Origin of the sequence: Galbibacter sp. (assembly GCF_048266365.1) — a bacterium.
GTDB lineage: Bacteria > Bacteroidota > Bacteroidia > Flavobacteriales > Flavobacteriaceae > Galbibacter.
This window is the reverse complement of the sequence record NZ_JBLWZP010000003.1, coordinates 288,358-403,700: the sequence shown is the minus strand read 5'-3', so window position 1 is coordinate 403,700 and position 115,343 is coordinate 288,358. Positions and strand designations below refer to the sequence as shown.

General features: G+C 37.7%; 85 protein-coding genes, 1 other RNA gene and 1 pseudogene (2 of these 87 only partly in view). 43 read left to right on the top strand and 44 right to left on the bottom strand.

Annotation, left to right across the window (positions count from 1 at the left end):
- From ACN0TV_RS07145 to ACN0TV_RS07135, 3 genes are all read left to right on the top strand, one after another.
- Window positions 1–1,580 carry the 3' portion of a CHAT domain-containing protein gene (locus ACN0TV_RS07145; RefSeq protein ID WP_417361519.1) on the top strand. Its footprint begins 589 nt before the window's first position, so the window shows 1,580 of its 2,169 coding nt (coding positions 590–2,169); its start codon lies beyond the left edge, outside the window; its stop codon occupies window positions 1,578–1,580.
- A gap of 308 nt (window positions 1,581–1,888) precedes the next feature.
- A complete protein-coding gene (locus ACN0TV_RS07140) occupies window positions 1,889–3,682 on the top strand; it encodes an ATP-dependent nuclease (RefSeq protein WP_417361517.1) in 1,794 nt (597 codons plus the stop codon).
- On the top strand, window positions 3,666–5,717 hold the full coding sequence (locus ACN0TV_RS07135) for a UvrD-helicase domain-containing protein (RefSeq protein WP_417361516.1): 2,052 nt from the start codon (window positions 3,666–3,668) through the stop codon (window positions 5,715–5,717). The genes ACN0TV_RS07140 and ACN0TV_RS07135 overlap by 17 nt, the downstream gene beginning before the upstream one ends.
- A gap of 7 nt (window positions 5,718–5,724) precedes the next feature.
- Here the strand turns inward: ACN0TV_RS07135 and ACN0TV_RS07130 are convergent, their stop codons facing one another.
- The 3 genes from ACN0TV_RS07130 to ACN0TV_RS07120 form a co-directional block, all read right to left on the bottom strand.
- Window positions 5,725–7,461: a hypothetical protein gene (locus ACN0TV_RS07130; RefSeq protein ID WP_417361514.1), complete on the bottom strand. Its 1,737-nt coding sequence runs from the start codon at window positions 7,459–7,461 to the stop codon at window positions 5,725–5,727.
- Window positions 7,451–9,484, bottom strand: coding sequence for a hypothetical protein (locus ACN0TV_RS07125; RefSeq protein WP_417361512.1), 2,034 nt, complete (start codon window positions 9,482–9,484; stop codon window positions 7,451–7,453). The genes ACN0TV_RS07130 and ACN0TV_RS07125 overlap by 11 nt, the downstream gene beginning before the upstream one ends.
- Window positions 9,485–9,576: 92 nt before the next feature.
- Window positions 9,577–10,815, bottom strand: a complete 1,239-nt coding sequence (locus ACN0TV_RS07120) for an AbiH family protein (protein ID WP_417361510.1) — start codon at window positions 10,813–10,815, stop codon at window positions 9,577–9,579.
- Window positions 10,816–11,230: 415 nt separating this feature from the next.
- Here ACN0TV_RS07120 and ACN0TV_RS07115 point away from each other — a divergent pair, with 415 nt between their 5' ends.
- Both ACN0TV_RS07115 and ACN0TV_RS07110 read left to right on the top strand, forming a co-directional pair.
- Complete coding sequence (locus tag ACN0TV_RS07115; RefSeq protein ID WP_417361508.1) at window positions 11,231–11,698, top strand: MauE/DoxX family redox-associated membrane protein; 468 nt, start codon at window positions 11,231–11,233, stop codon at window positions 11,696–11,698.
- A 160-nt stretch (window positions 11,699–11,858) separates the two neighbouring features.
- Complete coding sequence (locus tag ACN0TV_RS07110) at window positions 11,859–12,161, top strand: DUF6520 family protein (RefSeq protein WP_417361507.1); 303 nt, start codon at window positions 11,859–11,861, stop codon at window positions 12,159–12,161.
- Between the two features lie 100 nt (window positions 12,162–12,261).
- Here the strand turns inward: ACN0TV_RS07110 and ACN0TV_RS07105 are convergent, their stop codons facing one another.
- The 3 genes from ACN0TV_RS07105 to ACN0TV_RS07095 are packed head-to-tail and all read right to left on the bottom strand — an operon-like array spanning window position 12,262 to window position 19,659.
- The gene (locus tag ACN0TV_RS07105) at window positions 12,262–15,171 is read right to left on the bottom strand and encodes an insulinase family protein (protein ID WP_417361505.1); all 2,910 of its coding nucleotides are present in this window, start codon (window positions 15,169–15,171) and stop codon (window positions 12,262–12,264) included.
- A 19-nt stretch (window positions 15,172–15,190) separates the two neighbouring features.
- On the bottom strand, window positions 15,191–16,588 hold the full coding sequence (locus ACN0TV_RS07100; protein ID WP_417361503.1) for a RagB/SusD family nutrient uptake outer membrane protein: 1,398 nt from the start codon (window positions 16,586–16,588) through the stop codon (window positions 15,191–15,193).
- 11 nt (window positions 16,589–16,599) lie between these two features.
- Window positions 16,600–19,659 carry a SusC/RagA family TonB-linked outer membrane protein gene (locus ACN0TV_RS07095; protein ID WP_417361501.1) on the bottom strand — a complete coding sequence of 1,020 codons (3,060 nt, stop codon included), beginning with the start codon at window positions 19,657–19,659 and terminating at the stop codon, window positions 16,600–16,602.
- Window positions 19,660–20,476: 817 nt separating this feature from the next.
- On the opposite strand from ACN0TV_RS07095, the gene ACN0TV_RS07090 reads away from it, so the two are divergent.
- From ACN0TV_RS07090 to ACN0TV_RS07035, 12 genes are all read left to right on the top strand, one after another.
- Window positions 20,477–20,941: a helix-turn-helix domain-containing protein gene (locus ACN0TV_RS07090; protein ID WP_417361499.1), complete on the top strand. Its 465-nt coding sequence runs from the start codon at window positions 20,477–20,479 to the stop codon at window positions 20,939–20,941.
- A gap of 412 nt (window positions 20,942–21,353) precedes the next feature.
- Entirely contained in the window at window positions 21,354–22,136 is a 783-nt protein-coding gene (locus ACN0TV_RS07085; protein ID WP_417361497.1) for a 3-keto-disaccharide hydrolase, read from the top strand.
- A gap of 82 nt (window positions 22,137–22,218) precedes the next feature.
- Window positions 22,219–23,322 carry a Gfo/Idh/MocA family protein gene (locus ACN0TV_RS07080; protein ID WP_417361495.1) on the top strand — a complete coding sequence of 368 codons (1,104 nt, stop codon included), beginning with the start codon at window positions 22,219–22,221 and terminating at the stop codon, window positions 23,320–23,322.
- Between the two features lie 359 nt (window positions 23,323–23,681).
- The gene (locus ACN0TV_RS07075) at window positions 23,682–24,404 is read left to right on the top strand and encodes a GntR family transcriptional regulator (protein ID WP_417361493.1); all 723 of its coding nucleotides are present in this window, start codon (window positions 23,682–23,684) and stop codon (window positions 24,402–24,404) included.
- Window positions 24,401–25,312, top strand: a complete 912-nt coding sequence (locus tag ACN0TV_RS07070; protein ID WP_417361491.1) for an ROK family protein — start codon at window positions 24,401–24,403, stop codon at window positions 25,310–25,312. Before ACN0TV_RS07075 ends, ACN0TV_RS07070 begins: the two co-directional genes overlap by 4 nt.
- A 1-nt stretch (window position 25,313) precedes the next feature.
- On the top strand, window positions 25,314–26,456 hold the full coding sequence (locus tag ACN0TV_RS07065; protein ID WP_417361489.1) for an MFS transporter: 1,143 nt from the start codon (window positions 25,314–25,316) through the stop codon (window positions 26,454–26,456).
- 5 nt (window positions 26,457–26,461) lie between these two features.
- Window positions 26,462–28,834: a GH92 family glycosyl hydrolase gene (locus ACN0TV_RS07060; protein WP_417361487.1), complete on the top strand. Its 2,373-nt coding sequence runs from the start codon at window positions 26,462–26,464 to the stop codon at window positions 28,832–28,834.
- Between the two features lie 79 nt (window positions 28,835–28,913).
- Window positions 28,914–31,922 (top strand): SusC/RagA family TonB-linked outer membrane protein, encoded by a 3,009-nt coding sequence (locus tag ACN0TV_RS07055; protein ID WP_417361485.1) that lies wholly within the window; start codon window positions 28,914–28,916, stop codon window positions 31,920–31,922.
- Window positions 31,923–31,932: 10 nt separating this feature from the next.
- Entirely contained in the window at window positions 31,933–33,504 is a 1,572-nt protein-coding gene (locus ACN0TV_RS07050) for a RagB/SusD family nutrient uptake outer membrane protein (RefSeq protein ID WP_417361483.1), read from the top strand.
- The gene (locus ACN0TV_RS07045) at window positions 33,504–34,733 is read left to right on the top strand and encodes a SusE domain-containing protein (RefSeq protein ID WP_417361481.1); all 1,230 of its coding nucleotides are present in this window, start codon (window positions 33,504–33,506) and stop codon (window positions 34,731–34,733) included. The genes ACN0TV_RS07050 and ACN0TV_RS07045 overlap by 1 nt, the downstream gene beginning before the upstream one ends.
- Before the next feature lie 8 nt (window positions 34,734–34,741).
- Window positions 34,742–35,950, top strand: coding sequence for a glycoside hydrolase family 76 protein (locus ACN0TV_RS07040; protein WP_417361479.1), 1,209 nt, complete (start codon window positions 34,742–34,744; stop codon window positions 35,948–35,950).
- A 24-nt stretch (window positions 35,951–35,974) separates the two neighbouring features.
- Window positions 35,975–37,747, top strand: coding sequence for a class I mannose-6-phosphate isomerase (locus ACN0TV_RS07035; RefSeq protein WP_417361477.1), 1,773 nt, complete (start codon window positions 35,975–35,977; stop codon window positions 37,745–37,747).
- Between the two features lie 264 nt (window positions 37,748–38,011).
- On the opposite strand, the gene ACN0TV_RS07030 is transcribed toward ACN0TV_RS07035, so the two are convergent.
- The 5 genes from ACN0TV_RS07030 to ACN0TV_RS07010 all read right to left on the bottom strand — a co-directional run bounded on the left by ACN0TV_RS07030 (window position 38,012) and on the right by ACN0TV_RS07010 (window position 44,752).
- A complete protein-coding gene (locus ACN0TV_RS07030) occupies window positions 38,012–40,213 on the bottom strand; it encodes a DNA/RNA helicase domain-containing protein (protein WP_417361475.1) in 2,202 nt (733 codons plus the stop codon).
- Window positions 40,210–40,548, bottom strand: a complete 339-nt coding sequence (locus ACN0TV_RS07025; protein ID WP_417361568.1) for a nucleotide pyrophosphohydrolase — start codon at window positions 40,546–40,548, stop codon at window positions 40,210–40,212. Before ACN0TV_RS07025 ends, ACN0TV_RS07030 begins: the two co-directional genes overlap by 4 nt.
- Before the next feature lie 145 nt (window positions 40,549–40,693).
- Window positions 40,694–41,104, bottom strand: coding sequence for a hypothetical protein (locus ACN0TV_RS07020; protein WP_417361473.1), 411 nt, complete (start codon window positions 41,102–41,104; stop codon window positions 40,694–40,696).
- Window positions 41,105–41,801: 697 nt separating this feature from the next.
- Window positions 41,802–44,228, bottom strand: a complete 2,427-nt coding sequence (locus ACN0TV_RS07015) for a glycoside hydrolase family 2 TIM barrel-domain containing protein (RefSeq protein ID WP_417361471.1) — start codon at window positions 44,226–44,228, stop codon at window positions 41,802–41,804.
- Between the two features lie 155 nt (window positions 44,229–44,383).
- Window positions 44,384–44,752: a helix-turn-helix domain-containing protein gene (locus tag ACN0TV_RS07010; RefSeq protein ID WP_417361566.1), complete on the bottom strand. Its 369-nt coding sequence runs from the start codon at window positions 44,750–44,752 to the stop codon at window positions 44,384–44,386.
- On the opposite strand from ACN0TV_RS07010, the pseudogene ACN0TV_RS07005 reads away from it, so the two are divergent.
- The 4 genes and pseudogenes from ACN0TV_RS07005 to ACN0TV_RS06990 all read left to right on the top strand — a co-directional run.
- Window positions 44,751–45,044: pseudogene (locus tag ACN0TV_RS07005) on the top strand (transposase); the annotation flags it as partial. The gene ACN0TV_RS07010 and the pseudogene ACN0TV_RS07005 sit on opposite strands and share 2 nt — an antisense overlap.
- Window positions 45,045–45,258: 214 nt before the next feature.
- Window positions 45,259–45,474, top strand: coding sequence for a helix-turn-helix domain-containing protein (locus tag ACN0TV_RS07000; RefSeq protein ID WP_417361469.1), 216 nt, complete (start codon window positions 45,259–45,261; stop codon window positions 45,472–45,474).
- Window positions 45,471–45,785, top strand: coding sequence for a HipA N-terminal domain-containing protein (locus ACN0TV_RS06995; protein ID WP_417361467.1), 315 nt, complete (start codon window positions 45,471–45,473; stop codon window positions 45,783–45,785). The genes ACN0TV_RS07000 and ACN0TV_RS06995 overlap by 4 nt, the downstream gene beginning before the upstream one ends.
- Complete coding sequence (locus ACN0TV_RS06990) at window positions 45,778–46,704, top strand: HipA domain-containing protein (protein ID WP_417361465.1); 927 nt, start codon at window positions 45,778–45,780, stop codon at window positions 46,702–46,704. Before ACN0TV_RS06995 ends, ACN0TV_RS06990 begins: the two co-directional genes overlap by 8 nt.
- Window positions 46,705–46,982: 278 nt before the next feature.
- Here the strand turns inward: ACN0TV_RS06990 and ACN0TV_RS06985 are convergent, their stop codons facing one another.
- The 11 genes from ACN0TV_RS06985 to ACN0TV_RS06935 form a co-directional block, all read right to left on the bottom strand.
- Entirely contained in the window at window positions 46,983–47,312 is a 330-nt protein-coding gene (locus ACN0TV_RS06985) for a nuclear transport factor 2 family protein (protein ID WP_417361463.1), read from the bottom strand.
- Window positions 47,313–47,341: 29 nt separating this feature from the next.
- On the bottom strand, window positions 47,342–48,316 hold the full coding sequence (locus ACN0TV_RS06980) for a zinc-dependent alcohol dehydrogenase family protein (protein WP_417361461.1): 975 nt from the start codon (window positions 48,314–48,316) through the stop codon (window positions 47,342–47,344).
- Window positions 48,317–48,866: 550 nt separating this feature from the next.
- Complete coding sequence (locus ACN0TV_RS06975; protein WP_417361459.1) at window positions 48,867–49,025, bottom strand: hypothetical protein; 159 nt, start codon at window positions 49,023–49,025, stop codon at window positions 48,867–48,869.
- A gap of 11 nt (window positions 49,026–49,036) precedes the next feature.
- Window positions 49,037–49,972 carry an NADP-dependent oxidoreductase gene (locus ACN0TV_RS06970; protein WP_417361457.1) on the bottom strand — a complete coding sequence of 312 codons (936 nt, stop codon included), beginning with the start codon at window positions 49,970–49,972 and terminating at the stop codon, window positions 49,037–49,039.
- A gap of 315 nt (window positions 49,973–50,287) precedes the next feature.
- Window positions 50,288–50,560, bottom strand: coding sequence for a hypothetical protein (locus tag ACN0TV_RS06965; protein WP_417361455.1), 273 nt, complete (start codon window positions 50,558–50,560; stop codon window positions 50,288–50,290).
- A 7-nt stretch (window positions 50,561–50,567) separates the two neighbouring features.
- Window positions 50,568–51,800, bottom strand: coding sequence for an RNA-binding domain-containing protein (locus ACN0TV_RS06960; protein ID WP_417361453.1), 1,233 nt, complete (start codon window positions 51,798–51,800; stop codon window positions 50,568–50,570).
- Between the two features lie 130 nt (window positions 51,801–51,930).
- The gene (locus ACN0TV_RS06955; protein ID WP_417361452.1) at window positions 51,931–53,184 is read right to left on the bottom strand and encodes an ATP-binding protein; all 1,254 of its coding nucleotides are present in this window, start codon (window positions 53,182–53,184) and stop codon (window positions 51,931–51,933) included.
- 478 nt (window positions 53,185–53,662) lie between these two features.
- Entirely contained in the window at window positions 53,663–54,628 is a 966-nt protein-coding gene (gene rhuM, locus ACN0TV_RS06950; protein WP_417361450.1) for a RhuM family protein, read from the bottom strand.
- Entirely contained in the window at window positions 54,625–54,942 is a 318-nt protein-coding gene (locus ACN0TV_RS06945; protein WP_417361448.1) for a helix-turn-helix domain-containing protein, read from the bottom strand. Before ACN0TV_RS06945 ends, rhuM begins: the two co-directional genes overlap by 4 nt.
- 263 nt (window positions 54,943–55,205) lie before the next feature.
- Window positions 55,206–55,682: an RES family NAD+ phosphorylase gene (locus ACN0TV_RS06940; RefSeq protein WP_417361446.1), complete on the bottom strand. Its 477-nt coding sequence runs from the start codon at window positions 55,680–55,682 to the stop codon at window positions 55,206–55,208.
- Between the two features lie 8 nt (window positions 55,683–55,690).
- Window positions 55,691–56,155, bottom strand: coding sequence for an antitoxin Xre/MbcA/ParS toxin-binding domain-containing protein (locus ACN0TV_RS06935; protein ID WP_417361444.1), 465 nt, complete (start codon window positions 56,153–56,155; stop codon window positions 55,691–55,693).
- 361 nt (window positions 56,156–56,516) lie between these two features.
- Here ACN0TV_RS06935 and ACN0TV_RS06930 point away from each other — a divergent pair, with 361 nt between their 5' ends.
- The 7 genes from ACN0TV_RS06930 to ACN0TV_RS06900 all read left to right on the top strand — a co-directional run bounded on the left by ACN0TV_RS06930 (window position 56,517) and on the right by ACN0TV_RS06900 (window position 69,224).
- The gene (locus ACN0TV_RS06930) at window positions 56,517–59,201 is read left to right on the top strand and encodes a substrate-binding domain-containing protein (RefSeq protein ID WP_417361442.1); all 2,685 of its coding nucleotides are present in this window, start codon (window positions 56,517–56,519) and stop codon (window positions 59,199–59,201) included.
- Window positions 59,202–59,445: 244 nt separating this feature from the next.
- Complete coding sequence (locus tag ACN0TV_RS06925) at window positions 59,446–60,777, top strand: sugar porter family MFS transporter (RefSeq protein WP_417361440.1); 1,332 nt, start codon at window positions 59,446–59,448, stop codon at window positions 60,775–60,777.
- Window positions 60,778–60,779: 2 nt separating this feature from the next.
- Window positions 60,780–62,372, top strand: coding sequence for a glycoside hydrolase family 32 protein (locus ACN0TV_RS06920; protein WP_417361438.1), 1,593 nt, complete (start codon window positions 60,780–60,782; stop codon window positions 62,370–62,372).
- Window positions 62,373–62,383: 11 nt separating this feature from the next.
- A complete protein-coding gene (locus ACN0TV_RS06915; RefSeq protein ID WP_417361436.1) occupies window positions 62,384–65,482 on the top strand; it encodes a SusC/RagA family TonB-linked outer membrane protein in 3,099 nt (1,032 codons plus the stop codon).
- A gap of 21 nt (window positions 65,483–65,503) precedes the next feature.
- The gene (locus ACN0TV_RS06910; protein WP_417361434.1) at window positions 65,504–67,201 is read left to right on the top strand and encodes a RagB/SusD family nutrient uptake outer membrane protein; all 1,698 of its coding nucleotides are present in this window, start codon (window positions 65,504–65,506) and stop codon (window positions 67,199–67,201) included.
- Window positions 67,202–67,475: 274 nt separating this feature from the next.
- Entirely contained in the window at window positions 67,476–68,378 is a 903-nt protein-coding gene (locus ACN0TV_RS06905) for a carbohydrate kinase family protein (RefSeq protein WP_417361433.1), read from the top strand.
- 405 nt (window positions 68,379–68,783) lie between these two features.
- Window positions 68,784–69,224: an EthD family reductase gene (locus ACN0TV_RS06900; RefSeq protein WP_417361431.1), complete on the top strand. Its 441-nt coding sequence runs from the start codon at window positions 68,784–68,786 to the stop codon at window positions 69,222–69,224.
- A 215-nt stretch (window positions 69,225–69,439) separates the two neighbouring features.
- On the opposite strand, the gene ACN0TV_RS06895 is transcribed toward ACN0TV_RS06900, so the two are convergent.
- The 4 genes from ACN0TV_RS06895 to ACN0TV_RS06880 form a co-directional block, all read right to left on the bottom strand.
- Window positions 69,440–69,961, bottom strand: coding sequence for a GNAT family N-acetyltransferase (locus tag ACN0TV_RS06895; RefSeq protein WP_417361429.1), 522 nt, complete (start codon window positions 69,959–69,961; stop codon window positions 69,440–69,442).
- 1 nt (window position 69,962) lies between these two features.
- Entirely contained in the window at window positions 69,963–70,418 is a 456-nt protein-coding gene (locus ACN0TV_RS06890; protein WP_417361427.1) for a GNAT family N-acetyltransferase, read from the bottom strand.
- A gap of 25 nt (window positions 70,419–70,443) precedes the next feature.
- Window positions 70,444–70,773, bottom strand: coding sequence for a DMT family transporter (locus ACN0TV_RS06885; protein WP_417361425.1), 330 nt, complete (start codon window positions 70,771–70,773; stop codon window positions 70,444–70,446).
- Between the two features lie 72 nt (window positions 70,774–70,845).
- Window positions 70,846–71,409, bottom strand: a complete 564-nt coding sequence (locus tag ACN0TV_RS06880; RefSeq protein ID WP_417361423.1) for a Crp/Fnr family transcriptional regulator — start codon at window positions 71,407–71,409, stop codon at window positions 70,846–70,848.
- 504 nt (window positions 71,410–71,913) lie between these two features.
- On the opposite strand from ACN0TV_RS06880, the gene ACN0TV_RS06875 reads away from it, so the two are divergent.
- From ACN0TV_RS06875 to ACN0TV_RS06865, 3 genes are all read left to right on the top strand, one after another.
- Window positions 71,914–72,351, top strand: a complete 438-nt coding sequence (locus ACN0TV_RS06875) for a carboxymuconolactone decarboxylase family protein (protein ID WP_417361421.1) — start codon at window positions 71,914–71,916, stop codon at window positions 72,349–72,351.
- Between the two features lie 338 nt (window positions 72,352–72,689).
- Window positions 72,690–73,268 carry a YdeI/OmpD-associated family protein gene (locus tag ACN0TV_RS06870; protein WP_417361419.1) on the top strand — a complete coding sequence of 193 codons (579 nt, stop codon included), beginning with the start codon at window positions 72,690–72,692 and terminating at the stop codon, window positions 73,266–73,268.
- Window positions 73,269–73,760: 492 nt separating this feature from the next.
- On the top strand, window positions 73,761–75,236 hold the full coding sequence (locus tag ACN0TV_RS06865; RefSeq protein ID WP_417361418.1) for an SLC13 family permease: 1,476 nt from the start codon (window positions 73,761–73,763) through the stop codon (window positions 75,234–75,236).
- Window positions 75,237–75,694: 458 nt separating this feature from the next.
- On the opposite strand, the gene ACN0TV_RS06860 is transcribed toward ACN0TV_RS06865, so the two are convergent.
- The 8 genes from ACN0TV_RS06860 to mnmE all read right to left on the bottom strand — a co-directional run bounded on the left by ACN0TV_RS06860 (window position 75,695) and on the right by mnmE (window position 84,176).
- Window positions 75,695–76,921 carry an ATP-binding protein gene (locus ACN0TV_RS06860; protein ID WP_417361416.1) on the bottom strand — a complete coding sequence of 409 codons (1,227 nt, stop codon included), beginning with the start codon at window positions 76,919–76,921 and terminating at the stop codon, window positions 75,695–75,697.
- A gap of 823 nt (window positions 76,922–77,744) precedes the next feature.
- Complete coding sequence (locus ACN0TV_RS06855) at window positions 77,745–78,221, bottom strand: hypothetical protein (RefSeq protein WP_417361414.1); 477 nt, start codon at window positions 78,219–78,221, stop codon at window positions 77,745–77,747.
- Between the two features lie 5 nt (window positions 78,222–78,226).
- The gene (locus tag ACN0TV_RS06850; protein ID WP_417361412.1) at window positions 78,227–78,655 is read right to left on the bottom strand and encodes a hypothetical protein; all 429 of its coding nucleotides are present in this window, start codon (window positions 78,653–78,655) and stop codon (window positions 78,227–78,229) included.
- A gap of 56 nt (window positions 78,656–78,711) precedes the next feature.
- On the bottom strand, window positions 78,712–79,944 hold the full coding sequence (locus ACN0TV_RS06845) for a serpin family protein (RefSeq protein ID WP_417361410.1): 1,233 nt from the start codon (window positions 79,942–79,944) through the stop codon (window positions 78,712–78,714).
- A 146-nt stretch (window positions 79,945–80,090) separates the two neighbouring features.
- Window positions 80,091–81,305, bottom strand: a complete 1,215-nt coding sequence (locus ACN0TV_RS06840; protein ID WP_417361408.1) for an ATP-binding protein — start codon at window positions 81,303–81,305, stop codon at window positions 80,091–80,093.
- Window positions 81,306–81,831: 526 nt separating this feature from the next.
- Complete coding sequence (locus ACN0TV_RS06835; protein ID WP_417361406.1) at window positions 81,832–82,125, bottom strand: type II toxin-antitoxin system RelE/ParE family toxin; 294 nt, start codon at window positions 82,123–82,125, stop codon at window positions 81,832–81,834.
- Complete coding sequence (locus ACN0TV_RS06830) at window positions 82,116–82,343, bottom strand: hypothetical protein (protein WP_417361404.1); 228 nt, start codon at window positions 82,341–82,343, stop codon at window positions 82,116–82,118. The genes ACN0TV_RS06835 and ACN0TV_RS06830 overlap by 10 nt, the downstream gene beginning before the upstream one ends.
- 408 nt (window positions 82,344–82,751) lie before the next feature.
- Complete coding sequence (gene mnmE, locus ACN0TV_RS06825; RefSeq protein WP_417361402.1) at window positions 82,752–84,176, bottom strand: tRNA uridine-5-carboxymethylaminomethyl(34) synthesis GTPase MnmE; 1,425 nt, start codon at window positions 84,174–84,176, stop codon at window positions 82,752–82,754.
- A 163-nt stretch (window positions 84,177–84,339) separates the two neighbouring features.
- On the opposite strand from mnmE, the gene ACN0TV_RS06820 reads away from it, so the two are divergent.
- Both ACN0TV_RS06820 and ACN0TV_RS06815 read left to right on the top strand, forming a co-directional pair.
- Window positions 84,340–84,837 (top strand): Dps family protein, encoded by a 498-nt coding sequence (locus ACN0TV_RS06820; protein WP_417361564.1) that lies wholly within the window; start codon window positions 84,340–84,342, stop codon window positions 84,835–84,837.
- 209 nt (window positions 84,838–85,046) lie between these two features.
- Entirely contained in the window at window positions 85,047–85,388 is a 342-nt protein-coding gene (locus tag ACN0TV_RS06815) for a DUF4870 domain-containing protein (protein WP_417361400.1), read from the top strand.
- Between the two features lie 159 nt (window positions 85,389–85,547).
- On the opposite strand, the gene dnaN is transcribed toward ACN0TV_RS06815, so the two are convergent.
- The 4 genes from dnaN to ACN0TV_RS06795 form a co-directional block, all read right to left on the bottom strand.
- Window positions 85,548–86,666: a DNA polymerase III subunit beta gene (gene dnaN, locus ACN0TV_RS06810; RefSeq protein ID WP_417361398.1), complete on the bottom strand. Its 1,119-nt coding sequence runs from the start codon at window positions 86,664–86,666 to the stop codon at window positions 85,548–85,550.
- A gap of 72 nt (window positions 86,667–86,738) precedes the next feature.
- Window positions 86,739–88,403, bottom strand: a complete 1,665-nt coding sequence (gene gldG / locus ACN0TV_RS06805) for a gliding motility-associated ABC transporter substrate-binding protein GldG (RefSeq protein WP_417361396.1) — start codon at window positions 88,401–88,403, stop codon at window positions 86,739–86,741.
- A complete protein-coding gene (gene gldF / locus ACN0TV_RS06800) occupies window positions 88,400–89,116 on the bottom strand; it encodes a gliding motility-associated ABC transporter permease subunit GldF (RefSeq protein ID WP_417361395.1) in 717 nt (238 codons plus the stop codon). Before gldF ends, gldG begins: the two co-directional genes overlap by 4 nt.
- 47 nt (window positions 89,117–89,163) lie before the next feature.
- Window positions 89,164–89,991: an SAM hydrolase/SAM-dependent halogenase family protein gene (locus ACN0TV_RS06795; protein WP_417361393.1), complete on the bottom strand. Its 828-nt coding sequence runs from the start codon at window positions 89,989–89,991 to the stop codon at window positions 89,164–89,166.
- Window positions 89,992–90,182: 191 nt separating this feature from the next.
- On the opposite strand from ACN0TV_RS06795, the gene ACN0TV_RS06790 reads away from it, so the two are divergent.
- Window positions 90,183–91,139 carry a PhoH family protein gene (locus ACN0TV_RS06790; protein ID WP_417361391.1) on the top strand — a complete coding sequence of 319 codons (957 nt, stop codon included), beginning with the start codon at window positions 90,183–90,185 and terminating at the stop codon, window positions 91,137–91,139.
- Window positions 91,140–91,157: 18 nt separating this feature from the next.
- Here the strand turns inward: ACN0TV_RS06790 and ACN0TV_RS06785 are convergent, their stop codons facing one another.
- Both ACN0TV_RS06785 and ACN0TV_RS06780 read right to left on the bottom strand, forming a co-directional pair.
- Window positions 91,158–91,790, bottom strand: a complete 633-nt coding sequence (locus ACN0TV_RS06785; RefSeq protein ID WP_417361389.1) for a hypothetical protein — start codon at window positions 91,788–91,790, stop codon at window positions 91,158–91,160.
- A 313-nt stretch (window positions 91,791–92,103) separates the two neighbouring features.
- Window positions 92,104–93,789 carry a M23 family metallopeptidase gene (locus ACN0TV_RS06780; protein WP_417361388.1) on the bottom strand — a complete coding sequence of 562 codons (1,686 nt, stop codon included), beginning with the start codon at window positions 93,787–93,789 and terminating at the stop codon, window positions 92,104–92,106.
- Between the two features lie 172 nt (window positions 93,790–93,961).
- On the opposite strand from ACN0TV_RS06780, the gene ACN0TV_RS06775 reads away from it, so the two are divergent.
- The 9 genes from ACN0TV_RS06775 (at window position 93,962) to ACN0TV_RS06735 (ending at window position 108,731) form a co-directional block, all read left to right on the top strand.
- Window positions 93,962–94,252, top strand: a complete 291-nt coding sequence (locus tag ACN0TV_RS06775; RefSeq protein ID WP_417361386.1) for a hypothetical protein — start codon at window positions 93,962–93,964, stop codon at window positions 94,250–94,252.
- A 16-nt stretch (window positions 94,253–94,268) separates the two neighbouring features.
- Complete coding sequence (locus tag ACN0TV_RS06770) at window positions 94,269–94,556, top strand: cell division protein ZapA (RefSeq protein ID WP_417361384.1); 288 nt, start codon at window positions 94,269–94,271, stop codon at window positions 94,554–94,556.
- A gap of 67 nt (window positions 94,557–94,623) precedes the next feature.
- A non-coding RNA gene (gene ssrS, locus ACN0TV_RS06765) (6S RNA) lies at window positions 94,624–94,754 on the top strand.
- Window positions 94,755–94,804: 50 nt separating this feature from the next.
- Entirely contained in the window at window positions 94,805–96,370 is a 1,566-nt protein-coding gene (gene rny / locus ACN0TV_RS06760) for a ribonuclease Y (RefSeq protein ID WP_417361382.1), read from the top strand.
- A 324-nt stretch (window positions 96,371–96,694) separates the two neighbouring features.
- Window positions 96,695–97,876, top strand: a complete 1,182-nt coding sequence (locus ACN0TV_RS06755; RefSeq protein WP_417361380.1) for a lactonase family protein — start codon at window positions 96,695–96,697, stop codon at window positions 97,874–97,876.
- A gap of 170 nt (window positions 97,877–98,046) precedes the next feature.
- A complete protein-coding gene (locus tag ACN0TV_RS06750; RefSeq protein WP_417361378.1) occupies window positions 98,047–102,225 on the top strand; it encodes a hybrid sensor histidine kinase/response regulator transcription factor in 4,179 nt (1,392 codons plus the stop codon).
- Window positions 102,226–102,965: 740 nt separating this feature from the next.
- On the top strand, window positions 102,966–106,175 hold the full coding sequence (locus tag ACN0TV_RS06745) for a SusC/RagA family TonB-linked outer membrane protein (protein ID WP_417361376.1): 3,210 nt from the start codon (window positions 102,966–102,968) through the stop codon (window positions 106,173–106,175).
- Between the two features lie 18 nt (window positions 106,176–106,193).
- Complete coding sequence (locus ACN0TV_RS06740; protein ID WP_417361374.1) at window positions 106,194–107,906, top strand: RagB/SusD family nutrient uptake outer membrane protein; 1,713 nt, start codon at window positions 106,194–106,196, stop codon at window positions 107,904–107,906.
- Window positions 107,907–107,933: 27 nt separating this feature from the next.
- Window positions 107,934–108,731 carry a hypothetical protein gene (locus ACN0TV_RS06735; RefSeq protein WP_417361372.1) on the top strand — a complete coding sequence of 266 codons (798 nt, stop codon included), beginning with the start codon at window positions 107,934–107,936 and terminating at the stop codon, window positions 108,729–108,731.
- 82 nt (window positions 108,732–108,813) lie between these two features.
- On the opposite strand, the gene ACN0TV_RS06730 is transcribed toward ACN0TV_RS06735, so the two are convergent.
- From ACN0TV_RS06730 to nagB, 4 genes are all read right to left on the bottom strand, one after another.
- Window positions 108,814–109,878 (bottom strand): PepSY-associated TM helix domain-containing protein, encoded by a 1,065-nt coding sequence (locus ACN0TV_RS06730; RefSeq protein WP_417361371.1) that lies wholly within the window; start codon window positions 109,876–109,878, stop codon window positions 108,814–108,816.
- 38 nt (window positions 109,879–109,916) lie between these two features.
- Window positions 109,917–112,256 (bottom strand): TonB-dependent receptor, encoded by a 2,340-nt coding sequence (locus ACN0TV_RS06725; protein ID WP_417361369.1) that lies wholly within the window; start codon window positions 112,254–112,256, stop codon window positions 109,917–109,919.
- A 240-nt stretch (window positions 112,257–112,496) separates the two neighbouring features.
- The gene (locus ACN0TV_RS06720; RefSeq protein ID WP_417361367.1) at window positions 112,497–113,357 is read right to left on the bottom strand and encodes a BadF/BadG/BcrA/BcrD ATPase family protein; all 861 of its coding nucleotides are present in this window, start codon (window positions 113,355–113,357) and stop codon (window positions 112,497–112,499) included.
- A gap of 127 nt (window positions 113,358–113,484) precedes the next feature.
- Window positions 113,485–115,343, bottom strand: the 3' portion of a protein-coding gene (gene nagB, locus ACN0TV_RS06715) for a glucosamine-6-phosphate deaminase (RefSeq protein ID WP_417361366.1). 58 nt of this gene lie beyond the right edge of the window; the window shows 1,859 of its 1,917 coding nt (coding positions 59–1,917); its start codon lies off the right edge, out of view; it ends in the stop codon at window positions 113,485–113,487.

Below are 115,343 nucleotides of genomic sequence, written 5' to 3'. Positions count from 1 at the left end.
ATTTCGGAGAAACACTATTTCAGGAAGATAATGCCGAAATAAAGAAAAAGTTTTTTGAAGAATTTCAAAAAGCAAATACTAAGAAGGATTCTTTTGAGAGACAAAACCGTTTTATCCCTCAAATCAAGAAAATTGATAGGTTTACAATGCTTTGCTATGAGAAAGACCTTGTTGAAAAAGTGAGCCCTATTGAAACTATTTTGGCGCCACTAATTTTGATTTTACCATTTCATAATCCGGATTTAAGAAAAATATATAATGATGCAGATGTAATAAAAACCATTCAAGTGGAGCAAACTTCCAATTATCTTCATGTAGTTGATCCAAAACAGGACATTCCCCATGAGATGTATACTACAGGGATGCATATCATAAAACATCGGATAGACTACTTGGATGATGTAGCATTTTTACATGCATCATTTTCATTTAGCCCGATGATAAGATTTCCAATGAAAGGAAAATCTATCTATCGGGAATTATCTTTTTTTAGAACAAAGGCCTTTCCCAATATGATGGTATCCAAAAATCGAAAAAAGCTCAAACAAACCATATATAAATTTGGTAAGGCATTGAAGAGACAAGTATTGTCGCAGGAATTGGGAAATTTAATAAAGAATAGAAACGGGCAAATTATTTGTATTTCTGATTTGCCTATAGAGTGGCTGTTAATCAATGAGATTCCATTTTCCTTTACTCACGATATTGCAAGGCTTCCGGAAACTTCTTTACATGGATTAATATCTTTTTATACCAATAATAACATCTCAAGATATTCCATACCGGAAAATGTTATGGAAAAGACTCTGGTGATAATGGGAACGGAAGAAGAGGCTTTTAAAATCTGGCAAGATCAGGTTTTTGAATTATCCAGAACGAAGAAATTTGTTATTCGAAGATGTAAAACAGTTGAAGAGGTAAAAAATAGTGTTGATGAAATAAGGCCGGATATTTTGATATTTGATTGTCATGGAGGATATGATAAAAATACACGATCGACTTATTTATGTATGGGGGATGAAAAATTAGATGGTAATTATGTTGTTGAAAATAAAATTTTTGCCCCTATTATATTTTTATCTGCCTGTGGAACAGCACCTACTTATGGTACTATAAATCCGATAGCGAATGCTTTTTTTGAAGTAGGTGCTATTTCGGTAACTTCTACATATTTACCCATTAGTGTAAACTCGGGTTCTGTGTTGTATCTAAGACTTTTAAATAACTTAGAATTTGCCGCTAACAATGTCATTCATAAAAACTGGTTGGAATTCGTTTGCCATCTTATCAGGTCGTCATCCGTTAATGATGCCTATAAAGGGGCTTGGTTTAAATTGAAGGGATCAGAAAAAGCCGGATTGAATGAGTCAAATACGCACTCCCTGACCCAATTGTTACAATTTTCCGAACGACCCAATGTATATAAACAACTTAATGAAACCATTGTAAGAGGGACAAAAGATAAGAAAGACTATTTTGCAGAGATCATTCCGGAGTACTTACTTTATAGTAACTTAGGTCGGGGAGATTTAATTTTATTTGAAAACTGGGAAAAAGCACATAAAGAGAAGAACCTGTAATGTTTTAAGAAAGACCAGAATTGTATTTTTATTGAGTTAATAACGAAATATTTAATGAAGTTTATATCATACATGTTCTAGGCTTCCCTTCCTATGAGCAACTACTCTCAATCACCAGTCTTAAACCATTCCTTAATTATACAGATGTTAACCCTCATTTTCTTCCCCAATATTGGCTGGGTAGCTTCCGAAAAGAGTTGTGATTTTCCTTAATGCCATTTCACCATGGGTTAAGTGCTTTTATGGGAAACCATACTTTTTTAAGTGGTCTTTTAGGTATATTTGAAAATCAAGGAATAAATAAAATTATGTACCTATCTAATCTTAAACTATGGAACTTCAGGAAATTTGGTGAAGATTCCAGTATTGACCTGGATAAACCATCTTTGAATTTGAACTTCAATGATGGTATCAATGTTTTAATTGGTGAAAACGATTCAGGAAAAAGTGCAATAATTGATGCTATTAAACTGGCATTAAAAACCCATAGTTATGATTGGTTGCGATTGGATTGGAACGATTTTTTTGATAATTCTACCCGATTGCGAATTGAATTACGTTTCGAAAATTTTAAGGATGATGAAGCCAAAAATTTTACCGAGTGGCTGGGGTGGGAGGGTGAACATGGAGAAGAAAAACCCTTTTTAAGGTTGATTTATGATGCTACAAGGAACCTTGAAGATCATTATATCTACCCAACTGAAATCAAAGCAGGTGTTGACGAAACAGGATATCAATTAACGGCAGAAGCAAGGGAATACTTAAAAACAACCTATCTTAAACCCTTGCGGGATGCCAAGTCCGAATTAATACCTAGAAAAAACTCTAGATTAACTCAAATTCTTCAAGGCCATGAAGCTTTTAAAGGCAGAGATCAGGATCACTTATTGGTCCAGCTCTTTAAAGAATTCAATGAACATGTCGAAAAATATTTCGAGGGTACTGATAAAGATAATAAACCTCTTACCGGGGGTGATCTAAAAGGAAAGGAGTTAAAAAATAACATAGATAAATTTGTTAAAGCTTTTTATTCCAAGGATAAAGAATCAAATTTTGGGGTCCTCGGCAATAATCTTAAAAATATTTTGGAGAAATTGGAATTATCAATTAAGGATGAACTGAATCCTGGATTAGGAACTTTAAACAGGTTGTTCATGGCTTCTGAATTACTGCATCTTCAAAAGGAAAACTGGAACGGTTTAAGATTAGGGTTGATTGAGGAATTAGAAGCCCACTTACATCCCCAAGCTCAAATGCAAATTATCGAAGCTTTACAAAAAGAAAAAAATATACAACTTATTCTTACTACGCACAGCCCTAACCTGGCATCAAAGCTAAACCTGGAAAACTTAATTATCTGTAACAATTGTAATGCTTTCCCTATGGGAAATTCCTATACCAAATTGGATGCAGACAATTATAAATTCCTGGAAAAATTTCTCGATACTACAAAATCAAATCTCTTCTTTGCCAAAGGAGTCATACTAGTAGAAGGATGGGCTGAGGAAATACTGATCCCAAGTATCGCCAAAGCTATTGGAGTGAACCTGACGGAAAATGGGGTGTCGGTTGTCAATATTGGAAATACAGGTTTTGACCATTATTCAAAAATATATTTGAGAAATGAAGAACCCTATATGTCAATTCCTGTTGCTGTAATTACGGATTCGGATGTAAAAGAATATGAAAAGAATGTTGATGATTATATAAGACGGGATGTCGATCAAGTTCAACGAGAAACCCAGGAACGAGTTGAAACAATAAGGGCTAAAGCAGAGCAAGCTGTACACTATTATGTCGCCCCAAATTGGACCTTAGAATATTCATTGTTTAAATCTCCCAGCCTATCTGAAACGTTTCAGAGTGAAGTAAAAGCAATTCATACAATGACAGATTGGGATTCTGATTTTGAAAAAGAACTGGCAATTAAATTGCTAAATAAAGGATTAAAGAAAACCAAAATAGCCTATCAATTGGCAAATGCAATAGATGATGACCTGAAAAAACCTGAAATAGAAAGAACCATAACTCTTGATGAAATAGATCAAACCGATAGTGTCTTTTATATTGTTAATGCCATAAACTATGCCGCAGGAAATTAATATAACTGAAGAAGACATACGTTATTCTGAAAGGATACTTCTTCCTGATGGGGAGAGGTTTGATGATGAGAGGATATCATTTATACGAAACCTTAATACACTAGATTTACAAGCAGTGCCAGGAAGTGGTAAAACGACCACACTTTTAGCAAAATTATTAATCCTTGAAAAATATATGCCACTATCGAATGGAAGTGGCATATTAGTGATCTCTCATACCAATGCCGCTGTTGACGAAATTAAAGAACGAATAGGAAGGTTTTGTCCTAAACTGTTTTCATATCCGAACTTTTTTGGAACCATCCAAAGTTTCGTGGACACATTTCTGGCAATTCCTTTTTATACCAATAAATTTGGGAAGCAGCCTACGAGAATTGATTCGGGAATTTACAATGAAAGATTAGCGCAAATTCTCTCTGATATATGGAAATATAGATTTGGTGTTCCAAATAATGACTTTAAAAAAATTTTATACCTGAAAAATGTTGATGAATCGTTGTTTTACAATTATCGTTTTGGATTTAATAGAGATAATGAGATTGTTTTAAAAAAAGCATTGAACGGTGCAGATTTAAGTATTACCAAGCCGCGCCATGGTCGTAATTACACTGACTATACAGAAGAAGAAAAGAAAGTTTTGTACAAGTGGTTTTTTACCCTGAAAATGGTTTTATTGAAAGATCGTGAAGTATTACATTATGACGATGCGTATTTCCTGGCAAATTGTGCAATCTTAAAATATCCCAAAATAAAAGAATTATTGCAGCTTCGGTTTAAATACATCTTTGTTGATGAAATGCAAGATATGGATGTTCATCAATATGAGTTAATTGAAAACATATTTTACTGCGGGGGAAATACGCATTCAATTATTCAAAGAATTGGTGATAAGAACCAAGCCATATATAATGGCGGTACCGTGCATCTAGATACTATATGGGCTGAAAGGGAAACAATATTGTATATTAATGGTAGCCATAGATTGAGCCCTAAAATTGCAGCACTAGTTCAGAATCTTGCTTTGTCGCCAAATCCGGTTGAAGGTCGAAATAAAAATCCCGATGGCTCTGAAATAGGAATTAAACCGACTATTTTTATTTATCAGGATGATTCAATATCTGAAGTAATTCCGGCTTTTGCAGAAAGAATAGAAACCCTTTCAGAAGAGAGATTGATTCCTTTAAATCCATCCAGTAAATTTAAGGCAATTGCATGGCGAAAAGAACATGAGGATACTGACAAGGTTGCGCTTAGTGATTTTTGGACCGGTTTTTCAAATGCTACTCTTACTAAATCTATTGACTTTAATGTATTGGAAGATTATGTCTTGTTCTATGATAAAGAGAAAAAAACTTTAGAATCTGTTCGTAAAAACATTTTAAATGCTTTTTTAAAAATTTTGCGATTGGAAAATATTAAGAATGATCATGGAAGAGTGTATACGAAAAGAAAATTAATTCATTTCTTGAAATCTCTTGAAGATGATGAATATGATAGGTTTAAACTAAACCTATACCAGTGGTCATTAGGTTGCATTAAAGGAAAGGCCTCCAATGTTATTTCCCAGATTAGAGATTACATTCCTGTGTTTCTTTCAATATTCGAAAAGGAGATTTCAACATCTTCGGAGTTTATTCAAAGGCCTTCCGAAATTACAGAGGCTGATCTTCCGGTAGTTTCAAAAGACAACATATTTGAAATGAATGATATAACGGTAGAAGTAGGGACCATTCATTCGGCAAAAGGACAAACTCATACGGCTACTCTCTATCTAGAAACCTATTTTCAAAAAGATGGGAAAGGAGTAAATGCCAAATCTTATGAGTCACAAAGATTAGCAGATCAAATATTAGGTAAGCCATTGAAATCTAAGATAGGGGCAAGGGTAAAACAATCCGCAAAGATGGCATATGTAGGATTTTCAAGACCAACGCACTTGTTATGTTTTGCAGTCCATAAAAATAGATTTGATTCTTATTTAGCAAAAATAGACACGGATTTATGGGATATTGTGCAAGTAAAGTCTCCCATTTAATTGAGTGCTATTGAATCCCTTCAAAGGAATTTTTACGCCATTCCTGAGGAAGGATTTCATTTTTATAATAGCTATGGGCCAGGTAACGTAAAAAAGACATTCCTTGATCGTCCGTTCTGTACCTAGGTAATACATCTTGTTTGGAGATTGTGAATTCTTTAAATTTTTGAAAATCGGGGTCATCTACCCAAAAAGTTGTCTCATCTGGTTTACGCTCTATGCTTTCTATATAATATTCTTTATGCAGATTTTTTTCAAAGAATAAAAGTTCAACATCATTATTTTCAAAAGTGATCGAAGGAATCTGGAGACTTAGTTCCCTGGGAATATATTGAAATAAAATATCAAAAAGACTTTGGTAATTTAAAACAGCACTTATTTCCAGTAAGAAGGCAATTAGAATAGAAGAGGAATCACAATAAACCTTTGGTTTTTTATTTGTGGCTACTGCTTCTACTACAGCATCCAAATTATTATGAAGTTCGGGGAAACGATCGTATATTCTTTTCTCCCTTATAATACTGAAAACCAATTCTATAAAATACTTGCCTAAGAATTGCATGTCTTTTTCTCGCAATGTTTCTTTATTGGCGAAAAACAAAAACAATTGCATTATTGGAATGGAATGATTATCAATAATAGGACAATGAAATCCTGGATTTTGCTCGACAACTTCAATAATAAGATCTTTTTGTTTCTGATGCAAGTCATTATTATATTTTGAAATACCACGGGAATTCGGAGCATGTTGTTGTAGCCTACAATAGTATATCATGTCATCTAGATAATCAAAACAACGTAAAGGATAACCTATTCTTTCAAAAAAAGCACCATTCTCGGCATACAACCCATTTGCAATGCGTGCTATTGGAAGTGTTTTGTCAAAATATGCGTTTAAGATATTCTTTTGAATAGATAACAATTGATTATACCGACTAATAACTGATTTTTTCTTTTCATGTTTGTGCTTTAATATCCAATGCCATGTTTGCAAAACCAGGAATTTTGAGCCTTCCTTTGCAACGTTTAAATTACGGTTCTCCTTACTATAATGAAATAATAGGGTTTCCAAAAGTGTTAATGTGGCGAATAGTTTTTCAAATGCTCTGCCTTTAAAGGAAGTGACCTTTTCCAATTGAAGGCCAATCAGGGCCTTGAAATCTTTTAAATCATAATTCGGAATATCCATAAAGGCCAGGGTTTTTTTGAACAACCTGTTACTCTCCACATCCATTAACAAATACTCATTAAACAGATATTTGCTGAACAGCTCCGTTAGCCTATAAATATCCCAGCGCTCAAAAGTGTTTTTATTATCCTTAAATAATTCCCTTATAAAACCTTCAAAAGTGGGACGCACATTCGGTTTTATTATGCCATTATGAACCAGTACGATTTTAATGGGGAGATCATTAAACTCTGGGATAGAAGAATCATGGAATACGGTGTCCTTTGCCTCTATAATGGATTCTCTGATGCCATCCACACTAGCGTAATTTTTGTCCGTGATATTTCGGTCTGTATATCCCTTTAGTTCAAAATACCACCGGTGTTTTACCCCCTGATGGTCTTTGCCAATAGCGATGACATCTTTACCATATTGGTTTTGCCCTTTGGATTCCTTAGCCGTTTGGATGATACGGAATCCCATCTGCTGTAATAACATAGGGAAAAGATAATCTAGCTCTTGATCCTCTTTTAACGTACTTAGATACTCTTCAACAAAAATAGTACTATGATTCATGTTTAATTAGTGTTTCTATTGCTTTAAAATCTTTTTTATCCCAATCAGTTCGATTGGTCGTTGCGAGTTCTAAATCCCATTTGTTAGGATCAATCAAATAAAAACGAGAAATAATTAAATTACTTCCGTAATTTCCTAACGGAGTGATTTCTTTTCTTCCACTTAATTTCCATCCACCTCCTTTGGCTAGTTTAGTCTTACTTCCTCCGGTAAATGCTCCCAGGAAGCTATTTTTATCAATACCTTCATGTAACATTTCACTAAAATTCTTTCCGAAAGTTTGGTTAAAACTGCGTAAAAGCTCGGGATGTGTTTCCCATGGATCGAATTCTTTAATGCCATGTTTTATGTCTATATTTTCTTTGTAATAGTCTTCCATATAGCTTTGTATCCGGGACAATATTTGTTGATGTTCCGAATCCGTTGTATCTAAATGTTTTTCCAAAACCTCAATTAGGTGGCCACCATAATGCTCGGTATATTCTTCTAATTTCCAGATAAGACTCCCACGTACAGTTTCTGATGAACTTTGCAATAGGGGAAGTAGGGTAGGAATCACGGAGTGGGGTTCGCGATATCTTTCCGTTAAACTCACCCATAACTTATACAGAGTTAAAGGTGGAAAATCCAACAGGTCACAAGAGAAACTGTAAGCGGTTTGTAAAGAAAGATGTTCCACAATATCTTGTGCAATGAATCGAAAGGCTGCCTTATCATCGGTCAGCAAACGAACTAACATTTTATCGAATTCTTTTAGGTCTACATCCTGAACAATACTCTTAAGTGCTTTGGGAAACTTTTTAAAAGGGGTCGCAGTCGCAGTCGCTTTTAAGAAACATTTGTGTAAGCCGACGGATTTATGATGCCAAAAGAGTTGTTGTATAAAGTGGCTGTAGTTTTCCAAATCAAAATAGGGTTGCGAAATAATCCCGGTAAGTAGATTTTTGATTTGTGATAAATACATCACGTCTAATCTGGATAAGCTTGCTAAAATAGTCCTAGATCCATCCTCTCTGTTAATGTTTTCATTGATTCGAGTAAAACATGACTCCACATAAGATTTCTTGCCTGGAAAAGAATCGGCATTAATAATGGCAAATAACAGTAGTAATATATGAGGAAGGAGGGGAGTGTCGGACTTATAATGATCATAAATTTGAAGAAATAATTGAGCTTCCTTTTTCGTTATGTTATCAATATTTGTAAGTCCGCCAAATATATTATGTGTGTGTTTTTTTAAAGCCAACAAGGGTTCTAAGTGTTTTTCATAAAACCCATACCCGATACTGTCATATAATACCGGAGTGAGAATCAAAATGGTATGACAATCATCGACCTTTTCTTTGGTTATCTTTTCAAAGAGTTTTATTCCAAAATCATTGTCAATCAAACATTTTTTTTTAATGCCCTGATATATAGGAGTTAAAAATATATATAATCCTTTTTCCGGATTATTCAAGGTCTCCAAATGATCCATGTTAACCTTGAATATATCAATGTCTATATGAAGTTCAGGCAATAATTCCCCATAAGCTTCACAAAAAGCATTTAGCTCTATATTTTCCTTATTGCGATTCTTTATAAATTTGTGAAAGTCCTCGTTAAATTCTTTATAGGATTGAAATATAATTATTTTCCATAATTGCTTTTTTACTATACTTAGCAAAGAACGTTGATGGTAGGTTTCTATCTCAGATTCTACTTTACACATAAAAGAAAAACTCGATTCAAAGTCTTTAGAGATTTTAAAGTCAAATTTTTGTTTAAATTTCAAGTATAGGCTATAGGCAACAGCTAAAGGATCTTTAATAGTATATATCTTCTCCTTAATATCTAGGGTCTCTGTATCCAATACAATATGGTCAACATCTATATCAGTTATTGAAAGCCCTCCTTTTTTTTCCTTGATTAGTCCCTTTGTATACTCGTCTAAAGCAATTAATAAATCTTTTTTTTGTAGAAGTTCTGTATATGATTGATTGAAAGATGTTTCAGTTGATTTTTTATTTCCGGATTTTGACATAACCTATGTTTGATTGGATAATTAGTGCTTGTCTATATCAATATTACGCAGATATTTAATTTTTTCAAATAACCTGTTTTAATTAGCCCTTTTTAAACGATGTCATCCCAAGCCAGGTTTAATCCTGATATGGGGTGGCAATTGGGTTTGGGGACCATCTTTTCTCGCATGGCACGCTTGTCTTCAAAATGTCGGGAAATCTCCTGGGTCTTTTCGATATAGTCGTCGGAGCCATCTTCCCTTTGGTGATAAAATATTTGTATGGATTTACACTTTTTGTGCTCAAAGATATGTTTTAACATCACCCGGTCCGAAAGCCCACAGGAATGCCCGATAATATATACCTGGTACTGATCCGAATCCAAAAAGCGCAATAACTGATGGTAATTATCCGTCTTAAAATATCCGAAAGATTTGATATGCTGGAATAACGTATTATCATTGAGCTTTTCCATTACGCTGTAATGCTCGTCCGTTTCATCTCCATAGCCAAAAATAAGGGGGTTGTGTAGTTTATTTAGCTCCCCATGGATATGGTTAATAGCCACCTGGACATCGAGGTTATCCGGACAGGCACAATGCGAACCATAATAGGTAAAGGTGGGCGTGTAGTTAAAATTTAAAATATGGACCTGCTCCGGAAACTTCTGCTCCTCGGTGAGGGACAACCGGCCTTGCTCACTGGTGGAAAATTCACCCTTGATCTTCGACCAAAAGTTAATACCTCTGACCCCCAAATTATCGGGGATGTGCTTCGGCATGATAGCTGAAAGATACATTTCCAATTGAATTTTTAAATAATCCAATTCCGTGTTCAATATGCCAATTTCGGCTTTGGAGTTCTCATCATATACCCGGTTCCCGTGCTTGTCAAACTGGTTTAAAATAGTAAGTAAAGACTGGTAATATGCGCCCTCTACATCAACCCATTTTAAGTTTCGTGTCATCAAAGCATCAATCATGGTCTTGAGAATGGAAGTGTAGCTGAACTCTTTACCAGAAGGAGTTTTGGAAGTGATCACCTCAGGAAAAGAGAGTGTAAGTCCATGTTGTTCGAAAAATGCTGTTAAGGCATCAAAACTATCAATTTTATGAACCTCTTGTTTGACGTAAAAAAAAGAAGCCCTATCGAAGATTTGGATGCCGAAAAGCAGGTAATCCTTATGTGTGACCGTGTGCTCATGCCGCTGTCCTTGCTTACCCTTGACCAAATAATTAAATTCAGCATGATAAAGGGTACGTTTTATCAAATCCAGCATAAAATCACTATAACGGGTTTTCAGGCCATGGGCAAGGTCAAAGCCATTGCCGATAAGTACTAATCGGTTCACGGTGTCTCTTTTTGTCGGTTAAAGAAACAAAATTAGGGGAATTTTAATTGATGGTTTTCCGTAATGTCCCGAATAGTTATTCCCTTTTTATAAACCCTTTTCATGGGCTTTTTTAGGGCGTCTCCCTTCGGGTCGAGTCATTGCTGCAATCTTTTCCACGGGACAAAGAAGGTGAAAAATTTTTGTCCTGTTTTTTTTTGTGTGTCTAGCATGTGCACTATCTATAGGGCGTTCTTCTTGTATGATTTTTTTACCCACTTTGGCTAACGTGTTTATACAATTTGACTAGTAAATTTACCCACTTTGGGTAGCATATTTATACAGTTTGGCTCGTATTTTCAATCAGGATGTAAACCACTTTTTAAAAATCATATCCTAACTTTATCTTGTTTTAAATCAGGAAATTATAAAAGTTATGAAGTGGGGTAAAAAGTATAGCGGAATTATTATAGAGATCATAAGTGTTCTTTTTATAGTGTTGTTTGTGTATGCGGGGTTTACTAAACTTATGGAAGGGGATCGCTTTTTTAATAATCTGAATAACTCTCCCATTCTACCGGGTAATGCAACGGCTTATATTCTGAGTTGGGGAATTCCAATACTGGAGATTTTAGTGGCCTTTTTTGTGGCTTGGCCAAGAACCCAGCTCAAAGGATTGTATGCCGCCCTTGGACTTATGATTCTTTTTACGCTTTATGTGGCAGGTATTGTATTTTTTAGTCCATACACGCCTTGTTCTTGTGGTGGGATATTGACACTGTTGACTTGGCCACAGCATCTGGTTGTTAATATATGTTTTGTCTCATTAGCCATAATAGCTATACGGTTATACCACATAAGAAAATTATCAAATGTTGAACTGTATCATTACAAAGTGGAATAGGAGTAATGCGCTTATTTTAATGACTACCTACTTAGTGAATTAAAAATTTAAACCTAATTTTTTAGGTGTCAAGATATTTGTTGGCCAACAAGTACAGGTAAATCGAGCTGAAACCTGAACCAAGAAAGGCATTTAGTGCTAACCCTTAAATTTTTTTATTATGAAGCAATTTAAGTTTATTATTCCGATGTTGGCCTTCGTATTGGCCATCGGTATGTCGTTTGCTGTTGAGCATAAGGCTACTGGAGATCTCGTTCTGGAAATCAATGGAGTTAAGTATCACTCTCCGGTTGATTGTCAGGGGCAAGGAGAGGACTGTACTGCATGGATTTCAAAAGATGGCGATGTACAGGAAATCCAAGTTAAGAGAGAGACATCTCCAGGGGTATATGAAGAAGCATTTACCAGTGTGCCAAACACTACGGTATATGCATTTTCTTCTTTGATCCCGGTAACCCCGTAAATAGTAATTTAAACCATTAATTGGCTATTTGTGGAGGGAGACACTCAGGTTAAATTTCGTATTTGACCTGAGTGTCTTACTACCTTCCTATTTGAAATTTCTATGGTATTGATTCATTTTCCTTATGATTGCGGAAGGCAAACTCATATTGGTGCTTTTTATTGAGGTATTTTGTAGCCACTTTTTTAATATCTTCCACAGTTAATGACCTGGCATATTGCATTACCTTTTCTTTTAGTTTTGGGCTGGATGAATACCTGCCCAAAAAAAGCGGATCCTCTAAAATTATATTCTTTGTCTCCATGTTTAATCCATGATTTTTGATATCCTTTATTATGGTTTTGCATTCTGATCGTATCCATTCAAATTCATCATCCAAGGCATCCACATGAACCGTAAGGCTATACAATTCATCTGAATTAGAATATCTCCCAGTCAAAGTTTCTTGGTATACACTTGCTCCTCTTATAAATCGCAGTTCACCATCGATCATAGAACGTAAATTTATATTGATAATATCCATTACAACACGGTCTTTCCAATTTTCTTTTGAAATCGGAAAAATATAAGTTAACATATATGGTAGGGTGTAAAGTGTGTAACCTGCCTTCATCTTATTCACATAAAACGTGTGGTAAATTGGTCCTTTGGGTAATGTAACATCATTTTCATTAGTCGAACAAGGAGTATCTGAATTAGTGGGTAAGTTTCCAAGGTATTTTTGCAATAAGGGTAAAACCTGCTCTTTTTTGTAGCTGCCTCTAATGACAAAAGTAAATTGTGAAGCATTACCAAAAACAGCCCGATAACATTCCATGGCGTGCTCGTAGTCTAAGTATTGTGTTTGATGAAATTGCTCTGTACTTATTGGATTGGAAGAGTTTCTATAAGCTTCAAAGTTTAAAAACGCTGCGATTGCATTAGTCATATCAGTTCTTGGGGATGCACCACCAATAATTTTACCGAAATAACGATCTGTTATTTTATTTTTCCATTTCTCAAACGCCAAAGAATCTTTCCTCGGCACAGTGAAATACAAATAAACCAGTTGCAGGTACTTTTCCAAATCCTCCAAACTTGCCCTTGTACTTACCGTTGAGCCATTTTGCTGAATGCGTAAATGTACAGGTGGTTCCTCATTCAAAGAAAATTCTTTTCCTAATTTGTTTCTTATTGCTTCTCTATCAAAGTCTCCTGCACCACTTAGTTTAACAATTTCCGGGGCACCGATAGCAGCATAATAATCAGATTTTGGAAAGCAGGAAGCGCCCTTCGGACTGGTACCAGTAATGGAAATCCTACTTGTTGAATTCTCTCCCGGTTCCTTAATATCCAGCAGTAATTTCACTCCATTGTCTAGCTGTAGAATATCTAGCCCGGTATCAGGATCTATTCCTGTTTTTCGGTAGTCCACCTCTTTGAAACGTTCCACTTCTTTTTCACTCATTAATACAGAAACTTTATCACCTACAGGAGCCAATACCGCTAGATCAATCTTACTTCCAGTGTCAATAGGCTTTTTTATTGCTTCTTTGATCCACCCTCGCACCTGTTTTTCCGTATAGTCTATTGCGGAGTGTCCTGCAGATGCTGTGATATAGATATCGTCAGGCATTACTGAAAAATTATCCTGTAAATAGCTATTGATGTCTTCTAAGGAAAAGTTTTCCATCCACCCTTTGGTAATTGCTTTTTTCTGCGCTGGCAGAATCTCTCCATAGACAAAATGATTTTCCAGCTCACCTTCCCAGTACGCTGTACTGGCAGTGTCTTTAGAAGTGATGCCATTTAGCATCCACTGTTTTTGCTCATCCCACTCCTTCTGTGTAAAGCCATCTTTTTGAAGTTGCTGTAGTACGCTGGCTACCCGCTGGAGGTTTTTCCGTTCGGTTCCCGGTTTGTTCTCTATTTCAGGCAGTCTGAGAAAGGGATGGTCTCTATCCGGAAATTTGATATCAATGATTCCTCCTTTTTTGGTTGTCCATGAAGGGACTCCTTTTTCCTTGAGTCGCTGGTAAACCATTCCATACATAGCCTTATACAGTTGTTCGTTAAGCCATTTTTCTTTGGTATCTAAGACTGTATCGAATTTTTTAACTCGGAAAAACAAGGAAATTTTAGAATTCTCCTTATTCCAAGCTGAGATCCGATTTAATTCTATCCGCTGCACGGTCTTAAACCTTCGAGGTGCGGAATGATAAAAAATACGCCTGTCAAAATTACCACCTTCCCCTGCTGCTTTTGGAAGCTTACTATAAAGAGTAATAAGTTGTTGTTCTAGGCTGTCTATATCCTGGATGTTGCCAGTGATCATCAAGCCCATACGATCCGGACGGTACCAACGGTGGTAAAATTCCCGGACGGAAGGCACGGATATACCTCCCATGTCATAATGGGTGAGCCAATTTGTATACGGGGTTTTTCCGTCAGCATCAAAAAATATGGCGGCATCCCTGAGACTTTTATTAATGCGCTGGTCTAAGCCGAATCCTCCTGCCTTATAAAAAACTTCCTGCCTTACACAACGAGCCTCACGTATAACAAGTGTATCTTCCAGTTCCATGTTGGCGATATTGGCAAACCACTGCAGACGATCCGTTAAAGCTAGAGAATCATCACCTTGAACACTACTCCAATATGGCGTATAGATACTAGATGTCCCAGCAAAAGTAGTACTGCCTGATTTTTTAAATGTTAAATCATTTTGTAAATGAGATTTTACATAACCTTCGATATATCCAAAATGCTCCAATAAATGAGCATATTGCTCTGTTTTCAATTGGCTTCCATTAAAGAAACCGACTTTCACATAAAATCGTAAACTTATTTTATCTGTATCAGAGGTTGGTTTTAAATAATAGGTAAAACCATTAGGTAAACGTCCTATTCGGATGCTTTTATCTAGGCTAAATGAGTTCTTGGAAGGTTCCTGAGCCATGGTACACGATAGCATCAGTATTAGAAGTAAGCTCACTAAAGCTTTTCGGCATAATTGCAATATAGATTTCATAGTAGAATGTATTATTAGACTAATTCCCATAGCCATCATTTTGAGTTAGAAATGGATTTTTTAAACGTTCTTCTCCCGGAATGGGATATAATGCATCGGTATCCTGCCAGGTCGGGTTGTTACTAAATTCAGGATTCACCTTACCCGTTCGTTTGAGATCCAGCCAATGATGCCCCCATTCGGCAAACAATTCTCGTTTTCGTGCTGTCATTATGGTATCCTGTAAAGCTTGCTTACTAATGTCTGGATTACTGTCAGCTATTAAATCAATACCTGCTCTTGCTCGGATTTGATCCAGATCTGAGATGGCTTCTGCCAGTTTATTTTGCATAGTACGAGCCTCAGCTCGTATCAGGTATTGTTCAGCCAGACGTATGGCTGTACTGTACTGCTGAATCTCTCCATCGTTATCAAACCAGTATTTTCCTGTAAAATAGGCATGCTCAGTTTCGGTGTTGGCTTCTCCAACCCACAATCGTCGTTTATCCATATGATCTATTGAGTTCACAAAATCATCAGCTATTGCCGTATTACCTGTTATGGTGGTACCATTAACAAGCAATACGAAATGATTGGCTTCACGGGGAACAAAATTATTCACCCCATCCGGTGCAATTTGCCAAATGGCTTCCTTACTGTTTGCCCGAAAAACATCCTCCGGGTTTGCCTCCAGATCATACAAATCAGTACGATCAATTGCTTTACTGCTAAAGCTCTCTGCATTTGACCAATCTTCTCGATAGAGATATACCCGAGCTCTAAACGCTTCGACTACACTCCGATTTACATAGTAACGTTCACCATCTTTATATTCCGTTTGTTTATTTAGCAGCAGAGCTGCCTCATCCAAATCGCTTTCAATCTGTAACCATACTTCTTCTGTAGGGTTACGAGGCGCCGTGGCATTAGTGTTATAGTCTGATGTAAGTAAAAGTGGCACATCTCCGTAAAAATTGGTCAGGTAGAAGTAGGTGAAGGCCCGTATAAATAGAACCTGTCCACGAAGGTCGTTGCGTAAATCACCATTGATATTAGCATTTTCCAATCCTTCTAGGGCTCGGTTAACCATATAAATTACATTATAGGCACTACTCCAAATATTTTGGTTGAATGCTGCATCGGTAGTGTTTATGGAAAATAATTCATGCCGGTCAAATGGTAAATAAGTATCTGTTCTTGCCAGAAGTATATCACCACTCATTGCTCCTAATAAGGAAACGCCGTAAGTGGAAAAGTTTGCCACATACAATTGATTGTAAATACCCTGAATAGCGGCTATGGTTGTTTTTTCTTTACTATAGACGTCTTCAGTTACCATCTGAAAATTGGGAGAGTCGATATCCACAAAATCTTCACAGGATTGTAGGCCAAATAAAATCGATAGCCCAATAATCCTTAAATATATTTTTATCTTCATTATATTTTGATTTAAAAGGTGAGTAGTAATCCGGTAGAGAACATGCGCAAAGGTGGTAGGGTTGCCACTCCTCCGCTTTCTACATTAAGCCCGGGGTAAGAGGTAAGTGTAAGCAGGTTCTGTGCGGTGAAAAACACATTCCACCCACTAATGCCTAATGGTCGAATCCAGGACTCCGGCATACTGTATACCAATGACACATTTTTTAGTCTCAAATACGATCCATCGATTGTATTGTAGCTGGAATAATAATAGTTTATGGACTGTGAGCTATCAATTGTACCTGGATTCAATTCTCCACTTTGCCACAAATTATATTGTTCCAAAGCATAATTTCTTGTAGAACTAGCGGGTAATGGATTAAACAAAGAAGAAGGTCTGGGCGACTGTCGTTTTACAAAATCCAGCTGCACATTTAATTTCCACTGTTTATAGGACAAACTATTACGAAGCCCCCCAAAATATTTTCTTGAACGGTTTTGAACTATAATTCTATCGGCAGCATCAATTCTGCCATTTTCATCAACATCCGTGAACTCAAATTGTCCTGACTCATTTTTTCCTATATAATCATACAGAAAAGCAATATTCAAGGGTTCTCCAACACGGTATTGGTTGGCATACGGAGTGAGTTCTATGTTTGGAAAATTCAATAACTCATTTTTCGGGAGGCTAAGGTTGAAAAAGATATTCCAACGAAAATCCTTACTTGTTATAGGTGTTGTAGAAAACTCTACTTCCCAACCTGTATTCTGCACCGTTGCTGGCAGATTTGACTGTACACTGGAAAATCCGGTCATTGCCGGTAATGTATATCCTACTAATTGATTTGAAGAACGGTTGCGATACCAACTAAGACCTATATGAATACGATCTTGTAAGAATCCAAGTTCCAAGGCGGCTTCAAGTTTTTTATTTTTTTCCCATGCAAAATTGTCATTATACAATTGGGTAGGGTATAGCCCTCCCGGGGCAATAGTTGCCTGGTAACTGTCGATGTATTGATAATCACCGATTTGATCACTTCCTGTTACACCATAGCTCCCTCTGAATTTACCAAAGCTTAGCCATGGAAACCGCTCCTTGAATAGAGATTCTTCAGTGAAAATCCAGGCGGCACCTACCGCTCCAAAATTGGAAAAGCGTTTTCCGGGGCCAAAACGGGAAGAACCGTCCCGACGACCGGTTAGGTTTAAGTAATATTTTTGTTGCCAGTTATAGCCTATTCTACCAAATACTGCTTGATATTTATATTCCTCTATCCGTCCTCCTCTACTAAAAGTAAAATCTGCAGCAGCAAGATCTCCTGACAAAGATTCATCCACAAATCCACGCCCGTATGCCAATGTAGATGTATTTTCATCGCTTTGAAAGGTAGAGCCAAGAAGCACATCCATTGTCCCTTGCAATAAATTGGTAGTATAGGTTAATTGCGGCTCTACAATCCAGGAGTTTCTTTTGGCATGATCAATTGTAGTAGCAGTAAGATTACTTCCAACACCTCGTTTTGAAGGGTTATAATACAATAAACTTAAGTTTGATACAGCTTCTCTTTTATTTGATGTATAACCCATACTGGTTTTAAAGGCTAATCCTTTCCAAATTTTGTAGGATAGGGTTAGGTTGGCAATAAGTGTATTGGTGTTGGCATTGGTCATTTTGTATTTGGAGCGCAAAGGGTTATAGATACTTGAGCTTCCCATTTTATCCCATCCTTCCCAATGCAGACTCCCATTCTCATTATATAGTTTCGGCGCAATTGGAGGGGAGTAGATTGCTCTTAAAATATCGTATGTAGGAGTTGATCGGGTTTTGTCATTCCCATAATTACCGGAAAACTGCAGGTTCCACTTTTTATTTTCAGAGGTGTGGTTGATTTTCACACCTAAGGTCAGTTTTTTATAATTAATATCTACCGGGAATACCGTCCCCTGGTCGGAGTATCCACCCGTCAGTCGAAAGGAAGTATTGCCATTTCCGCCGGATGCTGAAATATTTAAATTGGAAAATTCCGCGGTCCCACCAATGAGTTCGTCCTGCCAATCCGTATATCGTGAATTATCCCAATTTAATAAATCTCTGGCATAAAATGAATATAAAGGATGTTCCTCATCATATCCACTATTTTTTAAATAAGCTTTACGAAAAGCGACATATTGTTCAGAGTTCAATAACTTTTCTCGTCGTTCTACCTGACCAATTCCTGAGTACCATCTTGCTTGTACCTGTGTTTTCTGGGATACCGATCCTGCCCTTTTTGTGGTTATCAGAACGACACCATTAGCTCCTCTGGAACCGTATATGGCGGTAGCATCAGCATCTTTCAATACTTCTATACTCTCGATATCCGAGAGGTTTAAGGCGCTTAAGGGGTCTATTCCCACTCCATTTTGTATTAAATGTGATTGTCCTCCTAATGCTGTATGATCATTTAATGGCTCCGAATTAATCGGAACGCCATCCACTATATATAGCGGGTAATTTCCATCATCCCGTAAGCTGTTTGTTCCTCTGATTCGTATTTTCGGAGCCGCACCGGGCATGCCACTAAATTGGTCAATTTGAACACCAGCCATTCTGCCTTGAAGTGCCTCTAATGGACTTACTATGGGTTGGAGCTCTATTTCTTCAGCGGTTACCTTGGCAATGCCTCCAGTACGCTCGCGCTCCTTTACTGTGTAATACCCGGCATTAACCGTGACCGCTTCCAAGTATGTAACATCCTCTTCGAGAACCAATGAAAGCTCCTTTGAAGTTCCTACTTTAACTTCAAGTCGTTTAAATCCGATATAGCTTAATATTAAAACATCGGTAGGGGCGGCATCCACGTAAAAGTAACCCTCTTTATCTGTGAAATTGCCATAAGAAGTCCCTTTGATTTCTACGTTCACTCCGGGAATCGGAATGCCGTTGGAATCAGTGACTTGCCCCTTAACCCGATGTTGGTAATCAGCTAATTCTAAAAAATTGATGGTTTTATTATTTCCGAATAGGGAATAGGTCCCAATAGAAAAGATGAGAAGGAGTACCAATAGTATACACCTATCCCTTAAGATATGTTTATTTTGCATAATGTTGTTCTAATAGCTTGTTTTTAGTTAATTATAAGAAGTCTGCCACCTGTCAAATGCACAGAAAATCCTATCCTTGTTAGATTAAATTAGAATGATGTTTGCCGTATTTTGCCACGTATATATCTTGGACCTTTAGGGTTAAATTTTGTAGTTTTCCCCTGGATGAAGTTGATATCATCTTTCTTTCTTTTCTGTTAAAGTCGATAAAACAGAAGGTGAGAAAACTTAAATTTTAAAATTGAGATTAGCACAGCGGTTTGCGTGCTTAGTGAAGAATACGGGGAATTAATTTATTGAATACCAAAATTACAACCCCGAATTAAAATATTTTCTAAATTGGGCACTTTGGTTTTTTTGGGAAAAGCATGCGGGATACAGTAAACTTTCTGTTATACTGAGCTTTATCGATATTTGAAGCCTTATGCTTTATGTTGTTTAATAGGTTTTTCATTTTTAGACCTTGTTGTTGCAAAACCTTAGTTAAAATGAAGAAGCCAACGCTAAGAAATTTTGAGAATGCCAAATGTATATTAACAAATAGGCGTGGAACTCAACTTACCGAATCGCGGTACTGGCATACCTTGCAACGATAAGAGAGCCCACGCCATGGTCGTGAGCCTTCTACTTATCCTCTCGTTGCAATGAAAAGTGCCAGTTTTCGATTCGAGATTCTAAGCGAAAAAGCTTCTAATATCTTACTATTTGAAGTATCGCAAATATATTTATAAAATCAAATATAAGCAATTATTTTACAAACGACAAAATTTCATTTTAAACTATTTTTTATCGTCTTATCTATTTGTCAATTTGATATGTGAAGAGATATAAGAATGAAAAAATACTGTCAATCATTGGTGACAGAATCCGTGATCAAAGAAAAATTAAGGAATTAGAGATAGAAGATGTCGCTGAAATGACTGGGTTCACATACAATACAATTTCAAATATAGAGAATGGATCTGAAACATATTTCTCTTATTTTGTGGAAGTTTGCTTGGCCATTAATATCCATCCTAAGGAGATATTAGATTTCGATATCAAAATTATGCCTAGACGCAAGCTTTCTCCTCAAAGGAGAGAAAAATCTAGATTAACATATAGAATTAAAGGATATATTGAAAGTGGTTATTTTCAAACCCTAAGAGCCACAAGGGATGTAGTCACAAAGTTAAAAGCGGATTATGATTTAGATGCTGCTTCAAAAGACGTTTCATCAATTCTTGGAAGGCACTTAAAAGCAGTCAAAAAAGGAAATAGAAATTTCTACATTGAAGAATAGTATATCGACATGCATATCAAAGGACACCACCTTTTGTAGTTGGCATTTTTTTATGGTTTCCGTAGTTTGGTTTGATGCTTCTTTTTGAAAATGAAATATTTTCCCCATGAATTTCAAAATCACTTTTATATATATGTTCCCGGATATACACAAAATATTTTATAATCCCCCGAAGTTTTAGCCCTAGCAACCTCGTTTTGGATCTTAAGATCTAAGATCTATCTTTTTAATAGCTTGCCCAACGTGTAAAATTTGCACATTGTTCAGAAAAACAGGAAATTAATGCCCAAGGTAAATATTTTGTTGCTAAATTTCACAGCAATGTATGGAGCGTTATCCTAAATAACATCCAAAATGCTCGCTTTCCCCTTTAGCCTAATATTGAAAATTAATCTTTTTAAAAAAAGTACAAATGAAAATTGTAAAGGTAATTAAAGCGGTATTCTTTCTCGCTGTTATAGTTGGGACGGGTCAATTACAAGCGCAAAAAACAACAATTGGTCTCACAGCCCCTGAAGATGCTATAGTGTTATTCGACGGATCCAGAGAAAGCCTAGATAACAATTGGACGTATTGGGAGGGACCCAGACTCTCAGCTGAACCCCCTATAAAATGGAAGATCGTAAAGAATCCTGCAGGAACAGGAACAGCAGTATGTTCTAACGATCCTGCTGCAGCGAATGGAAAATATGGTGCTGCAGACATTGTAACTAAACAGAAATTTGAAGATTTCCGGCTTCATGTTGAGTTTCTAATTGAAAATAAAGGAGGTAACAGTGGGGTATACCTACAAAATCGCTACGAAATCCAAATCCTGGACGGTGATTCCACAAGTCACGGAATGGCCGCAGTGATTAATGAAAAGAGTGCATCGTATGCACCTTATAAAGGACTGGGTAAATGGAACACTTATGACATCATTTTTAGAGCTGCACGTTTTGATAATGGTGAGAAAAAGGAAGACGCCTTGGTTACCATATATTTTAACGGGGAAAAAGTGCATTCCAATGTTCCGATCACAAAGGTGTGGGGAGGAGCTTTTTCCGGATTAGACGGAGGTAATAACGATGGATTTGGCATTACTGATCAGCCAGGCGGAATAAAATTACAGGCTGAAGGTCATGATGTACTATTTAAAAATATATGGATTAAGCCACTTGTACTTGCCGAAAGTCAAACTGATATTGAGTTGTGAGGTTGAAAAGCAATCGGCATAATTAAATGACAGCTAAACTTCCGAAAATATGATATTACCTTTATTTCAAAAGCGAACTGAAATGATATTTAAATATTGTGTAACACTTGTAGCTATATTGAGTCTTAACACTATGTTTGCCCAAGAACAACCGGTACGATTGGGTATTGCCGGTCTGAGTCATGGCCATGTGGGTTGGATTTTAGGTCGTGACAATCCAGATGATATAAAACTTGTCGGCATCGTAGAGCCTAATAAAGAATTGGCAAAACGCCTATTAGACCAACATGGTCTATCCATAGATTTGATATACGATTCTATGGAAGAAATGATAGCGGCTACAAATCCTGAAGCTGTGGCAGCCTTCGGGACTATCTATGACCATCTTTCAGTTGTTGAAGCCTGCGCGCCAAAAGGTATACATGTAATGGTGGAAAAGCCATTGGCTATAAGTCTAGATCACGCTAAAAAAATGGCAGAACTTGCTAGAAAGTACAATATCCATCTACTTACAAATTATGAAACTTCATGGTACCCTACTAATGTTAAAGCCTATGAACTTTTAAATGATGGTGCTATCGGTGATTTGCGTAAGGTTATTGTTCGTGATGGTCACAGAGGCATGACAGTGGTAGGGACAGATAGTGAATTCGTACAATGGTTGACCGATCCTGCTTTGAGTGGAGGAGGAGCTCTTATGGATTTTGGCTGTTATGGAGCCAATATAATGACCTGGCTTTTACATGGAAAAAAACCAAATTCAGTGACTGCAGTAACTCAACAATTACAGCCCGAAGTCAACCCAAAAGTAGATGATGATGCGACCATTATACTGAAGTATGACGATAAAATGGCTTTACTTCAGCCTTCTTGGAACTGGACAATCGGAAGAAAGGATATGGAGTTTTATGGTACAACGGGAGTGATATATTCCGATAACCATCACCAACTCCGCATGCGGAAGGCCGAAGGATATGACGGTTTTAGTGAAGAAACTTTTCAGCTGGAGGAAAGACAGCCACCTTTTGATGATCCCTTTGCGTTATTTGCCGCTGTAGTAAGAGGAGAATTAAAATTGAAAAAATTTGATCCCTATTCTCTGGAAAATAATTTGATTACTATGGAAATTTTAGATGCCGCGTTAAAAAGTGCACATAGTGGACGTACCATCGAACTTAAAGACTAATAATTTGAGTATCTCCTTTTGGATAGATGCACAATACTGTTTGATTTTTGGCTAAATAACGATTAAAGACCAATTGATTTGGATTGAAATTGGTAGATTTTTACTTCAAAATTATTCAGAATATACGTTTTTTTCTTTTTTCTGAAAAATAATTAAGACTTGGTAATAGCCTATCCCAAGCCCTATGAAATTTACATTTATGACTATATAGCTGTATTGGGATTTTGCTATTTTTGGTGGTTAATGCTTGCTTATTGATAATTATTTTGTCTTAAAATTGCATTTTCTTTTGATTGGGTAATAATATATTTATATATTCGCATTTGTGCATACATATGAACATTTAATTATTGTTAGCGTTGGAATTAAAACTTGATCATCAAAATCCTTTACCGTTACATCTTCAAGTAGAGCAATTATTGAGAAAATTAATTGAGCTTCCTGAATATAAAAACGGAGCATTCCTTCCCAGGGAAGTGGAGTTGGCAAAGCGATTGGGAGTTTCCAGAAACACCATTCGTCAAGCCTCTAATAAATTGCATAATGAGGGATTGATTGTTCGAAAGAAAGGAGTAGGGACCAAGGTTGCGAGTAAGAATATAACCACCAATTTATCAGAGTGGCATAGTTTTACCCAGGAGATGACTTCCAAAGGAATTCCTTTTAAAAATTTGAAACTCAGTATTGAATGGGTGAAGATTGATAAGGCTATCGCTAATTTTTTCGATGTTGAAGTAGGTACGAAAATTTTAAAATTATCCAGATTGAAAGGGGACACAGAGCCTTTTGTATATTTTGAAAGTTACTTTCATCCTCGTATTGGTTTAACGGGGGAGGAGGATTTTCAAAGATCGCTATATGAAATTCTGGAAAATGACTATCATACGGTGCCAACGGTTTCTAAGGAGAAAATAAAGGCGGGCATTGCAGGTGATTTTGCAGAGCTTCTGGAAATTGACAAAACAGAACCGATATTAATCAGAGAGCGATTTGTCTCTGATCCAGGGGATAGACCCATTGAATACAATATCGGGTATTACAGAAATGATAAATTCACATATTCCATTCAAATAACACGATGAAGTACAGTATAGGAGTTGATATAGGGGGAAGTCATGTTTCATGTAGTATGTATGAACATTCCAACATATGTTTAATTGATAATACATTCACTTACCGCAAAGTAGATTCCAAAGGAACTGCTTCAGACATATTGGATACTTGGGCTCTTGCAATTTTGGAGACGGTGGAAAAATCTTTTTATTCCATTGAAGGTATCGGCATTGCAATGCCCGGGCCATTTGATTATTACAACGGCATAAGCAAGTTAGTTGATCTTGATAAGCTCAGTTCACTTTATGAAGTAAACATACGAGAAGCGCTTGCTGAGAGACTTCCATTTGAAGCTTCTCAAATTCGTTTCATCAACGATGCTTCAGCGTTTTCAATAGGGGAGTCCATTGCCGGTGAAGGTAAAAACTATTCTAAAGCAATCGCAATTACTCTTGGTACGGGTCTGGGAGCTTCATTTTTGGAAAATTCATACCCGATCATGGATAGGGACAATGTGCCTCAAGGCGGATTTCTGTACAATCAAAAACACGGGGATAAACTGGCAGATGATGTGTTTTCTACACGCGGTCTTATTGCTTATTACTATGAGATCTCCGGAGATAAGGTGAGCAATGTGAGGGAATTATATGAAAAGGCACAATTCGATACTACAGCTCTGAAATGTTTTCAGTGGTTTGGGGATGAATTGGGTAAATTTTTAGAATCCTATGTCAGGGATTTCGGTGCTGAAGTTTTAATTATCGGCGGCAATATCTCAAAGGCCTATGATTGTTTTGGTGAATGTTTACAAAGCCGGTTGCCCGGGCTGAAAATTTATGTTTCAGAGTTAGGAGAACATGCTGCAATACTAGGCAGTGCTTTGTTATTGGATGACCATTATTATCACAACATACAACCAACCTTAAAATTAATGTAATATGGAGGCTCGAAAGATGTATAAGATAGTACCCGTTATGTTATGTTACTTTGTGATGGGGTTTGTTGATATCGTTGGCGTCTCAACGGGATATGCGCAAAGGGATTTTAATCTTTCTCCCGAGCTTGCTCAACTGATACCTTCGATGGTATTCGTATGGTTTTTTATCTTATCCATTCCGGTAGGCGTCCTGCAGAATAATTACGGAAAAAGGAAGCTGTTGCTTTTAGGTGTTTTTATTACCGCTTTAGGGATGTGCGCTCCGTTTATACTATACAGCTACGGAAGCTTGTTGCTGTGCTTTGTATTGCTGGGGATCGGGAACACCATTATACAGGTGTCCGTGAACCCCCTGTTACAGGATGTTGTTTCTAAAGGTCGATTTTCCAGTTATATGAGCCTTTCACAATTTATAAAGGCAATCAGTTCTTTATTAGGACCTGTATTAGTGACATTTTTTGTAGGTTGGTTCAGTGATTGGAAATATATTCTTGTTTTTTATGGAATCACTTCGATCATATGTGGCGTATGGCTTATGATGACTCCGATTGCAGAGGTAAGGTCTGAAACAAAGGCCTCGTTTATGACGACATTAAGGCTTTTAAAAAATAAATTTATTGCCAGTATGGTCTTGGCCATTTTTCTTATAGTCGGCTTGGATGTCGGAATGAATACAAATATTCAAAATTTGCTGATACAAAAGTTTGATATCAGTTTGGAGAAAGCATCCTTAGGGATCAGCATTTACTTTTTTGCACTGATGATCAGTAGATTCTTCGGTGCTATACTGCTGTCAAAAGTCGATAATTTAAAATTTTTGTTATGGTCTTCCGTGCTAACCATTGGAGCCATAGTCTTAACAATATTTTCACCGAGCTCTTTTTTGGCGTACATTTTTATTTTCTTGGTAGGTCTGAGCTCAGGAAATCTATTTCCGTTAATCTTTTCATTAACTATAGCGAAGTTTCCGGAGCGTTCCAGTGAAATATCCGGTCTGATGATTATGGCGGTTGTAGGTGGAGCAATTATACCCCCGATTATGGGTGTTGTGAATAATTATTTTGGAGTTTCCCTAAGCTTTGTAGTTCTTTTAGCATGTGCTGTATATGTCTTAGGTTCATATTTTATAATCAAATCTAACTAACAATTATGAAGAAGTATATCATCTTAACACTGTCTTTATTTCTGATGTATTCATGTCAGACTAAAAAGGAGGATATTGTTAAAAAGAAGCAGAATACCGAAACGGATCTCAATGTACTGAGCTATGTAGATCCCAATATCGGAACGGCGCACAGTCGTTGGTTTTTCTATACCCCGGCGGCAGTTCCTTTTGGTATGGCTAAACTAGGCCCTTCCACCAATGGCTCCTACGGGAATGAACAAGGATGGGAAGCTGTCGGCTATGATGAAAGGCACCAGAGTATTGAAGGGTTTGCAGGCCTGCATGAGTTTCAGGTTGGGGGATTTTTGTTTACCGCCACAACCGGTGAGTTACAAACGACTCCAGGCAGCTTGGAACAGCCGGACCAGGGATACAGATCGCGATTCGACAAAAAAGATGAGCATGCTGAGCCTGGCTATTACAGCGTTGTCCTTAAAGACTATAACATCAAGGCAGAACTTACGGCCACCAAGAGGGTTGGATTTTTAAAATACACGTTTCCCGAGAGTGAAAAGGCTCACCTTATTTTCGACATCGGAAATCAATTAGGGGAAAGTGGAGCAGTTAAAGATGCTTCGGTCTGGTTTAATAAGGATGAAAATAGTATTGAAGGTTGGGTGATTACCTATCCTGAGTATGTAAAAAAATATCAACCGGATGGTGAAGTTCGTATGTACTTCTCAGCGGTTGTCAGTAAGGAACCTTCAGCGGTCGGAACTTTTAAAAAAGAGAATACGTTTACTGAAAGTACCTCAATAGAAGGAGAGGGTGCAGGTTTGTACCTTGAGTATTCAACCAAAGCTGATGAAACTATAGAACTAAAAACGGCATTTTCATATACTTCAGTGGAAAATGCACGATTGAATTTAAAAGAAGAAGCAGAGACGCTCAATTTTAATCAGGCTAAGCAACAAGCCGAGGAAGTTTGGAAAGAAGAATTGGGTAAAATCAGAATCACAGATTCTTCTGTTGCAAATAAAACTAAATTTTATACAGGGCTTTATCATGCCTTACTGGGAAGAGGACTTGCAAGTGACGTCAACGGGGCCTTCCCGGAGAATGACGGTACGATCGGTCAAATTCCTTTATCGGAAGAAGGTGTTCCAGCTTATAACTTTTACAATACAGATTCTGTTTGGGGAGCGTTTTGGAACCTGACCCAACTATGGACTTTGGTTTGGCCTGAGTATTACAATGATTTTATTCAAACGCACTTGGCGGTATACAAAAATTCAGGATGGACCTCGGATGGCTTGGCAAATTCAAAATTTGTTTCCGGAGTTGGGACGAACTTTGTCGGATTGGTGATTGCATCGGCATATCAAGCGGGTATAAGAGATTATGATGTGGAGCTTGCTTTTAAAGCGGCCTATGAAAATGAAACCCGTTATAAGAATAGAAATGAAGGAGCCGGAAAGACGGATCTGGGACAATTTATAAACCAGGGTTATATCAGTTATGTTCCGGGATGGGATACCAATGCGCAAGGATCCGGTTTTTCAGTATCACATACACTGGAGTATAGCTTTAGCAGTTATACGGTGGCTCAATTTGCAAAATCACTCGGAAAAGAGAAAGAATATAAGGAGCTCATGGAGCTCTCTGATAATTGGAGAAATGTATATGATAAAGAAACCGATTTTGTAAGACCAAGGTTAGCATCAGGAAAATTTTTGGAGCCATTTGATCCATTTGCACCCTGGGCAGGATTTCAGGAGGGAAATGCGTGGCAATACACATTTTATGTTCCTCATCAGCCGAGAGCACTTGTTTCTCAAATGGGTGAAGAAAAGTTTGTCAGTAGGCTTGATTCCATTTTTACCGTTTCCGAAAAAACAAAATTCGGAGGTGAAGAAATCGATGCTTTTGCAGGTGTAAAATACCTCTACAATCAAGGAAATCAGCCGAGTTTACATATTGCGTGGCTGTTTAATTTCACGGATCATCCATGGCTTACCCAGAAATGGGTTCGTAGAATTTGTGATGAATTTTACGGAACCGAGGGTATACACGGTTATGGATACGGTCAAGATGAAGATCAGGGACAATTGGGCGCCTGGTATGTCATGTCTTCATTGGGACTATTTGATGTCAAAGGTCTTACTGAAGCTGAACCTTCTTTTCAAATCGGTAGTCCCATATTTGACAAAGTGGAAATTGACAACGGTTACGGTAACACCATTACCATTGAAACTCAAAATAACGGTCCTTCCAATTATTACGTGCAATCTATGGAGATAAGCGGTAAACCACATACAGATCGCAGCATTGATTTGTCAACTCTTAAAGCGGGTGTAGACTTAAAATTAATTCTAGGTGATCAACCAAACAAAGACCTATTCGATCCATGGAAATAACATGGAGCTTGTATTCATAAACACTGTTGTGTTTTCAACCAATCTATGTTCAAACATTTGAACTTAATAATCTAAATTTATGAAAAACCAATATTTTAAATTTCTTCTGGTCTTCTTAGGGCTGGTCTTTTCAACAAACGTGCTGGCCCAAGGGGTCAGGCTATCCGGTATGGTAAGTGATCAATTCGGACCCTTGCCCGGTGCAACTGTTCTACAAAAAGGTACTGACAACGGTACCGTTACGGATTTTGACGGTAATTTCGATTTCAATTTATTAAACGAGTCTTCACAATTCATAGTAGTGAGCTATATCGGGTTTAAATCTCAGGAAATCGCCATAGTACCCGGTAAAACAAACTATGAGATTACTCTGCAGAGCGATCTTAATCAGTTGGAAGATGTTGTAGTGATCGGTTATGGCACCGAGAAACGCGCCAACTTAACCGGAGCGATAAGTTCAATAGAATCCGAAGCTCTAGAGGGAAAGCCTGTGGCGAATGCCTATGAAGCTTTACAAGGGGAATCTTCGGGATTAATCATCCAGAATACTTCCTCCAAACCCGGTTCTGTGCCGCGTATTAATATTCGAGGGGTGAGTACTATTAATGGAAATACACCCTTGATTGTTGTGGACGGGGTAATTAGTTCTTTAAACAATGTGAACCCTAATAATATTGAAAGCATAAGTGTTTTAAAGGATGCAGCTTCTTCGGCAATTTATGGTTCTAGAGCTGCAAATGGAGTTATTCTGGTTACCACCAAAAGCGGGGAGAAGGGCAAGGCAAAATTTTCCTATCAAACCATGATGGGTGTACAGCAGCCTACCAACTTTCCAAACTTTGCGAAGTCCTGGGAATACGCGACCCTTAGAAATGAAGCACTGATCAACTCCGGTATGGCACCGGCATTCACCCCCCAGGAGATTTTGGAATTCAAGCAAAACGGTCCGGATGTGAACTGGAATAGAGAGATTTATAAGGACATGGCTTTGCAGTCTACCCACAACTTTTCCCTTAGTGGTGCAAATGACGGGCTTAATTACCTGGTTTCCTTAGGTTATGTGGATCAGGAAAGTATGTTTAAAGGACCTGATTATGGATACAAAAAGTATAATGCCCGAATTAATATTGATAAAAAAGTTAATGAGAAATTTAAAATCGGCGCCAGATTGTCTTTCGCACGTAATGATATAAAAGACCATGCCTACTTTGAGCAATTTATCATAGAACCAACGATGCGTACTCCTCCTATTTACAATATCATAGATCAGGACGGAAACTATACCCTTGTGAGCGGGAGTAACAGTAATCCGCTGGCACAGCTCATGGAAGGTGGAACTACAAATACTCAAAATGATGAAGCTTTGGGAAATTTCTCTCTGGAATATGAACCTGTCAGCGGCCTTGTCATCAAGGGTGTTTTAGGTGGAAATATTGTGAGTAATAAAACCCACCAGTTTCGTAAAGCCATTGAGTTTGCGTATCCCGGTGGTGGAAATAACGAAAACTCAGTAACGGATAATTATTTCAGATCTCTTTATCTGAATCCGTACCTAACGGCTACTTATGTAAAAACATTTGCCGATAAACATGATTTGAATGTACTTGTCGGTAGTTCTACCGAGAAATTTGAAAGTGAGTTTTTTGGTGTAACGGGATTGGATATTCCTGGAAATGATCATGGTGTTATAGATAATGCCGGAGATATCCAAGGTGCCAGTGGATCCGGAGATGAGTGGTCTATTACCTCTTATTTCGGAAGAGTTGGATACACATTTGATGATAAATATATCATTAAAGGAAACATCCGCTATGATGGATCCTCAAGGTTTTCTTCCGACAAACGCTGGGGGGTATTTCCATCGGTTTCCGTGGGTTGGGTAATGAGTGAAGAGAACTTCTTCAAACCCATTGAAGATATCGTATCCTTTGCTAAAATCAGAGCTTCCTGGGGACAACTTGGAAATCAGGATATCTCTGATTTATATGGGTATCAGAGTTTAGTGAGTTCGGGTAGTAATGTATACAGCTTCGGTGGTGTAGGTGCATCGGGAGCATATTACTCGGTTTCGAATCAGAATCGAACCTGGGAAACTTCCACGATGAAAAACATCGGTCTTGATTTGTCTTTCTTTAAACGCAAATTGGACGTCACCTTTGAGGTTTTTGACAATTTAACCAATGATATTTTATTACAACTTCCTGTTCCCGCGACTTACGGTTTAGGACAGCCGTTTCAAAATGCCGGATCAGTTCGAAATAGAGGCTGGGAACTTAGTATGAATTACGGATTTGCAACGGGTGCAGTTAACCATTCATTTAATTTCAATATCTCGGACAGTCATAATAAAATAGAAGACTTAAGAGGAAGGGAGTTTATAAATGGAGGTGACGTTCATACGATACTTCGTGAAGGCTACTCCATAAACTCATATTATGCCCTTAAGTCTGACGGATATTATAATTCAGAGGCTGAAATCGCAGAAGGTCCCGCTCCGATATTCGTAAATGATGTGGATCCCGGAGATATCAGATACCTTGATCGCAACGGTGATGGAAAGATTGATTATGAAAATGATCGTTTTATCCTTGGAAATGAATTCCCCAGGTATACCTATGGAGCTACCTATGCCATGGATTGGAATGGATTTGATTTTTCGGTATTCATTCAAGGGGTCGGAAAACGGCAACAATGGTTGCGAGGTGAAATCATAGAAGCATTCCACAACAATAATGAAGGTCCTGTCTTTGAAAGACATCTGGATCGATGGACACCTGAAAACTTAGACGCTTCTTATCCCAGGTTAACTGTGGGATCGGAATCCGTGAACAATGCGGCACGTTCTGACTTTTACATCTTTAATGCACAGTATTTAAGGATTAAAAATGTGCAGTTGGGTTATACGTTACCCGCCGATGTGATGGAGAATATCGGTATGGAAAGTTTGCGTTTGTATCTCACCGGATTGAATCTTTTGACCTTTAGTCCTTTGAACGATTTAGGCGTGGATCCGGAAAATGTGGGATACAGCGGGAGAGTATATCCGGTTAATCGTGTGTTCTCCCTAGGTTTAAATATCAATTTCTAAAATAAAGAAAATGAAAAAAATTATAGCGATTATCATGTTTTTCTCGGTTTTTACCGGGTGTACATCAGATTTAGATATAGCTCCCATTGATTCAGAAAGTGAATTGACTTTTTGGGAGACCGACGAGGATGCGCGTATTTTTCTTAATTCCATGTATGCGGATCTTATGAATGCTGACAGTTATTTGTTTTTAAATGCACTTTCTGATGATGCGTATTCAAAGGGAAGGGAAGATTACAGAAATTTAGCCAGCGGAAATTACGGACCTACCAATGGTGTAGTGGGTGGTATGTGGAATTCAAGGTATGAAGCCATCAGACGAACAAACATCTTTTTCAATAATATTGATAAGGTGACCGAAATTGAAGAATCACAGAGAAGGTCTTATAAAGCTCAGGGGAGGTTTATAAGAGCACTGCACTATTTTTATTTAATTGAACTTTATGGAGATGTACCTTTTATAACTAATGAGATCAGTATAGAGGAGTCACTAACTCTGGAGCGAACCGATAAGGCAATTATACTTTCTTTTATCTATCAGGAATTGGAACTTGCCATAAGTGACCTTCCGCCTAGCTATTCGGCTGACCAAAACGGTAGAATTACAAAGGATGCCGCAATAGCTTTGAAGTCAAGAATTCATTTGTACAATAAGGAGTATGAAAAGGCTGCAAGTTTAGCTGATGGTTTGATTGGCCGGTATACGCTGTTTCCGGATTACGGGTCGCTTTTTTCCACTGAGAATGAAATGGCAGATGAAATTCTATTGAGTCTGCAATATATTCCTACGGACAGAGAGCATAACAACCAATATTCATTAATTCCGCCAAGTCTGGGAGGGTATGCTAATTTTTCTCCGCTTCAGGAACTAGTAGACAGCTATCTGACTATTGATGGTTACAGTATTGAAAGCACTGAAGCAAATTATGATCCGAACAATCCTTATCAGAATAGGGATCCTAGGTTAAGTGCTACTATTATTCATGATGACTACGCAATGACAGGATTTGACGGGAGTCAAATTACTATCGATACTTCTCCGGGTGCTAATCCTGATGGGTTAAATTTTTCTTCAAATTCCACACCAACGGGTTATTATGTACATAAATTTTTTGATCCACAGGCTCGAAATCAAACAAATTCGGGGCTGAATCTTATTCTAATTCGATATGCCGAAGTGCTACTGAATTATGCCGAGGCTAAAATAGAGTTGGGAAGTTTTAATCAACAGGACTGGGATGCCACTATCGGGGCACTTCGCGAGCGGGCCGGTTTACAAGGTCATGCACTGGAGTTTCCCGGTAATGATCAAACCACACTTAGGGCTATTGTCAGAAATGAAAGAAGAGTGGAGTTAGCTTTTGAAGCGGGTCACCGCTTTTTCGATATACGCAGATGGGAGCTTGCGGAGTCTGTTTTAACCGGTTGGGCGCATGGGATGAAAACTGATCAAGGCTCAGAAGATGATGGATATGTGAGAGTAGATTCCAGATCGTTTGATCCACAGAAACACTATTTGTGGCCTATCCCGCAAAGTGAAAGAGATATCAATTCGAATTTAACGCAAAATCCTAACTGGTAATGAAAACACTATATAAAATTTTGATGATGTTTTGTGTGCTCACAATAGTATCATCATGTGACGAAGAGGATTATAAATTAGATCCACAAGTTGTACAAATGGGAGCTCTTGAGTCTCCGGAGAATGACCAAGTTGTAACTATAAATACCTCAAGTGACGATCGGATAACTTTTTCTTGGTCACAGGCAAAAACGGCTGATGGGGGAGCGGTAACCTACCGTATTCTTTTTGATGAGCAGGGGGGTGATTTTAAGGATCCTATTTTCGCTGCGGCTTCGGATAATGGAGGCGGAGCCTCTACCTACACCGCTAGTGCGGCTCGTTTAAATGTCATTGCTGCGCAGGCAGGTATCCAGCAGCTGGAAACAGGAAGTATAAATTGGACAGTGGAAGTAACCAGCAGTTACTTGGTCGATCAATTTGATACATTTTCTACGGTGAAACTGAAAAGACCTGAAGGTCTGGCTATTTTTCCGGAGTATATGTACATATACGGAAGTGCTACAGAGGCGACTTCTATTGAAAATGCCATTGCTTTTAAGGAGATTTCAAGTGAAATGCCTAACCAGGATATTCAACCTGGGGTATTTGAATCTATTACCAAGCTTACACCCGGAGAATTCTTTATCGCAAACTCGGATAATGTAAATGCCGATGATATGAGTTATTACTATATCAATGAAGAAGGTAAAATCAGAGGCGGAGAGGAGCCTTCAAGTTTCGATATGGAAGAAGGGGTGTACAGAGTGCGGATGGATTTATCAAAAGCGACAATTTCTTTTACTGAAATATCTGATATTAAGTTATATATCATGGCAAATGAAATGGTGAAGGCCAATCTAACTTATGTTGGAAATCACACCTTTGAGGCCACTGACGGCTATTTTGAATTCTTGACACCCGGTTCGCCGGAGGCGCCTTCATGGTTAGGCTGGGAAGAAGAACGTTATCGTTTCAAGTTTATGCTGGACGATCAAGTCTCCTATATTGGTAGCTTTCATAATGATAATATGGACGGCTCTCTTGTACAAGGTTTAGATGCTTTTAACGGCAGGCCTAACGGAGGAGAACCTGATTATTACTTCAATACCTATTTCTTAGGTACTGATGCCACTTTCTGGCAAGGAGCCTGGAAGTTTCCGGATCAGTTGAACAAGGTCGATTTTACAGTACGGATCGTTTTCGACCCGAAGGCAGATCATTATTATCATGAATTTCAAATCAACTAAAATCAGCTATGATGACAATTTTTAATAGAAACCGAATCTTTCTGTGTATGGTGCTATCCTGCTTTATAAGCTGTGGTAGTAATAACTCCATAGAAGATCAAATGATAGACCCTCCGCAAGAGGAGGAAAACCCACAGCAAGTAGATACACTGACTTATAGTGAGAAGGCCAAGGCTACTTATGATATGATACAGAAGCTCTATAAAAACGGAGATTTGTATAAAGAGAATTTCCCGCAGCAGAGTGGAGATAGGGAATATAGCTATCTATGGCCTTATGTCGGTATGTTAACGGCAGGGAATGTCCTATTTGAGCTGGGTTATGACAGGTCTATATTTGAAAAGGAATTCTCAGGGCTTGAAGCCTATTATGATAACAGAAGTACTTTACCGAGTTATCAAGCTTATCCGGTTTCCGGCGGAAGTACGGATCATTATTACGACGACGGTTCTATTGTTGTGATGGAACTGTTACAAGCATACAAGCTTACCAAGGAGGCTTTTTATTTGGATCGCGCTAAGACGGTGACGGAGTTTGTGATGTCCGGTGAAGATTCCAGAATGGGAGGGGGGCTTTATTGGTTTGAGGCGCAATCTACAGACTGCACCGGAGGTGCTAATTGTATAAAAGCAACCAACACCAGTGCTTATGCTGCTTATATCACTACTGAATTGTATAAATTAACTAAGGAAGAGCGGTATTTGACCTTTGCAAAAAGGGTGTATCAGTGGGTATATGATACCCTAAGAGATCCCTCTGATGATTTATACTGGAATGACATCAATATTGCAACAGAGCAGATCAATACCACCAAATGGACCTATAATGCGGCAATGATGATTATGTCCGGAATTAATTTATATGAAATTACCGATGATCAGATCTATATGGATCAATCCGTAACCACTGCCAGGGCATCATTTTCTAAATTTACTAAGGTGATAAACGGACAACTGTTTTTTCAGACCAATGATCCTTGGTTTAATGTAGAGTTACTGTCGGCGTACATAGAATTAGCACAATATGATTCAAAATCCACTGAATACATTGATGTGTTTATAAATAACATGGATTATGCTTGGGAAAACGCTAAGAATGATGATGATCAGTTTTATGAGGATTGGTCCGGAAATAACCAGGGAAGGTATTACTGGTTGTTACATCAGGGGGCTTTAATAGAGGCTTATGGGCGGATAGCACTGTATAAGAATGAATGAAATAAATAAAAATTAATAAATATTATGAATGAATTAGAAGTAAATGTACGCCAGACGAGCCAACTGGAATTGCCTGTGGAAAAGCAAGTTCGAGAGGCCGGGTATGATATTTATCCTGCCTTTGACCTTGGCCCGGATTTAATAACCGTAGGTTATAAGAGTTTAGCAGAGCGTCTTGCTAATGAATCCGTAGTAAAGGTTGATGGCTATGTGGGGGTCATTTTTGAGACTGTAAAGGAGAATTTGGACAATGCATTTAATGGCTTGGGTATAGAAGCGAAGTGGATCAAGGTGGAAGAAGCTTATAAAACAGAAGAAGAAATCGAAGAGATGGTTCGCCCTTTTCTTGGGGATACGGATCCTATTTTCGGGAAGGTGACCAATCTGGAATTAATTGACTTCTTTGACCAGGATGAGCTTAACAGTTTTAAGGCAGATATTCAATCGTCTCTCACCATTTATTACGGTATAGGTGCTTCTTTGATTCCTGTGGGTGGCAAAAATTTATTTATTGATGTGAGTAAGAATGAGATTCAATATCGTTCCCGTGCGGGATCTATCTTGAATCTTGGTGCTACCAAGACTTCTACTGCTAAGCAAATGTATAAGCGGTTTTACTTTGTGGATTGGGTTGTTTTAAATAAGCATAAGAGAAAGATTAAGGATGATATTGACTTTTTTATAGATGGGCAACGACAAGCTGAGATTACCTGGACTACCGGAGAAACGTGGAGAAATGCAATGGAGGAGTTTGTTAAAACTCCCGTGCGCGTTAGACCTTGGTTTGAGTCTGGAGTATGGGGCGGCCACTGGCTTGAAAAGAAAATTAAAGGCCTTTCTAAAGATGTGGTTAATTATGCCTGGTCTTTTGAATTAATTGTACCTGAAAACGGTGTTATTTTTGAGAGTTCCAATGTGCTTCTGGAGTTTTCTTTTGACTTTTTGATGTATCATTCGGGGAGTGAAATCCTGGGTGAGGATTTTAAAGAGTATCAGTATCAGTTCCCTCTTCGATTTAATTATCTCGATACTTTTGACGGAGGGAATTTATCCATACAGTGTCATCCGCAAAAAGAATATATAAAGGAACATTTCGGGGAGAACTTGACTCAGGAAGAGACCTATTATCTTATGGATAAAAAAGATGATGCTAAAGTTTATTTAGGTTTCCAAGAGGGGGTTACTCCGGAGGATTTTCGATCGGCTCTTGAACATAGTGCCCAAAACAAGGTAGAATTGAATGTAGAGGATTATGTGCAGGTTTTAGAGGCAGAGAAACATTCTTTGTATTTGATTCCTCCGGGAACTATTCATAGTTCCGGAACGAACAATCTGGTGTTGGAGATTAGTTCCACAATCTACATTTATACCTTTAAAATGTATGACTGGTTGAATTTGGATTTGGATGGGAATCCAAGGCCTCTGAATATTGATAGGGGTATGGATAACCTGGATTTTTCGCGATCAGGTGAAAAAGTTAAAGAAGAGTTGATTTCTGTTCCTAAAGTTCTTGAATCCAATACAGATTTTGAATGGGAGCACCTGCCGACACATAAAGAACACCTTTATGATGTCGAGCGGTATACCGTTCAAAGCAGGGTAGAAGTTGCCACAAATAACAAAATGCATATTCTCGGTCTTGTGGAAGGGCAAAAAATGAAAATAACTGTTGACGGAAAATCTCATATTTTCTATTATGCTGAATCATTTGTAATTCCTGCATCGGTTACTTCATACTCTATTGAAAATGTTGATGGTGGTAATCCAATTAAAGTGGTTAAGGCTTTTATTAAATAGTTCGAAATCAAAAATGAGTATTACACTATATAAATATTACTGTAGTTAGTAATTAGGTTGGTTAGTTTGAATAAGGGCCATGTTATTTTTGACATGGCCTTTGTTTTATCATGCGGTCTCTTCTGGTGCCCAATTTTATTGAGGGTGTCATTATAAATTCTGTTTTCAGATTAATATAAAAATTCTCAGACAGAGTTGAAAAAACACCCTCTACCAATGGTTCTCCGCCCAATTTTTGATGCCTTTAACAGTTTATATTCTGTGTTAAAGTAAGCATTCAAAAATTCCAATAACTCTATAGCTTGAGAAATCATCATCAGTCAGTATTATGTCCTTATAGTTTTCATCAGTGGAAATCGGTCTAAGGATAATACTTTCATGATTCTGGCCGTGCTCATTTTGATATATCTGACTTTGATACTCCTTAATCGTGTAATTTGATCCAAAATTATTATGATGTAAATCCGTATGTTCAACGAGTACGATTTGTCCATTGCATGAACCACCACCGTAATATTTTTTAAAAACGCCATATGAACCATTGGGAATAATTTTATTCATAGATTCACCTACAACTCTACAGGCGAAATGCTCTTTTGACAATTGAAGGGATTCAGGGGGCTTCACCCAATCCATATGTGCTATCTGCTGAGATTCTTCAAATGCTCCTGCAGCCACATTATGATGATAAACAGGTATAGCATTTACATAAGGTTCGACTTCGTTTACAGGCAGAATTTCAATCTTTGAAATAGATATTTCTGTAATTTTCGTTGGTATAAATCTAGATAAGTATTCCCTCAAGTTTGCATCGCAAGCATAGAGATAAGTACCTTTTATACCTCTTAACATCATTGTTTTGTAGATGTTGACGATGTATTCTTTTAACTGTTCAAGTGTATCTGCCTGCCGACCTGTTGAATCTTTATAGTTTTCCTTGATAATTACAATCTCATTTTTCTCCTTATTGTAAGAGATCTCATTTCCAAAAATGATACCTGCATAGTTTAAATCATACCCTTGCGTTGTATGAATACATCCTACTTCGTTAATTGCATTTTCGGAATTGATCCAGTCTTCCGCTACACCATTCCACTTCAACTCGACATCGCCTATCTTGATATCATTTAAATGTTTCTTGCCATCTTTATTTGAAATCCAATCCCATGAAAAACCTGCAACTGTTCGAGCTAGTCCTGATTCATTATCTCGAGATTTAATTTCTGATACCAGGTCTTTTACGGAGTCAAATAGAAGAAATTCGTAAACTTTAGAATTGAACTTTTTATCGGTTTCTGTTAGTTCACAACTTAGTAACTTGTCAATAAATTCTACATAGTCATTGCCGCCTAGTACTCTAAACTGTGACTTGAGTTGTTTTACTGTTGTGGATTTTTGCCTTTTTAATTCATCGAAATGTTCTTGATTAACGTCAGATGGTTTAATAGACTGTTGTTTATCGTAAAAGAGAATGGCCTTTTTGGATTGTAGTGTTATCCATTCAAGTTCGTCTGTTTCTTCTGGATTAAGTCCCAAACGCTTAGCTGCATTATTAAATGCTCCAATATATGCACCAATACTTTTTCTCTTGCGCAATCGATGAGACTCATCAACAACGATGATGTCATATTTTTCACGTGTAACTGCGGCAGGACCAATTACCATACCTGACTTTAGACCTTTAATATTTTTAAATACCTTTTTTAGTGTACCTCGAAATGAGGACATAGGGACTACAAAACCAATCTTGGGATTTGGGAACTTTTCCTTAACTCGATTTACGAGTTCAATAAACTCAAACTCCTTATCACCGAATTCTCTAAAATTGAAATCTTCGATATCCGTAACAAGCAATTTAAATAGAAATATGGCTAAAATTGTCTTTCCTGTACCTGCACCACCTTCCATAATTGCAGTTTCATAATTGCCTTCAAGAAGAACATGTAGCATATCCTTTAATGCATCTACCTGCTCTTTTCTTAGACTTTTATAGGGAGAGTATTTGAATAGATCTGAGTTATTAATATATTCCAAAGAATGTTTGGCAACACCCTTGGATCTCAGTTCATCCCAAATTGATTTAAAGATCCCCCAATAGACCTCATCCTTTTGATAGTAATTGTGATTGGCTAAGCCCAAAGTAGCATTCATCAATTGAAACTTACCATCTCCCGACATATATTTGATAAGATTAGATTCAATGTCAAGGGTAGCAGATTTGTTAAATATCTGACTACCAATTAAATGTATAGTAGTGAGCTTGCTCTTTGTGTTGTTTTTGAGATGGGCTTCCATCCGCTTAAATGTATCGGTTGTCTCACCGACATATGCCTCTTTAATTTTATTGTCTGAAATGATATAGACAATGGGCCACAAATCTTTGGCGTAGTGGTTTGCCTCTAGTTGATCATAAATATTAGAATTAAACTCCTTCTTCTGAATAGTAAAGCTATCCGTCATATTCATAATTCATTATATTTTTTAGCAGTTCCTTTTGCTTTGTCTACCGGGTACTTTTGATTGTTTTTTTTAATCTTTTCAAGTATAATCTCCTTAACATCAAAACCGTGTTTTTCGGCCATTAAAAAGGCAAAGCAGAGAACATCTGCAAGTTCTTCTTTTATGCGTTCCTGATCTACCATCTCGGATTCTTCTGCATTTTTCCATAGAAACAATTCATTTAGTTCTGAAGCTTCTATTCCAATAGCTATTGCCAAATTTTTAGAGTCATGAAATTGCTTCCAATCTCTAGCATTTCTGAATTCAATTAATGTGTCTATTATTTCTTTAATTTCGCTCATGCTAATTACTTTGCTTGAATCAATTGTGCTTGCTTTCCAAATATAATCTTTTTTCATCAAGAGGACAGTCTGATACACTTTTATCAACTCCCTTCATTTGAACTGTGGTCGCCGTTCCTCTGATGATTTGATAGATTTATAAAATTTATTTCAGTTTAATTCCATTTAAAACTTTACCACTAGACCCCTTTCCATTCATATAAATTGATATGTCATCCAAAGGGATGTTTTTCCACGCTTTTCCCGTAAACTTAAATTGATATTCTATACTCGTGAAATTATTTGGGTTAAGCAAACGAATGGATAAAATATCATCCTTAAATAAGGGGATAGGCTTGTCAAAAATACTGTTGGAGTTTAGTAACTTTAACAATTGTTCTATGTTTATTTTTTCGGTCTTTTTATTGGTGGAAAATTCAGGTATTAGTATACCGTCGACAACTGTAATATAATCACCGGGATCCTGTAATCGATATAATACCCAATAATCGTCGAGTTCCTCAATATTTCTATCAGTGCAAGTGCAAAGCTTTATTTGATCTGAAATTTCACACATAATATGTATAAGGTTTTAGTTGTAGTTAAGATAGAACATCGAAAACCAAGAAGCAAATATTTTAATTACCACACCGCTCATTCTATATAAAGTATTCCTCTCTAGATATTTAAATTTTTCTCTTCTATTTTCAGGTCTTCAACTGTCAATAAGGTTAATGTATCCAAGCTATATTGGTCGTAGTCCTTCACATAAATGCTATTCAGGTTTTTTTTGAATAGGGCTCGTATTGGGCTTTTGTATTCTTATCTGAATTGGATTTTATAAAGAAAGTAAATGGACATTGAAGCGATTTTTCTTTTTCGGGGTCGAAAATCAGTTGTACGGGCATAAGTCAACTAAGTAATAATCAAATCACTAAAATAGTAAAGTTGGTCTTAGTTCACGACAGAAAATGGAGGAAAAATCAGCTAAAAACAAGAGATCAAGAATTTTATTAATTTTAGATGGATGTCTAATTTATATTTTAACAGCACTCTATTGAAATGAATTACTTTTGAAATACTAAAACAATAAAAAACCGTTTCTTATTGGCTTTTAATCCTACTGATAACCAATACAGCTTCTTATGCTCAATAACTCCAGCTCAACCCCTATATTATGGTGTTAACCGATATTCCTCTCCATGATCATCTTTGAAACCAAGTAAATGAGTACGATATCTTATTGTTCGTGAAATTTGGATACCTTATAATATTTATTGATCACTTAGAGTATTAATAGTTACGATTGCTTCCGGTAAACCAGGAGAATTGACTGTCAAGCGGATACTTCCATCCTTATGAGTACTCTTGACCACAACTAGTGCTCTGCCGTGCCACGCTTTGCGTGTATTTCCGGTATATGGATCTGTGTCCTTAATATTGGCATTATCCACTCCGATTATCTCACCGGGGCCTTCAACTTTAAATTGCAGCCTGTTTTCAGCATGAGGTAAGAGCCTGCCTTTAACATCAGTTATTTCAACAGAAACATATGACAAATCCTGTCCATTGGATTGGATGGTTGTGCGATCGGGTGTCAGTTTTATCTTAGAAGCATCGCCTGCCGTAGTCAAAACCACAGATTCCATTTGTTTCCCTTCCAGCATCCCCACCGCTCTTATTTCTCCTGGAGAATAGGGAATGGTAAATGTAGCCTTGAATTGTTCTTCCACTGTAGTAGGTTTTTCTTCAACCAACTGATTGTTCAGATACAACCGGACTTCAGGATATCTGGAATAGACCTCTACCTGGATGTCCTTCCCTTCATGACCGGGCCATGTCCAACTCTCCCATGTAGGCCATACCGACCAAAGGGTTTCTTTTATCTCCCGGGATTCGGGCTCTGGTTCACGAACCGCCATATATAGCTTTTCGCTACCGTTGTACAACATACTCCTGTAATGGGAGATCGGTTTTCTCCATCCCGTTAGATCAATATCCCCACAATAAGCACCATGCCAGGGAAACATGTCCCTTTCCCAGTGTTCCCCTGGTATATCACCGGAATAATACCAGCGACCGATACCCGATTCGCCTAGATAGTCCATAGCCGTCCATACAAAGTCGCCAATGATGTAATTGTGATCCTGTACGAGTTTCCAGTTGGCAAAAGCATCCCTGGGAAAGGATTCTGTTTGCACAATAATCCGCGATGGTACCCTTTCATGGTCGGATGGTGCACGGTGCAACTGGTAATTATATCCCGCTACATCGTGTACCGCCATCAAGGGATCGAAAATCTCCCAATCCTCATCCCAAGTCGTCATGCCGGAGGTTACAGGGCGGGTCGAATCAATTCGTTTTACATAGTTCGAAAGTTTTTTGGCCGTTTCTACCGCCTGAGGTTCCTTTCGTTCTATAATTTCGTTACCAATACTCCACATGATCACCGAAGGGTGATTCCGGTCGCGTTTTACCATGGCTTCGGTATCTCGCTGCCACCAATCGTCAAAATACATGGCATAGTCGTATGGTGTCTTCTGTGTTCTCCAGCCATCAAACACCTCGTCGATCACCATTATCCCGAGCCTGTCACAGGCATCCAGAAAAGCTTCCGACGGGGGATTATGAGCCGTTCTAATGGCGTTGAACCCCGCTGATTTAAGCAGCTCCACCTTCCGTTCTTCTGCTCGGTCATAAGCTGCGGCTCCAAGGCAACCATTGTCGTGATGTACACAACCTCCATTGAGTTTTATGGTTTTTCCATTGAGTTGGAACCCATTTTCAGCGGTAAATGCCAGGGAACGAATGCCGAATGTTGTGGTCACCTCATCAATGGGTTTATCACCTTTAACGATTTGCGTTGAAGCCTGGTATAGATGGGGGAAGTCTGGCGACCACAATTGTGGGTTTGAAACGTTTATGGCCTGCTTGATTTCTTTTTCACTATTGGCGGCAAGTTCTACACTGATAAAATCGCTTTCCGTCTTACGGTTGTCAGGACTTGAGAGTGTTGTTCTCAGACGAATGCTTTGGGGGCTGTTTGTTTCGTTCTTTACCCGTGTATTAATTTGGACCGTTGCTGCTTGGGAAGTCACCCGTGGTGTGGTAATTCCCACACCCCATTGTGCAACGTGGATGTTATCGGTAACTATAAGCCAGACATGGCGGTAGATGCCAGAGCCGCTATACCATCGGGAATTTATTTGTTTCGAATTGTCCACACGTACGGAAAGAACATTTTTTTTGCTGGGATCCAGATAAGGAGTAAGGTCGTAACTGAAAGATGAATAGCCGTAAGGATAAACGCCTAGTGATTCTCCATTGATAAAAACTTCAGAGTTCATGTATACTCCTTCAAAATAAATGGAAATATGTTTGTCTCTCGAGTTATCAGGTAAAGTAAACGTTTTCCGGTACCAACCAACTCCTGCCGGTAAATACCCCCCGTCAGTGCCGGTTTGGTGAGAAGGATCGAATTCCCCCTCAATGCTCCAGTCATGGGGTAAATTGACGTCCCGCCAAGATTTATCATCGAAATTAATGGCATTAGCCTGAGGTTCATCGCCCAGAAAAAACTTCCAGTGGTCATCGAAAAGTTGTTTCCTGCCATGGTTTTCCACCGACTGAGCGTTTACGTCGATATATCCGGTGATCAAAAGTATTAGAGCTAAATGAAAAATTTTTATGGAGCTGTTCATCTATGTTATATTAGAGTTAACTGTTGCTATTCAAATCATTGTAAAACAGCAGTTAAGTCAAATATAAAAATACTTTTTAAATTAAGTGTATAAATAACACTAAGATTAATGTCGCTTTTGGAATCTAGGTTTGAATTAAGAGCTCCTGTATAATTTTAAAATCTTTGATTGATATATTGTGCTGCTTCTGTAATATCAATTTCCTGCGATGAGTTTCCTCTTCTTACATAAAGTTTTTTACTCTTATTTCCGTTTTTATCGGTCACTTCTGTATATAAAGGTCTTAACCCCTGTTTAATATCAACAACACAAATTTCAATTTCATTGACTTCCGGAAATGATACCGTCAGATTGTTGGTTGCAAATTCAATTCCATAGGCGCGATTCACTAAATTTCTAAGATGTAATTCGAATTCGTCTTTAGTTCCACTACTAAGTGTTTTAAAATCATTTTCTAAACCAATTACTTCCAAATCATCAGTTACACCCATTACTAGCGTACCACCTTGTCCATTAGAAAAGATTATCAGCCTCTATGCAAAGGGTATGAGTAATTCTGATATAGAAGAGCAGATCCGCGAAGTATACAATTTTGATGTATCCACATCTACCATATCGCGTATAACGGACAGGGTCACTAATGATATCGTTGCATGGCAAAACAGACCACTAGAGCCTGTGTATTTAATTACCTGGATGGACGGTATTGTATTCAAGATTCGTGAAAACTCCAAGGTCATCAACAAGACCATGTACATTGCCGTAGGATTACGAAGAGAACGGGTATTGGATTTCTTGCCATGGTTTGCCAAATCTATTCACAGCATCAGAAGGCCATCAATCATACTATATTGAATTTGCCATAATTACTGTCATAGCGGTAATCACAGGGTTAATTTTGGTTATTGTTCCATCTTCCACTCCTATATCCCTTTATTTTACCGCTATAACAGTAAAATAGTGCCTTTTTTACTTTTTACACATATTCACATCATTAAATTACGTATTTTTACTGTCTAAGCAGTAAAAAATGAGTGATTTTGATTTGGGTTTTCTGGTGAAAGATCATCGAAAAAAAGCAGGGCTTACACAGCTCGAATTGGCCAATTTAGCCGGAGTTGGGAAGACCACTATTTTTGATATTGAAAAAAATAAGAAAACTATTCGTTGGAATAATCTCTTGGCAGTGCTCCAGGTTTTGAACATTAAAGTGGAATTTAAAAGTCCAATGATTAAATACGTATGAGAAAAGCTGTTGTCTATGTTCATGGAAAAAGGGCAGGCGTGCTCACAGAAGTTTCCCCGACCGAATATCATTTTGAGTATGATAATAACAACGAGGGAGAAGCTATCTCATTGACCATGCCGGTTAGTGGTGAAAATTACAGTTATAAATCATTTCCCCCCTTTTTTGAAGGGTTGTTACCTGAGGGTATTATGTTGGAGGGATTACTGAGAATTGCTAAAATTGATCAGCAGGATTATTTCTCACAATTAGTGACAACGGGAGCTGATTTGGTAGGTGCAGTAACCGTTAAATCCATGGAAGATGAATAGGTGTCCCATCACATACGAATTATGCGGTACGGCCAAATACAGCGAGAGAGGACTTAAAATGATTTCGCCCAAGTTAAGCCATCTAAATGATTTGCCTTATACTGCTACTGAATTAAGACAAGAAGCTGTAAACAGGGCAAAGATGCTATCCATCCAGGGGGTGCAGCCTAAATTAAGCGCTACAGTTTCTGTGGTTGGTCAAGAATTTAAAATTGTAGACCAATTTGGAACCTATATCATAAAACCTCAAAACGATTTATTTCCTGAGTTGCCTGAAAATGAAGACCTGACCATGCGCATGGCCAAAGTATTTGGTCTGGATGTACCCTCTCATGGGATGCTATACGCCAAAGATGGCAGTCTGTCATATTTTATAAAACGTTTTGATCGTTATGGTAAGGGAAAAAAATATGCTACAGAAGATTTTGCGCAATTGACCGGAAATACAAGGGATACAAAATACCGTTTTACCATGGAAAAATTAGTTCAGGTGATCGAAGAATTTTGTTCGTTCCCGGCTATTGAAAAAGCAGATTTTTTCAAGCGGATCATTTTCTGTTTTGTGACCGGGAACGAGGACATGCATTTAAAAAACTTTTCCCTGATTACAAAAAACGGAAAAACCACCTTAACGCCGACTTACGACCTATTGAATTCTTCAATTGCCATAAAAAATCCCGAAGAGGAAATTGCATTGCACCTTAAAGGCAAAAAAAGTAATTTGAACGCTTCTGACTTTATAGACTATTATGCGAAAGAGCGATTGCAATTAAGCGAAAAAATAATTGCGGTGATCCTTGAACAAATGGAAAAAGCCACACCAAAATGGAAAGCGTTGATAGAAATCTCATTTCTTTCGGATGCTATGAAAGAGAAGTATTTCAACGTGTTAGGATCCAAATTGAAACTGTTTATTTGAAAAAGCTGGATTAACCATCTCCGGATCTTATGGGCAACCATAAAAGCTATTATTATCCATTGTTTTGAAATCTTCCTAACACAGCAAGCTCTTCAGCAGTATCGAGGTCTATATCATCCAGTATTACTTTTTTTCTTTACTGTACTTGAAATACAGACAGTAAAGCTGATTTCTTACAGGTTGTATGACTTTTTCAACCCTGTATAATTTTCCTGAAAAGGAACAAAGCCCCTGATTCAATCAAGGGTTTTGAAGAGATAGTTTTTTATCAAGATTTCTCAAATCACAAATGAAGTTACTTGATGGATCAAGCCATCCTTAAAATTCCAAATGTCACAAAAGGAACTATTTTTTGATTCGCCGTTTTTTTCAAATACTATCTGTCCAAGCTCAACAATGAAATCTTTTTCTTTGATATAATTTTTTGTTGTAAATACTAATCCATCATAAGTTGAGCTTATGTACTTAAGAATTTCGACCTTTCCATGGAAGGTGATTTCACCGACGTTTTCCCATTTTATATCTTCGGTGCAGTACGTGATGAATTCATCATAGTTTCCTTCTGCCAAAGCTTTGTTCGCCTTTATAAAAATATCCTGGTTACTCATATCTGATCTTTGTTTAATGACTGTTCTAATTAAACTTCTTTTTCAATCTCTATTCCTATTTTGCCATAAAAGTCTTCATCACCAGTTTTGTATTCTAATAAACTATGAGCTTTACCTATTTCAGACAATGGATAGACCTTATTTAAAAAAGGCTTTAGCTTTTTGTTTTCTACCAATTTGGTCAGCTCATCCAATTTATTTCTATTCTGTCGGGTAAAGACAAAGTGATAGGAGGCATTTTTCCCCCAAGCTTCAATAAGGTTCTGGGGTTTGTCTATATCAACAATGGTAACTACTTGCCCCATCTGACTGAGTATTTTTCCACTGTCGGAAAGTGTATTGCCACCTATGGTATCAATGATCACATCAACCCCCTTATTGTCTGTCATTTGCTGGATCGCATCGATGTAGTTTTCATTTTCATAGTCAATGACATGGTCAGCGCCCAATTCTAGAAGAAATTTATGATGAGCCTTTCTGGCTGTGGTATACACAATTGCTCCCATAGCTTTGACTATTTGGATAGTCGGTATACCTACACCACCGGCACCACCATGAATCAAAATGGATTGGTTGATTTTGAGCTGCGCCCTGGTCACTAGCATCTCCCAAGCTGTTCCTGCGGCCAAAGGAAGTGTTGCAGCTTCCAAATGGCTTAAATTCTTCGGCTTTAAACCCATAATAGACTCGTGGGCAACGTGAAATTGTGCATAGCTTCCTGGTCCGTTGAAAATCTCCGGGGTATAATACACTTCATCACCGACTTTAAAGTTTTCCACTCCTGGACCAACCTCTACGATCTCACCTGAGACATCGTGACCTGTAATGACAGGTAATTCCAATTCATTTTTATAATCCCCGCGCCGTACCTGGTAGTCCAAAGGATTTACAGAAGTTGCAAAGACCTTGACCAAAACTTCCTTGAATCCTGGTTTAGGTGTAGGTATATCCACAATTTCAAAATTTTCAATAGAGCCGAACTCTTTTAATACTGCTGCTTTCATATGTGTTTTATTTAAAAATGTTAAATTAAAAAGGTTGAAAAATATTGCTTTGAGAAATTTTGATCTCTAATTAATCATGTTTTAGACCGTTAATTATTTAGATAAGGCCGCCTTACATGTCACTAATTCAGTGCTCTTTATAGTAAAATTTGATATCGCTGAAATACTAACACGTCTTATTGTTAACGAATTCTGTGCCGAATCAATAAATCATTAGTACACAGTGTTTTAAATGTAAATAAGTGTTTATTATAGTTCTTAATTACAGTATTTTTCTAATATTTAAGAAATAGTACTTTACTCTTAGCGTTTTAGTATCATTATTCATTTTGAAATGTAAGCCCTAGCCATGCGTTATATTATTCATAGAAATAATAGGGATTTTGAAATTGAATTATGATTTTTAGAGATGGCTACGTATTCTCAATTTCGTTTTGAAGATTTCCTTTTTCAATGGTAAAAATTTTTAAAAAATCTTCCATCTCGCCTTGTTATTGTTGTCCATCCGTCATCCATGATTAAAGGACTTGAAGTGTCAAACAAAGCGTTTTTAGAGCTTGACTGTGAGTCCTCCAAAGGGCTGATTTGTAAAATCCACCGTGTATTTCTCCTGTCTTTTTTTAAGGGAGGGCATAAGCCCACTCCAAATGGTAAGGAGTAGTTTTTTGATTGTTCTGGGCACCCCATGGTCTGATTTATGTACACTCATAAATTCCAATGTTATGGGGTAATGATCAGTTTCCCAACAGTTCTACCGGTCTCTTGCTGTAAATGGGCTTCTTGCATCCGATCGAAACTATACGTTTTGAAAATAGTTGGTTTTAGGATCTCTTTTTCCAAAAGGGATGCAATCTGTTCCATGTCCCCACCATGGGATTGCACCAGGATGAAGTAACCTATTACTCCTTTGGCAGCGGCCTTTGAGGTGACTTCCTCATTTAACCCTGTAGGGATGCTGATGATGCTTCCGCCTGCCTTGGTTACTTCAAGGGAGTGATCTATATTATCACCACCAATGGTATCGAGGACAAAATCAAATTCCCTTGGGTGTGCAGTCCAGTCGTAGCCACGATAATCAATGTGTCCGTCAGCACCCAAACCCAATACAAAATCCCTGTTTTTTACAGAGGAGGTCCCGATCACCGTGGCTCCCAAATACTTTGCAATTTGAACCGCGATATGTCCCACTCCTCCCGAAGCGGCATGGATAAGTACTTTCTGACCTTTTCGGACATTGGCATTTGTGACAAGAGCCTGCCAAGCGGTCAATGCAACCAGGGTTGCTGCGGCGGCCTTTTCATGGGAAATGTTTTGAGGTTTAAGAGCCAAATGCGATGCAGGAGCCGCTACGTATTCCGCATACGCCCTTCCATGCTGGGGAAAGTTTACCATTCCGAACACTTCGTCGCCAATTTGAAATTTGGCATCCTGACTCTCTACAACAATACCTGAGATATCCCACCCCAAAACAAGGGGCTGTTCGTCCTTTATCCGACCATATATTCCTTTCCCATTACGGGTTTTTACATCGACAGGATTGATACTTATCGCCTTGACCTTTACCAATACTTCTCCGGACTTGATGACCGGTCTGTCCACGTCTTGAATAACTAAGTTTTCTGCACCACCTGGTGTCTGTAATACAATTGCTTTCATTTTTATTGTTTTTTATTTGTTTTGAAATTGAATTTATTTGTTAGCTTGGGCAGCAAGGATGATCCTGGCTGCCATCATGATACCAACGGTAATGAAATGTACGGATTTGTTTCCCAGCCCATTATAATTGAATAGAGCTTCTTCATAATTTTAATTCTAATGCCCTATAAGGTAATCTGGTCCTGTTTTCTCCATGATGGAACCAGGGTAGAGGAGGTCATTGTTGTGTATTAAAAAACGTGTTATACTTCTTTTTCAACCTTTATTCCTATTTTACCGTAGAAGTTTTCATCACCAGTTTTGTATTCCAATAAGCTACAGGGTTTGATTTACCGCTTTAAGGGAACCGGGGAAGTCAAGTCTTTGGTTTTGAAGAACAGCAAAAAGAGCTATCTCGAATGGCCGTTGTAGCATAGGGATAGATAGGTCATTAAGGACTCCTTTGCATGACGGGTAAGAGGATGAACGTTTCTCTTGTGCAAAGGATGGGTTGAAGAGTTCCTGAACTTTTTCTGGTGAAAGATCAAAATTTTCTGCGATATAGATTTTGAAATTTTCATAGTCAACGGTTAACGGATTTATAATCAAATCACTGTTAGCTGGCTTGTTCTTGAGGTTTCTCCGAAGTTTTGGCTCCAGCTTCTACTTTTTGTAAATAGAGTTTTATAATGGTGGAATCAAAACTAATATCGTACTCGGGTGCTGTATGATTATATTGCTCCCAGTTGGTTTCGATTTTGTCAATGCCATAGCCGGCATTTTCGGCTAAGCGAACTATCCGAAATAATTTTGAAATAAGTGGGTTGCGGGGTAATGATAAATTTTTGGACTTTAATTCTTCTAAGGGTTTGGGTAATCCACCTGGATTGTAAAACTCGATATGGTTGGTAAAAATGCGGATACGTGAGTGTGCTGGAGTAAAGTAATCAGCATGCATTAACATATTAACCAGACTTTCGCGAATAGCTTCTAAACCAGGTGAAATCTCTTGACCAAAGCCCTGACTGGTTATTTGATATACTACATCCACTTTTTGTTTTAATCGTTGAAAACAGGCAAAATAATAATCCCAAAGGTTTTCAAATTCATCTAACCGAAAAGTGTAACCGGTTGTAGTATCTGTGATGGTGGTTCCCGGGATTTCGAGCAGGTCGATCCTAAAATCTGGGAAATGCTTTTCAATACAATCACGTTCCCCTAAAAAAAGTAAACCAGCATAGGTTAATTGTCCCTTATCAACAATACGCAGTTTGGTTAAGAATTCATCTTCATCAAAACGGATATAGCTAACATTAGGGTTAAAGCGTGCCATATAATCTCGGTACTCATTTAATGATGTAGTGTGCAAGTCTGCCTTAGAGGTATTGGGAGCTAATTCTGAGGTTTTGGTTTCAAAAGTTTGGTCGCGGGACATCGTATCAGTTTCTTCTTTGGTAGCTCGTTGATCTGAACTTCCCCTACGGATATAGCTATTTTGAAGGCTGTTGTAATATACTGGCTTGTTTTTTGATGCCGGCACATAAACTGCCAAGACTGTTTTACCATCTATATTATACTTTACCTGTTGGGTAGGCACAAATACATTAAACTTACCCGAACGAATGGTGTGTAAAATATCCTGTTCAATTTTTTCAGGATTGTTGAGTCCTTGTATTTCATACCTCCCCCTATTTTGTTTAATACCAAACAACAGCCATCCTCCTGAGGTATTGGAAAAAGCCGAAACGGTTTCCCATGTGTCTTTTGGCAATCCTCCTTTAGCGGCTTTTACCTCAAAGCCTTCCCATTCCAGATCGGCTAATTTTGCTATAAGTTGGTCTTTGGTCATTATTAATATGATGCTCTTAAATACGATTCTTCTATTAAATTAATTTCTCCTCCTCTTCAAGTTTACCAACTCTCGATGTAGAACTGCGGGCAGTACCCGTAGGCTTTGTACATTTCAATTATGATGGACTTTATCTTTTTAAAACTTCCCAATATCCTCTAGTACCTCCGATTCTTTTGATGATGCCTTTTTCCTTTAGAGTGTTGAAATGTGCTTGTACAGCAGAATTGTTTATTTCTAATCGTTGGGCAACCTCCCGGTAAGCTATCTTGTTGTTTTCCTTTATTAATTCTAAGATTTCTACCTGTCTTTCGGTTAAACTTTCTATTGCACCACTTATTGCACCACTTATTGCACCACTTATAGATTTTGGGAAGGTTATCCGTAAAAAATTATCAGAAAACTTAAAACAATCTTTATCGTATGCATCCAGAATCCTGGGAACACCAGAACCTAATTGTTCCACCAGTTCAAGATCCTTATAAATACGCATAATACCTTTGTTCCTTTGAATGGAATAGCCTTCGAAGAAATCTTCTTGGCTTAAACCATTTGGCAGACCTCCTATAGACGTGATCTCGATCCTATCATCAAATATTTCAAACTTTGGGGGAGCTTCAGTGGTATAGTCATTATGAATTATGGCATTAAGAACAGCTTCCCTCAACGCTACCGGATTCCATAAACGTTTACTTATACGCTCCTTAGGAGTAATCTTGGTACGGGTGGTGTTTTCCACTTCTAATCTGTTGAGGATATTGTTTGTAGCTTTTATTATGGAGCAATAACCATACTCTTGATTCTCGATTAGGTCAACCCTATTGTTTCCACTATATTTTGCCAATTTTATGGAGTTACCGTTTTCATCAGCCATTAAATAAGCTACATAATTTAATTTTTTGTTTTCAGTTAGAAGCTCTAAATTAATGGGGAAATTTTTGTTTAAAGGGGTACCTCTTTCTTGGTAGAATATCTTTAATTGCTCAAAGGTTAGTTCTTGCCTGTTGGATCGTATTTTACTTAAAGAATTCCGAACACGTTTTGCAAAGAGGTCATCAATTATTTTTTGTATCATGGGCTCGGCAGCAGTACCAACACGAATAAAACAGCCTTTTTCAGTCATGCCATATTTCTTTTTGAAATAGGGCTTCTCACTACCACCGGCTATAATAATTTTGATAATATTTTTGCCATCACGTTCCTCTGCCACTACATCGAATAAGCCCATAGCAGAAGGAGCAATATTGTTTTTGATACGGTCTTTTATTTTAAGCATATCACCGTCTATATCACCTACGCCAAGTATTTTCCCATGCTTATCAATGCCAATATATATTAACTCACCTTCAAGATAATTGAGAAAAGCAATTACTTCCTTTTCCAAATCCAGGTCTCGGGTTAATTTTTCTTTGTATTCTATTCTGTTTCAGACATTATCAGCGATTTGATGTAAAAATAAATCTTCTATATACAACTACTAGGATATCTGTTTTATAAATTAAAACTCAACATTTTAATTCTCTCACAAATTACCAAAAACTAAAAACAATTCTACACCTTGGTTTAATTTCCCAGGTTACCTTTTCCATTTTTGCTATTTAGAGTAGAACAAAATATCATAAAACATCTAAAAGCAGTAACGAAAAATGGAAACTTTAATGAAAGTAAGCTATTCAGTAGATGAGATAGAGAGCTCATTCAAAAAAGCAGGAAAGTCTAAATTGTATTACAATCAATTAATGTCAAATGGGGTCAAAAAAATGACTGTCCATTTCCCGATGCAATAGGTGAATACACATTAATACGCAGATAGTTATACAGACAGAGATGTGCAAATGATGTACAGAAAATCTCTGGTTTATTTACTGGTTTCTGTTTAGCACACTAATAATAAGTTTCTTTACCGTTTCCATTTCATCAGGTTTACTAGTGGCTACGAACAAAGTAAGACTCGCAAGCGCTTCGTTACTTACAATGGGCTTTCGATTTTGAGTGTACAACAGATTATTTTTTTCCAAAAAGAGCAGAAAGCATGCAGCTGCTATACGTTTGTTTCCATCAACAAAGCCGTGATTTTTCACAATCAAATACAATAATGTAGCTGCCTTTTCCTCTAAAGAGGGATAGAAATCTTCTTCGCCGAATCCTTTGGATATTTGCGCAATCGCACTTTGGAAACTTCCGTCCTTTTCTTTACCGAAGATTGTAGAATTAAATTCTGCCCTCATCACATCGATAATCTTTTCGTAATCGGCTGATTCAGGGTAATTAGCTGAGCGTTTGGTCAGCCCTTTATCATCCAGCTGTTCATGGTCATAATCATCCAATAACTCTAAGCCTTTGGCAAAATGCTCTAACCAATCCAATTCTGTCTTCTCTATTTTTCCCTCGATTGCTCGGCTTAAAATGCGAATACCATCTTTCAGGGTCTGAACTTCTTGCTGTTTCTGAGCTAATCGTTTTTCATTAATAACGTAGCCTTGTACCAGATATTCTTTTAAGCGTTGAGTTGCCCATTGACGGAATTCGGTGCCCTGTCGGGATTTTACGCGATATCCAACTGAAATAATAACATCTAGATTGTAATGGTCTACTTGATATATCTTATTATCAATTGCAGTTGTCGCAAAATTTGCGACAACTGAATCTTTATCCAGTTCTTCCTCGTCAAAGACATTGTTAATGTGTTTCCCGATAGTTTTAATATCACGCCCAAACAATTGAGCTAATTGCTTTCGATTAAGCCATACCGTGTCATGATCGAACGTTACTTCAACTTGAGTCTGACCATCAATGGCTTGATATATTTCAATCTGGTTCTTCATCATTTGCCGCTGTTCTGTTTATTAATATATTTTATTTTCTGCTCTGCTACTTTAAGGGCTTTCTCCCCGAGTTCTTCATCTTTTATTTCATAGAGAATTCTTTCGCTCAAATATTGAACAAGTAAATCTTCTTTATTCAAATTAAGAATTTCTGCCAGTTTTAATATCTGTTCTTTAGTTGCTTTTCGCACGCTTCTTTCAATTTTACTAAGTATAGCTGTGTCAATATCCAATTCTGCAGAAACGTGTCTTAAAAGCAATCCTTTTTCTTCCCTTTTTTCACGAAGTAGTTCGCCTATCAATTTGTGTTTTTTCATTTGTTAAATACGGCTTTATTAATTTAACTTGACAATATAGGTCAAATATAAGGAGGTATGTTTAAAAATTCATCGTAATTATGTTAAATTTTATATATTGATTTTCAAGCTGAGCCGCAAAAGAACCGCAGCATGTAACTTTCCTTAAATCTAGAGGTGTAGAAGAGAATGCGGTGCACTAATGGTGCACCACTTTGTTTGCTTTTGGTTTAAGAAATGCTGTAAGAAAAACTTCAACAGGCCTTGTATAATATACTAGTACATTATTTTTTCAGTCGCTCTGCTGTTTTCAATCGTTGATCAACCGGTAAATCTATAAATTCAATGATTTCAACTTTTCCGAAATCTTTATAGAGAGGGTTAAGAATGATATTATCTTCTAAAGGTACTATGGTGGAGGGGACTTTTAATCCAAAAAAACCATTGTCTTTAGCAAATTTTGAAAATATTTGTGTTGTTTTCGAAGAATAGGGATAGTGGTTCCAGCGCTCTGGTAGCGTTATTAAGTTGTTAATGGTGAAATCGTCTGGAAATTCTATTTTGGCTATTAAAATGTCTTTCGAAAGGTTATTGATGTTATCTGAATGGACGTAATTTTCTAAAAGTGCTAATGAAATATTTTCAGAGCAATATACGGCCCGAGTCCCTAATTCATTCCACCTCCCACCTACTTTTTCAGCTGCTATTCCTGACAGTGTAACACCCTTATATTTTTTGTTGGCTACGCGATATACAATCATAAGTATAATTAGCTATAAACATTATATTGTATTCTTATAATTTCATTTTCCACCAATTCAAATCCAAAGCTACTGTCTAATAAATCAAAAGGTTTTTGGTTTCCCAGCGCTTTTGAAGGAGTGTCTAACCAACTTTTAAAGTCTTCAGGGGTGTCAAAACTTTCATATCCCAAGCCGAACAGCCTGGAAATTTGATATATTCTTTCCGATGTTGCACGGCTATAAATGTCTTTCTTGTGCATACTGCTTATAGAGGAAGGTAAGATATCTTCAAATTCTTTTTCTGTTGCTCCCAACACAGAAATGAGTGTTTTCCAGTCCTCCTTTTTAACTCCTGTTTTTATTCTCGAAATTAATTCTAATTGAAACCCAGGTACACGTTTAGAGTTATATACTAACCATGAAGGAGAAAACTTTGGAGTATTCTGCCCCTGAGTGGTTTTCTTAGTTCTTTTTTTTACATCGCCTCCCATGAATTGGATTTTTACAATTAGTATGATGTAAATTTATAATTTAAATCATCAAATCATCAAATCATCAATGCTTTTTGTTTGTGATATAGCTTGCTTTTTCCTATACACTTTATTTTATGATTTTATGTTTTCAAACTAAAAGTAAAGGCGTGGTGAATAAAAAATCGCGAACTACAACAGGTTATTCTTTGGGTTGTTTAGTTGTAAAATAGACACTACTTCGTTGAGGTGGTCAACGTTGATCTGCTCATTTGATTAAGGTTTAAATTATTGAAAATTAAAAAATTTCAATTCGATTGGTTAACTTGGACGCGTTAAGGGCATAACCATGATTATATATAGGCTAACTTGTTTTCTGTTTTTGATATTACTTTGCGCATCTTGTAATTCACCTGATGCGGATAGGGGAATTCGTGTTGGCTTCTCCCAAGCCATGAGTTCCGATAACTGGAGGCGAGAGATGGAAAAGAGTATGCAAATTCAATCTTCTTTGTATCCTGATATTGATTTAGAAATAAAGAATGCAAATAATGATGTAGAGACTCAAATTAAACAGATTCAGGACTTCGTGGAGTCTAAGGTGGATGTACTTATCGTATCCCCAATTAAATCCATGCCGGTGACCAATGCCATTGAAAATGCTACAAAGTCTGGTATTCCTACAATCATTATTGATCGAAACATAGATGGTACTAATTATACGGCCTACATAGGGGCCGATAATATAGAAATAGGAAAGGATGCCGCAAAATATATTCTTTCCGGGCTTAAGCAAAGAGCCACTGTAGTTCAAATCACTGGAGATATTGCCTCATCGCCGGCCAAAGAGCGCCAACAAGGATTTGAGGCGGTACTTTCAAAATCTGATAAGGTAGATTTAATTGCCACCATTAACGGGGATTGGGAAAAACCTTCTTTAATTTCACCTTTGGAAAAGCTGCTGGACAGCGTGACTCCTAATTATATTTTTGCGCACAACGACCGTATGGCAATGGGGGTTTGGGAGGTGCTTAAGAGTCGTAAACTTGAGAATGATGTAAAAATAATCGGCGTTGATGGATTGTATGGTCCCAACGGAGGAATACAATATGTCAAGGATGATATTCTTTTAGCCACCATTTTGTATCCTACAGGAGGGGCAGAGGCCATTGATTTGGCCGTGAAAATAGTACGTGGAGAACTTGTCAAAAAGAACAACACACTAAATACAGTCGTTATTGATTCGGTGAATGTCGATTTGATGCAAAATCAGTTTAATAAACTGGTGGAACAGCAAAATGATATCAAAGGACAGCAGTTGGTAATCGATCAGCAACTAAAGGAGTATCAATCTCAGAACACGTTGATTAAATTGATGATAGGACTATTGGTACTCCTACTGGCACTGGCGCTATGGAGTATCTATTCCGGTATAAAGATTAGCCGAAGTAAACGAAAATTGGAATTAATAAATGAAAGGATTAAAACCCAAAGGAATCAAATTAAGAAATTTGCCAAACAATTAAAGGCTTCAAATGAGAGTAAAATTAACTTTTTCACCGCCTTGTCTCATGAGTTTAAAACCCCGCTGACGCTAATTACGAGTTCTGTTGAAACCATTTTGGAACAAAATAAAACATTGGCTGACCGTTCCTCTTTTGAAATTAACCTCATTCACAATAATTCTAAGCGCTTGAGAAGGTTAATAAATGAATTGCTAGATTTCAGGAAACTCGAATCGGATTCTTTTTCATTAAAACCCCAAAAAGTGGATGTTGTAGAGATTTTACAACAACTTATTAACGATTTTAAATTAGAGGCCGTTAAGCATTCGGTTCGTTTAAGGGAAAAGTATCCAAAATCACCTTGTTATCTGTGGATTGATATCAATGCTATTGATAAGGTATTTTTTAATGTGCTTTCCAATGCGCTGAAGTTTACCCCTGCCAATGGTAAAATTGAGGTAACAGTGGAGGAGCTGGATGAATGCGTGAAAATTTATATCAAAGATTCCGGTATTGGTATTCCTATGGAGGATATTGAAAATATCTTTGACCCTTTTACACAAGCAACTAATAACCAAAGGCCGAGTTCGGGGCTTGGGCTCTATGTTGCCAAACAATTTGTAGAACTGCATAAAGGAACCATTGAAATCCATCTACAAAACGGTACAGAATTCGTAATTACCATACCCAAAGGAAAAGGACACTTCAAGGATTTGGTTGTCCAGTCTGAAGGTGTGAAGCATCTGAGGACCACTTCCGGTATGAACCAGGATATTAAAATAGAAACACCTCAGAAGCTTCCCATTGAGACTAATGAGCAATTACCAAATCTCTTTATTATAGAAGACAATATTGACCTGTGTTTTCTTTTAAGAAAACAATTACAGGATGGGTTTAATATTTACCTTTCAGATGGTATTGATGCATTTCAAGAGGCATTGGAGCTTGTACCCGATATCGTTATTTGTGATCTGAATTTACCTGAAATCTCTGGTTTTGATATCGCAAAAAAGATTAAAGAGGATCTTCGCACATCACATATACCGGTAATTGTACTAACAGCACTCTCGGATGAAGAATCATATTTGAAAGCCTTAAATGCCGGCGCGGATTTTTATATGACTAAGCCGTTCCAAATGGAGTCCCTAAGGCAAGCCCTGAGGACGATGTTGTACAATAGAGAGCGGTTACGCTACTATTATACCAATAAATTGGATAGTGTGGTTCACAGTGATTTTAATAAAGAGCAGCAGGATTTTATCAAAAAAATGAACAGCCTTGTTATTGATAATTTAACCAACCCTGATTTCTCAGTAGAAGAGTTGGCAAAGGCACTACATATCTCCAGGGTTCAACTTTATCGAAAAACAAAGGCCATACTCGGGGTTTCCGTAAGTGACTATATGAACGAAATTCGATTGGAAAGGGCTAAAGAACTTCTTATGGATAATACCCTTTCCATAGCCGAAATAGCCTATGAGGTAGGCTTCTCTTCTCCAGGGTATTTTTCCACTGCCTTTAAAAATAAATATGGAATCTCCCCAAATCGCTATAGAAGCTAAAATGACCCGCTGAGCTTTATCGTTGTAGTTTGGTTAAATGATGTATCAATTTTTAAATTTAGGTTACATAACTAAAACTATTACGTTGTAGTTTTAAAGTGTTAAAATTAGTTAAATGCCTGTAATCTAGGTTTTTGTCTGCTATTAAGGAGGTGATTAACAATTTCAAAAGTTTTTGAATTTTTCTTAGAATAGTCAATGGTTTATTACTCATACTTTAGTGATCTAACATTAAAGATGGGATATGAATAAATTGACACTTTGGTCTATTTGTGCTGCTCTTGCGGGGTTTCTTTTTGGATTTGACACCGTAGTTATTTCAGGAGCAGATAAGCAATTGCAGGAATTATGGGGTACCACCGATGCCTTCCACGGTTCTGTTGTAATGGCCATGGCTTTATGGGGAACGGTAGTCGGTGCTATATTTGGAGGAATCCCCACCAATAAGTTTGGTCGAAAGAACACCTTATTCTTTATAGGAACTCTGTATCTAATCTCCGCTATTGGTTCTGCACTTGTAAATGATCCGATTTCTTTTGCCGCATTCCGATTTATCGGGGGACTAGGCGTAGGCGCTTCTACAATTGCCGCTCCTACCTATATCTCAGAGATTGCACCGGCAAAGAATCGCGGCCGCTTGGTATCTATGTATCAGTTTAATATTGTACTAGGTATATTGATGGCATTTCTTTCCAATTATTTGCTCAGAGATGCCGGGAGTCAGCCATGGAGGTGGATGCTTGGGGTGGAAGCCATTCCGGCGTTCTTATATATGCTTTTTGTCTTATATATTCCAAAGAGCCCGAGATGGCTATTATCCAAATCAAAAGTTGCCGAGGCAAAACAGGTGTTACAAAAAATGAACATTGGTATGGATATAGACCAGTTATCCCAGGATATTCAACAAGCGAAAGGGAATAAAAAAGGGGAATCCATCTTCTTAAAAAAGTATCGGTTCCCATTGATGTTGGCATTTTTAGTTGCTTTTTTTAACCAAATGTCAGGTATTAATGCCTTTCTGTATTATGCACCAAGGATTTTTGAAATAGCCGGTTTAGAACAGGACTCCTCTTTGCTCAGTAGTATTGGTATAGGTGTGGTGAATTTAATTTTCACCCTAATCGGTGTGTTTTTAATTGACAAAGTAGGTCGAAAACAGTTGATGTTTGTCGGATCTATCGGTTATATAATTTCACTTCTGTTGGTAGCTTGTGCATTTTTCTTTAAGTGGGGAGGGTTATCGGTGCCAATTTTCCTCTTTATTTTTATTGCCTCTCATGCCGTAGGGCAGGGAGCTGTGATTTGGGTGTTCATTTCTGAAATCTTCCCCAATCACCTACGTGCCTCCGGACAGGCATTCGGTTCTTCTGTTCACTGGGTGCTGGCCGCTATTATCCCTTCATTGGTTCCTGTTTTATTTACCTCCATTGGAGCTGGATATGTATTTCTGTTTTTTGCTATAATGATGTTTTTCCAACTACTCTTTGTACTGTTTATGATGCCTGAAACCAAAGGTAAATCACTGGAGACTCTGAGTAGGGAACTTTCTTTAAAAACTAAATTTAAATCTAACTGATTATGAATGTTAACACGCTAACTCTAACAATTTTATTAACTACACTTATGTTGCTCTGTGGCTGTAAGGAGAACTCAGAGAGAACTACAGCGACCTCTAAGATACAGGTAAGCGCTGTAATGCAGGATACTGATTACAGACCGAATTTTCACTTTACGCCAAAGGAAAATTGGATGAATGATCCAAACGGTATGTTTTATCTAGAGGGAACCTACCACTTATTCTATCAGTACCATCCCGATAGTAGCACCTGGGGACCTATGCATTGGGGACATGCTACCTCCAAGGATATGATTCGATGGGAGCATCAGCCGGTGGCTTTGTTTCCGGACGAGCATGGTTATATATTTTCCGGAAGTGCTGTGGTAGATAAGAACAACACCTCAGGACTGGGTACGGATAAACAAACCCCAATAGTGGCTTTGTTTACCTATCATGATCCTGAAGGTGAAAAAAAGGGACGCGATGATTTTCAGACTCAAGGAATGGCCTATAGTCTGGACCAGGGAAAAACATGGACCAAATACAAGAATAATCCGGTGATTAAAAACCCTGGGATCAGAGACTTTAGAGACCCGAAAGTAACTTGGGATCAGCAGCGTAACCAATGGATAATGGTCTTGGCTACTTACGAGAAAACCCTGATCTACACCTCAAAGAATTTAATTGATTGGAAATATGCTTCTGATTTTGGGGAAGGAATCGGAGCCCATGGCGGTGTTTGGGAATGTCCGGATTTTATTCCAATCAAGGTAGCGGGAACTGACAAGGTAAAATGGGTTCTTATTCAGAGTTTAAATCCTGGGGCCTATAACGGCGGATCGGGAACTCAGTATTTTGTTGGAGATTTTGATGGTAAGATATTCACTCCACAGGATTATATAAGTGATCTTGGCGAGAAGCACGATTATTGGATTGATTTTGGAAAGGACAACTACGCCGGAGTTACCTGGAATAATGCACCCGATGGAAGAACCTTATTTATCGGATGGATGTCGAATTGGGAATATGCCAATGTTGTTCCTACAGAGACCTGGAGGAGTACTTCCACCATTGCAAGAGAGCTTAAATTGCACCATATTGACGGGGTATACAGACTGTCTTCCACCCCGGTAGTGGAATTGGATGACTACTTAGATAAAAGCTTTACAAAAGAATCCATAGAACTGTCAAGGGGTTCCACCATTGTATCAGTGGATGACATATCATTGTCTAAGACAGAATTGTCCTTTGAAATCCCCAATTTGGAGGATAAGGATTATAAATTCTTACTCACCAATGCCATTGGGGATAGCCTGACTTTTGGATACGATCATTCTAAAGAGCAGTTCTATATTGATCGTTCGAAATCCGGTAAGGTTGATTTTAGCGAGCATTTTGCAAATAAACCATCTGTGGCTCCCCGAATTTCAGACAATGAAAGTTTAAAAGTATCTATTCTATTAGATAAAACTTCTATCGAATTATTCTTTGATCAGGGAACAACAGTAATGTCTGAAATATTCTTCCCTAGAAATTCTTTCCAGGAATTTAAATCACTCTCCAACCACACATTTTTAATTAACGATCTAAAAGCAAGCGAACTAAAACTTTAAAAATCAAACTTATGAAACATAAATTAGTAGTGATATTTTGTTTGTTCTTCTCCATTACCACCTGGAGTCAACAAGCAAAAGTCAACGGTACCATAATTTCTCAGGAGGATCAGATGCCGTTGCCGGGAGTAACGGTTATGGTCCAAGGAACTCAAAAAGGAACTATTACAGATTTTGACGGAAATTTTAGCCTAGAGAATGTGGCATCTGATGCCGTTTTGATCATCAGTTATGTGGGATTTTCCACAGTTGAAATTCCTGTAAACGGCTCAAATTCTATAAACGTAGCACTGAAAATTGATGCGCAACAATTGGATGAAGTTGTGTTAACGGGTTATACCACCCAGAAAAAGGCAGATATTACAGGAGCGGTTTCTGTGGTGGATATCGATGAAATGAATAAACAACCTCAAGCAAATCCGATGCAGGCATTGCAAGGCAGGGTTGCAGGAGTAAAAATCACTTCTGACGGAAGCCCAAGCGGAGGGAATACCCGAGTACTTATCAGAGGTGTAGGTACGCTTAACAATACGGATCCACTTTATATCATAGACGGCGTTCCTACCAAATCCGGAATGCATGAATTGAATCCTAACGATATTGAATCTATTCAGGTTTTAAAAGATGCTGCCTCTGCCAGTATTTATGGTTCCAGAGCTTCAAACGGTGTTATAGTAATTACCACCAAAAGCGGGAAGAATGGTAAGATGCGAGTTAATTTTAAAAACTATACTTCCATTTCTCAATACAGCAACAGACAGGATGTGTTGAATGCACAGGAGTATGGTCAGGTGCTATGGCAGGCTATGATAAATGATGGTTTGGATCCCAATTCGAATAATTTGAGCTATCAATTCCAATGGAGTGAAAATCAGGGTGCTCCTAGGTTAAACCAAGTTTTGATTCCAGAATACTTGGATAGTGAAAAGACCCTTAGATCTTCAGATACAGATTGGTATGATGAATTATCCAGGATAGGAATTGCACAATCTTATAACCTATCGGTGTCTAATGGAACCGATAAAGGTAATTACCTCTTCTCATTGGGTTATTATGATAACCAAGGCATTATTAAACAGACGAGTTTTAACAGGATTTCTGCCAGAATGAACAGCTCTTACAAATTCCTTAATGATCGCGTCACCATAGGAGAGAACTTTACCGTCAACAGGACCCAAGAGGTGGCAGATCCCGGTGTGTTGGACCCTGCATTAAGAGCACTACCCATCATTCCTGTAAGGACCGTAGACGGTCTGGGATGGGGAGGACCGGTTGGGGGAATGAACGATCGTCAAAACCCGGTACGACTTCTGGAGTATAATAAAGATAATGGCTATGAATTTCAACGTCTTTTCGGGAACCTCTACATTGATGTGGAACCTATCGATAATCTTCATATTAAAACCAATCTGGGAGTAGATCAGGGAAGTTTTTACAAACGAACACTGCAACGAAGTTATCAATCAGGTTATTTAAAGAATGATCAAAACGCCGTGAATATTGATCAGAATACCTCCAATAAGATTACATGGAGTAATACTATTACATATGATCTGACGCTTAACAATCATAAATTTAATGTGTTGGGAGGAACTGAATTGTATAGAGAAAAATTCGAAAATACGTATTTAAGAAAAGAGGACTTTTTACTTGAAACTCCGGAGTATATGTACCCGGATGCCGGAACGGGAGAGTCATTTACCGGAGGGAGTGCAACCTCCTACAGTTTGGTTTCCTTTTTTGGAAAACTGTCCTATGACTTTGATAGTCGCTATTTGTTATCCGCTACTATCCGTAGGGACGGTTCCTCACGCTTTGGGGCCAACAACCGTTATGGTACTTTTCCTGCATTTTCAGCGGGTTGGCGAATCAGTAATGAAGGTTTTATGGATAACTCAAATCTGATTTCTGATTTAAAATTGAGAGTTGGATGGGGACAAACCGGAAATCAACAAATTGACAACAACGCTATTTATTCATTATATATTGCAGACTACGGCGGAGGTGATCCTACCTGGGGAACTTCCCATGGAACTGCCTATGATTTGTCGGGAGCGGGAAGTGGGTTATTGCCTTCGGGTTTTAGATCAATTCAAATCGGAAATGATGACTTAAAATGGGAAACCACTACACAGACCAATATTGGGTTGGATTTCGGACTTTTTGACCAGCATTTAAGCGGATCACTTGATCTCTACTATAAACAAACAGAGGACATCTTAGTTTTGCCGCCATATCTGGGAACCATCGGAGAAGGTGGAAACCGATGGGTGAACGGAGCATCCATGGAGAACAAAGGTATTGAGTTTGCATTGTTGTACAGAGGTGGTAAATCGGATGGCTTGTCCTATGAGATCTCCACAAATATCGCTCTTAATAGGAATAAGATCACTTACTTACCTGTTGAGGTGCAAAACAATTACGGTGGAAACGGTTTGGATGATAATATTCTTGGAAGACCTATAAACTCCATGTATGGATATGTTACAGATGGTCTTTTTACCTCAGATGAGGAACTTCAAAATTCTGCGCAGCAGCAAGGAAAGGATTTGGGAAGAATCCGGTTTAAGGACTTAAACAGCGATGGGGTTATTGATGATAAAGATAGAGCTTGGATCGGAAACCCTAACCCTAGTTTTACCTATGGATTAAATTTAAGTTTCGCTTATAAGCGTTTTGATTTGAACTTGTTTTTTGACGGTATAGGGGACGTGGATGTGATAAATTCTAGGAAATATCAAACGGATTTTTGGAGTGTAGATGATGTAGGATCCAATAAGGGAAGCAGGCTTTTAAATGCTTGGTCACCGAGTAATCCTAACTCCACCATTCCAGCACTGACTACCATTGATAGTAATGCAGAAAACCGTTTTTCAACCTATTACATAGAACCCGGGGATTATTTTAAACTACGAAATTTACAAATCGGATACAGCATTGACCAAAGTATAGTTGATCGCATTGGGCTGAGTTCCCTAAGGTTTTATACCGGAGGCCAGAATCTTTTCACGATAAATTCTAAGAAGTTCACCGGTGTTGATCCTGAAAACCCTGTTTTTGGCTACCCTTTACCCTTAACGGTGACCATGGGGATGGATCTAACTTTCTAACACACTTAAAAACAAAGAATCATGAAAATTATTTATAAAACAATATTAGGAATAATGAGCTTTGGTTTGCTTTACGGATGTTCTGATTATTTGGAGAACACTCCGAGTTCCGTATTGGAGGAAAGTGAACTAATCAATGCAGAGAATATTGATGGATTTGTGACTGCTGCTTATGCGGCATTGGGCAATGATCATTATGATACACCTTTTAGTCTATGGCCCTATGGAAATGTCCGGTCTGACGATGCTTATAAAGGAGGAAGTGGTACCAATGACATTCAGGTTTTTCATTTTTTTGAAGTGTCTAACAACATCCGTACTGATTTTGGTGAATTGGATGCTTTGTGGTATAATTCATATGTCGCAATTTCAAGAGTTAACAAGGCTATTAATGCACTTGATCAAATAGAACAGAGTGAGTACCCCTTAAAGGATGCCAGATTATCTGAGATGTATTTCCTAAGAGGACATTTCTATTTTATGCTCAAGGAGATCTTTAAATACATTCCCTATATTTCGCAGGAGGTTCCCGTAGAAGAATATGGAACTATTTCCAACAGAGATCTTAGTAATGATGAGTTATGGGAAGCCATAGCTCAGGACTTTGTCAAGGCAACGGTAAATTTACCCGAACATCAGGATCAAATAGGAAGAGCGACCAAGGCTGCTGCATTTTCTTACCTTGCCAAGGTGAGATTGTATCAGGCTTATGAGCAGGATGAGAATAATAATGTGGTCAATATTAATCATCAAAGACTTGAGGAGGTCATTGCAGCTACGGACAGGGTGCTGGGTAAGTATACTCTTGAATCGGATTTCGGTTTCAATTTTCTTCCGGGTAGTTATGAGAATGGACCCGAATCGGTTTTCTCAATTCAGTTCTCTAATGATGATAATACACTTCATGGTCGTTTAAATTATTCAGATGTTTTATCGACACCTCAAGGTCTTGGTTGTTGTGACTTTCACAAACCAAGTCAAAACCTTGTCAATGCTTTTAAAACCGACGGTGAAGGACTTCCATTGCTTGAAGACTTTAACAACACAGATATGGACTACAGCAATCTTGATGCCTATACGGTAGATCCTAGATTGTATCACACTGTTGCCATACCGGGATTGCCGTTTAAGTATAATGAATCTTATATTTATAAGGAAGATTGGAATAGAAGCCCGAGTACATATGGATTTTATGCTTCCTTAAAGGAAAATGTGTCACCGGACTGTGATTGTTTTGTCAATATTGATCCTTTTTACGGAAATTCTAAAAACAGAATTCAAATTCGTTATGCTGATGTTCTTTTAATGAGAGCGGAAGCCTTAATTGAGTTAGGAAGGGAGAAAGAGGCTTTGCCGTTGATTAATGAGATTCGAGATAGAGCAGGGGAGAGCACCACGCTGATTGATGGTTATGCTACTAATACAAATGTTGCCCTTTACGAGGATGGCGTAAACTGTAATTGGACACAAGATTTTGCGAGGAAAGCGCTCCGTTTTGAAAGAAGACTGGAGTTTGCCATGGAGGGTAGTCGCTTTTTTGATTTGGTCAGATGGGGTGTTGCAGAAGAGGTGTTAAACACCTACTATGATGAGGAAAAAGATAAGCGTATTTATTATGCTGAGGCGCATTTTGATGCCAATGCAGAAGAGTATTGTCCAATTCCATTGGCCCAGATTAATTTCAGCAGAAATGTATATCAACAAAACGTAGGTTATTAAATTTATGATTGCTGTTATAAAATTGACCTTTTTGTAATCGGGATAATTCGTTTTAACCATAAAAATCATTTTGATTAAATATGATATAATTGGGTGAAAAATGATAATTTCCAATGTAGATGTCTTCAATTTTAATAGTGAAGACTAGAATAAAAATTTAGATCCGGATGCCCATGGTGGCAGTATCCTTGCTAAGGGAGAGATTTATGAACTAGAGCGTATTTTGGAATATGAAAATAACAGCAAAATTGAACTGTAAATAGAACGAATTTAAATGGATGATAATTTAAAAATCACCTGCTACGGTGAGGTGCTGTGGGATGTATTTCCAACGGGAGAGAAAATAGGAGGGGCTCCTCTCAATGTTGCGATAAGGCTTCAGAGTATGGGCGTGAATACCGGTATGATCAGTTGTGTTGGAAATGATGTTCGCGGGCAGAAAATTACGGACTATCTGAGAGGTTTGAAGCTAAACACCTCATGTCTAGAGATTCATCCTGATTTTCCTACCGGAATAGTTCAGGTGACTTTGGATAAAACCGGGTCGGCAACCTATGATATCAAGTATCCGGTGGCCTGGGATAAAATTTCTTTAACTCCAAATATGGTTCAAGCCGTTGAATCATCTGATGCTTTTATTTATGGGAGCTTGGTTTGTAGGGATCCTCAAAGTAAGTATACGTTGTTTGAATTGATTCCTAAATCAAGTTTTAAGGTCTTGGATGTGAATCTTAGACAGGGTTATTACTCTCAGGATCTTTTACTGGAGCTGATTCAAAGTGCTGATTTTATAAAATTTAATGACGATGAGTTATTTGAAATTGCGCAAATGATGGGATCTACTTTTAATTCATTGGAGCAAAACCTTGAGTATATTAAATCCAAGGTTGGCGCAAGCTCCATATGCGTTACCAAGGGGAGGCATGGTGCCTTGTTGGTTCATAATGATAAGTACTACTACAATAGCGGTTATAAGATCACAGTAAAGGATACCGTGGGTGCCGGGGATTCTTTTTTAGCAACATTATTGGTCAAACTGTTAAGAAATGAAGATACGCAACGCGCTCTTGATTTTGCCTGTGGTATCGGTGCTATGGTTGCCGCTGAAAGTGGAGCCAATCCTGTGTTTGAACAGTCGCAAATAGATGAGTTCATAAATGGAAGACCATTAAAGTAGGGAGTTTATCTACGATATAATTAAAAAAAAATAAACGCATCTAAATTTTTAGGTTGGTTAGTAAGAGGAATTGATGTGGAAAGGGCTACGGCTTGATCCATGTCTTTTCCTTTTTTTATTTTTTTTGTACCCTTATTTGCCTGTGAAGTAAAACCTACTGGCAGCGGGACAGAACTAACTATTACTCAATCCAGTAATAATGAAGAGAAGGCAAAACATTCTTCCGAAAATTGGGCAGTTGGTATAGATGGAATGAGAAAGCTCATTGAATAAAACCACCTATAATGGACAATTTCACACAAACTACATTCAGTACCTGCACAAAAAACGACTAAAAATTAACGACTAGCAAACCGTTGGAGTCAATTAATATCGATAAAATAAAAATCTTTAAACCTGATTTATATGAAAACTAAAATTAATTTATTTTCACTCATTTTCGCCTTTATAGGCTTGATAAGTTGCAATACCAATCAACCGACACCGTCGTCCAACCTAGAAATCGGTATGTTTAAGGTAGTAATACTTTATCCAAATGGAGAAGATAAAACCTTTGACATGGACTATTATGAAAAAAAGCACATGCCCATGGTTGCCGGTTTTTTAAGCGAAAATTTAAATTTCTTTGAAATAGATAAGGGTATAGCCGGCAGAACTCCTAATGATAAATCTCCTTTTGTAGCCGTAGGCTATTTTTATATTAATAATGTTGCTGAATATAATAAAGCAATAGGACAAAATATAGATGCAATTTGGACTGACTTTAAAAATTATACCAATATTACGCCTGTTATACAGATTAGTGAAATAAAGCAGGTGAGATACCTTGACAGAAATAAAGAATAGGAAATCATTGAGGACAACAACTAGTGGACAATACCGAACCCCAGTGAATTACTATGGGCGAGTATCCCACAAAAATCACCAGGGGAGAGCAGCACAACAACTTGGCGAAGCTTCATTTTTGTCCTGCCATTATGCAGTAGTCTTATGGTTGATCGATAGGGTGGAAGTGCCTATTATACGTGCTGGTGTTTTAATTTTTTTAGATTTTTTTGTCTCTATCCTAATTTTAACGCCATCATTATATCGGTTTGTTCATCATCTCCCAATCTGAAAATGTGCTTGTCGAATTCTACAAAACCATTCTTTTTGTAAAAACTGATTGCTCTTGCGTTTTCTTCCCAAACACCTAACCAAATGTAATCTGAGTTTTTTTCCTTGGCTATTTCAATCGCTTTTTCATATAAGATTTGTCCAACGCCTTTACCATGAAATTCCTTTGATACGTAAATCCTTTCTATTTCTAGCGCTTTTTCGTCTTTGAGTTCCGTTTGTGATGCTCCGAAGTTAATTTTTAGATAACCCACTACAGTGGTTTCAGATAAGGCAAGATGGAACTCTGAATTTTCATTATTTATTTCATCGGTTAGTTTATCAATAGAAAATCCCTGGTCTAAATACTGTTTCATATTTTCTTCTGTATTGCTCGAAGAAAATGTTTCAGAAAACGTTTCCCTGCCGATTTTTTGAAGTTGTTCAATATCGTTTAATATCGCCTTATGTATTGTTATTCTTTCCATTTTAAACATTACATTCATAATTCAACCAGTCTTTATTTTCATTTGCACCTAATTTTTCATAAAACCGTTGGCCTGCCTTATTCCATGGGGCAACCGTCCATTTGATTTGAGTGCAATTATTTTCTTTCGCTTCAGTCTTTAATGCATTCATTGATTGCTCTCCTATCTTTTGCCCTCTGTAACTTTCGTCCACATACAATTCTTTCATGTAAATTGCAGGGCTGTTCTGAGCTGTATATGGAAGATAGTAGTAAACCAACACGCCGGCGATTTTATCATTGTCTTCAGCAACGATACAATAAAAGTCGGGTGGGCTTTTCTGAAATCCGCTATTTCTCACAATTTCGGGTGTAATAGCAAAGGAGTTGATGTACTTTTCAAAAACGGCAAGTTCTTTCATCAACTGCCATATTTTTTCGCTATCCTTTTCTTCTGCCTTTCTGATTATAGTATTCAATGCTTCTAATTTAGTTTGTTCCTAATTATTGTGTTGAAAAAACTTTAAGTCCGATAATCGAACCTATTAAAGTAGTTAGGAAAAGGATTCGTATAAAAGTTGCCGGCTCTTTAAATGCAATAATCCCGACTAATACGGTACCTACTGCCCCTATACCTGTCCATACTGCATAAGCAGTTCCGATTGGCAGGGTTTGAGTGGCCTTTATCAGAAGCCCCATACTAATAGCAAGGGTTATCACAAAACCTGCATACCATAAGTACATTTCATTTCCAGTTGCTCCTTTTGCCTTTCCTAAACAGAACGCAAAGGCAACTTCAAATAAACCTGCTATAATTAAAATTATCCAATTCATACTTATTTTTTAATTGCAAAGTTCGCAAACGGTATTGAACTAAAATTTTACAAATGATAAAAAATAAACCACTTAGGTTATTTCTGCCCTAATTCTACTTAAACTGACTTGTGTGATACCCAAATAAGATGCAATGTGTCTTAATTGTACTCGTTGGAGTATAACAGGACTGTTTTTCAAAAGCTCATTGTATCGCTGAGTCGCTGTTCGGATTTGTCGGAAAATAAGCCGTTCTTCTGTTTTAATAAGTTCTTTTTCAGCAAATATTCTCCCGAAATTTGTAATATGTATATCTTTTTGGTAAAGCCTTTGCAGGTTTTCTGTTTTGAGCTGATACAGTTCACAGTTTTCCAATAGTTCTATATTTTCATATCCTTTCTGATTTGAAATATAACTTTTCATTGAAATAATAGTATCTCCTTCTTTTCCAAACCAAAAAGTGATTTCAGCATGATCTTTATGAGCGTACGCCCTTGCGATCTCTTTCTTTATGAAGTAGATGTTTTTTTCGACTACATCAGATCTTAGAAGAATATGCCCCTTTTTGTGTTTGACCTCTGAAATGGATTTTTTAAGCAATTCTTTTGAAGTATCAGGAAGAGGATATATATTGTCTAGTATAAGGTCTATGTCCATTAATCCAATACTGATTAGTTGTAACAAAATTACAGAAATATTTCAAGATTTCGGTTTTAATGCCTCCGGAATCCAAAGATTTCCGCTATATCAAAGTTAAATAAATCATTTCTGGGTGTTACAAATTAGACGACCTTTTGAACCTAAGGTCCACGGAGTAACGACTCTCTATGAGTGGAATGAGAAAGAGCGAGTCGACTAAAAAAACAAGATTCATTGAAAAAGGCTATCAAATATTTGAGATTCTGAAAATAATTTTGAATGACGTTTCCATTGTTATAGCAACATTGATAATTTTAGGTTATCGTGGAAAATATCTTGCGGTACACTTATTATAGTGGAAAATATTTTGCATTTTGTTCTTTGAAAATGAAATTAACTGAAATAGGGACACCCCTTATCTGTAAGAAATTATTTATGGATCATAGGACTCGGTAACATTATGAACATTAATGCGGTTTGTACCAGAGACCAATGATTTTACAAACACATTAAAGCGATATCATGGAACAACGATTAGATTTAGCAAAAACAGATCCTGAAGCATATCAAGCGATGCTAGGATTAGAAAAGTACATTGCAAAAAGTGGCTTGGACAAAAGCTTGTACGAGCTTATAAAAACCCGTGCATCTCAAATTAACGGTTGCGCGTATTGTATAAATATGCACACCCGAGATGCGATGAAAATGGGAGAAACGGCTCAACGTTTATTCTTATTAGACGCATGGCGAGAAACCAAGCTTTTCACACAAAAGGAAAGAGCAGTTTTAGCACTTACTGAAGCAATGACCTCAATTGCCGGGAAGCCAGTCTCAGATGAAATTTACATGGAGGCAAAAGTTCATTTAACAGAAAAAGAACTTGCAGCGGTAATTATGGCTATAGTAGCCATTAACGGATGGAATAGAATAGCGATTACATTGGAAAAACCGTTGGATTAGTTGAGTGATCTTCAAAAATTAGCAGGATGATCCGAAAATGTAACTTCTAAAAAGGACATTCATGCCCAATTTATTGATGGAGGTGTCCAGCGAGCTGTAACATGTCTAATAGCCTTAGAAATAGAAACTCTGTTTCCAATACACTTTTAAGCCTGAAAAAGAATGGTTTGATCAAATGAAAGCAATGAAAACTTTTATTCTCTTGAGTCACACGAATTATAGCTAAATGAATTACTGGCCAAAGAGCTGTGTACACGACTTTTCGGAGCAATCAGTCTAAAGGATTAGATCAAGCAATTTGCATTAAAAATGAACCAAACACAACCAAAAATTACTCAATGGATAAATCAAACAGAGAAACACTCTATTTAAAATCAAGAGTGCAATGGCGAAAATGGCTAAGCGATAATCACCAGATAAAACAGTCTATATGGCTGGTGTGTAATAATCAAAGATCAGGCTTACCTACAGTTCCTTGGGGTCAGTTGGTTGAAGATGCACTTTGCTTTGGCTGGATTGATAGCACCAGAAAAACCATTGATGAGTTTACTTTCAAGCAGATGTTTAGCAAACGGAAGCATAGTAGCACATGGTCAAAAATAAATAAAGACAAAGTGCAGATGCTTATTGATAAAGGACTTATGACAGAGTCTGGTTACCAAACTATTGAGGTTGCAAAACAAAACGGATCCTGGACTCTGTTGGATGCGGTTGAACAGCTCATAGTACCAGCAGATTTAGAAGAAGCCTTTGAAAGACATAAAGGTTCAAAAAATTACTTTCTGGGTTTGAGTAAATCGCTTAGAAAGATGATGTTGCGTTGGATAGTTCTTGCAAAACGGCCAGAGACCCGACAAAAACGCATTGATGAAATCGCAATGCTTGCCGGTGAAAACAAAAGACCAAAACAATTTTAATCCGTAGTTTGTTTCAAAAAATGTACACATAACCAAAGTGAATCTTAATTATTTGGGTTCTAATATGTTTTTATGCATTGCCCTATATAAAAACATCGCCTATTTTTATTTTATTGAACTTATCGAATTGTGTGAAGTATAGTTTATTTCAATTTCTAGAAATCCTAGAATCGAAAAAGTGGGAGGAGAACGCTCAGGCTTGCAAACCAAGAGCACTTCTCATTTTCTAATATAATATCGCTTTAGATTTCAATAAATAGCTTTGAGATATAGGATACAAGGAATGGACTATAACTGTTTAGAATTTAAGTATGACAGTTTATTATTAAATATTAGATTTGAGAACTGGAAACACCCTATAAATCGCGTTGATTCCTCTTGGGATACACGAAAAAGGATAGGAGAGGGCGAGGTCCTGTAAACACCTCTGTTTCTTATGTATTAGGAGCATTAAGTAAAAGAAAGTAAATTGAAAATTAAGTTCGTTTAGAAATGATTTCGACAAAAAAGATTGTTTTTTTGATCCTAGGCCCTTTAATATTTGCGTTACTGCAATTATTGGATACCCCTGAGGGAATGCCTGAAAGTGCTTTTGATATGTTGTCCATTACAGTTTGGATGGCAATTTGGTGGGTCTCAGAGGTTATTCCTATAGGTGTAACAGCACTTCTGCCAATTGTTTTATTTCCGTTAACAGGAGCAGTAGATATTTCAACCACAACAGCCTCCTATGGACATAAATATATCTTTTTATACTTGGGAGGCTTCTTGCTGGCCATAGCCGTAGAGAAATGGAACTTGCATAAACGAATTGCCTTGCATATAATTAAAACGATTGGAACGGACGTATCCAAAATCATTTTGGGATTTATGGTTGCAACCGCATTTTTGTCGATGTGGATATCAAATACCGCAACCAGTGTTATGATGTTGCCTATTGGAATGTCAATTGTATTCCAATTAAAGGATAATCCACATACAGAAGAAAATGAAAATATAATTTTTGGGAAGGCATTAATGCTGGCAATTGCGTATAGTGCGTCATTAGGTGGTATTGCGACGCTTATTGGGACTCCACCCAATCTTGTGTTTGCCGGGTTTATTGAAGAAACCTATAATATAGAGATCTCGTTTGCAAGTTGGATTACATTTGGATTGCCAATTTCAGTGATTCTTTTAGCCGTTTCATGGTATTATTTAACGAATCGTGCTTTTGTCTTTAAGCAAAAACAATTCCCCGGTGGTAAAACAGAAATTCAGCGGTTATTAAATGACTTGGGTCCCATGGAAATGGAAGAAAAAACAGTTTTAATAGTTTTTATATTGACCGCATTTTCTTGGATTACCAGATCATTTTTTTTGGAACAGCTTATGCCGGGAATAGATGATACTATAATAGCGATAATCGCAGGAATTATATTGTTTATATTACCGACAAGGAAGAAAGGAGAACCCATAATAGTATGGAAGGATGCCGTTAAAATTCCATGGGGAATAATTCTTTTATTTGGAGGTGGGTTGGCATTAGCTTCTGGATTTCAAGTCACGGGATTAGCTACTTGGCTTGGAAGTCAAGTTGAGCTGCTTGAAGGTCTAACTTTACTTGTGCTTATTGTGGTCATCGTAACGGCAGTTAATTTTATCACTGAATTAACGTCAAATACCGCCACCACAGCCATGCTGTTACCCATTTTAGCGCCCATTGCGATTTCTTTGGATATTAATCCTTATATGTTGATGGTGGCAGCCACACTTGCTGCATCATGTGCATTTATGTTGCCGGTAGCAACACCTCCGAATGCAGTGGTCTTCGGGTCAGGTTATTTGAGTATCAAGGATATGGTCAAGGCAGGATTTTGGATGAATTTAATTTCGATAGTTATTATAACCTTTGCTGTATATGTATTACTTCCGTTATTATGGGATTTTGACCCAGTAGATATTCAACTTTTTGTAACAAGGAAGTAGAGGATAAACCTTACACCTAATGTATTATCGGATCAGAAGAAAGAATCAATGTGGAAGATCTTCAAAAAATCGGTGATTTAGAAAAACTGAGCTTAGAAGATGTTTTTGGTTATTAATGCAAAATCACACTCCCTGAATGGCTTCCGGTAGAGGAGTCAATAGGCTCTAATTTACCCAAGCATGTTCCACTGATTGGTTTATCAATGCAATTTCTATAGCGTTTTAATTTAACATTTTTACCAATTCGATTTTAATTCGAGTGTGTTTACGCCTATGTTATAGGCATAAACGGCAGCAGGAACATAGGTTAAATTAACATCCTCTATTGTTTTATTATCTAAAACATCGATTGTGGTTACCAGGCTTGCGGAAAAATTATTTTGATTACAGAAATATATCAAGCTTCTTAATTCTTGCGGTTTTTCAAAATAATGATTACTCCATTTTATTTCTACACACTAATGCGGTTGAAATAATTTGTTGTCCAGTAATACGATATCAACTTCACCTTCGGAGCGCCCCATTTTCCAACGAGCATATTTTAAATCAAGATTTTCTCGATGCATCCATTGTGAAAAAATAGCTGTTTCTACCATATTACCCATTTCATTATCTGTTTCTGTAATGTGTGAAGATAAAGCTGTTCGTAAAGATGGATTGGTTAAATACACTTTAAAACTCGTTATTCTTTTAAATTTTTTAGCGGTTTCATTTACCTTATGAATGACTTTAATTAAAAATGCAGCTTCAAGATATTCTAAATATTTTTTAATGATTTCTTTCTGAATACCACTGTCTTTAGACAATCGCTCATATGAAAATTCATTACCAGTATTATATGCCAAATATGTAAAAAAGCTGTTTAATTCCTGCACATCTTTAATACCATATAAACTGGGTAAATCACGCAGCAATACTTTATCAACAATATCACTTCTTACATACCGACCCATATCGCTTTGTATTTTTTCGGATAATACTACTTCGGGATACCCTCCAAAATTTAAATAGTGAAAAAATTCTTTGTTAAAAGCTTTGTTATCGTGAGTTGTAAAAAAAGGAATTTCTTTATTTCGATAAACTATAGTTCTAGCCTGCACCAAATGATGTAAGCCCTTTAAATGAATGTATTCATGAAAGGTAAGTGGTGGTAGCATAAAATCGGTAAATCTGCCAGCACCACTTTCTGTACTTTGCAAACGTAGAGCAGCAGCAGCAGAGCCAGATACCACAAATTTTGTTTTTGGATACAAATCTATCAAGACTTTTAGGTGGCGCTCCGAATCTTTTAAGTACTGGATTTCATCAAAAAATACAAAACAACCTTCTAAGGTATCTACTTGCACGGCTTCTTTGGCCAATAGTAAAATATCTTCTAAGCTTAGGTGCATGTAAATAGGGTTGTCTATACCAATAAAAAAGATTTTTTGTGGCGCAATCCTTTCTTTTATGAGCTCTTGAATGGTGTGAAACATCATGACTGTTTTTCCAACTCTACGAGGGCCCATAAGCACCACAGCACGCTTAATATCTGTTTCTTTTACAAATGGATAGAACAAATCAAAATACAAGCGTTTAGACATGTCTTGATAGACTTGTTGGACGTTGCCATTCGTCCACCAAGGGTTTTCATATTGTAAACGTTCTATCCTTTTTGTTGTTGGAATAACGGTGTTAAAACTCATAATATTTCTTATTATGACTCAAATGCACAAACAAAGGTTTATAAAACACCTTATTTTGACTAAAATGTTATTTTAAGTAATGTTGAGCTCACTTTGCGCCTTATTTTTACTCTAACCTACCCACTCATTAATTTTGGTAATAAGGTGTTTCGGGTTTTGGTTAGGGATTGGATTTGGGTATTATTTGGATATTCTGGTGATTACCAGAATATCCACCGTCGGTAGGAGAAGTCTACAAATACCCAATCCTATAAACCTTTTATGAATTTTAACTTTAGCCTTAAGATTCCATTTGAATTCATATCCAACGAATTTACCTGAATTTTCTTCAACCTTGGAAAATTACTATGATTATCCCATTATAATTTGGACCCAATATCTTGTCTACCCACTATTGCCATAATCACAATAATATACACCAAAACAGAACCAAATACAATTTTGACTTTGATTTTTAATCCGGATACACTTTTTAGACAAAGTAACAACTGAAAATCATTTAATTTGGACATATTAGTTTTAAGAAGCCTACTCGAAATTTCCTTTATCCTAAATATAAAAGGCTTTATTTAAAATCAATCTGTCCTCTATTTTGATAAAGGGAGTCGTCTAATTCAATATTTAAGTAGTAGTTACTTTCATTAAATCTTTCACTTGTCAGGATTGATTTGGATCCGTCAACCGGTGGTATAGTTATAAGAATAGATGCCATAAAACTCATTGCGGTCTGATATTAAAATGTGCAGTGGCATCTATTATCGAGAAGGGAGGTGATATCAAAATCAGAAGCCAGGCAGCCAACGCATACCAGGGATGTATAGTTTTAGTTATTCACCAATGCTATCTCCTCATTTACCTTATCCATAAAATTGTGTAAATATTCAGGGACATTAGCTTTCACTTGATCGATTCTCCAACTTTTTACATTTCCGTTTTCTGAGTACTGGACAAATAAACCTCCGGCATCTGCACAATCGGGGCAACCGAAAATCGAATCCTTTTCATTAACCAGTTGATTGGGGAGGAAATCTGGTAAATCCTTGACTTGTTCAAATTTACTGTTTGATAGTTTTTTAAAGTTGAATTCTTTCCCCGTATAATCATCTTTAGTATCCTCTAACAAACTAGTATCGGTCAGCATAAATGTTTCAACACAGGATTCCCCGACACACATCCCGTAGAAATGACCAAAAATCAAGTAATCGCTTTCGTTTGATGCTATGTAATCATCATTGTTACAAGAGGCAAAAGCTCCAATAAGAAGGAGTAATCCCAATGGTTTTAAGTTTTTTATGACCATCTATTTTATTCAGTTATAATGGTTGTTTTCCCTTCAGCTAAATACACGTGGCAACAATCAGCACCCACCTTGAAATCCACACTTACAATTTCCTGATCATCCTCATCGAATCCTTTGAAATTCACTTCGACAGTTTTCTTTTGGTACGTACTACTATATTCATCTCCGAATAAGGGATAGCTTCCGGATGTTTTCATAATCTCATATTCATCATCGTTCACCTCCCTTGTAATATCCTCTTCAGTATCAATTATTGTTACCCCAAAACTATTCAGGGCGACTGGGGTTCCGGTTTGATCTTCAACAGAAACCATAATGGTTACAAATTGTTCTGTGCAGGCGAGCTGACCACAATCTAAACCGGGATCATTATCATCTTTATCACTACAACTCAAAAGAGAAATCAGAATGGCTGCTATTACTAATTGTGGCATACTAAACTCAATTAAATTCCAAGGAACAAGTTCCTTGGAAAAGGTGAAACTTTTTCTTATTGATTATACTGCGGCTGGCCCACTTTGCCTATAAAACAAATGGAACCTGTATCTTTCTCGGTGATGACAAACAAAAAAGGTCTGTCCAATAATAAATGTGGTGTGCCACCACCTACCGATGTGAGTTCGATACCAACAGCTGTTACTGCTGCCGCCTCGGAACCTTTTTCATTGACTTCTATAAAGGTCTTTTGAAGTACGAAAGATATAAAAACTTCCATATCGGTCATCTTGCTAAAATCGGCAACCCCTTCACTAAATGCATTACCCAACCCCAAATTTATAAGAGCTTCATTAAATTTTTTCTCATAAGAAAACGTAAACTTTGGCATGGTGAGTTTTATACCCTTTTCCGCATAATCATCCTGCCATTGATTCCAGTTTTCACTGCTCATAAGAGCAACCACATCCTCCGTGGTTTTGCCCCCGTGAGGTAACAAAAGCGTCATGCTGTATTTGTCATTTTTATAAGGAAGCCTGGCAGCTGCAAAGAGCTCGTTGGAAAAGTATAGCAAATCTTGTTCCATAGACATCATAGCTACATTTTTAACAGTACCATCTTCGCTATGGAAAGGCAGACTTTGGGTATCATCCGGATCAAATTTATACTTCCAGTCACTTTTAAAATACAGGGCATTGATAGCATACAAAACAGCATTATCAGATATTTCATCCAGAATTTCAGGTATTTTCCCGTTGGTGTTACTGGATGCCCAATGGTTGATCGCATTCAATGTACTGGGATCTTTAAAATCCCTGTTCTCTACTGCTGCATAATAGTACTTTTGGTTCAGCGCTACAAATGATTCTTTAATTGGGAAATTATGGTTTACCCAAAGTGAATTTGCAACCTCAAATGTACTTCCAGAAGTGCCATAGGTAAGATTGTCTATAATGTTTTGGTTGACTAAATTGGTTTGTTCCAGGGTCGCATCACCATAATCAAATACATCAGCAAAAGCTTGCTGGGTTTTCCCGGCAGCACCGTTATAAACCATACCCATGGCCAAGGAGGCACTCACCGGAGAGATCATGAAATTGTTTTTTGTTTCTGTCATGGCGATCTCCTTAAACAATGAAAAGGCGAATGTATTATTGGCCTCCACTATTTGTCCGCCTTTGGCTACAGATTTAAAAGAAGTGACAGGATCTTGTTCATCTGTTTGGGAAGTGCACGATAAAAGTATTGTAAAAAAGATAAAAAATAAGTATAAGTGATTGGTTTTCATGATGGTGGTTTGATTTATTTTTCCCTATGAATTACTACATAGATGCAAAAAGTCCTAAAAAGTTGCGTTTTAGTACGTATGACTTATTTAACCATCTGAGATTTCGAGGAATCAAAGCAGGATTGAGAAATAAAGATTCGTTTCAATCATTCCTTTCTAACAAAATACTTATATGCAGGAATCATTTCAATTGTTAGGCCGTCTTTTTCGAATATATCTTCTTGGTTCAAGGTAACTATGAAACCATGATTAACTTTAAAATAATGTAATGCTGCTACTAGCCCACTGTATTCGCGTTCAAAATTGAAGTCGTCTATAGTATAACATACTTGTACGGCTTGGAGGATTTTACCTTTTTCAAAGACGACAAAATCACATTCTCCTTTTTCTGCAAAATAATAGATTGTACTATAGGTTCTCCTTAAATGAAGATAGACCATGTTCTCTAGTTTGCGACCAAGGTCTTCAGTAAGGGATGTCGAAACGACGTTGATCAATCCTGTATCCATTGCGTAGATTTTCTTCGGATTCCGGGCTTGCGCTTTTATTGAATAATTGAAGCGTGGTACAAATTCTACTAAATAAGCGTCCTTGAAATAATTAAAGTATTCTAAGATGGTTGTGCTGGATTTGATCCCGAACAAGCCTGTTAATTTATTGGCCGAAACTAATACGCCAACGTTTGAAATTAAATAAATAGCTAGTTGTTTCAATGAATCGATATCACGTACGGAATGTCGAACGGAGATATCACGCACCAAAATGTCGTCCATTAGGCTGCTGAGAATAAGGGCTTGTCCGATTTTTACGTATTCAGGCATTCCGCCAGTAACTAGATAATCTTTTAATGATTCTTGATCTGCATCGGTTTCTTTATAGGTTATGAATTCACGATATGAAAAAGGAAATAATTCCATGGAAAGGTGTCGCCCAGTAAGGTGGGTTCCTAGCTCTTTGCTTAATAATGATGCATTGGAGGCGGTTACGAATACGGTGTATCCTTCTCTTAAGAGTTGGTTAACGAATATTTCCCATTTATCTACGATTTGAATTTCATCAAAAAATAATACACGGATGCTTCGTTTATCGATTTCTTGTTGCAAGCGTATGAAGTCCTCTATGTTAAAGGCGACTAATCGAATGTCTTCAAAATTTAAATAAATAACTTCGGTGTACTTTGACTTTAGGAGTTGCAACAATAAAGTACTCTTCCCACATCTTCTGATTCCTGTAATTATAGTTGCATAATTATCCACTATAGGGACGTTTTGCAATGCTTCCCGGATTAATAAATCTTGTTTGTTGAGAAATACGCGTTGCTGCGCGTCGATAACTACACTTAATTGGTCTTGTCTCATCATTTCACTCGAGTCTTAATGATATCAAAGATAGGGATATAGAACGAACAATACAACTTCACCCATTAGTAATGATTGATTTTGGACATTAGTAATGGGTGAAGTTGCCCGTTGGCTATAGCCTTGTCTCGTATAGCAATTTCTTCGATTAGGACACAACAAAGAATCTTTCTTTGGTTTGATATAAATACAATGAGCTAAACTTTCGATAAGTTCATTACGGCTATGCTCGTTATGGAATATAGCTATTAGGTTTTTAACTTGCTCGGTAACTTGCTCGGAAACTGGAAAGGTCATTCTAGTAAAATTATCCATAAACCGGAAATATTCTTTACCATAGCTCTCCATAATCCTAGGAACGCCCGAACCTAACTGCCCTACCAATTCCAAATCCTTTTGACAGGGTTAAAATTACAACTTAATTTCCTGTCCTAAATTTGGGGAGTATTATAATAAATCATCTGACTAAAAATCCCGAAAGCGCCATAGCTTCCATCCTTAAAAAAAGAAAATTTGCTTTACACAGGATCTATTCGATATCTTTTTGTTTAGTTCCTCTGAAATTGATAATTTCAATAAATCCTTTTTCAAATTGTATTCTGTAGATAATGTAGTTGTTTTTATCCACCAATCCTTTGTGAACATTTTTATGTTTTCCTGTTGGTGGACAAATTTTGGGATATTTACTGATACGGGTTAAAATATCTTGTAGATTTTGCTCTAAATTAAGGATTTCATTGGCTGTCCATTCTTCTTCTAAATATTCTATAACCTTTCCCAGACCTCTATTTGCTTGAGGTGTCCATTTTATTATTAACGCCATTTATCAAAACGTTTCATAACAGTCTCATTAGCTAAATAAATGCCTTCATCTGCCTGATCTAAACCTGTATTGATTTCTTCTTGTTCCTCTTTAGACATCTCATTCCACCAATCTCCCTGCTCTTCATCAAAGACCTTTTTAAGTTTTGCTAAAAGGCCTTCTTTTTGTGTTTGTAGTAAAAGATGCATCAATTCTAATTTCGTGGCTTCTATATTCATAATCACAACTTTTAGTATTACAAAGGTAATTTAATGTTTTCTATTATGTAAATCGCATCAGCGATATATTAATCATCATTTATTAAGTTTATGACTACACTACTCCCCATATGCAAGACAGTTTAAATATATATCTAATTATTTATGATACTATTCTTTTTGTATTATAAATTTGATCAGGTGGTACTTTTCCTATTTCAGTATGCCTTCTTTTGGTGTTATAGAATTCAATATATGAGATACCCCCATTTTTTAAGTCCGAAATATCGAGGGTTCTAACCACATAGAGGGGTATTCATGCCAGGAAGCACGGTGTTGGATGGATACATTTAAAGGGGTTTAAAATGTTTTTTATTTACAGGTGATTGTCAATTAAAGGATGCTAAAGGAAAGAGAAAAACAATATGTCTATTTTCCGATGCAGAAATTGGCAAAAATATTCCCAAGCAAATCATCTGATGTGATTTGTCCAGTGATTTCACCAAAGTGGTGGATGGCTTGTCTGATATCTATTGCAAGGAGGTCACTTGGGATCCCATTTGCCATTCCATCTTTTACTTTGTCGATTTCTTCTAGTGCTTTTAGTAGAGAATCGTAATGTCTTGAATTGGTAACGATGGTTTCGTTATTTCTTAAGGCACCGGTATTGATAAAGTTATGTAAGATGTCTTTAAGTTCTTCAACCCCTGAATTTGATTTTGCTGATATTAAAAGCAATTTAGTTCTATCCTTTTGTGTGATGATATCACTTATCTCTTGCATTATGAAATCTTGCTCTTCTTGTGATAATTGATCCTTTTTATTAGCAATAATTACAAGAGGCTTTTGGGGAAACTTATTTCGAAGTTTTCTAAGTTCAATTTTGATAAGCTCTATATTTGCTCTGTTTTCCTGTACCTTAAGGCTGTCAATGAGATAAACCACAACCTGTGCTTGATCTATTTTCTCAAATGTTTTTCTTATCCCGATAGTTTCGACTTCATCTTGGGTATCTCTAATCCCTGCAGTGTCTATAAATCGAAATCCAATCCCTCCAATACTAATTTCGTCTTCAATGGTGTCTCTCGTTGTTCCGGCAATTGAACTTACAATGGCGCGTTCTTCATTGAGTAGTGCATTGAGCAGGGTGGACTTACCGACATTAGGTTCACCTACAAGGGCTACAGGGATACCGTTTTTGATAACATTGCCTACAGCAAAAGAGTCAATCAGACGTTTAAGCACGAGCTGGATTTTGTCCAAAAGCTGGTTGAATGCACCTCGGTCTGCAAATTCTACATCTTCCTCAGCAAAATCAAGTTCTAATTCAATCAAAGATGCGAAGTTAAGCAGTTCTTCTCTTAACTTTTTAATCTCACTGCTGAAGCCGCCTCTCATTTGCTGCATTGCAATTTGATGGCTCGCTTCATTCTCTGAGGCTATAAGATCAGCAACAGCTTCTGCTTGACTAAGGTCTAATTTACCATTTAGGAACGCTCTAAGAGTGAATTCTCCTGCATCTGCCATCCTGCATCCGTTTCTTAGAAATAATTGTAGGAGCTCCTGCTGTATATATGGTGAGCCATGGCAAGAGATCTCCACCACGTTCTCTCCTGTATATGAGTTGGGAGCTTTGAACAAGGATACCAAGGCCTCATCATAGGTTTTTTTATCATCAACGATATGACCCAGGTGAATGGTATGAGATTTTTGATCGCTTAGCTTTTTACTGCGAACAGACCTAAAGTGTCGGTCTGCTATGGCAATAGCTTGCTCTCCGGAGAGTCTTATGACTGCAATGGCACCGGAACCGGAAGGGGTTGCTAAAGCTGCGATAGTATCTTGTGTATTCATTGCTCTAAAATTTGGTACAAAAATACAAATATATGTTGATCAACTATCCTAGTTATTTTCTAAGAATTGGCTTTGCTTTTTGCAACAGTTAATTGTTGTTAAATCGTTGATTATGAGTGATAAATTCCGTACCTTAAACATGTAATTTAAAATGAGTAAGAATATGGATTATTTAAAATTAGACAAATCAAAAACAGAGAAAACAGTTTTTGAATTAAATGTTTTACTAGCTGATTATCATTTGTATTATCAGAAGTTGAGAAATTTCCATTGGAATGTAGTAGGTGAAAATTTCTTTGATCTTCATAATAAATTTGAAGAGATGTACAATGATGCCAAACTTAAGGTTGATGAGATTGCTGAACGTATTTTAACTTTGAGAAATCAACCTTTGAGTAACCTTTCACAATATCTTGAAATATCCAATATTAAGGAGGCAGACTCTGATCTAGAGGATAGACAAATGATTGATGCACTTTTGAAGGATCATGGTCCGTTATTAGAGCAAATGCGTAAAGTACTTAAGATTGCCGAGGATGGAAGTGATGAAGGAACGGTTGATATGATTGGCGCCTATATTCGAGAATTGGAGAAAACATCTTGGATGTTAGATGCTTGGCGTACCAAGGCTGGTCATCCGGTAGCGAAAACAACTTCGTAAAAACGAATAAAGGAAACACGCAGATGCGCAATTCAGAAACTTTACTTTGATCTGATAGCGTAAGGAGATAGAATAAAATTCAGAGCAACCGGCACTGCCGGTTGTTTTTAGTTAAGGAAATTAATAAGGTGGATTGTTAAAGTTTGAACTGGTTGTAACAATTCTGAAACTTAATCGTCCAATAGTTAAATCAGCCATCAATAAAAATTATGAAACGAACAGACAATCAACTTCTAGCAATCACCCATCTGAGCCAATTACTGGATTACGTTACCGGGTTTGGCGGACTTATTCTACCATTGATTCTTTGGGTTTCAAAAAAAGACAGTGTTTTGAATATGGATGAGCACGGGAAGGCTATTTTAAATTTTCAGCTTAGTATATTTATATACTCCCTGCTTAGTATACCATTGATCTTTCTTTTCGGATTAGGCATATTGGTGCTTATCGCTATAGCCATTTTAGCTTTTGTATTTCCGATTATCAATGCGATTAACTCGAGTAATGGCAAAAATGTTTATTACCCATTGAGTCTTCGTATTATAAGCTAATAGGGGGTAAGTGCCCTTTTTTAAACTGAATCGTTAATAGGATTATTATATACCAATCAAAAACCCCGCTCTAAATTAACACACAATTTAGACGGGGTTTTATTACTTGGTAATTAGGTAATCCCTAATATTAGGGGGTATATGATTTATTCTTTACAATCAATTGTTAAGCATCACCGGCATAACCAGCATAGTGATGTGCTCTCCTTCATCCAATCCGTCGATAGGCGAAAGGATTCCGGCTCTACTTGGGATACTCATCTCAAGGGTAACATTGTCAGAGTTTAGATTGTTCAGCATCTCATTCAAGAATTTTGAATTAAATCCTATAGCCATATCATCTCCCTGATAATCACAAGTCAAGCGTTCTTCTGCTTTGTTGCTGTAATCTAAATCTTCCGCAGATATGTTTAATTCTGCACCAGCTATTTTTAAACGAATCTGGTGGGTTGTTTTATTTGAGAATATGGATACCCTGCGCACAGTGCTGTAGAACTGCGATCTGTTGATCGTTAATTTATTTGGATTTTCTTTTGGAATAACGGCCTCGTAATTAGGATATTTCCCATCGATAAGTCTACAAATAAGTTCAGTATTGTCAAAGCTGAATTTAGCATTACTTACGTTGTATTCGATTTTCACTTCACTTTCACTTCCTTCTAAGATGCCTTTAAGAATATTTAACGGCTTTTTAGGCATGATAAACTCCGCGACTTGGTCAGCGGTGACATCTGTTCTTTGGTATTTAACCAATTTGTGAGCGTCAGTAGCCACAAAGGTTAAATTCTCAGTTGAGAATTGAAAAAAGACTCCGTTCATTACCGGACGAAGCTCATCGTTTCCTGAAGCAAATATGGTTTTGTTGATTGCTGTTGCCAAGATATCTCCTAAAATCATTGTTGTACTGGCTTCTTCCAATTCAATTGTGTTAGGAAATTCAGCACCATCAGCGTATGCTAAAGCATATTTACCGTGATTCGAGTTGATCTCGATGGTGTTGTTGTTCTCAACTATAAAGGTTAATGGTTGCTCTGGAAATGTTTTTAAAGTTTCCAACAGAAGTCGGGCAGGTACCGCGATATTTCCAATTGATTCTGATTCAACCTCCAGAACAGCACTCATGGTAGTTTCTAAATCGGATGCCGAAACCGTTAATTTATCCTTATTTAGTTCAAACAAAAAATTGTCAAGGATAGGGAGGGTGTTTTTACTATTGATCACACCGCCTAAGACCTGAAGTTGTTTTAATAAATATGTACTTGATATAATAAATTTCATCGAATGCTTAGTTTTCTATCACTTACAAAGATATCTGAATTGATTTTTTTTTCGAAAATAACTTATCAACATTTAATAGCCATACTTTTTTCGTTTTATAGCGTAAAATACGACTGCAAAAAGAAGGATTAAACATATGGGAAGTCCTATGTTTAGTACCTGCCACCATGTTTTTTCTTCATATGTTTTTTGTTTGTCCAGAAAGGAAATCGAAATTTCCTTTGCACGAATGTTTATAAGTCCATTATCTTGAACAAGGTAATTAACGCAATTAAGTAAAAAATTTCTATTGCCGTAAAGTTGTTTGGTCCAAGGATCAATTCCATCGACAAGTGGCTTTTTATTGGCGTAGGTGTAATTGATAATATCCCCATCGCTGATGACAATCATCTTATTTGGGAGTGTGCTTTTCTCCATGATGGAGTCCGGGGTAAATGGCTTAACTCGATTGCTGTACGCGGAATTAAACTTACCTTCTAAAAGGACGCCCAAAATTTGATTTCCTTCATTAAATTGAGATACGTTTGGTTGGGTATCGAATTCATCCAAACTATAGTTTCTTGGCACGCCAACGGTTCTTGACTGCGCTGAACTCTGAAGTAAAACGGTTTTTTTAATGCCATTGGATAATGTATCCATACTGTTGGTAAACTCTAGTTTTACAACATTGAGGCTTTTGTTAATCGGGTGGTTGTTCAAAGAGGCTACCATTGGACTATAGAACCAGTTTATAGGTATTTCACCATTAGCATCCGCAACGGTCACCGGCGTGGACATAAGGTCCTGAATTAGGTTCTTGTTGATGCGTACACCGTACTTAAATAGCATAGCATCTAGTTTTAAATCCATTGGAAAGGCCAAAGAACTGAAGTTGTCATTCTGCAGGCTGTCCAGGTCTGCGTTAACCTGATCTAATAACCATAGTGTTTTCCCACCTTGCATAATATATTGATCTAGGATCATTTTTTCATTCTCTGAAAACCCTTGGGTAGGTTTTGCAATGATGGCTGCTTGGAAACGATTGAGGTTTTTTAAGGTGGTCTGTGGCTGTTCTTTTAGGGAATCCATATGGAATTCAGCAATGCGGTAATAGTTCTGTAGGCTCAATAAAAAATCAGCCATGTACTTATCATCCATTTCCCCATGACCTTTGATTACGGCAATGCTTTTTTTATCGGTGATTGTGACTTGGTATATAGCATCAGCCAGGGTATATTCGAGCTGCTGTACGGAATTGTTTATCCGTGATTCTGTACTGGCTCCAAGGCTATTTTTTAATAGTGATGCCTTGACTGTTTTATTTCCGGAATTCACCATTGCCCAAGGGAAAATCATCTCTCTGGAGACACTATTGCCTTCTTCAATAGTAACGTTAGCTGGTGTTAGTCCTAATTCCATTAACGATTGTGCAATCTGCTGCTTGGACCCTCCACTTTCCATGGGGTCTACAATATTGAATATGATGTTGTCATTCAAGCTCCTGAATTCTTCTAATAGCTGTTTGGTTTCGGTTTGAAGACGCTTAAATTCAGCAGGTGGGTTTCCCCCCAAAAGAACATCAATAAAAATAGGTTTTCCAACGTGCCCAAGTAGCGCCTTGGTTGGCTCAGATAGTGTGTATCGTTGGTGTTTTGTAAGATCGATTCGCAGGACAAACATTGATGCCAAATAATTGACTGCCAACAGAAAAAGGATCGGTAGCAGTATTTTCTTTGCTATGTTTTTAATTCGCTTCACAGTTTGTTGTTCAATTTTAGGGTGGTCAAAAATAAAAAGAAACTGGTAATACTGATAAAGTATACAAGATCCCTAAGATCTATCACACCTCTGCTAATACTATCATAGTGGTATTTAAGACTCCAACTTGCCAGAAATTCAAGGCCGTCGAAATTTGCAAATTCCGCCAATCCATAATAACAAATAAAGCAGATGAGCATAGAGGATATAAAGGCTGTAATTTGATTTTCAGTGCAGGAGGAAGTAAAAACTCCGATGGCTGTATAACTGCCTATCAGAAAACATAAACCAAAATAAGATCCGCCAATGCTGCCCAAATCAATAGCTCCATTTGGGCTTGCAATCGTCCAAATGGTGTATACGTATAACAGCGTAGGGATTAAGGCTAGAATGATGAGAAAGAAGCTTCCAAAAAACTTTCCCAGTATAATTTGACTCTTGGTGATCGGGTGTGAAAGGAGCAGTTCTAGCGTTCCTGATTTTTTTTCCTGTGCAATAGTGCTCATGGTTACTGCCGGGATCAGTAGTAGTAAAACCCATGGTGCTAATTGGAAAAATGGATATAGGTCTGCGAAACCACTTTCGAGTATATTAAATTCACCATTAAATAACCAAAGGAACAAACCGTTTAAGCATAAGAATAATCCAATGACCAGATAACCGATTGGAGAGGAAAAAAAACTGCTAATTTCTCTGTTTATGATTGCTTTCATAGGCTACTTTTGTGGTTCGGCATAATAAATTAGGTTTGTGTGGTTGTTTAGGTAAACTTTAAGGTGACCACATCCCTATAGTTCAGACCCAATAAGCTGGATGCACCACCAACGGTGTCCAGATTGCTTTTGTATATGGCAATTTCGATCAGGTTTGCTGAATTGAATATAGCCAACTTCTCTCCGTCTTTATTGACCGGGACATCTGATCCAAAATTTATAATATCACTGTATTTAGCGTGGATGCTGGTGAATTTATGATTACGAGCCCACAATTCGAAATTTCGTCCTCTTCTGTGTTTTTCGAATAATTTCTTTGGAATATTGGTCACGACATTTCCGTAATTGTCGATGTAAATCACATTTCCTGTAATTTGATCTTGAGGGTGATTTACTGTTGGCTCTAGGTCCTTTAATGTTTTGAGTTGTAATAGCGGTTTTCCGATGACATCTAATGTGCCTCCCCTTGAGATGTGCGCGGCAACATTGATAAATACATCTAATACAGGGAAAACACTGGCAATGCGATCGTGAATATTGATCTCTACCAATTTTTCCGGTTTGATTTCATGGGTGAGGAAGGACAAAATTCCATTGTCCGCTCCAATGAAATAATGATCATCAATAAGTGCAGCTACATGTTTGTTCAAAGGAGTGAGTTCTGAATCAACTCCAATGATGTGTATGCTTCCTTTAGGGAAGGTTTTGTATGCGTTTTTTAATATATAGGAGGCTTCTAAAATGTTAAACGGACTCACTTGATGTGAGATGTCAACAATGTTGGCATTTTCAATTTCGCTAAGGATATACCCTTTAATGGCACCTACAAAGTGATCTCTCACCCCAAAATCTGTAGTTAATGTTAGTATTGCCATTTGCGAATTGTTGATGTTTTTTTAATTTAAGAGCGAAAATTTTTCCTTAAGTTTGTTAAATGCCAATCTGGTTTTTGTAGATTGAAGTAAAACCAAACACAAACCTACTAAAAAGTAAGAGAATTATCCATTTTAAAACATACTTTTTGTGTTAAGATCCGTTAAAGAAATACTCACATAAATTAAAGCTTTTGAACGAACTCATAATTGAACTTACAGAAATCAATCCCAAAGAATTTTTCGGGGCAGGGAATGCTAATATTGATTTGTTAAAAAAATATTTTCCTAAACTCAAAATAGTCGCCAGAGGAAATAAAATAAAGGTCTATGGTGATCAAGATCTTTTAGAAGAATTTGATAAGCGTCTCGATATGCTTATCACCCATTTTGGGAAGTATAATAAACTAGATGAAAACATCATAGAGCGAATTCTGATGACCGATAACGGACAGGATTATGTTGATGTAAGTGCTAATGGCGAAGTTCTAGTTCACGGTGTCAATGGTCGTCTTATAAAAGCACAAACAGTCAACCAGCAAAAGTTGGTCGATTTGATGAAAAAGAACGATATGGTTTTTGCGATTGGCCCTGCAGGTACTGGAAAAACATATACTGGTGTAGCTTTAGCTGTTAAAGCGCTTAAAGAAAAACAGGTTCGACGCATTATCTTAACCCGTCCTGCGGTGGAAGCAGGAGAAAACCTAGGGTTTTTACCGGGTGATTTAAAAGAAAAACTGGATCCGTATATGCAGCCATTGTATGATGCATTGAGAGATATGATTTCTCCGGAAAGATTGCAGAACTATATTGAAACCGGAATTATTCAAATCGCTCCGATGGCCTTTATGAGGGGGCGAACTCTTGATAATGCGTTTGTGATATTGGATGAGGCGCAAAATACTTCTCATGCGCAGATGAAAATGTTTTTAACCCGAATGGGTAAGAGTGCAAAATTTATTATCACAGGAGATCCGGGTCAAATAGATTTGCCGCGACGTATTACCTCCGGACTTAAAGAAGCCTTACTGATATTAAAGGATGTAAAAGGTATTGGAATCTTGCATCTTGATGACAAGGACGTGATTCGTCACCGTTTGGTGAAAGAAATTATTGCATCGTACAAAAAAATAGAACACACTAACGCCTAGAGTTCATTAGGTCGGTCATTACTTATCATACGGAAATTTCCGTGTTGATTTGCGCATCATGGCTTCAATGATATCATAGGTGTTTTTGCCTGATTTACGATTGATAACTTTCTCGTATTTCCAAAGGAGTTTACCGGTTTCTCCATCACTTAATTTGATGGCAATTCGTCCATAATCTGAAGTTCCGGATATGAATGAAATCAGATCAAAGTCCGTAGATACTCCTTTTGATATTAATGCCTTTAGCGTAAGGTCTCCTGATATTACCGCATCCACATTAAGGATCTTGCAAAGCTCCTGTGAGGTGTGGATGTCAATATTCTTTTCCGAAATACCGTTTTTGGCTAAAATGGCGTTGGTGTTTTTAGTGTCTTGAAACGCAACGCGGTAATCTTTTCGCTTGTGTAATTTTAAAAAATAAGATTCCAAGGCATTTTGAACTTCATATCCTTCTTTTTCTTGCAGTGCTTCTAATTGTTGTTCCCCATGATTTTGGTTTTCCAATTCCAATCGCGCCTTAAAAGGTAAAATAGCAACAGTCTTATGGTCCTTGCTTAGTTCTTCGAAATGGTCGCTTTGGTAGATTAGTTTTTGTCCAAATCCGTTTGAGCATCCTAGTATAACAGCTAGGATGAATAGTAATTGCTTCATATTGTTAGTGTACTGCTTCTTTTATATTAAAACTGTTGTTGTTCATGTAGGTTGGTGGCACCTTGCGAGTATTGAAGTAATAACCTAGTACTCACCAAATGGTTATGATATTTTGGAGGTCAAAAATATTGAAAATCTCCAACCAAACCTTGATTTCTCAGGAGATAATTCTTGGATAATGAACTTTTAACGTTTTTTTTAGAATATGAAACTGGCAATGGTGTAACACCAGAGCTAAAAAATCCGGTTTGCCAAGGAATAAATTGATCGCATTAGAATGGGTTCCACCGAAACAGCCCTAGCATACAAAGTTTTATTTTTGATGAAAGACCGCCGTATAGGTGGTGCTATTACCAACATTGTCTGTAACAACTACCTCCAGATGGTGGGTGTTATCCTTAAAGTCGATATCACTAAGGTTATAAGTAAGACTGTTCTCCTTGTATTCGTACTCCATCAGTATCCATTGGTTGTTGATTTTGGCTCGATAGGAATTGATTCCGCTTAAATCATCTGTAATAATCAGTTTTAAGGTTTTGAAATTAGAAAGCCATTGTCCGTCTTGAAAATTAGAAGGACGTATCTTGGGTGCTACGCTGTCCTTGGCTATTACGAAATTACCTAAGGCACGCGTTCGGGTACTCAGTACGTTCGACTTGCGATAAGTGTTTTGGTAGGAGAGATGCCCTTTATCGCTGACATTTGCGATAAAATACTTGTCAATATCCTTGTTGTCAATGGCATCCATGGCTATGCTTAAAGTATAATTTTTCCGCATAGGAACTTCATCCTTGTGAATTTTAATCGTATCTCCACTTTGTTGGAGATCGATAAAGAAGTTATAATAAAAGGAATTTTCCGGAAAATATAAGGTGGCATTTCCTACCTTGAAGATATTATCACGGTTCGAGATAAGATAATGATCTGATTTAAAAACGGTTTTCGCACGTAGTAATTCCTGTTTTTTTCCTTCCACCGGAATGTGTACAATACTGACGTTTCCGGCTAAATCAGAAACTTCTAAGCTAACATTGTAAGTATTCCCCGGTTCTATAGCGATTAGACCATTATTGTCCTTTTTGTCGTAGATGCTTAATTTGTTATAGGGTTCTATGTAGCACTTCTGTATTCTTTTGCGTTTGTTGGCATACACAGGATAATCGATTAAGGTGTTGATGTATCTACTTTCTGAAAAAGAAAAGCTCGCGAAATTATATTCGAAGTTACGTTTTCCTTCCACAGTGGTACACACCTTATAGGCTCCATTTTTATTGTAAGCCATGTCGAATTGATCATAGGTTTCTACTCCTAGACCAATGGTTCCCTCGGCGTATATCTTATCGGCAACAAAAGTATTGTCATCTTGTTTAGTGAGTCGGAGTTCTATTTTGTTGTTTGTGTTATCTATTATGGATTCATTTCCAATCGCATAGGCGTATACACCGAGAATTCTCGGTGGAGTTGTGTCTTTTACGTCATATCCAAATAGCAATGGGTTCATAGGTTCCGCCTTGGCATTTCTAATCTCATAATGTAGGTGCGGGCCACCGCTTCCTCCTGTGTTTCCACTATAAGCAATGAGATCGCCTTTACCTACTACCAGCTCCTCGGGTTTAGGAAAGAGCTCAATTTCATAGGACTGCTTTTTGTATTGTTGCTCTTTGACGTATTGTTGTATTTTTGGTCCGAAACTTTGCAAGTGAGCGTAAACGGTAGTGAAGCCATTCGGGTGTGTAATATAAATTGCTTTACCATAGCCGTAATGTTGAATCTTTATTCTTGAAACATAACCGCCAGCCGTAGCAAACACATCCAGACCTTCCCGCTGCATGGTTTTAATGTCCAATCCCGAGTGAAAGTGGTTGGATCGTAACTCTCCAAAACTACCGGATAAAACAATCGGAACCGCTAGGGGAGACTGAAAATAATCCTTTGGATAGGGTTGTTGAGAAAAAAGAAATTGGGTGATTAATAAACTACAAAAAATCAGGGTTCGCATGAATCAAAAATTATAAGGCAAATCTAATGAATTGAATACAAATTCGAAAAAATCTCTTCAGATCAACGCAAATTTCACTATATTAGTCTAACGTAAAGAAATTTTTATAAACTATTGTGAGGTATATAAAGGTGTCTTAACTTTGTAAAGATATATATTGAACATTGCTTGTATGAGCGACATGATAGAAATTGTTGATTCACTGGAAGATAAGATTGGTAAGTTGCTTGAAAACTTAAAACTTCAACAAAGCATCAATCAGCAGTTAAAGGATGAGTTAGCAAAATCGAAGCATAGCAATAAGAATTTAGAGCTTTCCGTCGATCAGTGGAAGGATAAATACGAATCGCTCAAACTGGCAAATTCAATGATTGGCAGTAATACGAATAAGACAGAAGCTAAGCTTAAAATAAATACTTTGATTCGGGAATTGGATGAGTGTATAACTCAACTTTCTGAATAATTGTTTACATAGGGAGATGGCAAATACGCTAAAGATTAAAATATCTATTGCCGATAGGGTGTACCCCTTGACCATAATGCCTGAACAAGAAGAGGGCTTAAGGAAGGCAGCTAAAACTATAGATCAGTTGATCAAGCAATTTGAGAAGAGTTATGCCGTGCGAGACAAGCAAGATGTTTTAGCGATGTGCGCGCTTCAGTTTGCATCTCAAATGGAACAAAAAAGTATAGATAAAGAAGAAACAAATGAACAGACAAAAGAACGTTTGATGAAACTCAACGAACTCTTGACCAATCATTTGTAATTAAAGTTAGATAGTTCTTTTAAATAACATAATGTTACTGCCTACATTGGTTGCATTTTTTTGACAAACTCAACAAGTATCAATTCAAAAAGGTGAGTTCAAATTGTAAAAGCATGCCGCGCCTCTGATTAATTTCAGACCTAAGGAACAGCGGACCCTTGATCAGTTTGGTAGCCTTAAACCTGTTAAATGGAGTTTGTACAAAACTTATATGCCGATGTAGGCTTTTTTTTTAAACAAACGTAAAGATGGATGATATTACACTATCAATAGTAGTAGCACTAGTAGGGGGTATAGCGGGCTTTGTAGTCGCGAAGGTTTTGGAGAAGAACAAGGCAAGCAAAACAATCTCAAGTGCACATAAAGAAGCTCAGAAAGTCCTTAGAGAAGCCAAAAATGAGGGAGAGAATATAAAAAAGGATAAAATCCTTCAGGCTAAGGAAAAGTTCTTAGAACTTAAAGCGGAACACGAAAAGGTGATCGTCGCAAAAGATAAAAAGATAGCTGAGGCAGAGAAACGAACCAGAGACAAAGAATCTCAGATATCGAATGAGCTGTCAAAGAATAAAAAATTGAGCAGCGAACTCGAATCTAAAAATAAAGATTATGATTTTCGACTCGATCTTTTAGACAAAAAACAAGGTGAAGTCGATAGGCTTCACAAAGGTCAGATAGAACAATTGGAGGTTATTTCAGGACTTTCGGCTTCGGAAGCTAAAGCACAACTGGTGGAATCTCTGAGATCAGAAGCTAAAAGTGATGCCATGACCTTTATCCAAACAACATTGGAGGAGGCTAAGTTAACTGCACAACAGGAAGCCAAAAAAGTAATTGTCAATACCATTCAGCGTATCGGTACTGAGGAAGCTATAGATAACTGTGTCTCTGTATTCAACCTGGAATCTGATGATGTCAAAGGGCGTATCATTGGTAGAGAAGGAAGAAATATCCGTGCGCTTGAGTCCGCAACCGGTGTTGAAATCATTGTAGATGATACTCCGGAGGCCATAATACTTTCTTGTTTTGACTCTGTTCGTAGAGAGGTTGCAAGATTGTCTTTGCATAGATTGGTTACCGATGGTCGTATCCACCCAGCTCGTATAGAAGAAGTGGTGAAAAAGACCAGAAAACAAATAGATGAAGAAATTATAGAGGTTGGAAAGCGTGCTGTAATTGATTTAGGAATTCACGGTTTACATCCTGAGCTTATTAAGGCTGTAGGTAGAATGAAGTACCGTTCCTCTTATGGACAAAACCTGCTTCAACACTCTAGAGAGGTAGCTAAACTGTGTAGTGTCATGGCAGCTGAACTTGGTATAAATTCTAAATTAGCTAAGAGAGCAGGTCTTTTGCATGATATAGGAAAAGTACCTGAGACCGATATAGAAACTCCACACGCAATCTTAGGTATGGAGTGGGCAGAGAAGTATGGTGAAAAACCGGAAGTATGTAATGCCATCGGTGCTCACCACGATGAAATTGAAATGAAAACGCTGTTGGCGCCAATTGTACAGGTTTGTGATGCCATTAGTGGCGCTAGACCAGGTGCTAGACGCCAGGTATTGGATTCTTATATTCAACGTCTTAAAGATCTTGAGGAGATAGCTTTTGCCTTTAACGGTGTTAAAAAAGCATATGCTATTCAAGCCGGTAGAGAGCTAAGGGTTATTGTAGAGAGTGAAAAGGTTAGCGATGATAAGGCAGCGGAATTATCGTTTGAAATTTCTCAAAAAATTCAAACGGATATGACCTATCCCGGTCAGGTTAAGATCACCGTTATTCGTGAAACAAGAGCGGTAAATATTGCCAAATAACCATACTTAAATAGAATAAGAAAATAGTAAAATAGCACTGCGTAATGTAGTGAAGAATTCAAATGAGGCCGTCTGATAAGACTGGCCTTTTTTTGACTGCTTAAATTTGGTGTTAGGTCTATTTTTGGTTGCTTAAAGACTTTATCGTGATGCTATCTGCATCTTTTTAAAATTCCTAAGGATCAAAAAGCATTGTTTTGCTTAACTAATTCTCCCGGAATATGGATGAAAACTCACTTGTCTTAGCGCAATAATTTCTAGGGGGATAAGCTCATATGTAGGAGAAATTGTATCTTACTCACTCATTAACCAAAAAATAATAAAATGAGATATATAATGATCATATTTGTGGTAATTGCCATGGGATCTTGTAAAGAAAAAAGTAAAACAGAGGCGGCTGATCAAACAGAGCTGAAAGGTAGCTCTGAAAAGTCATCTGAAGTGCAAGGACAAGAGCAATATATGGTTAAGGAAAATATTAATTTCTTTGTGGGAACATATACCAATGGTGATAGTGAGGGTATTTATACCTATGCACTAAGCCCAGAGGGTAAGCTCTCAAAAATAAAACTTGCGGCAAAATCTGAAAGTCCATCTTATTTGGCGTTTTCTAAAGATCGAAAGTACCTGTTGGCTGCCAATGAGATTAAAAATAAGCAGGGTGTAGGAACAGTCTCTTCCTTTGAGGTACAAGGAGATAGTCTTGTTTTTGTGAGCCAAAGCTCCTCCGGAGGTGCACACCCTTGTTTTGTGACCATTAATGACAAAGGATATGTTGTAGCTGCAAATTACAGCGGAGGAAACGTTGGACTCTTAAAAATGGATAAAAACGGAACTTTATCCGACTTGTTGGATATCAATCAGCATACGGCTAAGGCAGTCAGTTCTAGACAAGATGGCCCGCATGCACACTCGGTTTGGTTTTTTCCTACTCAGGATAAAGTGATAGCAGCAGATCTTGGAAGTAATCAATTGTGGTTTACAGCCATTGATTCCAATACCAATACCTTGGAGCCGTTGTCTCCAAAAACATTAGATTTTAATCCTGGGGATGGCCCTAGACACTTGGCATTCCATCCAAATGGAAAATGGATTTATGTGCTTAATGAACTTAGTAATACCGTTGCTTTGGTGCGTTACGATGAGCAGCAGGGATTTGTAAAAGGAGCCGTCTTTTCCATGTTACCTGAAGGTTTTAAAGAAGAAAACACCGGAGCAGATATTCATATCAGTGATGATGGTAAATTTCTTTATGCCTCTAATAGAGGACATAATTCAATAGTGATCTACAGTGTAAAGGATGACGGAGCGCTTCAAGTTGTTGGTTATGAATCGGTAAGGGGAGAGGGGCCACGAAACTTTAGCTTATCTCCGGATGGATCCTATGTTTTAGTTGCAAATCAATATTCCAATTCTATTATATCATTTCGGCGGGATGCTCAAAGCGGCCTGTTGAGTTTTGTGGATGAAATAGAAGCACCTAGTCCTGTTTGTATAGTCTTTTAGATACAATTTCACAGTTTTTATTAGCTTATAAAGAGGGGCAAATTTATCTGATCTCTTATTATGACCTGCTTTAGGCTACTTTTAACTTAAATGAATTGTAGGGTTAATATATTGTTATATTTTTGAAAAGGAACCTGTAGCGCTAACTTATTATCCTAACGTACCGATTGATGAAGATATTGAAATTCCTGATTTTGTTATTCTTTTTTTGGCAACTCCCTGCCCAGAATTCTGACGAAGAACTTCGGTTTGTCAGTATCATGGAAGATTTGCCTAAGGTAGGGGTGTACACTATTAATCAGGATGATTATGGGTTTATTTGGTTGGGTACTAACGGATCCGGTCTTTACCGTTACGATGGCTTGGAATATAAATCTTACCGTCATCGTTTTAACGACTCCACCTCTTTGAGCAGTAGTTTGGTGTTTACAACCTATTTGGATGATGATCATCGGCTTTGGGTCGGTACTGAACAGGGTCTGGATCTCTATGATCGTAATACAGATTTGTTTCAAAGAATTTCAAATAAGAATTTTGGGGATGGAACGGCTGCTAATTTGTCTGTCCGAAGTATTGTAGATGATAAGCAAGGGAATCTTTTTATAGGAACCTTTGGTAAGGGGCTTTATAAGTTGGATTACAAAACTCTTAAAGCAACCCATATTGGAACTCGGGGTATCAATGCTTCAGTTGCCTTATCTGTTCATGCTCTTAAAATTGACAAGGATGGACGAATGTATGCGGCATCCAATCATGGTATACTTCTTTATAACGAAGATAAAAACCTATTAGAACCGGCAGTCTTTGCCAATGGAGAGCAACTAAATTCGAGTACCCAGACCTTGGTTATCGATGCCAAGGATAATCTTTGGACAGGGACCTCTGCCGATGGTTTGTTTAAGATCAGTCATGTTGATGAATCGGGAATTAGGCAAATTAAGAAACTGGGTGTGTCCTCAAATCCGTTTTTTGCACTGGAGCTCATTGGCCGTGGAGAAATACTATGTGGTACTGAGAATGACGGTATGTACCAATTAAACGAGCAGGGCGAACTCATTCATCACTATGTATCGTCCAATAAAGACGAACAAAGTTTATTGGCCAACTCCATTTGGTCACTTTTCTTGGATCGTGATAAAAAAATATGGTTAGGCTATTACAATAAAGGAGTTGCGATCTATGACGATGTCTATGACAAGTTTAAAGGCTATCAGAGTCTATACAACAATATGAATTCGTTACATACAGCATCAGTGGCTTCTATTGATCAAGATGAGAATGGCAATCTCTGGGTAGGAATGGATGGTGGTGGTATTGATGTTATCAATAAAAAAACTGGAATCTATACTCATATCAATAAAGAAGATCAAAGGCTATATAGCGGGCTTGAAGGAGATTATATATTGTCCGTTCATATCGACAGCCATGGTAATGTATGGGCAGGAAGCTGGGATAATGGAGTGTATTTTTTAAAAAAAGGCACACATCATTTTGTGAATTATACCATTGAGAGTACCAATGGAGGACTACAATCGAACACTGTGGTTAGTATTGCAGAAGATTCTAAAGGAACCTTGTGGTTTGGGAGTTTCCATAATGGCTTGCATTCGTATGATCCACAGACAGGATTATTTACCAACTATAATACAGGTGATTTTCAAAAGCTTGGTGTTCAGAATTTGGATATATGGAAGGTTCTTGTGGACCGTCATGATCAGGTGTGGTTGGGTAGCACATATGGGTTATATAAGGTCCAATTGTTACCCTCAGGCGAGTTTGAGGTAACCTCGCTGTTTGATCGTCTGGCAGAGCAATACGGCAATGTGACTACGGCTAATCACATCCTTTCTCTATATGAAAGCGAGGACGGAACGATATGGCTGGGAACAAAAGGTGCTGGAATGGCTGCATATCAGCCTGATTCTGATTCACTAAAATGGTATAATAGACTAGAGGGATTTCACCTGGAGAATGTCTGCGGTATAATCGAGAGTGATCAAAACCACATATGGGCTGCCGGAAATTCAGGGATTGTAAAGTTGAACCCTGAAACCGGGGAATCTTCTAACTTTGATCAAAGTGACGGCTTGTTGTCTAATGACTACAACATGAACGCTGTATTTAACGATGGACAAGGAAATATCTATTTTGGCGGCTATGAAGGTATGGATTTCTTTAATCCAAATACCATAAAGTACAACCAGCAGGAGACCTTACTCTACCTTTCTGATTTAAAGATTTTTAATAATAAGGTACTTCCTACCCAGTCGGACTCACCGCTTTCAAAAGTAATTGCACAAACAGACAGTATTACTTTTACAAGTAAACAGTCTGTATTTACCATTGAGTATTCCGGAATTAATTATACCAGACCGGAGCGCAATGAATATGCGTATTATCTGGCAGGTTATGAGGATACTTGGAATTATGTGGGTAATGCTAGAAGCGCAACCTATACCAACCTTGATCCCGGTAATTATGTCTTTAGGCTTAAAGCCTCAAATAACGACGGGACATGGAATGAGCAGCCCTTAGAGTTGTATATTGAAGTGTTGCCGCCGTGGTGGAAGTCGAATTGGGCTTTGGTGGTTTACTTGTTGCTGTTTTTTAGTGCTATAGTGGTATTGAATAAATTGACACAAAATAGGATTCGAAGTAAACAACTCGAAAAGTATGAGGAAGAAAAGCGCATTCAGCATGAACAGCTCAATGAAAAGAAGTTCCAATTTTTCACCAATATTTCTCACGAGTTTAGAACTCCGCTGACCCTTATAATGAATCCAATACAGGATATACTGCAAAATGATGACTCAAATCTACCGGCACGCCTTCGTGAAAAACACGCAATTATTCATAAAAACACCCAACGCTTGCACCGTTTGGTAAATGAGTTACTTGACTTTAGGAAATTAGAACTCAACAAAGTTCGACTTCATGCCAAAGAATTTGATATTGCGCATCTTATTGAGGATATTATCGGGCATTATGAGGAAGAGGCTATCAATAGGAGCATAGCTCTGTCGTTTGACAAAGACGAGGAGCCTTTACATATCTGGGGGGATGAAAACTTGATAGAAAAAGTGATTTTTAATGTGGTTTCAAATGCCTTTAAAGCTTCTTTTGAAGGTGGAGCAATAAATGTAGCCGTTTATGCAAAAGATCGATTAGTTGCCTTCCCGTTAGTTGATGATACTTTCGAGAGTGCAGCAGTTGAAATTGTGATCTCAGATACAGGCATCGGTTTGGAAAAGGAACAAATTCAACATATGTTCGATCGCTTTTATCAAGTGGAAAACCAGAATCACAGTTACTATGGTGGTACCGGTATTGGACTTGAGGTGGTTCAGAGTTTTGTTCAATTGCACAAAGGGAAAATTGAAGTGGAAAGTGAACCTGGAAAAGGAACTTCTTTCAAAATTATATTACCTCTAGGAAAGCAGCATTTTTCAGAGGAAGAATTGAATATGGTGACTCTTAAGAAAATTGAAGAAGTGAGGGACGAAGTGGTGGGAGTATCCAGTGTAGAGGATGACCATGTCGAGGTTCAGGATATTAAAGAAGCTTCAACTACGCATACGCTGTTACTGGTTGAAGATAATTTAGAACTTAGGATGTATTTGCAACAGGCCTTTAGGCATCAATATAAAGTATTGGTAGCGAGCAATGGTGAACAAGGGCTTAAAATAGCTAAGGACATTCTGCCGGACGTCATCGTTACGGATGTCATCATGCCCAAGATGAATGGGTTTGATTTTTGTAGAGAGATTAAAACAGACATGCGAACAAGTCATATACCGGTGTTGATGTTGACTGCCAAAGCAAAAATTGAGGACCGCATTGAAGGCATAGAGATTGGTGCAGATGCGTATATGGTGAAACCCTTTGATATTCGTTTACTTAAACTTAGATTATCGCAGCTTATAAGTAGTAGGCAGCTCATATTTAACAAATACTTTAGTGCCATAAGTGAAGTTGACGAAAATTCAAATACGACCTCTTTAGATAAAGAGTTTATCCAAAAGGCAATCGATTATATCTCAAAAAATATTGAGGATCCCAATTTAGGTGTGGAATCTCTGTCCTCTCACTTAAATTTGAGCCGTAGTCAGGTTTATCGAAAAATTAAGGCACTTACCAATCAGACTTCCAATGAGTTCATAAGAAACATTAGGCTTCATAAAGCAAAGGCGCTATTATCTTCCGGCAACACGACCATTAGTGAGGTTTCCTACGCGGTAGGTTTCTCTTCATCTTCATATTTTACTAAATGCTTTAAAGCACAATTTGGCATTGTTCCAACGCAGCTCCTAGAAGAAGAGGAAGTTGGGGATTCATCTGTAGATAAATAATTACTGCTGGTGCAGTACAATTAGCTAGGCTGCCATATGCCACCCAACTTGTCGCTTTGGTTAATTACATCCATACATGTCGGGTATACCGTAGAATAGCTGTTGTAGCCCTTTTAATCCTTAAATACACGTTGAACTGTCAAATATTAATTGATAGTTACTAGATTATCGTAATTCCTTAATATTCGATTAATGCTTCCTTATAACTCGGGATTCAGTAAAATTCTTTAGGGTTGGAATCTTTATAGTCATGCTCAATAGTACTCTGAACACTTGTGCCGTTTTATGTCCCTCACTAGAATTTGCTTTAGGCTTTCACTTCTTTCTCCCTGGTGAGGCATGTTATTTTTTTAAGACTTCTTTGTAAAATGACTGTTAATTTAATTGGCACAACCAGCTTCTTTGCCAATTCGCCTTTGGTCAGTGATGAAACAAATGTTGCATATGCTATAACTTATGTTGCATTTGCTGTAAACGCCGCATAAATGCTTCAAAAATCACAGGGAATGCAGAATTAATAGTGTGCTCAATATTAGTGTTTTTTTAACATTTACGTAATGAAAAATAGTTTTTCAAAATTGAATTGGAGAACCTTAGTTGAGGTGTTATTGATAATCGCGATTGTCAGCTTATTGATATTCCTCATTTTCTATGTTTTTTGATTCATGGAATTACTGGGTAGTTCAATCGTTTTGAATTATTCTAATTACTAACCTAATTTATTCTAAAATTTATTTAAGATGAAGCTAAAACTGAAAATTGCGATGTTTACTTTGATGCTGTGTGGTGTCCAAAGTATGTTTTCGCAGACAAAAGCAGTTAGTGGAACTGTTACCGATGACTCAGGCATGCCGATGCCGGGTGTAGCGGTTGTTGTAGAAGGTACCACTAATGGCGTACAGACAGATTTTGACGGAAATTACAGTATTTCGGATGTTTCTTCTTCCGATAACTTGGTTTTTACCTATGTTGGAATGAAAACACAAACTGTAGCGGTAGGTCAACAATCTACAATTGACGTTCTTCTCGAGACCTCTTTAGAGGCCTTGGATGAAGTAGTCGTAATTGGTTATGGGGTTCAGAAAAAGGCCTTGGTAACCGGAGCGAATTTGAACCTTAAAGGAGAGGATATAGCGATGTTAAACACGGGAACAGCCATGGAAGCACTTCAAGGTGTTGCTCCGGGTGTAAGTGTAAGTCGTAATAATGGTGCTCCTGGTGCCGGAACCAAAGTGACAATCCGTGGTTTAGGTACTATTGGTAACTCAAGTCCTTTATATATTGTAGACGGTGTTGCTGTTGGTAATATCGATTACTTAAGTTCCGGGGATATTGAAAGTATTGATGTTTTAAAGGATGCTGCATCTGCAGCAATCTATGGTTCTAGGGCAGCCAATGGTGTTGTGTTGGTCACTACCAGGCAAGGGAAGAAATCCAAACAAGCACAGGTACACTATGAGACTTACTACGGTTTCCAAAACATTTATAAAAACCTATCTCCATTAAATGCACAAGAGTATATGTACATTATGGATGAGGGAAGAGTAAATGATGGTCTTGCTCCTAACAACTGGGAGGCACTCATTAAAAGCAACACTTGGTTAAACAACACATATCCCGGTCAATTAGGAACACAATTGGGAGAACATGTATGGAATAATCTTCAAAACGGTTGGGAAGGTACCAATTGGATCGATGAAATGACCATGAGAAATGCACCAATTTCTAACCACTCCATTAATATTACCGGGGGAAGTGAGGATATTACCTATTCACTTGGAGCATCCTATTTAGATCAAACCGGGATCATAGGTGGTAGCATAACTGATGCTGGTTATAAGAGACTTACAACGCGTTTAAATACCGAATTTGTATTGTTTAAAAATGACGAAAGAAGTTTGGTTACTCTTGGAGAAAACTTCACCTATTCTCAAACAGATAACAGAAGCGTAGCTACCGGAAACATCTACTGGAACGATTTACACAATGCACTGGTTCAACATCCGTTGATGCCGGCATATTGGGCGGACTCTCCGGATAATAATGGTTTTACGCCTACAATGGATGGCATCTCTAATAACTCCCACAATCCACTTGCAGTGATGTATTATCGTCATAATTATGCGAACCTGGGTAATAGAGGGAATACCATTGTTGGAAATGTGTATTTAGAAATTGAGCCTATTGAAAATCTGAAATTACGTTCCTCTTACGGAGTAAACGCATGGTTTGGTCATAGTCGTTCTTGGACACCAACTTATGCACTTGGTACTTTATATGCTAATGCTACTGATGGTGTTGCTCAAAGTTCTTATTTAGGAAATACATCAACTTTGACCAATACGATATCTTATGAAACGAATTTCGGAGATCATAATTTAACGGCCTTAATTGGTAACGAAGTAATCCAAAACGAAGTTAATTTTGAGGTAGGAGGCAGTATGTCAGGATCTCAATTCGGAGCCCCTAAATTTGCTTTTTTAAACAATGTGAGTAAATCCACTATTGGAGCTATTAACACCAATGGAGCTGATTGGGCTGCCGGAGGAGGTGGACTCATATCCTATGTTGGAAGATTGCAATACAACTACAAAGAGAAGTATATGTTCTCTGCTACAATGAGAGCGGATAACTCTTCTAATTTTGCAAAAGGTAAGCGTTGGGGGTATTTTCCTTCTGTATCTGCAGGATGGGTTCTTAGTGAGGAAAATTTTATGTCCGATAGCAATATGTTTATAAAACTAAGAGGTAGCTGGGGGCAAAACGGTAACCAAGCCATAGATAATTTCTACTATAGTTCTACGGTTTCCTATATTGATCCAGGATATTATTTCGGTGATAAGAAACCTACCCCTTCGGTGTCATCTGTCCCTACAAGGATTGCTAATCCGGATGTAACTTGGGAGACTTCTGAACAATTAGACTTTGGTGTTGATGCACGTTTTTTCAATTCAAGACTTTCTTTTACCGCGGATTGGTATAAAAAGACAACCAAGGACTGGTTGGTAATAGCTCCTTCGCTTGGTACTGCAGGTGCCCCACCTCCATTTGTTAATGGTGGTGATATTGAAAACACCGGGGTAGAAGTGGTGCTTTCTTGGAATGATAATGCCGGAGACTTCAAATACGGAGCTACGCTTAGTGGGGCCTTTAACAAAAACAAGGTGACCAAATTAGCCAATGCGGAAGGTATTATTACTGGAGAGCCTCATATTTTATCTCAAGGTACTGCTTATATCTCTAGATTAGAGGTAGGGAAACCAATTGGTTACTTCTACGGATTGAAAACTGATGGAATTCTGCAAAACCAAGATGAGGTTGATGCTTATGTTAGACCTGACGGTACACCTTATTTCGATGATCAACGTCCAGGTGATGTACGCTTTGTAGATCAAAATCAAGACGGTGTTATTGACGATAATGATAAAGTAGAGCTTGGTAGTCCACTCCCGGATTTTGAACTTGGTATTCAATTAAATGCAGAATACAAAGGATTCTATGTCAACACGACATTGGCAGGTAAGTTCGGAGGGCAAGTCATGCAATCGTACCGTTCTTTTGCAGATAATTTTGACCAAAACTATACCACTGAAATTTTTAATCGTTGGCATGGAGAAGGAACTTCCAATCGTTTACCACGTTTGAGTTCAGGATCTAACAGAAATACAAACTTAATTTCTGACATCTATTTGCACGATGCTGATTATTTGAGAATTAGCAACCTTACTGTAGGGTTTAAGTTAGGACAGTATTTGGAAGATCTTGATTACATCAAAGAAATCAAACTTTATGCTTCTGTCAATAACTTGTACACCTTTACTTCCTATGATGGAATGGATCCGGATGTATCTTACGGAGGAAATGATGCTACGAATTGGGCTTCAGGAGTGGATCTTGGATTGTATCCATTACCAAGAACTGTAATGCTTGGATTGAGTGTTGACTTTTAATCGAAAACTAAAAAGACAATGAAAAAAATAATATATACCATATCAGTGGTTGCAACGGCATTACTTGCCGGTTGTAGTCAAGAGTTTACAGATACAGACAACCTCTACGAAAAAGGTCTTGAAAATTACTATAGTAGACCTGACGATATAGACGAGGCAATGGCTGGTGTTTATAATGCGCTATATACCGCAGATCCATTCAGCGATGAGGCTATTTCAGCTAACTTGCTTTCTGACTATGTTTTCGGAGGTGGTGGTCCTGATGACAGGGCAGCCAAATATATGGACGGATTTCAAGATCCCGAAGAGGACACCTATAAAGATTTATGGGTTGAGACTTATAACGGTGTTTATCGTTGTAATATCATTTTAGAAAAACTTGTCGATGCAGATTTTTCGGAGTACTTTTTGACTGAGGCAGAGGCGAAGGAATATGTTGATCGTGCCTTGGCAGAAGCTTATTTTATGCGTGGCTTCTATTATTTTAGAGCTGCCAAATTCTTTGGTGGTTTGCCTCTGATTCTAGGTTCGCTTGCCGATAGAAGTGTTCCAAGGTCAAGTTACACCGAGACTTACGCACAGATCGCATCTGATTTTAAAACAGCTATTGAATTATTTCCAACTAAAGCTTTTCCTGCCATTGGAACTGATCGTTATGGACATGCGAATAAATGGGTTGCACAGGCCTATATGGCAAGAGCCTATTTGTACTATACCGGTTATATGACCAATATTGAGGGACAGGCGACTAGTGATTTACCCTTACCTGAAGGTGGAACAATTTCTAAATCTCAAGTTGTTGCTTATTTAGAAGACTGTATAAATAACAGTGGATATGCATTAGCTAATGACTTTAGAAATCTATGGCCTTATTCTTATGTAAATACTAGCGCAAATGAAGTTGTTCTTCCATGGGCTGAAACAGAAGGTCTTGATTGGGTAGGTCAGGATGGTCTAAATCCAACTTTTGGAACTGGTAATGCTGAATTTATGTTTGTTCAGCGTTATTCTACAACGGACTGGGGTCCCGGACAACAGTATAACAACCGTATGCGTTTGTTTTTTGGAATTCGTGATAACAGCATGGTCCCTTTTGGACAAGGTTGGGGATGGGGCACCGTCAATCCGGCTCTTTGGAGCCAATGGGATGATGCGGATCCTAGAAAATTAGGTTCAATCCTTCAATTAGGTAATGCTGAACAAGGAACGGGTGCTTGGCAATCCGGTTTCGGAGATCATGAAACAGGGTTTATGAATAAAAAATATACCACCATTCAGCACGAAGATCCTGCAGGAGTGGATGGCATTAAAGGGATGTTTTACTTCCTTTATGATATGACTCATGGAGATCCAATGCAGTTATGGTCTGCTCAAGACTTTGTCTTTATGAGATATGCTGACGTTTTATTAATGCATTCTGAAATTACAGAAACTGCAGATGGTATGAATGAAGTAAGAGATAGAGCCGACTTAGATCCTATAGGATATTCGTTAGCGGCACTTAAAGAGGAACGCAAATATGAATTTGCCTTCGAAGCCCTTCGTTGGTTTGATTTGGTTCGTTGGGGAGACGTAGATACTGCCTTTGGTGGTCAAGTCAATCTACAGAACTCAGGTATAGACGCTGTTTATAGTGTTCAATATAGAGCTGAGACTAAGGGGCTTGTTCCAATTCCAGAATCGGAAGTAAGACTCTCTAACGGTGTTTACGAGCAGAATCCTGGATGGTAATCTATTAAACTTAAAAATATTAGAAAGATGAAAATAAATAAAATTATAAGTTTATTCGGGAGTGCCTTGGTTCTGTTACTAGGAGCATGTCAACCCATAGATGACAGAGAGGTGCTTGAGAGCATGGTTTCTATCGATGATATTATCTTGTCCTCGTCTCAAGCGACGGAGGGGGGTAACTTAATCGAATTAAACATGGAAACCCCTGGCGTAACAGGGTATTGGGATTATAATTTGGGAAAGGCTTTAACCAATAGGGTTGAATTTATTTATCCTATTCCAGGAAATAACACCTTTACTTATGTTGGAACCCTTGGTTCAGAATTTTTCACAAAAACCATCGAAGTTCAAGTTGATGTCTTGGATCATGAACTCAACCAAGACTGGTATGATTTAGTGGGAGAAGATACAGAAGCTGGAAAAACATGGGTTTTTGCCGGTGGACCAGAATCTGACGGTGGAAAATGGTGGTATATGGTTGCTAATGACGATCCTTCTGCTTGGGAAGGTGTATGGTGGAATGCCGCAGGTGATTGCTGTCCTCCGGTGGATGCTGCAGGAAAGATGACCTTTGATCTAGACGGAGCTGCGAATTACACCTATTACTCAGGTCCTGATGCAGCACCTCAAGTAGCTAGTTTTGTATTAGATCCAGCTAAACAAACTTTAAAAATAGATGGTGGTAATATTCTTGGAGCTGAAGAGCCATATGGAAACCCCAATGGTTTATACACAATCATTTCTTTAACTGAGGATGAGCTTATTCTGTATGTTCCTAATAATACAGGTGGAACTGGATGGGTGTGGATTTTTAAACCAGAATAAGAAGAAATCTTAATAGGTTAGTTTTTTATATTTAGCTAGAAAGACCCCGGTACTATTATCAGTGCCGGGGTTTTTTATCTAGCTATAACTTAGGTTTTAAACCATTTTTATGATTCGTGTTTTTTCGTTTGTACCAGATAATGAATCCGGTGATTGAGAGCACAGGTCCTGACATTCCAATTAAACAATACACCAATTTACCTATAAGACCGGCAAATTGACCATAATGTAATGGAGTGATCATACTGTTGGCCTTATATATTAAGGGTTGTTCACTGACCTTTTTGACTTTTTCAATGTCACCGGTAGTATTGCTTACTAGTATTTTGTTGTAATGTATGCTATATACAAATGGGTCATCTTCGAAGGATCCATTAATTACTATGGGCGCCTTTTTTGAGGAAGCAAGTCGGATATATGAGGGATGAAATTCTGGTATTTCTCTATCAATGGTTGATAGTACCTTATCTAAAGATGTCGCCACTAATGGTGGTTCCGGCTCTTTTGGTGTTTTGAGCCCGGCAACCGACACGGAATACGCCAATAGCACACCGGTTATGGCTAGAATCAAATTTAATAACAAGGCCCAAACTCCAATGTAGCTGTGCAAAGCAGAATAAAATGCTCGTCTTTTATTTGGTTTAAGTTTTATTTTAAACAAAAGCACCTTTCTAATGTTTTTGCGATATAAAAGAGTCCCGGTAATTAATGATATCAAGAACAGCGTTCCAAAAATGAGTACTAGTATACGACCGATGACGCCGGAGTGAAAGGAGTAGTGGAATTTAAGGAGCCACTTTGTAAGATGAGTACTTTCGTCAATTGCCCCTAAAATTTCTCCATTTTCCGGATGTACAAAAACAAACATTCTTTGCTCCGGACGTCTAATATTGAAAACAATGCTTTCTCCTTTTTTAAAGTGAATAATTCTTGTATTCCAATTCTTGTATTTTTTCTGAACCGCCGCAGTAGCACTATCAAGGTTAAGTACTTCAGCCGTATCATTGACCTGATAAGGCGCAAATAAGGCTTGGTCTATATCTTCATTAAAGATTAAAATACTACCGGTGATTCCAAGTAAAATCAAGAAACCGCCGGCAATAAGGCTGCAAATGGAATGATATTGTAGAAGCTTGATTTTTTTCATCTGCACGTATTTCTATAATTAATCGTCGGTATTGGTGATTATAGTTTAACGGTTAGGGATAGATTGAACTGAGTTCCATTAGCTTTAATGTAATTTGAATCTCTGGCAGACCACTGCGATATCAAATTGTAGTAATCTGTATTAAACAGATTTTTAATTCCAATACCCAATTCTGTTGAAGGACTTAATTGGTAGTTCGTGGTAAGATTCACAATGTTAAAATCCTCTACCGGACCTTGCCCATAGGTATAATCCCCTTGGTCATTTGGATCAAAGTGGTCTCTTGAACCGCTATAAATATGAGAGAGTCTAATATCGAATTTCTCCTTCCAATTATAAGCCAGGTAGGTAACAGTTTTTACAGGTGGAATACGGTCACTTCCCATATACTGTTTATAGCTGTTGTCATCGTTGGTGTCAATCTTACCTTGAGTATAGGAGACTGAGGTTCCAAAATTTAGGTTCCTTGCGATCTCTGTGTTTAACGAGAGTTCGAATCCGTATACCTTTTCGGGCTGACGTAAAATTTCAAAAGCGCCGCTTTCAGTCTCTCTGTAGGTCGAGCCAAGATCAGAGGTGCTTACATAATAAGCCCCTGCTAATTGAGTCTTGCCGATACGACTATTAAATCCAATCTCATAGTTGTTGGCAATTACCGCTTCAGAATTAATTTGTTCTACGGTGTTTTCTGTGGCTGATCGTAAGGTTCTCCCTAAATCTGCAACAGAAAAACTTTGAGAAAAACTCACGAAGGGTTTGAATACTGACCATTTGTTATAGCGTAAGCCGACATTAAAAGTAGTGGCATTGTAATCGAGTTCTCCACCATTAATACTTACTCCTCCGCTATTAGGTTCGGTTTCTCCGGGGTTATAACGTACTAAAGTTGTATAGTCCGGGATTTCAATTTTAATATTCTCCAATCGAATTCCTCCTTTAAATACGAAATTCTTGTAGATGGCTTTTAGTTGTGCATAGGGTGCAAAGTTACGCATGTCGAGCTGAGGTACCCAAGGTCTGCCGTCGACTAAAGATTGAGAAGTTTTATCGTTTAAGGCGTCTAGACCATATAGTAAATCGCCTTGAATTGCCCCAAAATGATAGCTTGTTTTAAAATTAAATCGAACACCTTTCTTAGTTGATGCGATCATGGATTGCCCACCATCAAAAGCTAGGTTTGGATCATAGAAGCTGTCAGTAAAGCCGTAAACTGTTTTGAAGTCTTGAAGGTAAAGGTTCAACCGAAAGTCGGTATTGGTAAAAATATCTGCATAGTCATAGGTCAGTTGTGCATTGTGGTTGTACCGGTTTCCTTGGTCTTCTCCAGGGTCTACGCCCAATACTCCTATAGTTGGAGATTCTCCGTAAACACCTACTTGAGCAATGTAGTCTGAATCCTGTCTGCTACTAAAATAGTTGTACATAAGGGCGATAGATTGTCTATCTGTTATGTCATAATTTATTTTTCCCAAAGCACTATATTGTGATGTTTCACCGAGGCCGTAATAAGGAGAAATTACTGTTCCATCAGCATCTTTATATACACCGGTTTGGCGAAAACTTCCACTGGCGACATAAGAGACTTTATCTATTGTACCGGATAGGGTCTGAACAACTTTAGCTCCAATAGTATTGTTAATGTCTACCAGGCCTCCTTCGGTACCTAGGGTTGTTGTACTTTCTAATTTTCTTCCCCTGTTGGGTTTTTTAGTGATGTAATTAACAATACCACCATCGGAACCGTTACCGTAGATTGCTGTAGCGCCTTTTATAACCTCTATGCGTTCAATAGTACTGGGGTCTACGGTATTAATATCACGAGAGCCCTTTCGAAGTGGTGTTGATTGCGGAATTCCATCAATGAGCACAAGCATATTTCTCCCACGAAGCGTTTGGCCAACACTACTGGTTTGGTTGGTTCCTAGGGCTAGGCCTGGAACCTCCATTAATACGTCAGCCATGGCATTACTGGTTTTAGCAAGGTTTTCGATTTGTGCGCTTGATAGTACAGATACACTGGAAGGAACCTCATCCAGTGTTTCGCGGGTTCTGTTTGATGTAATCACAATTTCATCGAGTTGTTCGAGATCTTCTTGCAATATGATGTTTAGTGATACAGTTGTATTAGCGGGGAGATCTCTTGTAATGGTTTGATATCCTACTGCAGAAAATACAATAATCGGGTGGTCCGACTCTTGGAAGGTGATTTGATAATTCCCATTGTTATCGGTAGCAGTACCAATTGAGGAATTTTTAATGCTTACAGTTACGTAGGGGATAGGAATACGGTTTTGATCAGTTACTTTCCCCTGTACGGTCTTTTGTTGTGCAAAAAAAGGAAGGGTGAAAAACAGGGTTAAAAGATATATGCATTTCATTTATAATCGATTATTTATTTAGATTAATTAAAAATAATGCAAATATAAATCCAAATGAAATACTTGGCAAGAATTAATTTAATAAATATTTAAGAGTTTGTAACTGTTTAAGTCGCTGCCAGCCTATTGGTTGGGTTAATGCCGCCTAGGTTTAATGAACAAAAAAGCCAAGGCGGCTATTAGAAATAGGAACTTCATACTAATAGGCTCTTGGCTTTAAATTTTGTTACCACTGATCTGTTAGATCTTTTGGTTTTGCAGTACAATATGTTTGATAAGATTGTCTATGGGCTTTCTGACAAATGAACTTGCTCTATAACCTCGATCTTTAAATTGTTTAATAATGATGTCTTGTGAATAATAGGCAATGGAACCGACGAAATGCACCGGATATTGCTGTAATTCTTGATGATAATGGGTTAAATAGGTATCAATAAAGCTTCCTATAACTTTATTAAGGATGTCTTGAGCAAAAGGATCTTGGCGGTGTTTGAAGATAAACTTCCCGAAGGTAGCCAGATATTTGTTCGGATTCTGGTTGTGATAGAGTTGTTGTAACACTTGATTTAAATCCACTTCAAAGCTATCCTCAAAATCCTTTTTGATGTTAGCGGGCATTTTGTGGTGGAAGTAGGCTCGAAGTAGTTCTTTTCCGATATGATTACCACTTCCTTCATCAGATAAAACATAACCTAGGGACGGTATTTTTTGAATACATTCTTTGCCATCAAAATAACTGCAATTGGAACCTGTTCCCAGGATGCATATAACTCCCGGCTGATCTGTGGTCGCGTGTACTGCTGCGATTACATCCTCTTTAATACTGATAAGGTCAGTGTTTTGGAAAATATCTTCCAAGATTAGCTTCATTTTTTTATCTGCACTTACGGTACCACAACCAGCTCCATAAAAATGGATTTGGGTAACTAAACTTTTATACGGCTGTAAATCAGTGTTATCGCGTATAATAGAAAAAATAGCTTTATCACTTAAAGCCATAGGATTTATGCCTTCTGACTGTGTGGAAAGCAATTGTTTTCCATCGGTATCTGCAAGTATCCAGTCGCATTTGGTTGAACCGCTGTCTGCTACTAGTATCATATTCTTATATTTTAGGGTCTGAGGTACCTGGCACTGTTGTAGTAGCATTAGGTACTAATTTATAAAAATCAAAGGAGCTTCTCCGTGTATTGAACCATGAAAGCTCCTTTGATAAAGCTAACATATTCTAAAAATGGTATCGTTTGAAAGCTTCTATAGCCTCATATTCTGCCAGTCCGAGATTATCATATAATAGGGCAGTATTTCTGTTGCGTTCTTGAGCACGTACCCAGAACTCTCTAGAATCTTCCCCTTGGAACATCACTCTGTCTTTTTGCGACTGATGGAAAAGAATGGCGTTAATCTTTTTATTCATTTCATCAGGGCTCAATGGAACTGCCATCTCAATATCGGCGATATCCCACTCATGCCAAGCTCCTCGGTATAACCAAACCCAACAATCATTCATAAAGTCAAGATGTTTGATATTGGCTAGCGATTCGAAAATAGCATCTAAACAAGCCTTATGTGTTCCGTGTGGATCTGCTAAGTCTCCGGCGGCATAGATTTGATGTGGTTGTACACTGGTGATCAAATCAGAAATACGTTGGATGTCTTCAGGACCTACAGGGTTCTTCTTAACTTCTCCGGTCTCGTAGAAAGGCATGTCCAAAAAGTGTACTTTTGAATCATCTAAACCTAAATACCGCGTAGCACCATAAGATTCCATTCTTCGGATAAGACCCTTTACTTTTCTAGTTTCTAAACTATCTCCATAAGCAGTTGTCTTAGAATTCAAGAAAGCTATAATCTTCTTGAAATTTGTCTCTTCCGTGCCAGGGTTTAATAAATTCGCAACCTCTGCAAATTTCAAAGCCTCTTCATCGGTTACTGCAATATTTCCGGAAGTTTGGTAGGCCACATGTACATCATGCCCTTGCTCAATCAAACGTGAGAAGGTTCCTCCCATGGAAATCACATCATCATCAGGGTGCGGGCTGAATATAATAATACGTTTTTTCTCCGGGGATTTACGTTCAGGACGGTTGGTGTCATCTGCATTCGGTTTTCCTCCGGGCCATCCTGTAATGGTGTGTTGTAGTTTGTTAAAAATCTTAATGTTTAAGTTGTATGAAGAACCTTCAATAGACAACAATCCGGACATTCCGTGTTCATTATAATCTTTGTCTGTTAACTTCAGTACTGGTTTTTTAAGCTCCTCACTAAGCCAAGTAATTGCTTTAAGCTTTAAGTTATCGGTCCACACACACTGACTTACGATCCATGGAGTTTTAATACGGCTAAGTTCTGAGGCCGCCTCCTGATCCATAATCATAGTGGTGTTTGGGTGGTTCTGTAAGAAACTTGCCGGAATGTTTGATGTGATTTGTCCCTCTACAGTTTGTTTTATAATAGACGCTTTTTTATGTCCCCATGCCAGCATTATGATTCTTTTGGATTTCATAATAGTGCTAACACCCATTGTAATTGCCTTTTTTGGCACGTTTTCAATACCGTTGAAGTCAGAGGCTGCATCACGTCTAGTTATGTGATCCAAAGTAATGATACGAGTACCAGAATTTATGTGAGATCCCGGTTCGTTAAATCCGATGTGTCCGGTCCTACCGATTCCAAGCAATTGAAAATCTAAACCACCAAGTTGCTTGATCTTCATATCATAATCAATACAGTATTGATTGAGTTCCTCTTGGCTCACTTGACCGTTAGGGATATGAACATTCTCAGGGTTAATGTCGATGTGGTCGAATAGATGCTGATGCATAAAGTAGTAGTAACTTTGGCGATTCTCAGAATCCATAGGATAGTATTCATCCAGATTAAAGGTGATCACATTGTAGAAACTTAATTCTCCGTTTTTATGAAGTCTAACCAGCTCTTCATATACTTTGATAGGAGAAGATCCAGTGGCTAATCCAAGCACACAGGCTTCACCTTTCTCTTGTTTTTTGTGAATGAGATCTGCGATTTCAGCAGCGACTACTTTAGACGCTTCATAAGAGTCTTCAAATATTTCATTATGAATCT

Bases quoted from the DNA above. Each gene is read 5' to 3' on its own strand.
- ACN0TV_RS06870 (WP_417361419.1), top strand. From the start codon at position 72,690: ATGGATAAATCAAACAGAGAAACACTCTATTTAAAATCAAGAGTGCAA.
- ACN0TV_RS06770 (WP_417361384.1), top strand. From the start codon at position 94,269: ATGGCAAATACGCTAAAGATTAAAATATCTATTGCCGATAGGGTGTAC.
- ACN0TV_RS06855 (WP_417361414.1), bottom strand. From the start codon at position 78,221: ATGGTCATAAAAAACTTAAAACCATTGGGATTACTCCTTCTTATTGGA.
- rhuM (WP_417361450.1), bottom strand. From the start codon at position 54,628: ATGATGAAGAACCAGATTGAAATATATCAAGCCATTGATGGTCAGACT.
- ACN0TV_RS07070 (WP_417361491.1), top strand. From the start codon at position 24,401: ATGAAGTACAGTATAGGAGTTGATATAGGGGGAAGTCATGTTTCATGT.
- ACN0TV_RS06850 (WP_417361412.1), bottom strand. From the start codon at position 78,655: ATGCCACAATTAGTAATAGCAGCCATTCTGATTTCTCTTTTGAGTTGT.
- gldF (WP_417361395.1), bottom strand. From the start codon at position 89,116: ATGAAAGCAATCATAAACAGAGAAATTAGCAGTTTTTTTTCCTCTCCA.
- ACN0TV_RS07040 (WP_417361479.1), top strand. From the start codon at position 34,742: ATGATGACAATTTTTAATAGAAACCGAATCTTTCTGTGTATGGTGCTA.
- ACN0TV_RS06845 (WP_417361410.1), bottom strand. From the start codon at position 79,944: ATGAAAACCAATCACTTATACTTATTTTTTATCTTTTTTACAATACTT.
- ACN0TV_RS06900 (WP_417361431.1), top strand. From the start codon at position 68,784: ATGAAAACTAAAATTAATTTATTTTCACTCATTTTCGCCTTTATAGGC.
- ACN0TV_RS06755 (WP_417361380.1), top strand. From the start codon at position 96,695: ATGAGATATATAATGATCATATTTGTGGTAATTGCCATGGGATCTTGT.
- ACN0TV_RS07000 (WP_417361469.1), top strand. From the start codon at position 45,259: ATGAGTGATTTTGATTTGGGTTTTCTGGTGAAAGATCATCGAAAAAAA.
- ACN0TV_RS06795 (WP_417361393.1), bottom strand. From the start codon at position 89,991: ATGGCAATACTAACATTAACTACAGATTTTGGGGTGAGAGATCACTTT.
- ACN0TV_RS07060 (WP_417361487.1), top strand. From the start codon at position 26,462: ATGAAGAAGTATATCATCTTAACACTGTCTTTATTTCTGATGTATTCA.
- ACN0TV_RS06945 (WP_417361448.1), bottom strand. From the start codon at position 54,942: ATGAAAAAACACAAATTGATAGGCGAACTACTTCGTGAAAAAAGGGAA.
- ACN0TV_RS06935 (WP_417361444.1), bottom strand. From the start codon at position 56,155: ATGGGAGGCGATGTAAAAAAAAGAACTAAGAAAACCACTCAGGGGCAG.
- ACN0TV_RS06820 (WP_417361564.1), top strand. From the start codon at position 84,340: ATGGATTATTTAAAATTAGACAAATCAAAAACAGAGAAAACAGTTTTT.
- ACN0TV_RS07140 (WP_417361517.1), top strand. From the start codon at position 1,889: ATGTACCTATCTAATCTTAAACTATGGAACTTCAGGAAATTTGGTGAA.
- ACN0TV_RS06960 (WP_417361453.1), bottom strand. From the start codon at position 51,800: ATGACCAAAGACCAACTTATAGCAAAATTAGCCGATCTGGAATGGGAA.
- ACN0TV_RS07020 (WP_417361473.1), bottom strand. From the start codon at position 41,104: ATGTGTGAAATTTCAGATCAAATAAAGCTTTGCACTTGCACTGATAGA.
- ACN0TV_RS06895 (WP_417361429.1), bottom strand. From the start codon at position 69,961: ATGGAAAGAATAACAATACATAAGGCGATATTAAACGATATTGAACAA.
- ACN0TV_RS07045 (WP_417361481.1), top strand. From the start codon at position 33,504: ATGAAAACACTATATAAAATTTTGATGATGTTTTGTGTGCTCACAATA.
- ACN0TV_RS07065 (WP_417361489.1), top strand. From the start codon at position 25,314: ATGGAGGCTCGAAAGATGTATAAGATAGTACCCGTTATGTTATGTTAC.
- ACN0TV_RS06970 (WP_417361457.1), bottom strand. From the start codon at position 49,972: ATGAAAGCAATTGTATTACAGACACCAGGTGGTGCAGAAAACTTAGTT.
- ACN0TV_RS06725 (WP_417361369.1), bottom strand. From the start codon at position 112,256: ATGAAATGCATATATCTTTTAACCCTGTTTTTCACCCTTCCTTTTTTT.
- ACN0TV_RS06740 (WP_417361374.1), top strand. From the start codon at position 106,194: ATGAAAAAAATAATATATACCATATCAGTGGTTGCAACGGCATTACTT.
- ACN0TV_RS07110 (WP_417361507.1), top strand. From the start codon at position 11,859: ATGAAGCAATTTAAGTTTATTATTCCGATGTTGGCCTTCGTATTGGCC.
- ACN0TV_RS06910 (WP_417361434.1), top strand. From the start codon at position 65,504: ATGAAAATTATTTATAAAACAATATTAGGAATAATGAGCTTTGGTTTG.
- ACN0TV_RS06730 (WP_417361371.1), bottom strand. From the start codon at position 109,878: ATGAAAAAAATCAAGCTTCTACAATATCATTCCATTTGCAGCCTTATT.
- ACN0TV_RS06815 (WP_417361400.1), top strand. From the start codon at position 85,047: ATGAAACGAACAGACAATCAACTTCTAGCAATCACCCATCTGAGCCAA.
- ACN0TV_RS06830 (WP_417361404.1), bottom strand. From the start codon at position 82,343: ATGAATATAGAAGCCACGAAATTAGAATTGATGCATCTTTTACTACAA.
- ACN0TV_RS06905 (WP_417361433.1), top strand. From the start codon at position 67,476: ATGGATGATAATTTAAAAATCACCTGCTACGGTGAGGTGCTGTGGGAT.
- ACN0TV_RS06775 (WP_417361386.1), top strand. From the start codon at position 93,962: ATGAGCGACATGATAGAAATTGTTGATTCACTGGAAGATAAGATTGGT.
- ACN0TV_RS07035 (WP_417361477.1), top strand. From the start codon at position 35,975: ATGAATGAATTAGAAGTAAATGTACGCCAGACGAGCCAACTGGAATTG.
- dnaN (WP_417361398.1), bottom strand. From the start codon at position 86,666: ATGAAATTTATTATATCAAGTACATATTTATTAAAACAACTTCAGGTC.
- ACN0TV_RS06980 (WP_417361461.1), bottom strand. From the start codon at position 48,316: ATGAAAGCAGCAGTATTAAAAGAGTTCGGCTCTATTGAAAATTTTGAA.
- ACN0TV_RS07055 (WP_417361485.1), top strand. From the start codon at position 28,914: ATGAAAAACCAATATTTTAAATTTCTTCTGGTCTTCTTAGGGCTGGTC.
- ACN0TV_RS06840 (WP_417361408.1), bottom strand. From the start codon at position 81,305: ATGATGAGACAAGACCAATTAAGTGTAGTTATCGACGCGCAGCAACGC.
- ACN0TV_RS06780 (WP_417361388.1), bottom strand. From the start codon at position 93,789: ATGCGAACCCTGATTTTTTGTAGTTTATTAATCACCCAATTTCTTTTT.
- ACN0TV_RS06720 (WP_417361367.1), bottom strand. From the start codon at position 113,357: ATGATACTAGTAGCAGACAGCGGTTCAACCAAATGCGACTGGATACTT.
- ACN0TV_RS06995 (WP_417361467.1), top strand. From the start codon at position 45,471: ATGAGAAAAGCTGTTGTCTATGTTCATGGAAAAAGGGCAGGCGTGCTC.
- ACN0TV_RS07130 (WP_417361514.1), bottom strand. From the start codon at position 7,461: ATGAATCATAGTACTATTTTTGTTGAAGAGTATCTAAGTACGTTAAAA.
- ACN0TV_RS06785 (WP_417361389.1), bottom strand. From the start codon at position 91,790: ATGAAGCAATTACTATTCATCCTAGCTGTTATACTAGGATGCTCAAAC.
- ACN0TV_RS06735 (WP_417361372.1), top strand. From the start codon at position 107,934: ATGAAAATAAATAAAATTATAAGTTTATTCGGGAGTGCCTTGGTTCTG.
- ACN0TV_RS07050 (WP_417361483.1), top strand. From the start codon at position 31,933: ATGAAAAAAATTATAGCGATTATCATGTTTTTCTCGGTTTTTACCGGG.
- ACN0TV_RS06875 (WP_417361421.1), top strand. From the start codon at position 71,914: ATGGAACAACGATTAGATTTAGCAAAAACAGATCCTGAAGCATATCAA.
- rny (WP_417361382.1), top strand. From the start codon at position 94,805: ATGGATGATATTACACTATCAATAGTAGTAGCACTAGTAGGGGGTATA.
- ACN0TV_RS07125 (WP_417361512.1), bottom strand. From the start codon at position 9,484: ATGTCAAAATCCGGAAATAAAAAATCAACTGAAACATCTTTCAATCAA.
- ACN0TV_RS06860 (WP_417361416.1), bottom strand. From the start codon at position 76,921: ATGAGTTTTAACACCGTTATTCCAACAACAAAAAGGATAGAACGTTTA.
- ACN0TV_RS07015 (WP_417361471.1), bottom strand. From the start codon at position 44,228: ATGAACAGCTCCATAAAAATTTTTCATTTAGCTCTAATACTTTTGATC.
- ACN0TV_RS07085 (WP_417361497.1), top strand. From the start codon at position 21,354: ATGAAAATTGTAAAGGTAATTAAAGCGGTATTCTTTCTCGCTGTTATA.
- ACN0TV_RS07030 (WP_417361475.1), bottom strand. From the start codon at position 40,213: ATGAATATGACGGATAGCTTTACTATTCAGAAGAAGGAGTTTAATTCT.
- ACN0TV_RS07095 (WP_417361501.1), bottom strand. From the start codon at position 19,659: ATGCAAAATAAACATATCTTAAGGGATAGGTGTATACTATTGGTACTC.
- ACN0TV_RS06865 (WP_417361418.1), top strand. From the start codon at position 73,761: ATGATTTCGACAAAAAAGATTGTTTTTTTGATCCTAGGCCCTTTAATA.
- ACN0TV_RS06750 (WP_417361378.1), top strand. From the start codon at position 98,047: ATGAAGATATTGAAATTCCTGATTTTGTTATTCTTTTTTTGGCAACTC.
- ACN0TV_RS06885 (WP_417361425.1), bottom strand. From the start codon at position 70,773: ATGAATTGGATAATTTTAATTATAGCAGGTTTATTTGAAGTTGCCTTT.
- ACN0TV_RS07135 (WP_417361516.1), top strand. From the start codon at position 3,666: ATGCCGCAGGAAATTAATATAACTGAAGAAGACATACGTTATTCTGAA.
- ACN0TV_RS06985 (WP_417361463.1), bottom strand. From the start codon at position 47,312: ATGAGTAACCAGGATATTTTTATAAAGGCGAACAAAGCTTTGGCAGAA.
- ACN0TV_RS07100 (WP_417361503.1), bottom strand. From the start codon at position 16,588: ATGAAGATAAAAATATATTTAAGGATTATTGGGCTATCGATTTTATTT.
- mnmE (WP_417361402.1), bottom strand. From the start codon at position 84,176: ATGAATACACAAGATACTATCGCAGCTTTAGCAACCCCTTCCGGTTCC.
- ACN0TV_RS07080 (WP_417361495.1), top strand. From the start codon at position 22,219: ATGATATTTAAATATTGTGTAACACTTGTAGCTATATTGAGTCTTAAC.
- ACN0TV_RS06940 (WP_417361446.1), bottom strand. From the start codon at position 55,682: ATGATTGTATATCGCGTAGCCAACAAAAAATATAAGGGTGTTACACTG.
- ACN0TV_RS06880 (WP_417361423.1), bottom strand. From the start codon at position 71,409: ATGGACATAGACCTTATACTAGACAATATATATCCTCTTCCTGATACT.
- ACN0TV_RS06925 (WP_417361440.1), top strand. From the start codon at position 59,446: ATGAATAAATTGACACTTTGGTCTATTTGTGCTGCTCTTGCGGGGTTT.
- ACN0TV_RS07115 (WP_417361508.1), top strand. From the start codon at position 11,231: ATGAAGTGGGGTAAAAAGTATAGCGGAATTATTATAGAGATCATAAGT.
- ACN0TV_RS06990 (WP_417361465.1), top strand. From the start codon at position 45,778: ATGAATAGGTGTCCCATCACATACGAATTATGCGGTACGGCCAAATAC.
- ACN0TV_RS07025 (WP_417361568.1), bottom strand. From the start codon at position 40,548: ATGAGCGAAATTAAAGAAATAATAGACACATTAATTGAATTCAGAAAT.
- ACN0TV_RS06745 (WP_417361376.1), top strand. From the start codon at position 102,966: ATGAAGCTAAAACTGAAAATTGCGATGTTTACTTTGATGCTGTGTGGT.
- ACN0TV_RS07105 (WP_417361505.1), bottom strand. From the start codon at position 15,171: ATGAAATCTATATTGCAATTATGCCGAAAAGCTTTAGTGAGCTTACTT.
- ACN0TV_RS06975 (WP_417361459.1), bottom strand. From the start codon at position 49,025: ATGAGTGTACATAAATCAGACCATGGGGTGCCCAGAACAATCAAAAAA.
- ACN0TV_RS06920 (WP_417361438.1), top strand. From the start codon at position 60,780: ATGAATGTTAACACGCTAACTCTAACAATTTTATTAACTACACTTATG.
- ACN0TV_RS06915 (WP_417361436.1), top strand. From the start codon at position 62,384: ATGAAACATAAATTAGTAGTGATATTTTGTTTGTTCTTCTCCATTACC.
- ACN0TV_RS06835 (WP_417361406.1), bottom strand. From the start codon at position 82,125: ATGGCGTTAATAATAAAATGGACACCTCAAGCAAATAGAGGTCTGGGA.